Consider the following 115,343-nt stretch of genomic DNA (forward strand, 5'->3'; position numbering starts at 1 on the left):
ATAATCCCAAACGCATGCTCAATCCCATGCATCTGAAGCACTTTTACAAACGCTTCTTCCGTGGTCATCTTCATTGTTCTGATCCTTTTCTTAGGTGCTGCCAGCAGGTGACAGCATGAGTGTTTCTTGTGTCTGTTAAGGGGGCAATTACGCCCCTGAAAGTAGGGCCAATAAGGATTTCCATTTATATCCAGATTGGCGTGAGACGCAGGTGAGGTCACGCCATATGGCCTACACCTGCTGTTGCGATCCGATTACAGAACCTCGTCGTTGAGATAGTACCAAACATAGGCAAATCTCTGCCCCAGGCGGCGGAATGGGGTCAGCAAACCGTGGCTAGGCAAGGGCGACGTGAAGATCGGCAGGTCGAACGCCTTGTCCGATTTGTCGCCCGCAACCAGCTGGGCCATTCGGCGTCCGGCCTGAGCTGAATACATCACGCCATTTCCCCCATAACCCATTGCATAAAAGATTTTTTCTTCCGGGTTAGGTTGGAAGATACGGGGCATCATGTCGTGGCTTACATCCACCCATCCCCACCACGAGTAATCAAGGTTGATGTCTTCGAGCGCAGGGAACTTGCGGGCCAGTCCGGCTTTGAGAAGTGTAAGGTGCTTGTCGTTCTCGGCGTCGCGCCCCGTAACAGCACTGCGCGAGCCGATCTGCATCCGGTTGTCGGGCAGAAGGCGATAATAGTGGCGCAGAGTACGGGTATCCGTCAGAGGTGATTTCGTCTGAATTCCACACTCTTTCAACTCGCTTTCAGTCAGCGGGCGGGTGACCATGGAGTTGGACAGAATCGGCATCAGGCGATGCTTGGTTTTCTTGTTCAGGCCGGGGGGCGTATAGCCCGCCGTGGCCAGCGCCACGGACTTGGCGCGCACGATCCCACCCGGGGTGCGCAGGTGGTGTACGTCCCCTTTGGTTTCCCAGCCCATGACCGGGCTACCGGTATGGATCTTCACACCTAGACGACGGGCCATTTTCGCATACCCGAAGGCCAGCTTGCCCGCGTGGATGCAGGTTCCGTCGGGCTCCCACATGGCACCTGCGGCTTCCTGATCTTTCACGTGCTTTTCGTGCAGCTCTTCACGGCTGATCATGCGTGCGCCATAGCCGAAGGTTTCGTTCAGCAACGCGGCTTCCTTGGCCAGTTTCGGCATCACCTTTTCACGGTGCGCGATATAGTAGTGGCCACCTGTCTGCGGATCACAGTTAATGTCATCTTGCGCGATCAGGTCTTCGAACAGCTCGAACGCCTCGGCCACTTCGCGGTGCATGCCCTTGGCGACATCTACGCCCCAGCGCTGGATCCACTGCGACCGCTTCAGGCGACCGGACGAGATCTGCGCCTGACCGCCATTGCGGGTCGAGCACCCCCAGGACACGGTGTTGGCCTCGAGCACGACTGCTTGAATGCCGTATTCCTTGGCCAGATGGATCGCCGTGGACAGGCCGGTATAGCCCGAGCCGACAACGACGACATCCACATCCATATCCGACGAGACAGGCCCGTCATCTGCGGGCGGTTCGCCTGCGGTACCGATCCAATAGGTCGGCGCGTGGTCACGATTGTGGCCGGGACCCGCGTCGATGATCGGGTCGTATTTCGGGTCATAGCTGGACTTGGGCCAGTGACGGGGAAGGGTATGGTCAACCATGAGGGACACTCCCGAAACAGGGGTTGAAGAAAGAAAAATCCGGGCCGTTTTCAGGGCCCGGATGGTAGAGGCGATATTCGCGCTCCGGGCTTAGGCTTTGAACATGGGGCGCGTCTTTCGAAGCGCCTGTTTCACGATGATCTGACCGTCACGCAGGGTGAACAGGTCCGCCCCTTCAGCTTCGATCCGCATGCCGCCGGCATCGGTCCCCGAGAAGGTCCATTCGCTGACAGCACGGTCACCGTGTACAAAGTGCGAATGGTGATCCCAATGCGCGTCTTTCATCCCGGCCCATACGGCCGAGAACGCATTGGCAATGGCTTCAGCACCTTCGATCTTGTTGCCGTATTTCTCATCGCCAGCAACGGTGTAGAACACGCAATCATCAGCGAAGTGGGTCATCACCGCATCAACATCGTGCCGGTTGAACGCGTCAAAGGTATCGGCCAGATCTTGGGCCGTTAGGGTCTTGGTCATGGGTCAGGTCTTTCAGTCTTTAAGAGGCTCCTGATCGCCCAGATAAGGGACAATCAGGGTCGGGATATGGGATCGGCGCAGCACCCGCTTGGCCACTGTGCCAAGGAAAGTGTGCGAGAACCCGTGATCATGCGCGCCTAGGACAATCAGGTCACAGCCCATTTCCTTCGAGCGGCGCAGGATGACTTCGGCCGGGTGGCCATCGGTCACTTCCACGGAAGAGACGAGGTCGCGGATCTGGGCATCTTCGCCTTCGAAATTTGCCCAAAACCGCGCCTGCCGTTCGGCCAGAATTGTTTTCACCATGTCATGGCGACGTTTCTGAGCCGTCTTGCGGGTCTCTTCGTTCAGAACGAACATCTCGATTGCCACACGCGCCTCTTCGGACATCGGCTCATTCACGTGCAGGACATGAATTTCCGCGCCGGTTGCTTTTGCGATACACGCAGCGTGGCGAAGCGCATGGGGCGAGTTTTGCGACAGGTCCGTGGCAAAAAGGATATTGGTGATCAGTTTCTGCATGACGTTATCCTTTCATCAGTAGCCAAAGAGGCGCGGTAGCCAGAGCGAGAGCTCGGGGAAGAAGGCGATGATGAAGATCGCGATCGTGTTCACGGCAGCGAAGGGCAGCGCGCGGATCGAGATCTTTTCGATCGAGATGTTGGATATCCCTGATGCGATGAACAGGTTCTCGCCCAACGGAGGTGTCTGGAAGCCAATACCCAACGTACACACCATCACCACGCCAAAGTGGATCGGGTCGATGCCCACCGAATAGGCCACCGGCAGCATGACCGGCACCAGGATCAGGATGGTTGCCAAGGTCTCCATGAACATGCCCACGAAGAGCAGGAAGAAGATGATCAGCGCCCAGATGACATAGAGGTTGTCCGTGAAGCTAAGCATGTTGTCCGCGATGATCGCCGGGATCTTGTTTTCCACCAGCAGGCGGCCAAACACCGTTGCGGTGAACAGGATCAGCAGCACACGACCGGTCAGCCAAGTGGTGCTTTCCAGCGACTGGAACAGCGACGACCAGGTCAGCTCGCGATAGATGAACACGCCCACGACAAGGGTATAGAAGATCGCGACGATGGCGGCCTCGGTCGGGGTGAAGAAGCCGGAATAGATGCCGCCAAGGATCACCAGTGGGGCCATCAGCGACCAGAAGCCGCGATACATCTCGCACAGGACGCCGCGGGGCGACCAGCCCTCAGCCGAGCCTTTGAAGCCGCGCTTTTTCGACATGATATAGTTCATGACCAGAAGGCTTGAGGCGATCAGGAAGGCGGGCACGAACCCAGCAATGAACAGCTTCGAGATCGAGACCGACTGGAAGGTGCCGAATTTCTCGACCGCTTCGGGCGGGGGTGCCATACCAAGGGCAGCGATGCCGAAGATGACCATCGGGATCGAGGGCGGAATGATGATGCCAAGGCCACCGGACGATGCGGTGATGGCGGATGCGTATCCACGGCCATAGCCGCGTTCGATCATCGCGGGGATCATCAGCATGCCCACGGCAGCGGTGGTCGCTGGACCCGAGCCCGAGATCGCCCCGAAAAACAGACAGGCCATGACGGTCGCGGCCGAGATGCCGCCGGTAAACGGCCCGGCAAGGCTTTCCGCCACATTGATCAGTCGTTTCGAAATGCCAGCCGCTTCCATCAGCGCACCGGCCAGAATGAAGGCAGGCAGCGCCATCAGCGGGAAGGACCCGACCGAGGTGAAGGCGATCTGCACGAACTTGATCGGGTTTTCATCGAGATACAGGAACGAGATCAGCGACGAGACGCCCAGCGCCACGGTGATCGGAGCGCCCAGCAAAAGTAGCCCAAGAAACGACCCGAATAGGAGTGTAACGATTTGAGTTTCCATTGAATTTCCCCTTCGAACCGCCGTTAACGGCTTTCGTCCACGTCCGTCGCCCCACCGGTGCTCGCCTTGATCTCATCAAGGTCGATCTGGTCGGGGTCGGTGATGTCATCACCAAGGACGAGTTTCTTGTAATTCACCTGAAGGATGCGGATCGTCATCAGCGTGAAGGCGACCGGCAGAACCATGTAGATGTACTTCATCTCGATGCCCAAAGTCTGGGATTTCCAGAACTTGTTCATGCGGTTGAAGACGAAGTCGTAGGCCAGCCAGATGAAGTAGACGTTGAAGAAGATCCAGAAGAGGTCCGCGAAGGCCTCGATCCACTTGATGTAGCGGGCCGGTAGGAATTTGAACTGGAACGTGACCCGGTTATGCGCGCTTTTCAGGGCGGCGTAGCTGGCGCCAAAGAAGACGAACCAGACGAACATGTAGACCGAAAGCTCTTCGATCCAGCTGAAAGAATATCCAAAGAATTCGCGCGATACGATCTGCACGAACAGTAGTAAGACAAAGCCCGACAACAGAAAGCGGCAAATGATGCTTTCGATGTTGTCTAGAAATTTCCAGAACATTGCAGTCTCCTCCCGTGGTCGAAGAAGCGCCGTGGCGCTTCCTCGTTATCTTTTTTTCAGTGACACAGGGTGTGCTTACTGGACCGGGTCACGACCGATTTCGGCGAGGGCTGCGTTCAGCTTTTCGATGCCACCAACCGAGTCGTAGAACTTCGGCCATACGGCTTCGGTCGCCAGCTTGATGAACTCGGCTTCGCCATCTGCGGGGTCCGAGATCTCCATGCCGCGCTCTTGCAGGACTTCTTTGATCTTGGCTTCTTCGTCGCGCAGGTACTGTGCCGAGAACGCGGTCGCGGCTTCACCAGCGGCCAGAACGGCAGCCTGATCTTCGGCCGACATGTCTTGGAATACGGCTTCCGACACGATCAGCGGTTCGATCGAGAAGAGGTAGCGAAGGTTGGTGATGTATTTCTGAACTTCATCAAACTTCATGGCGTAGTTGGTGATGTAGGGGTTGTCCTGACCATCAACAACTTTGGTCTGCAGACCGGCGAAGGTTTCCGACCACGCCATCGGGGTCGGGTTCACGCCCCAGGACTGGTAGGTCGCGATCATGATTTCGTTCTTCGGCGTCCGGATAACCAGATCCGACAGGTCGGCCACGGTGGTCACCGGGTGCTTCGAGTTGGTCAGAACACGGAAGCCCGAATAGGCCCAGCCGATGATGCGGACGCCGGCGTCACGAATGGTGTTTTCGATCAGTTCCTGACCTACCGGGCCTTGGGTCAGCTTTTCAGCATCTTCCAGGCTCAGGATCATGTAGGGCAGCGTCAGCGTGCCAACGGTCGGCGAGAACGGGGTGACGTTGTTGATGGCCAGGATCGAGAAATCCAGCGTGCCGATCGCAGCGTCGTTCACGGTGTCTTGTTCCGAGCCCAGTTGTCCGTTCAGGAACAGGGATGCGGTGTGCTTGCCGCCGGTGTTTTCTTCCAGAGCAGCGACAAATGCTTTGCCCAGCGCTTCTTGCGTGCCGCCTGCGCCATCACCAACTGCGATCTTGAAGTCTTTGGCCTGGGCTGCACCAGTGGCCAGCAGAGCGGTGACAGATACGGCTGCGGTCAGGGTGCAGACTTTCTTGAAAAATGACATGGATGTCCTCCCGGTTTGTCATCTTGGATGATCGGGCGACTTCGGAACGCGCTCTCCTCATGCGCTTTCAATGATCCCGTTCGCCTCGGTGCAAAGAGGGTAGGTTGTCATTAACGTTTCAAAAATATAAACTTGTGCGCGCAAAGTTTCACATATTGCGAACATGGCTATGGCGCGGAATTCACTTGTTAATAATATCGGAGATGCAGATCTCAAGCTGCTGCGGATCTTCAAATCTGTGGTCGAAAGCGGTGGTTTGGCGGCTGCCGAGACCGAGTTGAACATCGGTCGATCCACAATTTCGAAGCATCTTTCCGACTTGGAACATCGGTTGGACCTGCGATTGTGTGATCGGGGGCCAGCCGGATTCGCGCTGACTGAGGACGGCGCAAAGGTTCTTGAAGCCGCTGACAGCCTGTTGGGCAGCGTCTCGGACTTCCGCGCCGAGGTGAATGAAATCAAGAAAAGACTGGTCGGCACCATCCGCATTGCGTTTTTCGATCAGTGTGCCTCGAACCCCGAGGTGAATCTGGCAAAGTCCATCGCGGCGTTTAACTTGGCTGCGCCGAATGTAGAAATCGACCTGTCGATCGAACCGCCGACCGCCATTGAAACCAAAGTCATCGGCGGAGAGCTGGATATCGGCATCATCGCACAGCACCGGCCCTCGCCCAGCCTGAACTATGTGCCGATCTATGGCGAGAACATGTATGTATATTGCGGCAGGGACCACGAGTTTTTCGAACGCAGTGATGCTGGGCTGTCATTGGCTGACGTGCGCCGGACCAACTATGCGGGCATCAGTGTGAACTCACCCAACCTGCATGTGGGGCAGAAACTTGGACTGCGTCGGTCTGCCAAAGTTCAAAGCGAACACGCTTTGTCCATATTGATCTTGTCTGGGCGCTATATTGGTTTCCTTCCAGATCACCTTGCCAGAATTTTCGAACAACGTGGAAGCATGAGGCCCATTCTACCCGACCAGCTTTACTATCGCACGACCTTCTGCGCGGTCACGCGGCGCAGGCCAAATCCCAACCGGATCACATCTCTCTTTATGCATACGCTGGAGCGGCAGCACGCAAAGTAGGCGGCCGACCTTGCCGGTCAATCGGCTGTCTTGCTGAACAGATATTTTCTGATGCGAGAGTAACCATAGCCGATGTGAATGCGCTGGACACAGCCGACGGCCATCATATCTCGTTCTATCAGTGCGTTCGGCAATGTCAGAGGAAACCAGCTTGAGGCGGGCAGGGCGCTGAACTAGCGTCCCGCCATGTCCAAACGCTCTCCCTTTCGCTACTTTAAAACCAGTCCAGAGATTATCCGCCTTGCGGTGATGATGTATGTCCGGTTTCCACTTTTACTGCGTAAAGCGGAGGACCTGCTGCACGAATGTGGCATCGATACTAGCCAAGAAACTGTCAGACATTGGTGTAACCGATTTGGGCCGTTGTTCGCTTCAGAGATCCGGCGAAAGAGAGTTCAGCAACTTCGATCTTTCTCGCGTTGGCGGTGGCACTTGGAGGAGGTCTTCGTGAAGATCAATGGAGAACGATACTGCCTCTGGCGGGCTATCGATCATGAAGGGGAAGTTCTGGAAAGCTTTGTCACGAAGCGCCGAGATAAGCGCGCAGCCCTTAAACTCTTGAAGAAAGAGATGAAGCGATACGGCCAACCCGAGCTTGTCGTCACTTATCGCCTAAGGTCCTACGGGGCCGCGATGCGGCAGATCAATAATGCGGAGAAGCAGGTAACGGGCAGCTATCTGAACAACCGGATCGAGAACTCACATCTTCCATTCCGACGACGAGAACGAGCGATGACGCGCTTTCGACGGATACGAAGTTTGCAAAAGTTCGTCGCCGTCCATTCTTCCGTTTTCAACCATTTCAATCACGAGCGTAGCCTCTCTAACAAAGACCGATCCAAGCTTAACCGAGCCGCCGCTTTCTCATAGTGGCTTGGTCTCTGCGCTGGTTAAAGGACAGTGACACTGCCTAGCTGAGACGAGTTAGAAATCGTCTGACGGCACAAAAGTCTGACACCACTATCTTATTTCCTGACCGGCAACAGACGCACAGTGCGTGGCATCTCGGACAGGATCTCGACACCGTCTTGATGCAGGAAGACGACGTCTTCTAGCCGGATCCCAAACTCGTCATTCAGGTAAATCCCCGGCTCGATCGAGAACACGTTTCCAACCCGCAAGGGCTCGGGATAGTTCGAGGCGATATATGGCGGTTCGTGCACGTCTACGCCCAGACCGTGGCCGGTGCGATGCAAAAATTCCGGGCCATGGCCTGCGTCCTCGATCACCTTGCGCGCGGCCTTATCAACGTCACTGCACAGGGTGCCAGGTCGGGCAGCCGATTGCGCGGTTTGGACAGCTCGTTCAACGATGTCAGCGATCTGAGTGAACCGAGCACTCGGCGTGTCGCCATACCAGGCACAGCGGGTCATATCCGACGGATACCCACGCAAACGGCACCCGGCATCAATCAGCACCGCCATATCGGGCATCAAGGTATCCGAACTGGTATGGTGGTGCGGATACGCGCTGTTCTTGCCAAATGCGACAATGCAAAAAGCCGCCTGCGCCCCGTTTGCCTTGTAGTGATCAACAATGATATCGCGCACGTCACGTTCGGTCATGCCCGTGCGCAGGGCGCTAAATGCGAGCTCAAAAGCAGCATCATTCAATAGGGCGCTGTCGCGCAACAGCTCACGTTCTTGGGCGTCTTTCTCGGCGCGCAGGAAACCAACCGTGTCCAGCGTGAAACGGTGCGTAGGCGCGTCGAGCTGGTCCAGAAGCAGGAACGAGAAATCCGTGCGCATCATCTCGTCCAGCACGATATTCAGGCCGGGGCGCAGCGCGTTTGCATCGGTCAAAAGCTGTGTCAGAGCCCCCTGTGGACCATCCGCGTCGCTCCATTCATAAAACGGCACATCCGCACATTGCGCGCGCGAAGCTTCGGCGTTCAACAGGGGCATCAGCACGCCAATGTGGTCAGGCGTGACAATCGCCATAACCGGGCGCTCATCCCCATGCGGGTTCAATCCCAGAAGCCATTGCATATGACTGCCCGGCCCAAGAGCAACCAGATCCGTGTTGGTGTCGGTCATGCGGTCGCGAAGTCGCGCTAACCTGTTTGCTACCAAATCAGACATAGAACCTCTCCTCGGTGGTGCTCTATCGCGGGTGGGATCAGCTGCGATGCCCCGGCAATCGGCTTTTTTGCTCGCCTTGCAAGACAACCAATGTTCCGGTCCACAGCATGCGGGCAGGAGCGTCGCCCAAAGTCTTCCACGAATGCGGCGTCATACCGTTGTAATGCAGGCTGTCGCCTTCGTTCAGGGTGAAGGCCTCGCCATCCAGGCTTTGTTCGATCGATCCGCTGAGGACATAGATGAATTCCTCGCCCTCATGCTGGAATGTCTCGGACTGAAAGCCCGGAGGGCAATGCATGATGAAGGCGGACAGTTCATGGCCCGGGAAATCTGCGCTCAGCGCCTCGTACGTCACGCTGCTTTCCGAGATCGAAAACTTGCGCCGCTGTTCGGCATAGGACACCGCGTCCCCCGGCTTGGGGCGGGTCACGAAGTAATCCAGCCCCAGATCAAGTGCGCGTGCAATCTGGGCTAAGGTCCCAAGCGACGGCGTCGCATTGCCCCGTTCGACCTGCGACAGATACCCAACCGACAGACCGGCCTTGTCGCACAGCTCTTTCAGGGTCAGCATGCGCTTCTTACGGCACTTGCGGATCAAGTTGCCCAGCTTGGCCCGTTCGAGTTGATCTGACGCCAAAACGCTACCCCCCTTTACGCTTGGTAAAGCCAAGGCCTACGCAGAAGGCCGGGGGTATGCAAGAGCACCGCACCCGTCAGCCCGACAACTGTGCCAATCGGGGCATAAGATCGAGCAATTGGGCGGTATATTCCTGCTCGGGTTTGGCAAACAGCGTTTCAGTGTCCTGCACCTCGATCAGCTGACCCTGCTTCATCACGCCCACGCGGTCGCACATCTGGCGCACAACCGGAAGGTCGTGGCTGATGAACAGCATGGTCAGGCCCAGATGCTCTTGTAGATCCTTCAGGATGTTCAGGATCTGCGCTTGAATGGACACGTCCAACGCGCTGGTAGGTTCATCGCAGATCAGGAAACGCGGCTGCGTTGCCAAGGCCCGCGCGATCGAGATGCGCTGCCGCTGCCCGCCGGAAAACTCGTGCGGGTACTTGGTGGCCGCCGCGCGCGTCAGGCCGACACGGTCCAATAGCTCATGCACGCGCCCAGTGATCTGATCAGGTGGCAAGATCTTGTGATGCAACAGCGGCTCGGCCACGATGCTTTCCACTTTCATGCGCGGGTTCAGACTGGAAAACGGATCCTGAAAGATCATCTGGATCTGCTTGCGATAGTTCGCAATGCCTTGCGCCGACATCTCGGTCACATCATCGCCGTCGAATTTGACGTGGCCACCGTCAACCGGCAACAGCGTACCGATCATGCGCGCGACCGTGGATTTTCCCGATCCGCTTTCCCCAACAAGACCGAATACCTCGCCATCCTTGATGTCGAAGGACACGTTATCCACGGCGGTGAAATACGTGCGTCGCGACGGCAGAATGGCGGACTTTTCAAGGAACTTCTTGGTGATGCCGTTGACCTCGACCAGCTTGCCGGACTTGGACGGCTCTGGCTTGTGCCAGTTGCGGGCAAGGTCTTCGATCTTGAAGGTGGTTTCGCGACCGCCATAACTGACCTGCGGGAAGCGATGCAGCTTGACCTGAGGACGCGGCACGGCCGAGATCAGCGACTTGGTATACTCGTGCTCGGGCGCACTCAGCACCTTGTCGGTCGGGCCGTTTTCTACGACTTCACCGGAATACATGACGGTGACCTGCTCGGTCGTGTCGGCAATGACGCCCATGTCGTGCGTCACAAGGATCACGCCCACCTGCGTCTCAGAGGCCAGTTCCTTGATCAGGTCCAGAACCTGCGCCTGAATGGACACATCCAGCGCCGTCGTTGGCTCGTCCGCCACGATGACCGATGGTTCCGAGCACAGGGCAAGCGCGATCACGACCCGCTGACGCATCCCGCCCGAGAACTGGTGCGGATACTGGTCAAAGCGCGTCTTTGGATCCGGGATCGACACCCGATCCAACAGGGCAAGCGCACGTTCCTTGGCCTCGGTAGCCGAGACCTTGAGATGCAGTTGAATGGTTTCGACCAGCTGTTCGCCGATGGTAAACAGCGGGTTCAGCGAGGTCAGGGGATCCTGAAAGATCATGCCGATCTCGCGTCCACGAATGGCGCGCTTTTCCTCGCGGCTCAAGTTGTCGATGCGACGTCCCTTCAACCAGATCTCGCCAGACGCCACGCGTGCTGGATCATCGAGCAGACCGATGACAGCATTGCCCGTCATCGACTTGCCAGCACCACTTTCGCCGACCACACCGCGAATTTCGCCGGGGTAGATGTCATAGCTGACATTCTGAACGGGTTTGAACAGCCCGCGGCGGGTGGGGATTTCAACCGTCAGGTTGCGGATGGAGAGTACGGGTTCGGTCATTTCAGCCTCGGGTTCAATACATCACGCAGCCAGTCGCCCAGCATGTTTACACTCAACGCAAGCGCCAGAAGGGTGCAGGCCGGGAAGAACAGGATCCACCACTCGCCCGAGAACAAATAGCCTTGGCCGATGCGGATCAGTGTGCCCAGCGAGGGTTGCGTGGGCGGTGCACCTACCCCAAGGAAACTCAGTGTTGCCTCGGCAATGATCGCCAGCGCGAGTGAGATGGTAGCAATCACCAATACCGGTGACAGGATGTTGGGCAGGATATGGCGCAGCATGATGGCGGACGGGCGGCGTCCGATCAGGCGCGCAGCAGACACGTAATCCTTGTTCTTTTCCACCAGCGTGGCCCCGCGCACGACGCGCGCAAACTGCACCCAGTCACTTAGACCAATGGCAAGGATCAGCACCCAGATCGCCATCTGGTCGCGGTGTTCCACCGGGGTGATCCCCTTGGCAATACCGAAGATCAGCATCGCAACAAGGATCGACGGGAAGGTCAGCTGCACGTCAGCGGCCCGCATGATGAAACTGTCGACCCAGCCGCCGAAATATCCAGCCAGAAGACCCAGAAGGATCCCCAGAACCACCGCGAACAGCACTGCGGCAAAGCCGACGAACAGCGAAATCCGCATGCCGTAAAGGATGGTCGAGAACACGTCCCGCCCTTGGTCATCGGTGCCCATCAGGAAGGTCTCGCCGGTAAAGGCGTTGGGCTCTGTCGGAGGTGTGAACCCGTTCATCAGGTTCAACGATGTGGGATCAAACGGGTTATAGGGGGCAATAAACGGTGCGAACACGGCTGACAGGATCAGCACGATCGACACGATAGCCGACACGATCGCAACAGGCGAGTGACGGAAGGCATAATAGAAGTCGCTGTCTAGCATACGACGCATCCGGGATGACGTCGCAGAGGGCGCCTCATTTTGCGGAGAGATGGGTTGATCGGTCACTTGGCACTCACCCTTAGACGTGGATCGATGAAGGCATAGAGGATATCAACCAGCAGGTTGATCACGACGAACATCACCGAAATCATCATCAGATATGCGGCCATGACCGGAATATCGACGAACTGGATTGCATTGATGAACAGAAGCCCAAGGCCGGGCCACTGAAAGACGGTCTCGGTGATGATCGCAAAGGCGATGATCGCGCCCAATTGCAGACCGATAACGGTGATAACCGGAACCATCGTGTTCTTCAGCGCATGGCGGAAGTTGATCACGCGCTCGCTCAGACCGCGTGCGCGGGCAAAGCGGATATAGTCTTGGCGCAGCACCTCGAGCATTTCCGAGCGTACCAGACGCATGATCAGCGTCATTTGATACAGCCCCAACGTAATCGCGGGCAAAATCAGCGCCTTACGTCCGGATTCTGTCAGGAAGCCGGTGGTCCATCCACCGATCTCGACCACCTCACCGCGGCCGAAGCTGGGCAACCAGCCAAGCTCAACCGAGAACAGATAGATCAGCAGGATCCCGATCAGGAAGGTCGGCAGGGACACCCCGATCAGCGAGGCAGACATGATGAAATGGGCGGCGAAGCCGTCGCGGCGAATGGCGGTGAACACACCCAGCGCAATCCCCATCACAACGGCGAAAATTGCGGACAAAGCGGCAAGCTCAAGCGTGGCGGGTGCGCGCTCCATGATGATCTCGGACACTTCGCGGCCCTGACGATAGCTGACGCCAAAGTTGCCCTGGGCCGCTTCGTTCAGGAATTTGAAATACTGCACGGGAATCGGCTTATCGAGGCCAAGTTGCGCGCGAAGACGTTCGACGTCTTCCATCGTGCGTTCCTGACCCAGCATGTTGTCAATCGGGTCACCCACGAAGGTGAACATGGAAAACGCAATTGCGCCGGTGATGACCAGAACCAGAATAGACTGGAACACGCGTTTTAAGATGAATGGCAGCATCGCAGAGGCTTTCTTGTGCCAGCACGCGCAAGCGTTGCGCGTTGACTTGACGGGTCACGAAAGGATGCCGGGGCAAGGGGTCCCTGCCCGGCAGAAATGGGCCGCCCGCATCAGGGGGCGGCCCAGATCCCTTACTTCATGGTGAAGAACTTGACGCGGGGCTGATCTTCGGGATCAACCTCGATGCCAACGTTGTCGGCCATACCCCAGTTCAGCACCTGGTGGTGGATCGGGATATACAGTTGTTCGTCCTGAACCACGCGCCAGATGCTGGCGATGTCCGCGTTACGGGCGTCCAGATCGGTGTTCGAGGCCAGCGACTTGATCGTGGCGTTCAGGTCCGCGTTGTTGAAGCCGGTACCGTTCCAGGTGCCGATATCGCTTTCACGACCGTGAACCAGGAAGTTGAAGATGTATTCGGAATCGTAGGTCGGAACACCCCAGCCCAGCATGTAGAAGTCGGTCTTGCCGTCGGTGATCTTCGGGAAGTGCTGTGCCTTCGGAATGGCGTCCAGGTTCACCGTGATGCCGATCTGACCCAGCATGCCAACTGCTGCCTGACAGATCGCTTCATCGTTGATGTAACGGTCGTTCGGGCAGTCCAGACGGATCGAGAAACCGTCGCCATAGCCAGCTTCGGCCATCAGTGCCTTGGCGGCTTCCAGATCGGTCGAGCTTTCACCGTCCATTTCAGCCGTCCAGCCGTTCACGAAGGGCGGTGCGATCATGCCCGCAGGCTGCGATTGACCACGCATAACAACCTGACGGATAGCGTCGCGGTTGATTGCCATCGACATCGCCTTGCGTACGCGCACGTCTGCCAGCGGGTTCTTGCCTTCGACGTTGTCGGCTTCGATGTCATCCGCACCTTGGTTCATACCAAAGAAGATCACGCGGTTCTGCGGCGCCTGCTTGACCATCAGACCATCGGCGCTGTCCACACGGGCCAAATCCTGTACCGGCATGTCCTGCAGGAAGTTCACTTCACCCGACAGAAGGGCTGCAACGCGGGTCGCGGCGTTCTGGATCGGAGTATAGATGATCTCGCTGACTTCCATCGGGAAGTCGTTGCGGCCCCAGTACTCTTCGTTGCGCACCATGACGGTTTTCACGTCAGGCTCGCGGCTGACCAGTTTGTAAGCGCCGGTGCCGTTCACATTGGTGGTGGCATAGGTGATCTCGCCACCTTCGAAGTCCTGCACGTTGACGGTGTTGTTCGCCTCGGTCCAGCCCTTGTCCATCATGAACAGATTGGTCAAGTTCGACGGCAGGATCGGGTTCGGGCCGTCGGTCTCGATCTCGACCGTGTGGTCGTCAACAGCGCGCACGGCGGTGATCGAGCCAATCAGCTCTTTCATATCCGAGTTCGGCTGCTTCGCACGCTCGAAGCTGAACACCACGTCTTCTGCGGTGAAGTCCGCACCATCGTGGAACTTTACGCCTTTACGCAGGTTGAACACCCAAACGTTGGGATTGTCAGCGCTGGGGGCCCAGTCGGTTGCCAGTGTCGGCACGAACGCACCGCTGGTGTCACGAATGATCAGCGGCTCATACATCTGGTGACGCATGGTATGGCTGGGGCCTTCGTTCTGCGAATGCGGATCCAACGTCAGAGCGTCGCCCGCCCGTGCCCATTTCAGGGTTTCGGCGTTGACCATGGCGGTTGAAGATACAAGCGCCGCAACCGCCAGGATTGCTGAAGATTTTTTCATAATGACCTCGCTGTCAGTAAGGGTTGTCTGCAAGCTGTTGTATTTGTTTGTTTTGACCACAAAATTCGACAAAGAAGCACTCTTTGAGTTCGAGGGGTAGTTGTTTGTTGAACAAGGTTCGCCCCGTCTAAGTGTTTGCCGCATTTCTTGCAGACTTGCAGGTGTCGCTCCGCCATCGTCCGGCGTCGCACTGCAGGGACACTAGGAAAAAATGTTAGCGTGCACAATAATAATTTTTGTCAGCGCAAAACGCCACTACCAGAAGTAGCTGGCCTGCGTGAAAGAAGGCGCGCACGATTGGCTGGTCGTCGAACCAGACGAGGGTACCGACTTCTGATTTGTGGATCCGAGATTTAACATTGATCTGCGTATCACTGACGCTCTACACGCCTTTACTGCGGACCGAATGGGGCATTCGTACTTCGGGGCGAGATATCCGCTACGCGCACTGCACTTTCACGCCACGATTAGCGAGCGCACAAATTACCCAGATAGCTTGTACGTTTTAACTTTGAGCCCGCCCAAGGGCGGCGTCCCTGCGTGTGATAAAGGGCAGTGATGTAGGGCTAGCTGAGACTGGTTAGCATTGATCTGAAGGCACACGCACTCCTGATTTATGGGCTATACGGCAATGCCTGCGCGCAATCCTTCAAGGACGGCTTCTTCTGCAGTGCGCGGCGCGATGCAATCCCCGACCAGATGGTGTTCCAGACCCATTTCGCGAACCATATCTTCGACAGCATTCGAGGGCGTGTGACCCTGACACAGAACCAGCGTGTCGACATCTTCGCAGATCACGGCCTCGTTGCTCATGATGTGTTGTAGGTAAACGCTGTCCTCGTCCGCGCCGAACAGGCGCGAGTAGGGCAGCATCTCGACGCCAAGCCCGTGCAAGCGACCGATGCTGGCATCGCGCACATACATCTGGATTGTCTGACCGGGCATATAGCCGTTGACCGCAAGCTTCACGGAATGCCCATTCTGCGCCAGCAGTTCGGCGATCCCGATCCCGATCCAGTCGGCCCGCCAGTCGGCCACGACGACTGATTTTCCAACATTCACCTGTCCCTGCAGCACCTGCCAGGCATCGACGACATGTGCTTCGTCGCGACCTTCGAAGTCAGGCCAACGCGGCGTGGCGCCGGTGGCGACGATCACGGCGTTCGGGGCGAAATCGGCGATGCTGTCCGCATCGACCTCGGCCCCCTTGCGAATATCGACCCCGGCCAGTTCCATCTCGCGGGTGAGGTTTGTGATGATGCCGCCGAACTCGGCCCGATGCGGCAGCATCTGAGCAAGGCGCGCTTGCCCGCCCAGCTGCGGGTCGCGCTCAAATAGGGCGACCTCGTGACCGCGTGCGGCCGCAACTGCTGCCGCCTTCATGCCGCCCGGACCGCCGCCAATGACCATGATCCGCCGCTTTGCGGGCGCGGGTGGGAACGTGCCGTACTGCAACTCGCGGCCACTTACGGGGTTCTGAATGCACGAGATCGGATACCCGTCGTGGAAATGCCCGATACAGGCCTGATTGCAGCCGATACAGGCCCGAATGTCGTCGATGCGGCCTGCGCGTGCCTTCTCGCCCATCTCGGGATCACAGATCATCGCGCGGGTCATGCCGCACAAATCTGCCTGTCCCGAAGCGACGATGCGCTCAGCATCCTGTGGTTGGTTGATGCGCCCGGTGACGATGGTCGTTATCCCGGTGCGCTCACGGATGGCCTGACCCAGCGGCGCGGTATAGCCGACCTCTTCGAACATGGGCGGCGCGATGTGGACGGATCCGGCTAAGGTTGCCGAGGATCCCGCCACCACGCTGAAATAATCAAGAACCTCATCCGCTGCAATCCGCGCGCAAGCCTCTAACATCTCGCTTTGATCCATCCCCTCATGGCTCAGCTCGTTGCCCGACAGGCGCAAGCCGATCACGAAATCGGGGCCGGTCTTGGCCCGGATATCCGCTGCAATATCCCGAATAAGCCGCGTACGGTTGTCCAGCGAGCCGCCATACTCATCCTCACGCTGATTGACTTGCGGGTTCAGGAATTGGGCTGGAAGATAGCCGTGCGAGGCGACGATCTCGACCCCGTCTAGCCCGGCCTTGGCCATCCGCGCTGCCGCATCGCCATGGGCGGCGATGACCTCGGCCACCATTTCGGGCGTCATCGGGCGGGGCATCACGTGGAACCGCTCATTGGGGGTTGGGGAGGCGCTGTAGGACACTGGCGTTGTGCCGTCTTCCGAGGCCAGCATCTCGCGCCCCGGATGGAATAATTGGGCAATCAGTCCAGTTCCATGGCTATGGATCACCTCGGCCAGGCGGGTGTAGCCGGGGATGCAGTCGTCCGTATCCACCCGGATCGGGTCAGCCACGAAGACGGCGCTGGAATGCACCAGGGCCACCTCGGTCATGATAAGCCCCGCACCACCGCGCGCACGGGCCTCGTGATAGGCGATCATGCGATCACCGATGCGGCCACCCTCGTTTAGATGGGTTTCATGGCCGGTGGACACGATCCGATTGCGCAAGGTCAAGTTGCCAAGGGCGATCGGCGAGAACAGGTTCGGGAAGTTTGCTTGATTCATAACGGCATGTCCTGGCTGGGTCGTCGGGTCAGAAATTGGGCGGGGTGATCACCCAGATCACCACGGTCTCGTCCTGCGTCGGATTCCGGTAACGGTGCGGGGTTGCGCTGTCGAAGGCAAAGCTGTCGCCTTCCTTCAGGTGATACAATTTCTTGCCCACCCAAAGATCCAACGCGCCTCGGATCACCACGCCGGCCTCGTCGCCTTCATGGGAGTATTCGTTTTCAACACCGCTTCCAGGGGGGAACCGGCAGGACAAAAGTTCGAGCTGTCCGCCTAATCCCGGTGTTAGCAGTTCGTCACGAATGCCATCATCATACTCGATGGAACGTCGTTCTTCGCGCCGCACGACATGTGCGTCTCTCGATGCATCCACGGTGTTTGAGGTCGGGAAGAACCATCCGATGGAAACACCCAGAGCGCGGCTGATCTTGAACAGCGCGGTTACCGAGGGCCTGTTCTGGCCTCGTTCTATCTGGCTAATGAAGCCGTTTGAAAGGCCGGTCGCCTGTCCCAACTGGCCAAGGGTCATCCGTTTCGCCTTGCGCAGCGCTCTTATTTCCTCTCCCAAATGCGGATCGAAACGAGAGGTCTCCACGGTCTCGATATCCAGTGGGGCAGAGATCACCGTTCCGTCATAGTGATTGGGCATTCAGACATCTCGTGAGCTGTAAAAAATAGGATATATTATTTTACTATTATAAATACAGTCAATGGAAACTTTTTGCGCGACCCATGCTGTCAGTAATTCACCTTTCGGACAGACGAGCAGTTGGCGGATTGCGGGGTGGCGTCTTGGCCGACGGATTCGAGGCTGACGTCGATCACGACAGCGTCATCGGTGAAACAAGCCATATACGCATCGATATCCTGTGCGTTGGTCGCGGTTTGATAGCAATCGTTGGCGGTAGGCAGGTCGTCGGCGAAGGCCGGGGTGGCGAGGGCCACAAGCCCTGCCAGAAGGACCGTTCTAAACATGGGTCTTCCCTTTCGATATGGTTTACCTCGGGGATGCCGGGGGTGAAGGCCCGGCATCTACCAGTGCGGTTTAGCCATCAAGGCCGATGCGGAAGTGATCGACCACGGTGTCGGCGGCGCGGGTCAAGTCCTTTGGATTGTCGTAGAAGTCGAACTGCGTCACGTCTTCCAGCCACTGTGCGGTAGCCTCGCCCGCAAAGCCTGTCAGGAAGGTCTGCACACCTTGCGGGATGGCGGCGCTTTCCGAGTGCACGATGGCCAGCGGCTTGTCCAAACGCTGCGGTTTGTCGGCGGGGTGATAGGTCAGCCAGCTTTCCCAGCCTGCGTTGTTCCACTTGTCGTCATATTCCGGGATCGCACCGCGGTCGGCTTCGAAATAGTAGCCGCCGATCGGCATCAGCACGCCCTCGGCACCTTCGGGACCAGCTGCGGGGATGACCTCGCCACCTTTGGCTTCAGCGGCCTGCGAGACGCTGATCAGACCCGCAACGCCCTCTTCATTTTGCAGCCACGGGGCCACCAGACCAAGGCGTTGGACCAGCGGGTTGCCAGCCAAGGCGTCCACCATGTAGCCCGCGGATCTTAAGGCAAAGAGCAGCATTCGTCGAAATGGGCTGAATTCTGCTTTTCGCTACAATCATCACGAATGACCGGAATGGGCCGAACGCGAAGTCGTAAACTTGTTGCGGAGCGAGGAACGTGTCGCTGCGCGGGAGGTATTGAAAATGACCATTCCGGCCTCAGTCATCGGAAGGATGTTGAACTTTGAGCGGAACTAGGGGTGGCGGCAACTCTGGACAGATCTATTTCAACGCATCCGGGCCCAAAGTTTGCCAGTCGCCTCAGGCGGGGTTCTGAATTCTTGGCCCTAGTCGACGGTCTCTGCCACTGCGAACCGGCGGAAAGCATTTTGCATCAGGACCAACGTCAGAAGCACGATCAAGGCCAAGGTAATCCAACTGGCCAAGGCTGGCAGGACCAAAGAGGTTCTAAACGTTGTGAACGTGGCAAAACCTACGGCAGCCGATGCTGCAACGGCGACCAAAATGACAATCGTCTTCGCAATGAACTCGACAAGGGAACGACCAAGAAATTCGAAGTCCGCCCGCCCCATCGGAACGAGTTTTTTCGGAAATAGAAGATGTATCGTGTTCTCGATTGTGTAGATGAGCACAGTCAGCGGGAGCGCAAAAGCTGCAAAGACCAGTGCACCGGATGTGACGAAACCCTTTTCAAAGACGGTGATGCTGACGATCAGGGACAATACGACAACATAGGTCACAAGCACCTGAACCACGAGCTGGCCTGCGCAGATGCGCCACGGGGCGATGGGCAGGGTCTTGTAGATTTCCATCCTGCTCAGGTCGCCGCGAAAATCGCAAACCAGTGTGCGCGGCAGGATGAACCCGAAAAAGGTGTAAATAACTGTCAAAACGCGCGGGTCCGATAGGGGTATACCGACCGCCGCAATAAGCGGCCCGGCGCAGGCGGCGATGCCAGTGAACACGGCGACGACCTTCAAAGAGTTGCGGGCAACGTTCAACGCCTGTCGCCAAGCAATGGGGCCCAAGCCCCCCCAAGCCGGCGAGAAACGGAATGAGCGCACCTCGGCGCGTTGTGTGGCCCAGTAGGATCCCCCTTGCTTAACGCGCTCCCATCGGCTGCTCTCGCGGGCGTTATCGCTGAGGGCGCGGTCGGTCGTGCGGGCGTCAAGCACGATTGCCGCGCGCAGCAGAGCAGTGTTGATGAGAAGCGCAATACAGCCCCAAAAGGCCAGTTGTGACAAGGATGACGACACGAAGAGTTCGGCAAACACAATGTAGGGGATCAGGATGATGGTGCCGGTCCACGAATACCGAAACGCGGATAATAGATCAAAGAGGCTACGATCGGGCGCCATCCATGCGTAAACTATGCTGGCGGCTGCAGCTGTGATAAGCAGCGCAATGACGGGATATCGTATCCGCGCGAGCCTGCTGCCTTCCAGCGTCTGAGAGGTCATAACGATGACGGCGCTGTTCAACTGAACGAATGTGATCGTCAGAAGCGACGCGAAGAAAGCAGACAGGGCCGAGCCTGTTTGCCCCTGCGCAAAAACGGCGATGAGCGCACTGCTTAAGGTGGCCCCGGCAACGTAGGCGCCAAATTTGTAGATGATCAGGTCGCGGCGACGGAACGGCCCGGTAAAAAGAAAATTGATCTCGGCCGGCGAAAAATGAAATGTCGGCCCCGTCGTCAGTGCGACTGTGAGCAGCGACATCGCAAGCATGCTGATCGGCATGAAGGTACTGATCTGCGCGCTTAAAGCTTGCCGATTCAGGGCCGCGTCAGACATCGACACCATGTCCGACGAGGAGCTGTTGGTCGCGACGAGCAGCCAAATGATCCCGACAAAAGCAAGAAAGAAAAGCAGGCCACGCAAGCTTGTCAATTGGATTAGGCGCTGGCGAAAACCGCCGCGCAATCGCAACATAAGAAGACGAAAAAGCGCTTGATCCATAGCTCAGGCCTGACCGGTCTCTTTGTTCTGGGTGATTGTGAAATACGCTTCTTCAAGGGCTGAGCTATCCTCGGTCTGGCCGAACTCGCTTGCCACGTTGTCCATCGTGCCAAACAAGCGGCATTCACCAAGGTTCAACACCATAATGTGCGTACATAAATCTTCGAACAGGCTCAGAAGATGCGAGCTGATGATGATCGCTGAACCGGCTTGCGCACGTTCGCGGATCGCCTGTTTGATGCCCCGGATGCCTTGCGGATCAAGCCCCGTCAGCGGCTCATCGAACAGGATAACCTTTGGATCATGCAGGAAGGCGCAGGCGATCGCCACTTTTTGGCGCATGCCACGAGACAAGTTATGAACAAGCGTATCGCGCTTGTGGGTCAGTTCGAACGACGCAAGAAGCGCTTCGGCACGTTCCTCAAAACCTGTGACTTTGTAGGCCGCCGCAGTGAAGGCCAGATGCTCCCAGACCGTCATGGTATCAAATAGCCGCGGATCGTCGGGAATATAGCCAAGGTTCTGCTTGGCGGCGATGGGTGCCTCGGCAATATCATGGCCAGCAATCACGAGCCGTCCCGAGCTGGGCGGGATGATCCCGCACAAGGCACGCAAGGTCGTTGTTTTGCCCGCGCCATTCGGCCCGAGCAGCCCAAGGATCTGGCCGGGTTCAACCGAAAAGCTCAGGTCCTTCACGGCCGTGAAGCCTTTGTACTGCTTGCTGAAATTTGTGACTGTGATCATATGTTCTTTGGCCAAGATTATCCGGCTTACCTGCGGCCGCGCGGTTTGAAGTGGACCTCGACAACACTCAGGTTTGTGGTCTTCTGCACCAGTTCATGGCAACTCTATGTCCAGGTTGTCAACTGTTCCACCACCTAAACGTAAAAGTGAAAGTATGCGGTTGGCGCACCGTTATATGCGGAAGGTTTCGTCTAATTGCTCCGCCACCATCATGGGCAGTACGGCCGGACGAGCAGAGAGTGGTTGGATTTAATCTGACGGCGCAACTTGTTGCGCTTGGGGCAGTCCAATTTCGTTATTTTGGCTGCTCCTGCACGCGCAGTACCAAATAGGCTTCGTTTTGGTAGATTTCTTCGGCACAAGTCTGAAGAAGACCCTGTTGTAGTGGCCGTCGAGCAAGAAGAAAGTCGACGGGCAATTCGCTTAACGCTGCACAGTCGCCCTTAAATACAGACTTTCGCTGCTGCAAGCGTCGATACCATTCGGCAAGATCGGCTGGAGCAGTGGGTACCCACTTGAAGTTTACATAATATGATGCGGGGGTAAGCCTCTCGAGCGCAGCTGGGAAAGGACGTCCTTCAGTGAAAGCCCGCTCTGGTGGCTGAAGAAGAACCACAGATTCTGATGATGTGTTCGCGCGCAACCAGTCAAGGACATCGCGCTGTGTTTCGTCCATAGTTGCCTCAATGCGTTGGTCGATCGGGCCTGCTGTCGCTGTTTTTGCCATGCTCAGCGTGATGTCTGGCAACACGAACCCCGCAATGATGATCAATGCAGGTACCGAGAGGCGTCGCAAAACGTCTGTAGGAATGGCGACGGAAATGCGATGCACAATCAAAATGATTGAAAGCAGAAATATAAGCCCGGACGGGCGAAACATGTAGAGTGGCGCAAGAAGGTGCGTATTGCGATCAATATAGGCGACACCCATGGCAAGAACGATGTAGGCATTAAGCCCTGCGACCCACAGCGAAAACGCCGCTATAGGACGATTGGCATTTCGCATGAAGAAAATGGTAACGCCTAGAACGGCATGCGAAACAAGGCCAGGCAACCAATCTAATACAAACGTTTTTGCACCCCCAAAAAACGGCGCGACGTGATGGGGATTTCGGTATTCTGCGTATATCTTGGCAAGGCTGAGGCCGACACCACTTAAGTTCACCTCTGCGCCTAGGCGTTCGAAAGCCAGTAGCGCGATAATTGGCGAAATAAGAGCCGTAAATAGTGTTAGGAGCCACAGCGAGGCCCGAAGGTCACGCGTCGAAAGGCTATGTAAGGCGAGCATCGCAAAGCCCCAAAAGCCCCCAACTAGAAAATGGAATGCTGTGCCTATTGCCGCTGCGACGATTGCGGTGGTCCAGCGGCGGTTCGCCGCCGCGGTGATCGAGAGGATGACACAGATATATGCCGGTATCTTGGCCTCGAAGGTTCCAAACAACCACTCGCCTCCAAGCAACGATTGATGACCCACGAAGAGGGCAAGTGCGATCGCAATTGCGACGTGGGACAAACCAAGAGCTGAGGCGAGAAATGTCAGTGCCATTGCATACAGGCCAATGCTGGCGATTCCGAAGATAATCTTTGTTACCTCGAAACCCAGTAAATCGATTACTGATCCTATCATCCAGAAGCCTAGGAAGCGCCCATTCGAAGAGTCAAAGGCGGCGTGGTTTGGACCAAATAAGTCTGGACGAACCGTCCTATAAGACAGGTCGAAATAGTGAATCTCGTTCCCTGACCAGTGTACCGGTAGCATCGGAGCGAGAAGGAGAATTAAGCAGGTCAGAAAGGTCGCTACCCTGTTCTCATTCATTGGGTGCCTGCCTCCGGAAAGTGATTTCGTAATACGCATGAGCCGCAGCTTTGGGCGAGCCAGCTTTAGTCACCGCGCCTTCACACGTTTCGCGATAATTGCTGCCCGCGCCTGAGCAATCTGTGTGGCCATTTTGATGGGTAACCGCCGAACGACCAACTTTCTTAACTTCCAAGGGATGCTTGAGACATCGGCGATTGGTGTTGTGTCCTCAACCAATGTGTCAAGGACGGCCATAGGTAGGCGACTCTGACCAGTCGCGTTTGCGTATAAGATCGTGTTGAAGCGATACCATGGTTCGACATTTTTATTGTCCTTAAGAAGAGGGCGAACAAAGTCGTAAGCTTGGTATCCGTGGCGCTTAAAGAGACCTCGCCAGAACTCAAGAGGCCTTTCGTTGATGTGGAACTCGCCGCCCTGTCCGGGCACAGCCGCCGAAAACATCACGCAGTCGCTGTGTTTGACAAGGGTTTTGACAAACTCATCGGACGCTTGAGGCGCCAGATGTTCGGCCACTTCCAGTGAAACGCAAAGATCAAATTTGCGCTCAAGATCAATCGGCTTAGTTAGATCGCAGGACTTGAAACAGGATTTGGGAATACTCAACCGATCCCGGTCCACATAATCACCGTCGATGCCGATGACGTCGCCAACCCCATGGCGAGACCACTCCGCGAGCCAAAGACCGCGGCCGCAACCGAAATCGACCACGGAACTTGGCTGTAGCTGCGGGATGATACTGCCGATCAGCGCCTCCGCTGAACGTGTCACCCCTGAGTCAATGTAGTCGAAAAACTCGTTGCTGTAGACATGAGACATCGGGTGATCCTTCAATCGGGGGTAAAGACCCAGAGTTTAAATAGAATGAAATTTGAGATGGGCAAGGTCACTACGACGACGAAGGCAGTCACAGCCGGAGGCCAGTTCAACAGAGGGCCGAGGCCGCTGCTGATGGCGCTGGCCAAACAGAAGCCGATACCGATCGTTACCAGAAACCTTCTGGCTTGAGCTGGGTCAGCAGTGTTCTTGCGGAAGGTCCATGTGGCCTGCAACGCATATTGCAGGCCGACTGCGATACAAAATGCGATCGTATTGGCCATGAACTCGGAAAAACGGGTCTGAATGAGAACAATGAACAGGAAAAAGTAAACAGCCGCCACGACGACCCCTACGATGGCGAACCGTAGGAATTCTAGGCGGGCTTCTTTAGTTTGTATGCTCACCTAGGACCTCCCGGTCACGCTGCTCGGTCTCGCTCAGTACGGACTGGGGCTCAGAGCCTCGGACGATCTCTTCTATGATGAAAAGCGGTCGTGCCTTGGACTGCATATAAAGCCTGCCGAGGTATTCGCCTATTACACCGATGGTGAACATTTGAACGCCGCCCAGCAACAGCACGACGAGTGTGAGTGACGTCCAGCCCGGAACCGTCTCGCCAGCGGCCCAGACCCAGAGCGAACGTACGATGAGCAATAGGGACAATACGCCGATGCAGATGCCGAGCCAGGTTGCGATGCGGAGGGGCACGGTCGAAAAGCTTGTAATTGCATCCACCGCGAAACCAAGCATTTTCCGCAGAGGATATTTCGTTTCACCCGCGAAACGCTCGTGGCGATCGTACTCCATTGCAGTTTGGGGATAGCCGACCCAGCTGATCATCCCGCGAACGAACCGGTGACGCTCGGGCATCTCGTTTAGGCGGTCTGCGACCCTGCGGCTAATCAGCCGGAAATCGCCGGTGTCGAGGGGGATGTCGAAGTCGACGAGACCCGACATAACGCGGTAGAACAGACGCGCCGAGGCCTGCTTGAAGGGGCCCTCGCCCTTGCGTGTCTTGCGCTTGCCATAGACGACGTCATAGCCCTCGTCCATCTTTGACATCATCGGGCCCAGAAGTTCGGGGGGGTCTTGAAGATCGGCGTCGAGGACAAAAATGCGTTCGCCCCTTGCCACTGAAAGGCCGGCGGTCAGCGCGAGCTGGTGGCCATGATTGCGCGACAGGAAAACGGCGACGATGCGCGGATCCTGCTGCTGTGCGTCGCGAAGCAGAGCGCGCGTTCGATCGCTTGAACCATCATCCACGAGAACAATTTCGAAGTCGTTTCCAGCCACAGCAGCGCAGGCCGCAGTGAGCCGTTTCAGGAGTTCGCCGAATACCTCCTCTTCATTATAGCAAGGAACAACAGCTGATAGCTTAGGCGTCCAGTTGTTTGGGCCTTGGCTGTCGATACCTTCATGCAAATTTTCCAAACTTGTAGCGCCTCTCTCTGACCTTTCCGGACTCCGGCAGGAGCCTAAAACCGATTACCAAAAATGTCACTTCTGGAAAATCCACTTTGAGCCATTGGGTAAGGAGTTGCGATAGTCTTACCTCGAAGATCGCGATGTGCTTCTTTGCGAAACATTGGGATCGAACTGGCAGGGATTTGCGTCAAGGGCGAAGGTTCTCCGCAAGCCCATACCGAAACCTTACCGTGGTGCCGCTGAGCGGGCTTTTTCAGAAGAAACTAGCTCGAGACGAGCAGAGTGCTGAACTAGCGCCCGCCAGGTCTAATCGCTCGCCTTTTTTACCATTTTTTTCAATCAGCCCTGAGGTCATCTGCCTCGCGGTGATGCTCTATGTCCGATTTCCTTGGTCGCTTTGGAATGTGGAAGATCCTTTGTGCGAACGTGGCATCGATACGAGCCACGAAACAGTGCGGTTCTGGTAAAGCCGGTTTGGTCCAAGGATTGCATCTGAGATCCGAAGAAAACGGCTTTAGAAACTTCGCGCGCTTTCTTGCTGGCAAGTGGTACTTGGATGGCGTTTTCGTAATAAATTCCGGTGAAAGGCGCTACCTAACGGTAGGGTCTATACGGTTTTATCGTCAATCAGCGGGCTTGGACGGGCGAAGTTCTCGAGATCCGATTGCTTGGTGATCGTGATCTTGCTGCCGTCCACCTCGACACCATAGGGTTTTAGGGACTTGAAGGCGCGGCTCAGGTTTTCGGGCGTCATGTTTAAATAGGACGCCAGCCGCTTCTTTTCCGTCTGCAACTCGAACTCGGCCCCGCCGCCTTCGCGGGTCTGCTGACGTAGAAGGTAGTTGGCCAGCCGTTCAAGCGACGTGCGCAGCTTCAGGTCCTTGGTCTTTTTGATCGACGCGCGATAGCCCGAAGCAAGCTCGCACACGATGGCGCGCGCGAAATTGTTGTCCGCGTCAAAGATCCGGCGCACGTCTTCGCTTGGGATCAGAACCACGCGGCTTTTCTCGAGCGTGCGTGCAGACATCAGGTTTGGCGCATCGCGCAAGGTGGCCGCCAGAATGAAGGTCGAGATCGGACGGATGATCGCCACGCTGGTTTCGCGGTTGTTCCAACGGGCGAATAGCTCGACCGAGCCGTCAACAACCACATGTAGAAAGTCGCTGGAATCGCCTTCCGTGATCAGTTCGATCTGCGGCGGAAACGTCTGAAGATACGACGCGTGCATCAACGACTGGAAGTTCTCGTCGGACATTTCCGAGAACAAGTCGAGCTTGCGAATATCTGGTCGATGCGATTCGGGCATGGCGGATTTACTGGCTTTCTGATTTTGAAAAATTCTTAACTGCTGCGATTGATAAATGTCAAACCTTCGTTTGTTTTCTTTCACCCTTCAACTTGCAGTTCAGTGGCGGTTGGCTTGAGGAATTTTGGTAAGTGGTTTATTTTAAAGGACAAATTTTGTTTTTTGACTTGGATCAAAACAAACTGCGCAGCCCTCGCAGACGGTGTCCCCATCGAAAACGACCGCAGGCCTATCCTGAAAGGGTCAGGTCTGAGGGTCGAAAAGGGGACAAGGGAAATGGAAATTCAGAATAAGGCCACAAGCCTTTGGAGTAACTTCTTCAACGTCCGAATGGTGCAAATCAGAACCTTCCACATGACGTGGTTTGCGTTCTTTTCGTGCTTTTTTGCATGGTTCGGTATCGCGCCCTTGATGATCGTCGTGCGCGATGAGCTTGGGCTAACGAAATCGCAGGTCGGTTGGTCGATCATTGCTTCGGTAGCAATGACGATCGTCGGACGCTTCTTTATTGGCTGGCTGTGTGACCGGATCGGTCCAAGGCTCGCCTATACATGGCTTTTGATTCTCGGTGCCTTCCCGGTAGCCGGGATTGGTTTGGCCGATAGCTTCGAAAGCTTCCTGTTCTTCCGCCTGCTGATCGGCATGATCGGTGCGGCCTTCGTGATTACGCAGTATCACACCACAGTGATGTTTGCGCCGAACGTCGTAGGCACGGCCAACGCAACCAGCGCTGGCTGGGGTAACCTGGGTGGCGGTGTCACGCAGTTTGCAATGCCGCTGGTCTTCTCGGTCTTCATCACGCTTGGCTTCACAGATGCGTCAAGCTGGCGCTTGTCGATGGTCGTTGTTGGCTGTGTGATCTTCGTGGTCGGTATTGCCTACTTCTTCCTAACGAAAGACGCCCCTGACGGGAACTTTAAAGAGCTGCGCGAAAAGGGTCAGCTTGAAGACAAGAAGAAAGTCACTGGTGCCTACTTCAAGGCCATGGCGGACTATCGTGTCTGGGTTCTGTTCTTCATCTATGCTGCTTGCTTCGGCATCGAACTGACCGTCAACAACGTCGCCGCACTGTACTTTTATGACTACTTCGATGGTCTGACGCTGGTTACTGCCGGTCTGATCGCGGCGTCCTTCGGTCTGATGAACATCTTCGCCCGTACGTTGGGCGGCATCTTCGGTGACAACTTCGCGTCGCTGTGGGGGCTGCGCGGCCGGACCTTCTGGCTGTTCATCGTGCTGCTGGGCGAGGGCCTTGCCCTGATGCTGTTCAGCCGCATGGACGTGCTGTTCTTGGCCATCCCGATGCTGATCATCTTCTCGCTGTTCACGCAGATGTCGGAAGGCGCAACCTACTCGGTCGTTCCCTTCGTCAACAAGAAAGCGCTGGGCGCTGTGGCAGGCATCGTGGGTGCTGGTGGTAACGCCGGTGCGGTGGCTGCAGGCTTCCTGTTCAAAGGCGAAATGGCCTGGAACAACGCCTTCTTCGTAATCGGCATCCTGGTCTGCTGTGCCTCGGTTCTGGCCCTCTTCGTCCGCTTCTCGCCCGAGAAAGAGGCCGAGGAACGTGCGCTCTTTGAAAAAGCTCAGCTTGACGGGTTGGAGCTTCGCGCCGCCCGCGCCGTGAACGCGGTGACTGAATCGCGCGCCGTGATCGAGGAATACAACCGCACGCACGCTGAAAAAGTCTGAACAAAGAATATGGTGGGCCGCCTGTCCCGGTCGCCCGCCCAATCAAACCCTGAGGAGGGACTGTCGTGGGACAAGATCTAAGAAACTGGACACCGGATGACGAGGCCTTCTGGGCGTCCACCGGTAAGTCCATTGCCAACCGAAATCTGTGGATTTCCATTCCCAGCCTGCTGTGCGGCTTTGCTGTCTGGCTGTACTGGGGCATCATCACCGTTCAGATGCTTAATCTGGGCTTTGAGTTCGCAAAATCCGACCTGTTTACGTTGGGCGCAATCGCTGGTCTGACCGGTGCAACGCTGCGTATTCCGTCGACCTTCTTCATTCGTATCGCGGGCGGGCGAAACACCATTGTGTTTACCACAGCACTTCTGATGATCCCGGCCGCAGGCGCTGGTCTGGCGCTGCAGAACCCCGATACACCTCTGTGGTACTTCCAAATCCTGGCCTTCCTGTCGGGGATCGGCGGCGGTAACTTCTCGTCCTCGATGTCCAACATCAGCTTCTTCTATCCGAAGAAAATTCAGGGCTACGCGCTGGGTATGAACGCTGGTCTGGGCAACTTCGGTGTGACCACCATGCAGATCCTGATCCCGCTGGCGATGACTATGGGTATCTTCGGTGGCGAAAGCCGCACGCTGGTGAATACCTCGGGTACGCTGATCGGTAAAATCCCTTCCGGGACCGAGACTTACATCCAGAACGCTGGTCTGATCTGGCTGGTTTTTCTGATCCCGCTGGCGATCATTGGCTGGATGGGAATGAACAACATCCGTGACGAACACGTCTCGCCAAACATCCCCGGACCGCTTGGCGCGTTTGCCACGATCACCGGCATGCTGCTGATCGGTTTCCTGACCGCAGCCTTCGGCCTGTGGCTGCTGCTGCCGGGCACTGAGGGCGGTCTGCCGACCTCGGGCATGGGTGTATCGAAATGGATCGTTCTGCCGATCGTTATCGCCCTGACCGTTCTGGGTCTGAAAATGATCCCGGGCGCTGTCGGTCAAAACCTGAGCCGCCAGTACAAGATCTTCGGCAACAAGCACACTTGGGCCATGACCGTGATCTACACCATGACCTTTGGTTCGTTCATCGGCTACTCGGCCGCTCTGGCGCTGACCATCAAAGTTGTGTTTGGTTTCAGCCACGTCGAGGTCGACGGTGTGATGACACACGACATGGTAAACCCCAACGGCCCGTCGGCCCTGATGTTCGCCTGGATGGGCCCGTTTATCGGCGCGCTGATCCGTCCGCTGGGTGGTATGTGGGCTGACAAAGCCGGTGGCGCGAAAGTGACCCAGATTATCTCGGTCGTCATGGTCGCCTCGGCGCTGGGTGTCGCCTACTTCATCCAGCAGGCCTATTCGTCGGCAACTCCGGAACAATACTTCTACCCGTTCCTGGGTCTGTTCCTGATCCTGTTCGCCGCAACTGGTATCGGCAACGGCTCGACCTTCCGCACCATCGCGATGGTGTTCAACAAAGAACAGGCTGGTCCTGCTCTGGGTTGGACCGCTGCGGTTGCTGCTTACGGCGCCTTCATCATCCCCAAAGTGTTTGGTGAACAGCTGAAAGCCGGAACGCCTGAGTACGCTTTGTACGGCTTCGCGATCTTCTATGCGGTCTGCATCGCCATCAACTGGTGGTTCTACCTGCGCCCCGGCGCCTACGTGAAGAACCCTTGATACGCACGCCTACCTACCCCGGCAAGCTGCCGGGGTAGGCCAGCCAACCTAGGAGAAATCAGATGAGCCACCTGCTCGACAGACTGAACTTCTTCCAGTCCAAAGAACTGGAACAGTTTTCTAACGGTCATGGCCAAGTGACCAACGAAAACCGCGACTGGGAGGACACCTATCGGAATCGCTGGCGCCACGACAAAGTTGTGCGCTCGACCCATGGGGTGAACTGTACCGGATCGTGTTCGTGGAAGATCTATGTGAAGTCGGGGATCGTAACCTGGGAAACCCAGCAAACCGATTACCCGCGCACGCGCCCCGACCTGCCCAACCATGAACCGCGCGGCTGTGCCCGTGGCGCGTCCTACAGCTGGTATCTGTATTCCGCAAACCGCGTGAAGAACCCGCTGGTCCGTGGCCGTCTTATGAAAGTATGGCGCCGGATGCGCCAGACCATGTCGCCGATCGAGGCTTGGACCGCGATCCAGAACGACCCGATCCTGCGCGATTCATATGTTAAGACCCGCGGTAAGGGTGGATTTGTCCGCGCAAGCTGGGACGAAGCGACCGAGATTACCGCCGCCGCCAACGCATATACCGCCAAAAAATACGGCCCCGACCGCGTGATCGGCTTCTCGCCCATTCCGGCGATGTCGATGATCTCTTACGCTGCGGGCGCGCGTTACCTCAGCCTGATTGGTGGGGTCTGCGGATCCTTCTATGACTGGTATTGCGACCTTCCGCCGGCCTCGCCCATGACTTGGGGTGAACAAACCGACGTGCCGGAATCCGCTGACTGGTACAATGCTGGCTATCTGCTGCTCTGGGGCTCGAACGTGCCGCAAACGCGGACGCCGGATGCGCACTTCTACACCGAAGCGCGTTACCGCGGCACCAAGTCCGCCGTTATCTGCCCCGACTATTCGGAAGCCGCCAAGTTTGGCGACGTCTGGCTGAACGTCAAACAGGGTACTGACGCGGCTCTGGCTATGGCCTTTGGCCACGTGATCCTGCGCGAATTCCACTTGGACAACCAAGTCGAGTATTTCGAGGACTACTGCCGCAAGTATTCCGACTTCCCGATGCTGGTGAAGTTGGAAGACAAGAACGGCAAGCTGGTTCCCGGCCGCTTCCTGCGTGCTGACGATCTGGACGGCAAGCTGGGCGAAGAAAATAACCCTGAATGGAAAACCGTTGCTCTGGACGAAAAGTCCGGTGGTCTGGTCGCGCCCAATGGCTCGATCGGGTATCGCTGGGGCGAAGACGGGGAGTGGAACCTCGAAGAACGCGCCCAAGAGGCCGACACCGATCTGAAAATGACGCTGATCGGCGATGGCGACCATGATCGTGTCGCTGGTGTTGATTTTCCGTATTTCGGCGCTGGTGCGACCGAGCAGTTCTCGACCGGCGATGATCGTCCCGACGTTCTGACCCGCAATATCCCGGTGCGCGAGATCCAGACCAAAGAGGGCGTGGTCCGCGTGGCCACCGTATTCGATCTGTTCTGTGCCAACTATGGCTTGGACCGTGGTCTGGGCGGCGACTGGGTTGCCAAGGACTATAACGAAGACGTGCCGGGCACACCTGTATGGGCCGAGAAGATCACCGGCGTCTCCGCCGACAAGATCGTTCACGTCGCCCGTGAATTCGCGCAGAACGCCGAGAAGACCAACGGTAAGTCGATGATCATCATCGGCGCTGCGATGAACCACTGGTACCACATGGACATGAACTATCGCGGCGTGATCAACATGCTGATCATGTGCGGTTGTGTCGGTCAGTCCGGCGGTGGTTGGGCCCACTATGTGGGTCAGGAAAAACTGCGTCCGCAGACCGGTTGGTTGCCGCTGGCATTCGCGCTCGATTGGGGCCGTCCGCCGCGTCACATGAACTCGACTTCGATGTGGTATGCGCACTCGGATCAGTGGCGTTACGAGACCCTGACCGCAAGCGAGATCGTGTCGCCCACCGCACCGGAAGGTGATTGGGACGCCTCGATGATCGACTTCAACATCCGTGCGGAACGGATGGGCTGGTTGCCGTCGGCACCGCAGCTGAAAACCAACCCGCTGGAGGTGGCCAAACAGGCCAAAGACGCGGGCATGGAGATCCCTGCCTATGTGGCGCAGCAGCTGAAATCTGGCGATCTGGAAATGTCCTGCGAGGACCCGGATGCACCTGAAAACTGGCCACGTAACCTGTTTGTCTGGCGCTCGAACCTGCTGGGTTCGTCGGGCAAGGGGCACGAGTACTTCCTGAAGCACCTCTTGGGCACCGATCACGGTGTTCTGGGCAAGGATCTTGGGGAAGAAGGCGCGCAGCTTCCGAAAGAAGCCAAGTGGCACAAGGATGCGCCGGAAGGCAAACTGGACCTCTTGGTCACGCTGGACTTCCGCATGTCGACCACCGCGGTTTATTCGGACATCGTTCTGCCCACGGCCTCGTGGTACGAAAAGAACGACCTGAACACCTCGGACATGCACCCGTTCATCCACCCGCTTCAGGCGGCCGTGGACCCGGCATATGAAAGCAAGTCGGACTGGGAGATCTTCAAGTCCATCGCCCACAAGTTCCAGGAAGTTGCCCCGGAAATTCTGGGTGTGGAGACGGACATCGTTCAGGTTCCGCTTCTGCACGACACCCCGGGTGAACTGGCGCAGGATCAAGTGCGGGATTGGAAGAAGGACGAATGCGATCTTATTCCGGGCAAGACCGCGCCGAACTATGTGCCGGTGGAACGCGACTATACCGCGATCTATGACCGCTTCGTGGCCCTTGGTCCGCTTCTGGACAAGCTGGGCAATGGCGGTAAAGGCATCATGGTCGACGCCAAGCACGAAGTGCAGCACCTTCGCGAGTTGAATGGTGTGCACGAGGACGGCCCCGCCAAGGGTCAGCCGAAGATCGTGACCGACATTGATGCGACCGAGGTCGTCTTGATGCTGGCGCCGGAAACCAACGGTGAAGTTGCTGTCAAAGCGTGGGACGCTCTGTCCACCGCTACGGGCCGCGATCACACCCATCTGGCTAAGCCGAAGGAAGACGAAAAGATCCGGTTCCGCGACATCGCCGCGCAACCCCGCAAGATCATCTCGTCGCCCACTTGGTCGGGTCTGGAAAGCGAAGAGGTCTGCTATAACGCGGGCTACACCAACGTGCACGAGCTGATCCCGTGGCGGACTCTGACCGGTCGTCAACAGACCTATCAGGATCACCAGTGGATGCTGGCCTTTGGTGAGGGCTTCCTGTCCTATCGTCCCCCCGTCGATCTGAAAACGATCACCGACGAGGTGCATAGCGAGAAAGACTGGCCGCATGTGGTGTTGAACTTCATCACGCCGCACCAGAAATGGGGCATCCACTCGACCTATTCCGATAACCTTCACATGCTGACGCTGAACCGCGGTGGCCCGGTGATCTGGATCTCGGAAAACGATGCGAAATCGGCAGGTATTGTCGATAACGATTGGGTCGAGCTGTACAACTCGAACGGTGCCCTGACGGCCCGTGCGGTTGTCAGCCAGCGGATGAAGGACGGAACGACCTTCATGTATCACGCGCAAGAGAAAATCGTGAACACGCCCGGGTCCGAGAAGACCGGTAAACGCGGCGGCATTCACAACTCGGTCACGCGTGCGACGCTGAAGCCCACTCACATGATCGGCGGCTATGCCCAGCAATCTTACGGTTTCAACTACTACGGCACCGTTGGTGCGAACCGCGATGAATTCGTCGTGGTGCGCAAGATGAAGAAGGTTGACTGGCTCGACCGTGAAGCGACCCCGAATAAGGAGGCAGCAGAATGAAGGTACGTGCTCAAATCGGCATGGTGTTGAACCTTGATAAATGTATCGGGTGCCACACCTGCTCTGTGACGTGTAAGAACGTCTGGACGTCCCGTGATGGTGTTGAATACGCATGGTTCAACAACGTGGAAAGCAAACCGGGCACCGGCTATCCGACAGACTGGGAAAACCAGGCGCGTTGGAACGGTGGCTGGGAACGCACCAAATCGGGCAAGTTGCAGCCCAAACAGGGGTCGAAATGGCGGATCTTGGCGAATATCTTCGCCAACCCCGACCTGCCCGAGATCGACGACTACTATGAGCCGTTCGATTTCGACTATGACCACCTGAAGTCGGCCCCCGAAATGGAGGCCTTCCCGACCGCCCGCCCGCGTTCCAAGATCACCGGCGAACGGATCGAGAAGATCGAGAAGGGACCGAACTGGGAAGAAATCCTGGGCGGCGAGTTCTCGAAACGTGGTGAAGACTACAACTTCGAAGGTGTGCAAAAGCAGATCTACGGGGAATACGAGAACACCTTTATGATGTATCTCCCTCGTCTGTGCGAACACTGCCTGAACCCGGCTTGTGCAGCCTCGTGTCCCTCGGGCGCGATCTATAAGCGCGAGGAAGACGGCATCGTTCTGATCGACCAAGAGAAGTGTCGCGGTTGGCGGATGTGTGTCTCGGGCTGTCCTTACAAAAAGGTCTACTATAACTGGTCGACCGGTAAGTCCGAGAAATGCACCCTGTGCTATCCGCGCATCGAAAGCGGCAACCCGACCGTATGTTCGGAAACCTGCGTGGGCCGGATCCGCTATCTGGGTGTGATGCTCTATGATGCCGACAAGATCGCGGATGCCGCAAATGCGGAAGCCACCACCGATCTTTACGACGCGCAACTGGGTGTCTTCCTTGACCCGAACGATCCCGAAGTGATTGCCGCCGCAGCGCGCGACGGTGTTCCGCAGGATTGGATCAAGGCAGCTCAGGAAAGCCCGGTCTGGAAGATGGCGATGGAGTGGAAAGTGGCGTTCCCGCTGCACCCCGAATATCGCACCCTTCCGATGGTCTGGTACATCCCGCCGCTTAGCCCGATCCAGAACGCAGCCGAAGCAGGCGCAATCGGCACCGACGGCGCAATGCCCGACGTGCAGAACCTGCGTATCCCGGTCAAGTATCTGGCCAACATGCTGACCGCCGGCGACGAAGCCCCCGTGGTCACAGCGTTGGAGCGGATGCTGGGTATGCGCGCCTACATGCGCTCAAAAACCATCGAGGGCGTAACGGATGAAGGTCTGGCCCAGCGGGTCGGTCTGTCGGGTCGGATGATCGAGGACATGTATAAAATCATGGCCTTGGCGGACTACGAAGACCGTTTCGTGATCCCGACCACGCACCGTGAGCAAGTGGAAGACGCTTACGATCTGCGCGGCGGCTGCGGCTTCACCGACACCAACGGCTGTTCCGGTGGAACGTCGAAGGCCTCGCTCTTTGGCGGCGCCAAGAAAGCCCTGAAAATGCCGTCGGAGGTGATGTAATGGACCGTTCGCTAAAAGCAATCTCGCTGGTTCTAAGCTACCCCACTCGCGAACTGCAGCAGGCCATGCCGGAAATCGGCGCGGTGCTGGCATCGGACAGCCGTCTTACGGCGGCTGCCCGGCGCGACCTGCGTCCCTTGGTTGATGCCTTGGGCACGCAGGACATCTATGACCTGGAAGAGCAGTATGTGCTGCTCTTCGATCGCTCGCGTACTTTGTCGCTGAACTTGTTTGAACATGTTCACGGTGAAAGCCGCGATCGGGGCGGCGCGATGGTGTCGCTGGTCGAAATGTATCGCGAGGCCGGGTTCGATCCGGTCTCAAGCGAACTGCCCGACCACCTGCCTGTTCTATTGGAATTCCTGTCCACGCGTCCCTATGCCGAGGTGCAGGATACCCTGGCGGACGCGGCGCATATTCTGGAAGCGTTGAGCGAACGACTGGTTCGACGTGAAAGCCCATATGCTGCCGTGTTCGCCGCTTTGCTACAGCTGTCTGGCGTAGAAGCCGATAAAGAGGCTGTGGCCGAGCTGTTGGAACAGCCCGAGGTCGATCCAAACGATCTGGAGGCTCTGGACGAGATCTGGGAGGAAAGCGAAGTCCGCTTCGGCCCCGATCCCAACGCCGGATGCCCACAAGTGCGCGACATGCTGGCGCGCATGGATGAACCCAAATCAGACACAGCAGCCCGCGCCCCCGGCGTGGCTGCGGAATGATGGAGGCGGAAATGCACAATTTCTTCTTTGGAATCTTCCCCTATATCGCCTTGGGCGTGGGGATCATGGGAAGCATCGCGCGCTATGACCGCGATCCCTTCACATGGAAAACCTCGTCGTCCCAGATGTTGCGTCGCAAGCAGCTGGTGATGGGCTCGATCCTGTTCCATGTTGGCGTTCTGGTCATCTTCTTTGGCCACCTGATCGGTCTTCTGACCCCGATTTGGATCTTCGACGCTATGGGCATCAGCCACGGCGCCAAACAACTTCTGGCCGTTGTAGCTGGTGGTATCGCCGGTGTTATGGCGCTGGTGGGTGGCGGCATGCTGTTCCACCGTCGTTGGACCGATCCACGCATCCGCCAGACCTCGAGCTTCTGGGACATTGCCATCCTTGGCATGCTCTTGGCGCAGCTGGTGCTTGGCATCTGCACGATCTTCGTGTCGCTGGGTCACCTGGACGGGCACGAGATGGTCAAGTTCATGTCTTGGGCGCAGGGGATCTTCACCTTTGATGGTGCGGCTGCCAGCTATATCGCTGACGTGTCGTGGGTCTTCAAACTGCACCTGTTCCTTGGGTTGACAATCATCCTTGTCTTCCCGTTCACCCGACTGGTGCACATGCTGTCGGTGCCTGTGCGCTATATCTGGCGTCCCGGCTATCAGGTGGTGCGCTCGCGCCGTCAGAAACCTGCAAACCCTGCGGAGTAAAAGACCATGAATGCGGCCCTGTTCCCCGATCTCGTCGTCAATGGTGAAACCGTCCCTCATGCGGTCGTCGCCGCCGAGGCGCAGAACCACGACGCCCCCACCGGCAAGCCCGGCATTGCCTGGCGCAAGGCAGCGAATGCTGTCGCCGTGCGGACCCTTCTTTTGCAAGAAGCCCGCGCGCGCCAGATCACGGCTGATCCGGCCGAGGTCGCTCCGGGCCGCTTTGAAACAGAAGAGGAGGCCCTGATCCGGGGCCTTCTCGAAACCGAAGTCGAGGTCGCCGCGCCAAGCGAAGACGCCGTTCACGCCGAATGGTCCCGCGACCCATCCCGTTTTCGTGCGCCACCCCTGTGGGAGGTTTCGCACATCCTGATCGCCTGCGATCCGCGTGATCAGGCCGAAACAGATGCCGCCAAGGCCCGTGCCGATCAAGTGCTGGCAGCAGTGAACGCAAACCCGCGCAAGTTCGCGCATATCGCCGAAGAGCACAGCGATTGCGGCTCGAAATCCTCGGGCGGGGCGCTGGGCCAGCTTGGGCCGGGTGACACCGTGCCAGAGTTTGAAAAAGCGCTGCGTGGCTTGGATAACGGCGCCATCACAGAAGAACCCGTTCTGACCCGCCACGGCTGGCACATCATCCGTATGGATGCCGCCGAAGAGGGGGCAGAGCTGCCGTATCACACAGTCAAACCGCGCATTGCCGAGGCGATGGAGAAAGCCGCATGGGCCAAAGGCGCACGCGCTTTCGTGGCCGAACTTGCCGCCAAGGCCGAGATCACAGGCGCGGATTTGAAGCCGGTGGAATGATCCAACGGGATCGCGTCCACGGAAAGGAAAAGACATGAAGATTGCCTACACGATGTCCACAGGCCGCGGAGACACCGATGAGTTGCTGCTGGAATTGGCGGACCGACTGACCGGCTATGGTTGGCGTCTGGGCGGCATTGTCCAGATCAACACCGAACGCGACTATGACGGGCCGTGTGACATGGACGTCAAAGTGCTGCCCGAAGGCCCGATCCTGCGCATCTCGCAAAACCTCGGCCAGAACTCGCGTGGCTGCCGGCTTGATGCGAGTGCGCTTGAAACCTCGGTTGGGCTGGCTGAGGCTGGGCTTGCAAAAGGCATCGACTGCCTGATCATCAACAAGTTCGGCAAGCAAGAGGCCGACGGACGCGGGTTTCGCGACGTGATCGCCAATGCGCTTGCGGATGATATCCCTGTCTTGGTTGGTCTCAATCACCTGAACCAGGATGCTTTTGACACCTATACAGCAGGCTTGGCTGTACAACTTGATGGCAATATTTCCGCTCTTGAAAGCTGGTTCATAGAGCATCTCAATGGGCAGTGTCAGAGGAAACGGGCCTGAGGGGGCAGGGCGCTTATCTAGCGCCTTGCCATGTCCAGACCTTCCCCATTTGGCTACTTCCAAACCAGTCAGGAAATCATCCGTTTTTGGTGGACCTGATTTGGCCACTTGTTCGCATCAATGAGCCGAAGAAACCGAAATCAACCGCTTGGCATTTGTCAGACAGCACAATTGTTTCAGCGAGCGCGCATAACCGCCATCCACCGATGGCTCCCCTCAGTCCTTAAACTCCGCCTTCCGCTTCTGCATCCCGGCCATCACCGCCTCCATCTGATTGGGCGTGCCCATCAGCTTTTCTTGCGCTTTGCTTTCAGCAATCAGCGTCTCGCGGACATCCATCAGCTCGGTGTCGCGGATTAGGGCTTTGGCGGTGCGGATGGCGTCGGGGGATTTCGAGGCGATATCGACGGCGATGGCGCGGGCGCGCTCAAGCGGTGTGTCTGAAATTTCGGTGACAAAACCCCAGTCCAGCGCGGCGGGTGCCTCGAATTGCTCGGCGGAGTAGGTCAGTTTGCGGATCACATCGCCCCGCGCCAAGCGACGCATCAGAACCATGCCGCCCATGTCGGGGATGATGCCCCAGCGGCCCTCCATGATCGAAAACCGCGTGTCCGGCGCACTGATACGCATGTCCGCGCCAAGCATGATCTGAAACGCACCGCCGAAGGCATAGCCATGCACGGCGGCAATCACCGGTTGCGGCATCTCGGCCCAGACCATGCTGGCGGCTTGGAAGAGGTTCGAGTTGTTGTGGGTGCGTTCCAAAAACACGCCGCCTTGCATCGCGTATTTTGCGATCTGTGGCATGGCGTTCAGATCCAGCCCGGCGGAAAATGCAGGCCCGTCACCGGTCAGCACCACGGCACGAATGTCCTCGCGTGCGGCGAGGGTCTCGCCCGCGTCGACGATGGCCCGGATCATGTCCAGATCCAGCGCGTTGCGCTTGTCCGCGCGGGTCAGGGTGACCGTGGCGACTTGGTTTTCTTCGGTGATGGAAGCGCGGTCTGACATGATTTTATCCTTTGTGTTCAATGAACTTTGCGCCGTCTGTTCAGGGGCGCGCAAGTCTCACGTCGCGGCAACCGGGATGTCGACCGGGACCATCGTGCCGATCAGCCGCGCGATGTGCGCTGTGGTGTCGCCATCCTCGGCCCAGACGTCGGCCTCGACCGGGATCAGGCGGCGTCCGGCCTTGATAATGCGGCCCTCGGCTACCAGACGCTGGCCTTTTGCAGGCGCGAGCAGTTGGATCTTCATTTCGGCGGTCAGCACCTCTTGATCTGGGCGCATGACGGACATGGCCGCATAGCCCGCCGCTGTGTCGCCCAAGGCGAAGGTCAGAGCCGCGTGGCCGAAATCGTGCTGCTGGCGCATGTCATCATGGATGGGGCTGGTGATGCGAAACTGCCCATAGGTGCAGCTGTCCACCTTGGCGCCAGCAAAGGTCATCAGGGACTGCGCGGCGAAGCTATCGCGCAGGCGTGTTTCGGTGTCAGGGGATAAGTCGCTCATGGTGGTTCCTTTCGCGATCAGCATAGCCCCGCAGGGCGGCCGCGAAATTGAAACGCCACGTCAAAGGTCAGGAGCGATCAGCATCAGTGCGACGGAAAAACGTGGGGCCACCGTATCACTCAGGACGACCAAAGGAGTAATACGATGTCGACACTGCGCAAATGGGCCACGCCACTGACGGTGGGATCATTTCTTGTGATGGGCGTGACGGGCACGCTGATGTTTTTCCACATGAACACCATGTTGGGGAAGGTGATTCATGAATGGGCAGGGTGGTTGATGCTGATTGGTGTCGGGGCGCATATCCTGTTGAACTGGCGCGCTCTGACCACCTATTTCAAACGCCCGCTGGCGATGTGGATCATGGGGGTTGGGGCCGCGTTAACCATCGCGACGGTGCTACCAATCGGCGGCACGGGCGAGCCCCCCATTCGCAGCATGGTGATGGCGGTTGCGCAGGCAGACGAGGCGACGTTGATGGCCCTGTCCGGGCATGACCTGCAAGAGGGCCGGGCGCTTCTTTCCGAGGCAGGGGTTGATCTGCAACCAGGTCAAAGCCTTGCGGACGCCACCGGAGGAGATTTCGGCCTGCAATCTGCGGCCATGTCAGCGTTGTTCGCATCCGGTGAGGATCACTGATCTCAGAATTTGCCGGTATTGTCCCTGACCGGCAAAAAAAATCGGGCGGGGTCTGACATACAGAGCCCGCCCGGTTTTACGTCATTCGCTTAGTGAATGATCTCTTCTTCCTTCACGAACATGTTTTCCCACGCCCGGTCGATCAGTTCCGGCGACATCTGGTTCGGAATGCCCTCGAACTCGCAGATCGAGATCATCTGATCGATCAAGAAGATCGGCTGATAGTTCGCATAGATGTTGTCGATCAGCGGGTACTTGTTCTTCAGAAGGTGGATCAAGGCCTCTTGCGACAGAGGCATCTTGCGCTTCTTCGCGACCATGGCAAAGATTTTCAGATAGTCCTCTTGGTCCGGGCCGTCGATCTTGATCTTATAGAAGATCCGGCGCAGTGCCGCCCTATCGAAGATCTTGTTCGGGTGGAAGTTGGTCGAAAAGATGACCAGCGTGTCGAAGGGGACCTCGAACTTCTCGCCCGATTGCAGGGCCAAGATGTCTTTGTTTTCTTCCAGCGGCACAATCCAGCGGTTGATCAGCGCCTGCGGTGGCTCGGCCTGACGTCCAAGGTCGTCCACGATGAAGACGCCGCCGGTGGCTTTCAGCTGAAGCGAGGCGGTATAGGTGCGCGCTGTGGGGTTATAGACAAGGTCCAGCATGTCCAGCGTCAGTTCACCACCGGTGATTACGGTCGGGCGGTCGCACAGCACATAGCGGCGGTCATATTTCTTGGCCTTCCGGCGCAGCGAATCCGGATTGTCGAAATCCTCTTCCGCCGAGGAATGCACAATCGGGTCATAGACGGTGATGATCTGGCCCGAATACTCAATCGCTTTCGGAACATAGATCTTGTCCCCCAGCGCGTCGCGGATCCCGTTCGAGATCGAGGACTTGCCGTTACCGGGCGGGCCATACATCAGGATCGAGCGGCCCGAGCCAACCGCAGGTCCAAGCTGATCCAGCAAGTTGTCAGGCAAGATCAGATGCCCCATCGCGCCGGTCAGCTGATCGCGGGTCATGGTGATGTTGCGGATCGACTGGCGTTTCACCTGCTTGGCGTAAATCTCCATCGGGACGGGCATGGCGCCGAAATATTCAGACTGCGACAGTGCATCCAGCGCGCGCGCCTTGCCAGTGTCCGACAGGCGATAGCCCATTTCCGAGCTTTGCGCGCCAGCATGCAGGGTGCCCATTGCCTCGACTAGCCCAAGGTCACGGCCCATGTCGATCAGCTCTTGCACCACGCGGGCAGGGACGCACAGGACGCGTTCCAGATCGGTGATCCGTTCCAGATTGGTGCGGAACATGGTCTTCAGCAGGATGTCCCGCATCATCACAGTGGTCAGCCCAAGGTCGCTTGCAGTTTTCAGGCCCGGAGGCGCAATCATATCAGCCTGTTGCACATTCATTTTCTTTGCCCGATCATTCGTTCAGATTATTCCATTAATCCGAGTATATATGCACTTGTATAGCTTACAAAGCCTTGCCAGAGAATACATTGACGCTAATCTGGCTACAAAAAAATGAGGGCAGGGATGAGCGCAAATAATGGTAAGATTTTGGCGGTCTTCATGGCCGCGCTTCTGGCGGCCTATGCAACCCTGACCTTTTTGAAAGGCGGGTTCTTTATCGGCAAGCACGAAGGGGACACGCTGCACCTGTTGCAGATGCTGCTTCGGATGCAGGGCGGAGATGTGCCGCATTTCGATTTCGTCACTCCGATTGGCATCCTGGCCTTCGCGCCGATTGTTGTCTTCCTGAAGCTTGGATTTGGGGCCGGACAGGCGATTTTGGCGGGGCAATATCTTGTGGCCTTGGCGCTGTTTCCTTTTGTCTGGTGGGTGGCAAGAAGCCGGTTCTCGGGGGGCTGGGCCTATCTGTTTGCCGCCACCATTCTGATTTTCTGCGTGGCTCTGGTGTATGGCGAGGCCGTGGATGCCGTTTCGATCTCGATGCACTACAATCGCTGGGCCTGGGCTGCAGCCTTCTTGGCCATCACGGTTGCCATGATCCCGTCAAGCGGCAGCCGCAGCGCGTCCGTCGCGGACGGTGTTGTGGTCGGCACGATGATGGTCGTGATGGCGCTGATCAAAGTGACCTATTTCGCGGCGTTCTTCTTTCCGGTTCTAATTGGGCTGTTGGCGCGCGGGGCAGGACGTACAGTTTTCTGGGCGGTTGTCAGTGGGGTAGTTGCAGCTGGATTGGTGACGCTTGCCGTTGGGACGCCTGTATTCTGGCTGGCCTATCTGCAGGATCTTCTGAACGTCGCCGGTTCCGAGGTGCGTCCCCATCCGGGGCGCGACTTTAGCTATGTGGTCAGCGCGCCCGCCTATATCGGTGGATCGCTGATCATTCTGGCAGCGGTGGTTTTTATGCGGCAGGCGGATCGCAAGCCCGAGGGGTTGATGCTGTTGCTGCTGGCACCTGCCTTCTTCTACGTGACCTATCAGAATTTCGGAAATGATCCCCAATGGTTGTGGCTTTTGGGCTTGTTGCTTTTTGCACGTCTTCCCGATGCAGGGCTTCGGAACGGGTTTGGTTGGGAGCTGCGGCAATCGGTGACGCTCAGCGCAATTGCGGCCTTGGCCTTTGCGACCCCAAGCTTCCTGAATTTGACCGCAAGCCCGCTGCGACATCTTGCTACGGATGTCGAGGAATACGCGCCTTTGATGCCGGGGTCGGGTCTGCATGAAGACCTGCAAACCTATGCCCCGCGCGCATTCCAACTGGACTATCGCGCCGCAATGGATGGCGAAGGGACCGCGTTTGCGCACTACGCCGAATATACGGATCGCGACAAGCAGCAGATTAATTTCCTAGGCGAGGATCTGGCGTATTGCTCGTTGGAACTGGGGCTTGTTGGGTGGTTTGAAACCGTCGCCAATGACATCGCGAATTGGGAGGAAGGTGCCGGGGCTGAGATCTTCACTGCGGACCTTCTGTCGAGCTACTGGCTCTACGCTGATCTGACGCCGCTTAAGCGCGGTGCGCCTTGGTATTATGGCGATTTGTCGGGGATCGAGAACGCGGACTATCTGCTGGTGCCCAAATGCCCCTTGTCGGCGCCTACACGCAAAGCCATCCTTGATGATATATCCGCGCAAAGCTGGGCAGACCGGGTGAGTGAGGTGCGCCGGACTGAGCTTTATACGCTCTACGCCATGCCCGGGGAGAAGGCCGAACCGGTTGAGCGCAAACCCGAAGACGAGGACGAAACCTCGTAAAGCGGCCGTTTATGTTGAAAACAAAACGAAAAACCCGCAGCTAACGGCTGCGGGTTTCTTTTTGGGGTGGGCTGGATGTTAAGCGCCGTAGAGCAATCCACAAATCAGGTAGGTCAGGAATGTCAGGCAAATGCTCAATCCCATCGGATAGTCGCGTCGTGACCAGCTTTCCCAATTTGGCGTCAGTTCGCGCAGGGATTTGATGCGCCGCAGAATGCGGTGCGCGGTGAAGCCCAGAACGATCATTACGGCAAAGATGGTCGCCATAAGAAAGGTATCTTGCACCGCCACGAAGGGCGCAATCGCGGCTACCAACTTGGCATCACCTGCTCCCAGCATACGGGCGGCATTCATCAGAAAACCGATCACAAGGATGATCGCGAAATGGGACCAGCGCCACAAATACTCGGTCAGGTCCAAGGCAATGAGGCCCAAAACAGCAAAGCCGATCAATAGGACCATGACGGCTTTGTTTGGGATCTTCATGCGGGACATGTCAGACCAGATCACCCATGCGGACACCGGAAGGGCGAGGGGCAGGAACAGCATTGCTGCCCATTGCGTCAGGGTTACATGCATGCGTCTTACCCGTTGGTCGCGTTGTTTTCCAAAGCTTCAAGCGCGCGGGCGGCGGCCTCGAAATGCTGGGGATGTGTGTCGATCGCTTCTTGCAGCAGACCTTTGCCGATGGCCACGTCGCCCTGCTTGATCGCGGACAAAGCCAACGTATGCAGCAGCTGCGCGCGTTCAATCTGGGTCATGGAAATGACAGGCAGCGTATATTTGCGTTGCGCGCCGCGGGCCAGAATCAAGTTGTTTTTAGTGGTAAACCGTTTCGAGTCATAGCTCAGGGATTGGATGAAAAGATCCTCGGCACCCTTGTAGTCCGCGCGTGTCAGCTTGGAATAGCCCCAGTTGTTCAGAACGGTCGCCGGGTTCGTCGTCAGCCCCACCGCGGTTTCATAGAAACTGTCGGCCTTCTTCCATTCTTCCTTGCTGTCGGCGATCATCGCCTCAAGCCGGTAACGGGGATAGGTTTCGTGAGTGGGGGGGATCTTGTCCAGTTCGGCCTCGGCCTGTTTCCAGTCGCCTGCACGGATCAGCGCATCGGCTAGTGACACGCGGTCCTCGTTCGTAGCGCCAGGTAGCGCTACGACTTTCTTCCAGGCGCCGACGGCCTCGGCCGGGCGCTTGGCGCGGACCAAGGATTGAGCGAGCCCGCGTTGCAGATCAATGCGGTCGGGATTGCTTTTCACGGCGCGGCTGAAATAATCGACGGCTTCGTTAGGAGCACCGACCGTCAGCATAATGTCGCTAAGATTGCTTTCGTCGATGACATTCAGATCCGCCATAGCGCGTTCGACGTCTTCGCCGGAGCCCTCGTTTTTTTGACACGCCGAAAGGGCCAAGGCACTGCTTACGCAAAGCACAAGTAGAGTGGAGTGGCGCATGTTCGCGTCCTTTACTGCTCGTCTTTCCGTCTAGATTTCGGACAGCAGCAGGTAGTCACCCGAGCCCCTCCGAACCAGCGAAAATGTATCATTATTGGCTGAATCATAGTCCGGATTGCCCTGATTGGCGAGCGCTAGGCGCAAATTCTCTCGAATTTCGGCAGATTGGCCACGATCCAGGCCAAATGCGATTTGGAAAACGCGGACTGCTTCGCTGACTTGGTTGGTTTCCATCAGCACTACGCCCAAGTTATTCCATGCCGGTGCAAAGTTCACGTCCAGTTGTGTGGCCCTGCGCAGAAGCTTTTCGGCCTGTCCTAAGCGGCCTAGCTGCAGGTTGGCGGACCCGAGCGCTGACAGGACGTCCACTGTCAGCCCATGCTCGATCGCCGCCCGTTTGTACGCCTTCAGTGCCAGTTCGTGTTCACCTGCAGCGGTCAGTCTGTGCCCGACGATCAACCCATCGACCGTGTCTTCCAATGTGCCTTGGGTTCCGGGCGCATAGGGGCTGTCAGCTGCGCGCCCGAATCCGGTGCTGTTGGTTTGGCAGCCAGCCAGCAGAACGGCAGACGCAACGACGATCAACATGCCCGCACGCGTGCCGATTTGCCTTGGAAGGGCAGGGTGCTGGATCACGTGATGTTCCTTTCCATGCTGTACGCGCGGTCAGAATCTGACGTTTTTCAGAGTCAGGTAGATCTCGTAAACCGATGGACCGATCAGAATGATCAACAAAGGTGGCACCGTCAGCATCATGGTGGCCAAGGTCATCTTGGTCGGCAGTTTGTTGGCTTTCTCTTCGGCGCGCATGACACGCTTGTCCCGCATCTCGCCTGCATAGACGCGCAGGGCTTCGGCGATAGACGTACCGAAGGTCGAGGACTGGATCATCACGGTCACGAAGCTGGCCACATCCGGCACGCCCGAGCGTTCGGACATGTCGCGCAGCACCTGCACGCGGTCCTTACCGGCCTTCATCTCGTTCGAGACGATCGAGAACTCGTCCGCCAGTGACGGATAAGAGGGGCGAATTTCCTTGGCAACACGCAGAATCGCCTGATCAAGTGATTGGCCGGCTTCGACGCAGACCAGCATCATATCCAGCGCGTCGGGGAAGCCATTGATGATCTCTTCTTTGCGTTCTTCCACGCGGCGGGTCACCCAGTATTTCGGCAACATATACCCACAGACGCCGGGCATGAGGATCCACATGATGCGGGCCTGCGTGGTCATTTCCTGTCCATTTGCGGTCTTCAGGATGGTCAGGAACACACCAAACGCCAAAAGGCCGATCCCCAGAGCAAACTGCATGAAGTGATAGGTTTGAACCGCGTTTTTTCCCGGATAGCCGGCCTGCAACAGCTTCAGCTGAACAGCCGAATATTCTTCCGCGTCCTGAGGCTCCAGAAAGGCCGAGTATTTCTCGAGTTTCGTGGACCCCTGAGCGACCCGCAAATCGGCCTTCACATTGCCGCGCGCGTTGCCTTCACGCTGTTTCTTCAGCTTATCCAGCGGATCAACCTGCTTGCGCAACACGAACGGCAAGGTAATGACGACCAGAACGATGCCAACGCCGCCAAGTGCAAGAATGGGGCCTGCGGGTCCCAGCTGTTCGGTCAGAAAGTCAATGATGGGTTGCATGGTTTTGACAGCCTAGACTTTGATGTTCACGAGCATACGCATGACGAAAATGTTGGCGATCAGAAATGCACCCACGACAAGACATGCGGGGATGAAATATGCGGTTTCGCGGACATCGTCGTAATAGTTGGGTTGGATCAAGTTGATCATGACCAGCGCCAGAAGGGGAAAGCCGGACAGGAAGTTGCCGGACCATTTCGCTTCGGCCGTAATGGCGCGCACACGACGAAACAGACGAAAGCGCGAGCGGATCACCTTAGCCAGACCGTCCAAGATCTCGGCCAAGTTACCACCCGAAGTCTGCTGGATCGTCACGGCCACTGCCAAAAAGCGCATGTCCTGGTTGTCCATACGCTCGGCCATATTCGCCAGCGCTTCGCCCACGTCACGCCCATAGGAACTTTCGTCGGCAATCAGGCCCATCTCGGTTCCAAGCGGGTCGGGGACTTCCTTGGCTACGATCTGCACAGCCGACGAGAACGGGTGACCAACGCGCAGTGAGCGCACCATCAGTTCCACTGCGTCCGGCAGCTGTTCCTCGATCATCGACATGCGCTTTTTGGCTTTGTTGCTCACCCAGAAGAAGACACCGCCGACGCCCATGACGATTGACACACCAATGCGCACCGGCAGGCTGGCGGCGGTAGCAACGCTGAGACCGAAATAGGCAAAGACGGTCAGGGCCGCCATAATGACGATCAGCTGAGTGGGCGTGAACGCCAAAGCCGCCTTTTGCGCCTTGGTGGCCAGAAGGGAATAGAACGGAATGCCTTGAGCCTTGACGTGCTGGCTCATCTCTTTGCGCAGCTTTTCCAGCACTTCTTCGCGGGCGGCGCCCTTTTCCAGCATGTCGAGGCGCCGGTTAACCCGGTTGTTCAGGCTAATGGATTTCCCGAACAATGTCAGGTAGATACCTTCGACCAGCAGTAGAACTGCCAGAAAGATCAAACCATAGATAATCGGTTCTGCAGAGATCGTCATGATCAGTCGCTCCAGGGCTCATAGATCGATGCGGGGAGGTCATAGCCCCACTGGCGGAAACGCTCGGCATAGTGCGAACGCACCCCGGTCGCATTGAAGCGGCCGATGATCGTTCCGTCCGGCGCCAGTCCCAGTCGCTCGTACCGGAACACTTCCTGCATAGAGATGACTTCGCCTTCCATACCGGTGATCTCGGTGATCGAGACCATGCGGCGCGAGCCGTCCTGCAGGCGGCTGGCCTGCACAATCAGGTTCACAGCCGAGGCGATCTGGCTGCGGATTGCCTTGATTGGCATCTCGATCCCGGCCATTGCGACCATGTTCTCCAGACGCGACACAGCATCACGGGCCGAGTTCGCGTGGATCGTGGTCATCGACCCGTCGTGACCAGTGTTCATGGCCTGCAGCATGTCGATAACCTCTTCGCCGCGGGTCTCGCCCACGATGATGCGGTCGGGACGCATACGCAGCGCGTTTTTCAGACAGTCGCGTTGGGTAACCGCGCCCTTGCCTTCGACGTTTGCAGGGCGGCTTTCCATTCGGCCCACATGGGTCTGTTGCAACTGAAGTTCCGCCGTATCCTCGATCGTGAGGATGCGTTCGCTGTTGTCGATGAAGGACGACAGCGCGTTCAGCGTGGTCGTTTTACCCGAGCCCGTACCGCCGGACACAATCACATTCAGGCGGGTGGCAACGGCGGCTTGCAGATAGGCAGCCATCTCTTCCGAGAAGGCCCCGAAATTCACCAACTCGTTGATGCCAAGCTTGTCTTTCTTGAACTTACGAATAGAGACCAGCGAGCCGTCCACCGCAATCGGGGGAACCATCGCGTTGAAACGCGATCCGTCAGCAAGACGCGCGTCCACATGTGGATTGCTTTCATCAACACGACGGCCAACAGCCGACACGATCTTGTCGATAATGCGCAGAAGGTGCCGTTCATCCTTGAAGGTTACGTCGGTCAGTTCAAGCTTACCTTCGCGTTCAATGAAGACCTGCTGGGGGCCGTTCACCAGAATATCGTTGACTGTTTCGTCCTGCAAAAGGGGCTCAAGCGGGCCAAGGCCCTTCACCTCGTCATACAGTTCCTGGTTCAGGATCAGTCGTTCATCGCGGGTCAGAACCACGTCGCGGGTCGACAGGAATTCTGAAGAGATATCCGTGATTTCAGCGCGCAGATCTTTTTCCGTCGCGGCGTCCAGAGCGCTGAGGTTCAGGTTGTCCAGAAGCTCTTTGTGCAGCTCTGTCTTGATCTCGGACAGACGTTCCTTGCGTTTGCGTTCCTTGTCAGACGGGCCTGCGGCAGCCGGGTGCTTGGGTTTGACCGGTTCAGGGGCCTTCACCTTTGGCGCAGCAGCCTGCGTCGGAGGCGCTGCGATGATGCCTTCCTCGATCTGCGCGCCATCCAATGCAGCCATCGGGCTGCCCCCTTTGGTTTGAGGCTTGGCAGGTTTCTTGTAACGCGAGAACATGATGCCTCCGGATTATTATTGGGCCGCGATGTCAGCCTGGTTCAGGTCATGCACGGATTTTGCAAGCTTTTGCAGTTCTTTACGCAAGACGTTCTTCGGTGCCGAGTTGGCCAACGGGGCGCCGTGGTCACCGGATTCCGGAACCTGCTTTCCCCCATCAGGCAGCATCAGCTCGATCGAGATATCAAGGCTTTCCGCCAAGCGCTTCACGCGGGATTTGCCCGACAGATCCGTAAATTTGGGGGCCCGATTCAAAACATAGCGCAGCTTTTCGACCGGCAGCTCTTCGGCTTTCAGCGCCTTGATCATCCGCAACGTGTTCTGCGCCGAGCGCAGGTCAAGCTCGAGCGTTACGAAATAGACATGCGCCGCCTGTAGAACCGTTTCGGTCCATTGCACCAGCGTATTGGGCATGTCGATGATGACGTAGTCAAAGTTGGTCCGTGCCATTTCGACGATCCGTTCGACGTCTTCGACTGTGACCATGTCCAGCGGCAGAATGTCGGGCGGCGCGGTCAGGACGTGCAGACGGTCTTCATAGGTCAGAAGGGCCTGCATAAAGATGTCTTGATCCATCATCTCGGTGTCCGATAGCAGCTCGTACACAACGTCACGACGCGGCAGATCAAGATAGGTCGCGGTCGACCCGAATTGCAGGCCGAAATCAAGCAGACACACGCGCGGCGGCGCGGCCTTGTCCACCTGTGTCAGTTCCCAAGCCAAGTTGACGGCAAAGGTGGTCGCGCCGGTGCCACCTGCCATCGGTTGAACGGCCAGAATGACCGCCTCGCGGTTGCCCGTAGACTTACGGGGCGCATGTTCAGGCGCGGAGGCATGCGCGACGGGGGCGACCTCTTTTTCACGCATGCGCTTAATTGCGTCATGAAGAGCGCCATCGGGAAGCGGGTAGGGGACGAATTCTTCCGCGCCCAGTTTCAGCAGTTGGTGCAACGCAATCGGGCTGACCTCTTCGGCGATCACGATAACTTTGATGTTTCGTTTCACAGCGGCTTTGATCACAGACGCAACCGAGCTGAGATCAGCCTCGTCCTGATCGTCCAGCGCCATGGCGATGAACTCAAGGTCTTTGGCATCCGGCTGTTCAAAGAAGGCCACAGCGTCGTCTAGCGGAAGGTCGCCCCAGGCTTCGCCCAGTTCCGCCTCCATATCTTCGATCAAAAGGTCGAAATTCTGTACATCACGCGAGACTGTGCAGGCGGTGATCGGTTCGGGATCAGATTGTAGCTCGGCGCTGCCACTCATTTCCTTTTTCCTTTCATATCCGGCTTCGCGGCCCTTTCGGATCTGATGACCGGTTTCTCTCGTTAATTGCGAATCGCACACACACATAAAAATAGCGCCCTGGCGGATAGAACCGTCGCAGGGAATCTAGGCAAGAATGCGGCCTTCGGCCTTTATTATCCGCATTCTATGGACGGTGTGCCCATAATGAAAGGGTCTGTTTCGCCCTTGCGAACGAATTGTTCTTGTAATTCTCAGAGTCGTTCTTGCCTCAATCCTCTCAACTATAGCATTGATAACGAAAGAAATAAACCGAATGTGTGTCTTTGTGCGGTGTCGCGTGAATTTGGAAATCACCGCATAACGTGCCCCTGTTGCAACAAAAAAAGGGCGCATCATGCGATGCGCCCTTTTTGTCATATTCTGCGGCGTGGTTACTCAACCGTACCGGTTCCGCCCTGCGTAATTTGCGGAAGCGGGACCGCGCTGGAAACATACTGGCGGTTGATGATCTCAGCATACTTGCCGTCCAGCAATGTGGCTTTGCGGTTGTTTGCAAAGCCGCTGACCTCGGTCACGGTGCGACGGTTACGCAGCTCGCGTTGATCGGTCTGGATCAGCGGGCGAGTTTCACCATAGCTGACCACAGCCTCGAGGCGCGAACGGCTGATGCCGCGCGATACCAGATAGTTCACAACAGCGCGCGCGCGGCGCATGCCGAGGCGGTTGTTGTACGCGGTCGAACCTACAAGGTCAGTGTGGCCGTAGACGCGGAAGCGAATTTCCGGGAACTGCAGGATCCACGAGGCCTGCGTGTCCAGAATGCGGCGCGCTTCGGGCGTCAGGGTGGCCTTGTTGAACTCGAAGTTAACTGTGTCGCCAACTTCGCGGTTAAAGCGTTCGGCCAAGGCCTGCACCACGTTGATCTGTCCGGTTTGGACGCCAATGTTGTGCGCAGTTGGGACGCCGAAGCCACCTTCATCCAGGCTACCGCCCGCTTCATTTAGCCAGAAGTGCATTGCCTGCGGGTTGTCTGCGCATCCCGAGAGAACTGCGACGACCGACGTGGCGGCGAGAATGGGTTTGATCCGTTTCATGTCGCTATCCTTATTCCATCACGTAGCCGTAAGACCCCGAGAAGTCTTGCTTGGCAATTTCAGCCGCAACGCCAGTCGTCGGGGAAGTCGCTTTGGCGGTTTTGCCAAACAGGAACAGGCCCTTTTCTGACGGGGGACGAATGCGGTCGGTCGGGACCGCCAGGAATTCACCGCGAGTGGGGGTGACAAGGTGTGCTGACACGATGATGACCAGCTCGGACAGGCGACGCTCGTATTCCGTCGAGCGGAAGAGGGCACCCAGTACGGGCAGATCGCCAAGCCACGGAACCGAGCCGATGGAGTCACGGAAGTCATCCTCGATCAGGCCGGCGATGGCAAAGCTTTCACCGTCGCGCAGCTCAACCGTTGTCGATGTTTCGCGGCGGCGGAATGTGACTGCGTCATAACCGTTGCCGACATTAACAAGCCCTTCGACACCGGACACGGCGCCCTTCACCTGCAGATTGATGACGTCGTCGTTCAAGACCGTCGGGGTGAAGTTCAGCTCAACACCGATGGGTTTATAATCGATTGCAACCCCGTCATCGTCTTTCACCGGGATGGGGTATTCACCACCGGCAAGGAAGGACGCTTCCTGACCCGACAATGCCGTCAGGTTGGGTTCGGCCAGAGTGCGTACAACGCCTTTGCTTTCAAGTGCTTCCAGAAGAATGCCGACTTGGAGGCTACCGGCGCCAAAGCCGATTTTGAAAGCGCCTTGAGAATCTCCAATCGTGGTCGTCTGGGTTGTATCCAGCAAGCTGGCACCTTGGCTAATTCCAACACCGGTTGCGCCCTGAGGGCTGGTTGTGGAATTGCCGCCAGAGAACGCCAGAGAGGTCGACAGAGCCTTGCGCACCGAGCGGTTCATTTCCGCAAAGCGCACTTTCAGCATGACCTGCTGCGTGCCGCCCACATTCATCATGTTGGACACGCGACCGGGCGCATAGCGGTTCGCCAGATCCAGGGCCAGCGCAATTTGTTGCGGAGAGCTGACAATGCCCGACAGCACGATACCGTCATTGGCGGTGCGCACTTCGATGCCTTCACTGGGAAGGATTTGGCGCAGACGCTCTTTGAATTCGCTGATGTCGGGGGTGACGTGCACTTCGACGTTGCTCAGAAGCTTACCATCGGGGCCCAGAAGGGTCAGGGTGGTGCGTCCGGGCGCCTTACCCAGCACATAGATTGTGCGGTCCGACAGGGTCGAGATGTCTGCGATGCCGGGGTTTGCAATAGAAAGCTCTGCAAACGGAGTGTCGCTTTCAACAACCACAGCGCGGTTCATCGGAACCGTCAATGGGCGCGATGGGCCAGTGTCAGTAACACGAAGCGTTTCCGAAAATCCTGCTACAGGTGCGGATCCAACTCCTAACGACAGACCCAATAGGGCCGCCTTAATAAAATGATCGATCTTCATGTGATCCTGCCTCTCTGATCACGTATATGGTTGGAGGTACCTGCCACTGACAGGATTTCCCCTTTTTTCATTGTCAATGTAGCCCTCTTGATGGGGCAATCACCGCTTATTAGTCGCAACACTGCGATGGATTAAATAAAAAATCAACATTCAATGACGTTAAGACCGGGGCTTATGTGTGCACAACGCAACACTTATTTAGCTTACGCCCCGGTCGTATCCATTCGTGCGGCCTTAGTTGGGGCAAGGAATGGGGGTTTCGATGATCTCGGCGCCGCGACGCGTACGGATCGAGCAGCTTTGCTTCTGAGGGGCGTTAACTTCGCCGATGATCTCGCCCTGACCGACTTCGACGGCGTCAGTGGTTGTTTCATCCTGCGCGCCGACCAGAGCCAAAGATAGGCGGCCGCTGGCCTGAGCCTGCGCCAGTGCCGCAACCTGTCGAGGTGTAACTTCGACGGTAATGGTTCGTGCGATGGTGGGGGCGGTTCGATCAATATCGGCGATCTGGTCCACCGCGATCAAGTCTACGTTGGCTAAAATCAGTTTGGTGATGGCCTCGGATTCGCCAACAGAGTTTACACCTGTGCCTGACCAATACACATCAACACGGTCTCCCGGACGCAGAAAGCCGGACACACCCGAACTGACGTCCACACGAATGGCAAACGCGCGCATGCCTTGTGTTAGTCGCGAAGACACCCCTGCATCAGCACCGGGACGAGATACCTTGACGGGCATCAGGGCTTCGTCTTTTTCCATCGCGCGGATCACGGTGCGGAATGGGCGTTCTCCCGCAGGGAAGATGTCCTCGATTTTCTGGAATGTGCCTTCCGGGATCGCGTTTTCGGGCCACTTCACGGCGCGAATGTCCTCGGCCGTGATCTGTTGACCGTAACGCAAGGTGCGGTTCACCACAAAGACGTCAACTGTTGGAATAACTGCCTGACGCGCTGCACGCTCGGCGTCCAGTTGGGCTTGATATCCCCCAATGAAATCACGCGCCATATATACGGCGAAGCCAGCCAGGCCGATGCCAACCACCAAGACCAGTCCGAAAATCAAGCGCATTCGAATTCCTTTCGTGCATATCAATCTGCCGCCCGCGCGCTGAAAGCTGTTTGCATCTGAGGATTTGGGTCAAATCAGAGACAATACGCAGTGCCCGGGTGAAAATCACAGGAAACGCCAATAATTTCCAGCCCATAAAGCAGGGAAGACTGAATTAATTAGAAAATGTGATCAGAGTGTCAACCTACACCTGAACGTTCGTGGCTATCTGCCGGGTATTCAGTGAGCGTAAGCGCCCTGTCCAAAAACAAAAGCCGCACCCTAGGGCGCGGCTTTCATATTGGTATTCGACAACAATTAGTGCGAATAAATCGTCATGTTGTCCAGGGTCGACGAAATTTTGTCAGCAAGTGACGTCGTTCCGCCTGAAACCGAAGTCAACACCGCAATACCCAGACCTACGATGGCTGCCGTCAGAACAACCCAGTCTACAGTTACAGCGCCGTCTTCATCGGCTTTGAAGTTTTTGATCATCTCAAATAGTTTCATACTATTATCCTTTACTAGTTAAAATTACGTCGAACCCAACCTTATTAGTGCGAGTAGATGGTCATGTTGTCCAGTTCGGACGAAATCTTGTCGGCCAGCGATGTGGTACCACCGGACACCGAGGTCAGAACGGCAATGCCGAGGCCAACGATGGCTGCGGTCAGTACAACCCAGTCTACGGTTACAGCGCCGTCTTCGTCGGCTTTGAAGGTTTTGATCATCTCGAACAGTTTCATGGTATCTTCCTTAGGTTGGGCGTTCAGGATTTGTGAACGATAGGCATGATAGCTCATACACTACATTCAGCATGGCAATAATAAGCCTTTGAAATGGGGCGAGAATTGGGCAGGTTTCGTACGTTTTCTCGTATCGAGTGAGTTTTTTCCAGCGCATTTCGTAACGTCCTGTTAATACATGTTAAATTAGAATGTTCCGTAAGGGAAACCCCATATGCTTTTGGCTGCTATGTGTCTGAATTCTTCAGAAATTCAGGAAAAACTGGCACTTCTCGACCCAATCTGCGAGAAATGAATCAGTTAATGAGATAGAGCAGAGAACCGCAAAATGCGGCGATTAATGTATATCGGAACGGTCTGGGCCTTTGGATGGGCTGGTCTTGCCTATGGGCAGGAAACACCGCCGCCATTTCCCGACTTCACCTTCAAACGCGTCACCGTTCCACAGGCAGGCGCGGTCAAGAGGTTGACCGTTCAGATTGATCCCGAAGAACAGGCTGCTGCGCTTGCCGTGCAAGCTCAACCCGCCCCAATGGCGGACCCAGAAGTTGTGCTGCCCCTGCCAACACCGACCGCATGGGATTGGTTCTGGCAGGAGGTCTCGCCCAAGCTTGCTGACAGGGGTCCTGCCAATATTCAAAAAGCCATCTTTGCAATTTCTGATCGCGACGGGTTAGACCTGCCCCGGTTGCAGCACCTACAAGATATCGCGCGTCTGCATGGCGCGGATATCTTGCGGGTGACCGTTGGAACGCAGGTGTCTCCTGCGCTTGTTGTTGCGTTGATTTCAGTTGAAAGCTCGGGCCGCACTCAGGCAGTCAGCGAGGCCGGGGCCGAAGGGCTGATGCAGCTAATCCCTGCAACGGCCGAGCGGTTCGGCGTGACCGACAGCACAGATCCGGCGCAAAACATCAAAGGGGGCGTGGCCTATTTGGAATGGCTGATCAAGCATTTCCAAGGCGATCCGATCTTCGCGCTTGCGGGCTATAACGCGGGCGAAAACGCAGTGGGCGAGCATGGTGGGATCCCTCCATACGCCGAAACGCGCGCCTATGTGCCCAAGGTGCTGGCTGCATGGCATGTCGCGCGCGGATTATGTAAGACGCCGCCCGTGCTGTTGACGGATGGCTGCGTGTTTACGGTGATGGGAGCCCCCTCAAATGGGTGATGACGTGCAAAAGAAACCTCTGGTTTTGGACATTGATGGAACCTTTCTGCGCACGGATATTCTGTTCGAAAGCTTCTGGTCCGCCCTTGGCAAAGATCCCATCCGCGCCCTGAAAGTGAGCGTTCTGAACCTGAAACAGCCCGCGCGCCTGAAGGCCGAACTGGCCGAGATTGCAAACCTGCGCACAGATCTTCTTCCGGTCGAGCCGGAGGTCGCCCGGCTTGCCGAACAGGCCAAATCCGAGGGGCGCGAGGTCATCCTCGCTTCGGCCTCGCACCAGCCGTTAGTTGAAGCGTTGGCCCGCGACCACGACCTGTCGCCGCGTGTTTTTGCGTCGGACGGAAAGACCAACCTGAAAGGGGACCGCAAGGCCGCGGCCTTGGTCGACACCTTTGGCGCGCAAGGGTTTGACTATGCCGGCAATGCGCCTGTGGATCGGGCGATCTGGTCCCAAGCGGATCACGCCATTGTCGTCGGAGACGCCGCATCCGCACGCCAGATCGAAGCGCGAGGGCAGGCCCTTACGCGGATCAAAGGCGGTTGGCGGATGGCCGATGTGCTGCGCAGTTTCCGCCCGCACCAATGGGTCAAGAACATCCTGCTGCTTCTTCCGATGATCGCGAGCCACGCGTTTGATATGTCGACATTTATTGCGGCGCTGCTCGGTATTGTCGCCTTCTCGGCGGCTGCCTCGTCGATTTATCTGGTGAATGACCTGCTGGATCTGGAAGCCGACCGCCTGCATGTCAAAAAGAAGAACCGGCCGTTCGCCTCGGGTGCCGTTCCGATCCAGATCGGCATGCTGTGTTTCCTGCTTCTGTCCGCCATTGCCTTGGGGGTGGCCGTGGCGCTGTCCTGGGCATTCCTTGGCGTGGTCGCCTTCTACATGGTGATGTCGTTGGCCTATTCGCTGAAGCTGAAGCGGATGCGGTGGATCGATATTGCGGTACTGGCTTCGCTCTATACCCTTCGCGTTGTGGCAGGTGCGGCGGCGACCGGGATCTATATCTCGGGCTACCTTCTGGTCTTTGTTTTCCCGGTATTTCTTGCACTTGGCTGTGTGAAGCGCCTGACCGAACTGACCCTGGCCACCTCGGACGAGCGTCTGCCCGGCCGCGGCTATGGCCGCCCAGATCGTCCCGATCTGCTGAACGTTGCAGCTATTGGCGTGGTTGCTGCATTGGTCTCATTTTTTCTCTATTCCTTCACCGAGCAAGCCATCGGTCTTTATAAAACTCGCTGGCTTTTGTGGGTGGCGATAATCCCATTGGCGTGGTGGCTCATTCGCATGGTGTCGCTGGGCTGGCATGGCAAGCAGGATTACGACCCGATTGTCTTTGCCATGAAGGACAAACGCGGCATCGGGTTGATCCTGATGACACTGGCCATCATGTTCTACGCCGCCGGTCTGTGGCAGCAGTGGTTCGGGGTCGGGGGCTGACGGTCCCAGCCGAAACGGTGCAATTAAAGCAAGTTGGGGTCCCTATGGGACCCCGTTTGTTTTTTGATCCAAGGGGACCTTGAGCCCGTAATCCAGATACCAACAGAAACTGGAGTGAGACCATGAAAAACCTGACGATCTGCGTATCAACCGTACTTTTGCTGGCGGCATCGCCTGCGCTGGCCGGAAAGAACAATCCCGAAGAAGCCAAAGCCATGGCATCGGCCTTGAAGAAGGGTGGAGGCGGTAACAACTCGCCCCTGAAAGAAGCGCTTAGCCTTGAGGGCAATGGCGGCGTCGCCAAGTTTGTGTCCGGTGGCGGAAATGGCGGCTGGGGCAATGTCGGCTCGACCCTGACCGGTACACCGGGGCAGTCCGTATCGGGCCGCTAACTATTGAGAACCAAAGCCCCCACGCGACGGTGGGGGCTTTGAGATCAGATCGACATTTTCTTGAAGATAAATTCGGGGATATGTCGGATGATCAGCATGATGTAGCGCCAGAAAAACGGCGTGTAGATCACGTTCTTCTGCTTCTCGACCGCTTTCAGAATGTCCTTGGCCACGGCCTCGGGCGAGGCGACAAGAAACATCCCCTCGATGCTCCACGTCATCGCCGTATCCACAAAGCCGGGCTTCACGGTCACAACATGTCCGCCAGAACGGGTCAGGCGGTTGCGCAGGCCCGACAGATAGGTGGCAAAGCCCGCCTTGGCCGAGCCGTAGACATAGTTCCCGATCCGTCCGCGATCCCCGGCGACCGATCCCACGCCCACAACGGTGCCCGCGCCGCGTGCTTCGATCACCGGAGCCAACTGGGTCAGGAAGGTCGCAGGGCCGGTGTGGCTGTCTTTGATGACTCCGTCGATCAGGCGGGGATCGGCGTCAATCGCGTCTTGCGGCGGCATGGACCCGACGAAGACAGCGGCGTTGATCACACCCTCCATCTGTTCGGCGCGCGCGATGATCGGGCCGAAGGTGGCGCTGTCGCGGGCATCGAATTTCATCGCAATGGCCTCGACCCCGCGCACAGACAGATCCGTGGCCGAGCGTTTCAGGTCGTCCATATCGCGGCCCGCCAGAATGACACTGGCGCCTTGATCGGCCACCGCATTGGCGAAGGCGCGCGCCATCGAGGACGTTGCCCCCAGAATGATCCAACATTGCTGTGTCATGACGCATCTCCTGCCGTGCGCAGATCAAGCCGCCGCACCATGTCGGTTTCAAGGGCATGGTCGGGATCGGCTTTGTTCACAGCCTTCACCCAATCGCCATGCTCCGGATACATCGCCTTGATCGCAGGGCCGGTGGCCAGCGCATCCTTGGCCAGATAGAGCCGCCCGCCCGCGTCGACGGTCATGTCTTCCAGCATCCCGATCAGCTCGGGCGCAGCATCGCGCGCCGGGAAATCCACGGCCAGCGTATAGCCCTCCATCGGGAAACTCATGTGCCCCGCGCGCCCCGGTCCCATGCGCTTCAGCACCGCAAGGGGCGAGGCAAGGCCCGCGCCAGCGATTTCGGACAGCATCTTTTTCAGCGCGTCAGCCTGATCCAGCGGGACGACGTTTTGGAACTGATAGAACCCGCGCTTGCCATAGAGGCGGTTCCAGTCGTGGATTTTATCCAACGGGAAGAAGAACTCGTCGATCCGCTTGACCGAGGACCGGCCCGAGGTGGGTACGCGTTTGTAATACGCGTTGTTGAAACTCCGCACGATGGGGCCGGACAGGGCAAAGCCCGGCGCATCCATCGGGATTTTCTTCGACGGTTTCGCCTTGGGGAGCAGCCCGGCGGCCAGCTCGGCCTCTTCGACGATGCCGCGGCCAAGGCTGGCGCCCGTTGCAGTGGCGTCGATCCAGCCCACGCAATAGCTGGCTTGGCTGGCGTCCAGCAGGGCCAGATGCGCGTCCCAGTCCTCGGCCCGTTGCTCGGTTACCATCATCACGTCGCCGGGGCAGGGTTTCAGCTGCAGTTTTGCGTCGGCAATCACGCCGGTCTGCCCGATCCCGCCCATCGTGGCGCGGAACAGGCCCGCATTGCGGTCGGGCGTAGCGACCGTGCGCTTTTCGCCGTTCAGCAGCGTGACCGACAGAACATGCTGCCCAAAGCTGCCTTCCTTGTGGTGGTTCTTGCCGTGCACATCCTGCGCAATGCAGCCGCCCACGGTGGCGAAACCTGTGCCGGGCATGACGGCGGGCAGCCAGCCTTGCGGGGCAAAGACCTTTGCCAGCGTGGTGATGGTCACACCCGCCTCGACCGACACGACACCTGTCTCGGCGTCGAAATCCAGAATGCGGTTCATGCGCGTCATGTCGATGGCGCGGCCCCCGTCATTCAGGGGCGCATCGCCATAAGAGCGGCAACTGCCAATCGCCGGGCAAGTCGTGTCTGCCAAAGTGCTTTTCAGCGTGCTGGCACGTTCAGGCCGTGCCAGTTCTGCCGTGGCTGTGCGCACGCGGCCCCAGCCTGAATACTCAGTTGTTTTCCAAACCATGGTGATGTCTCAATGAAATTCTCTCGGCTACGGGGAAGACCAGAAGGCCGATCCCAATCGCGAACCAAAGGGTTGTGACGCGGATGATGGCGGTGGCGGGCAGGCTGGTTTCAAGCGGCACGCCTTCAAGCGCCAGAAGGGCGACCATTGCCGCTTCCGCGCCGCCGACGCCACCGGGTGCGCCGGTCAGGCCGCCAGCGAGTGTTGAGAAGACGAAGATGGCCACCGCTTTGGCAAATCCGATATCGGCGCCCATCCACATCAGAAGCAGGTGAAAGGCATAGCCCTCGGCAATCCAACCGATGACGCCAATCAGGGCGGCAATGGCGATCAGAGTAGGCGAGGTGAAGGCGGCAAGCGACTGCGCTGCACGGCGCAGTTTGGCCCAGAGGCGCGGCAAACGGCCCGTCAGGCGGTGGCCCATCGTGGCGAAGCCCGCTAAGAGGCGGGGGCGGGTGGCGGCGAAGGCTGCGATCAAGGCCAAAATGGTAACGGGCAAGCCACCCGCGATGCCGGTGGTCGAAAAGGCCAGCGCCAGACCAAGGATCAGCGCCATCGCGGTCAGGTCCGAGGCCCGGTCGATCAGGACCAAGGGCGCCGTGCGCTCAAAACTCCAGCCGGTTTCACGGCGCAGCCAGCGCATCCGCACCAGCTCGCCTACGCGGCCTGGAGTGACGGACATGGCAAAGCCGCCAAGGAAATGGCGCAGGTCTTGCATCAGCCCAGTGGGCAGGCCCAGTTTGCGCGCGAAGACGTGCCAGCGCAGACCGCGAAATACATAGTTTACAAGGCTCAGCGCCAGAAGAATGGCGAACTGTCCCCACGACAGTTTCATCAGCTGCGTACGGGTTTCTTCCCACCCGGTGGCCGCGGCCAAACCGATCAGCCCTGCCAGCACCAGCCCGAAAAGGCTCAGCAAAACAAGCGTATCGCGTAGCCGCTTGTGCGCGGCTGGGCGGGTTGATTGTTTCCCTGCGGTGGACGATGCCATGTTTGCGCTGCTCATTGTCATTGCCCGACTTATGGCCGGGGATTGAGGCGAGATTATGAAAGCTGAGCATCAATTACGAGGGGAAAAGTGAGGCAAATCGCGCATTCTCACCTTAGTTCGGCGTCAGGCGCAGCAGCCGCCCGCGGCGCCCATCCTCAAGCACCCACAGCGCACCTTCTGGGCCCTGTTCGACCTCGCGCACCCGTTCGTCCCAGCTGTAACGCTCCAGCTCTTGCGCACCGTCTCTGCCCAAGGAGACACGGATCAAGGCGCGGCTGACGAGGCCCCCAATCAATGCCTGACCCTGCCACGCGGGAAACATATCGCCCGAGTAAATCACCAGCCCTGAGGGCGCGATGCTGGGCACCCATGCGGCATTGGGGGCGGTCAGGTCCGGGCGGGTGTCATGGTTGGGGATTTTCACCCCGCTATAGTGGTTGCCCTCGGACACCAGCGGCCAGCCATAGTTGCGGCCCGGCTCGATCAGGTTCAGCTCGTCCCCATGACGTGGCCCCATCTCATGTGCCCACAGTTGACCGTTGGCGTCAAAGGCGATGCCCAGTGAATTGCGGTGACCCATCGTCCAGAAGCTCTTGGCCAGCTCGCCGTGGTCCTGAAACGGATTGTCTGCTGGCACAGATCCATCGTCGTTTAAGCGAATGAGCTTGCCCAACGCCTGCGTCATGTCTTGTGCCGGATCCAGTTCCTGCCGGTCGCCCGAGGTGATGAACAGCTTGCCGTCATGCGGCCCACCCGCAGGTCCAAACGCCAAACGATGCGAGAAATGCCCGCGGCCCGGATAGGCAGGGAACTGGCGCCAAATCTCTTCGTGATCGGTCAGTTTTGGTTCTGCAGACAGGTCCAGTCGTGCACGGATCACCACCGCTTGCCGCGTGCCGGGTTGGTCACCCGTGTCCACGTAAGACACGTAAACCAATCCGTTTTCGGCAAAACCGGGATGTGGCACCACATCGCCTAAACCGCCTTGCCCGCCATCTCTTACCGCGGGCACCCCCGCGACCTGAAAGCGCGCACCATCTTGTCCGACCAGCCATAACCGGCCCGGCCTGGTGGTTACCAGAAGCCGCCCGTCGGGCAGGAACGACATGGCCCACGGGTGATTGAAGCTGGCGATACTCTGGGCCTGCAAGCGTCCACCCTGATCGCCGTCGATCTGAAAAGCGGTCGCGGTAAGGGGCAGCAGAGATAGGCCAAGACAAGCGGCGCAGAGGGCAAGAAGACGTTTCATATCACACCTAGGGTTTGCGAAAACTGATGGGTGAATGATGCGCCCTGATGCGCTGTTCGCCCAAGTCAAAAAGACGAGAGCGCACAAAAAAAGCCCCCACGACGGGGGGCTTTTCAAAGCTGTAAGAGCGCTTAGTCGACGATGGTTGCCTCGGTCGCGGCGCGCAGTTCGTCTTCGGTCACGCCCTCGGCGGTCTCGACGATTTTCAGGCCGCCTTCGACCACATCCAGCACACCCAGGTTGGTGATGATGCGGTCAACGACCGATTTCCCGGTCAGCGGCAGGGTGCATTCTTTCAGCACCTTCGAGTCGCCATGCTTGTTGGTGTGATCCATCACGACCACCACGCGGCCAACACCGGCCACAAGGTCCATCGCGCCGCCCATGCCTTTAACCAGCTTGCCGGGGATCATCCAGTTGGCGAGGTCGCCGTTTTCCGCCACTTCCATCGCGCCAAGGATCGCCATGGCGATCTTGCCGCCACGGATCATTCCGAAGCTCATCGAGCTGTCGAAATACGCGGTCTGGGGCAGTTCGGTGATGGTCTGCTTGCCTGCGTTGATCAGGTCGGCGTCGATTTCATCCTCGGTCGGGAAGGGGCCCATGCCCAGCATGCCGTTTTCCGACTGAAGCGTCACGGTGACGCCCTCGGGGATGTAGTTGGACACCAGCGTCGGGATGCCGATGCCAAGGTTCACATACCAACCGTCTTGCAGTTCCTGTGCCGCGCGGGCGGCCATTTGATTGCGGTCCCAAGCCATGTCTTATGCCTCCCGGATGGTGCGTTGTTCGATGCGCTTCTCGTGCTCGCCCTGAATGATGCGATGCACGTAGATGCCGGGCAGATGGATCGCGTCGGGATCCAGCGAACCGGTCGGCACAATCTCTTCCACCTCGACCACGCAGGTCTTGCCGCACATGGCAGCGGGCGGGTTGAAGTTGCGGGCGGTCTTGCGGAAGACAAGGTTGCCGGTCTCGTCGGCTTTCCAGGCTTTCACGATGGACAGGTCAGCAAAGATGCCTTCTTCCATGATGTAGGTCTCGGCTTCGCCGTTCGGGCCGGTGGGGAAGTCCTTGTGCTCTTTCCCTTCGGCAATCACGGTGCCCACACCGGTCTTGGTGTAGAAGCCGGGGATGCCGTGGCCGGCTGCGCGCATGCGTTCTGCCAGAGTGCCCTGCGGGTTAAACTCCAGCTCCAGCTCGCCCGACAGGTACTGGCGCATGAACTCGGCGTTTTCGCCCACATAGGACGAGATCATTTTGCGGACCTGCTTGGTCTGCAGCAGGATGCCAATGCCGAAATCATCAACGCCAGCGTTGTTCGAAGCAAAGGTCAGATCCTTCACACCGCTTTCCTTGATGGCCTCCAGCAGAAGCTCGGGGATGCCGCACAGGCCAAAGCCGCCGGCGGCAATCAGCATGTCGTCCGACAGAAGCCCGTCCAGAGCTTCGGCGGCGCTGCCATATACCTTGTTCATGAAAGTTCCCTCTCGTCTATTTCGCTGCTTTTCTGGCGAAGGGGAGGGGCGGAGTCAACGAAACAGGCTGGGAAAAGCTTGGAACAAGTATTTCTACCCATGCCGGAAAAACAGAGCAATCAGAGTAGTGGTAAAGCTGATTAGACAGGGTCTTGGTGCCCTCGGACTATTGATTTGCCATTGCCGCGATCAATATGCCACCGATGATCAGGATGCCAAGTGCGACCTGTACCGGAACTCCCAGCCACGCAGCCAGCCCGAATACGGCGAGGCCTCCGATAAGCAATAAGGGGAAAACACCTGTCCAAAAGCCGCCAATCATATCCGCCAGTACGGATGCAGGCACATCGCTTTTGGATTTCAGCGCGCGATAGAGCACAAAGACCGGGATGGCGAGGGCAAAGAAGACGAACACCCAGTGCACCGAGCTGTCACTGCCGAGTGAGTTGAACGACCAAAGTGCAAGACCGGCAAAGGCCAAGAAGGGAACGATCGCCATCAATGCCGTTAGAAATAGGCCTTCAAACAGATCTGACCAAGTTGATGTTTCCCTACTGAAGAAACGCGCAGTTCGGTCAGTTTCGATGTCACGGGCGAGATCGCGCTGTTCCTGCCCGGCCTTGTCTCTGGCCTCGGTGATAAAGTCCCTGCGGTCCATCGTTATAATATTGCCCGTATTGCCCGACTGAATCCGCTAACAATTACGAACCAATTGGGCGAAATTTAGACGTTGTGGTAAACGGCGCGACGAAGATTGCCCTTTCGAACGCGTGTTCTTGGTCAATTTTGGCAAAGCCTAAGTCAGCTTGCCTTCTTCTTGGCAGCAGCTTTCTTCTTAGGGGCGGCTTTCTTGCGGGCAGGCTTTTTCTTCGCGGCTTTTTCCGCGATCCAGCCCACGGCCATTTCCATGGTGACGTCCGCGGGGGCGACCTCTTTCGGGATGGTGGCGTTTACCTTGCCCCATTTCACGTAAGGCCCATAGCGCCCGTCCAGCACGTTCACTGGTCCGCCTTCTTCCGGGTGTTCGCCCAGTTCCTTCAGCGGCTTGGCGGCAGCGGCCCCACGACGGCCCGGGTTGGCCCGCTTGTCGGCCAGCAGTTCGACCGCGTGGTTCATGCCCACGTCGAACATTTCGGTCCATTGCTTGAGGCTCACGTACACGGGTTTTTCATCATCCGGGAACTTGTGCATCAGATAGGGACCAAACCGTCCAAGGTTCGCCGTGATCCGGCCACCTTCCGGGTGGTCGCCCACATGGCGCGGCAGCGACAAAAGCTGCAGCGCGCGTTCCAGATCGGTTTCCTCTTTCGGCCAGCCGCCATTGCGGGCTTGCGGCAGCGAGGTGCGCTTGGGCCGCTTGTTTTCGGGCGTGGCTTCGCCGCGCTGGACATAGGGGCCATAGCGGCCATCCTTCAGCCAGATCTCGTCATCGCCATCGGTGCCCAGAAGTTTTTCTTCACCTTCAGCACCTTCACCCGCAATGGGGCGGGTATAGTTACACTCCGGGTAGTTCCCGCAACCGACAAACCCACCAGTGCGCGAGGTCTTCAGGTGCAACTGACCCGTACCGCATTTCGGGCAGATACGCGGATCGGTGCCGTCTTCGCGCGGCGGGTACAGCTGCGGGGCAAGCGCCGCGTCCAACTTGTCCAGGACCTCGGAAATCCGCAGCTCGGACGTTTCGGCAATCGCGGCCGAGAAATCCCGCCAAAAGCGCGCCAGCACTTCCTTGTAATCCATGTCGCCCGCCGAAATCTCGTCGAGTTCCTCTTCGAGGTTCGCGGTGAACTCGTACCCCACATATTGGCGGAAGAAGTTCATCAGGAAGATGGTCACGATCCGGCCTTTATCCTCGGGGAACAGGCGGTTCTTGTCTTTGCGAACGTACTCGCGGTCTTGGATCGTTGTGATCACCGACGCATAGGTCGAGGGGCGACCGATGCCCAGCTCTTCCATGCGTTTGACCAGCGTTGCTTCGGTATAGCGGGGCGGCGGCTGGGTGAAGTGCTGCTCGGGCGAAATGGTCTTCTTGTCGGCCTTCTCGCCTTCCATGATCTGCGGCAGACGCTTGTCGTCATCGTCCACCACCTGATCGTCACGGCCTTCTTCATAGACCTTCAGGAAGCCTTCGAAAACAACGACTTGACCGGTGGCGCGCAGCACAACCTGGCCGTCGTCCGATCCTACATCCACGCTGGTGCGTTCAAACCGGGCGCTTTCCATCTGGCTCGCCAGTGTGCGCTTCCAAATCAGGTCATAGAGCTTGCGCTGATCGGGCTCGAGCTTCGCCAGATCGTTCGCCGACACGGTCATATCCGTCGGGCGAATACATTCGTGCGCTTCCTGTGCGTTCTTGGCTTTGTTCTTGTAAATCCGCGGGTTGGCGGGGATGAAATCCTTGCCGTAGCGATCGGAGATCGCATCACGGGCAGCCGCCACGGCCTCGGGTGCCATGTCGATCCCGTCGGTCCGCATATAGGTGATGTACCCGGCCTCGTAGAGGCGCTGGGCGGTCGACATGGTCTGGCGTGCGCCAAAACCGAACTTGCGGCTGGCTTCCTGTTGCAGGGTCGAGGTCATGAAGGGCGGCGAGGGGTTGCGCGTTGCAGGTTTGGCTTCGACCGACTGCACCGACAGATCGCGCGAGGTGATGGCCTGCACGGCCAACTCGGCGGCGGTTTCGTTTTCAAGGTCGTAACGGTCGAGCTTTTGGCCCCCCAGAACCGTCAGACGGGCCTCGAATTCCTGCCCACGCGGTGTTTGCAACAGCGCCTTCACCGACCAGTATTCACGGGCGTTGAACGCCTCGATCTCTTCTTCGCGCTCAACGATCAGGCGCAGGCAGACCGACTGCACACGGCCCGCCGACCGCGCGCCGGGCAGTTTGCGCCACAGGACGGGCGACAGGTTGAACCCCACCAGATAGTCCAGCGCACGGCGGGCCAGATAAGCCTCGACCAGATCGCTGTCCACGTCGCGCGGGTTTTGCATCGCTTCGGTCACGGCGGATTTGGTGATCGCGTTGAAGACCACGCGGCTAACCGGCGTGTCTTTCTTCAAAGCACGGCGCTTTCGCAAAGCTTCTTCCAAGTGCCACGAAATCGCTTCCCCTTCGCGATCGGGGTCGGTTGCGAGGATCAGGTTGTTGTCGTCTTTCAGGGCCTCGGCAATGGCGCGCACGTGCTTGGCGCTGTCGCGGCCGACCTCCCATTTCATAGCAAATTCGTTGTCGGTGTCGACCGAGCCATCTTTGGGCGGCAGGTCACGGACGTGGCCGTAGGACGCCAGCACCGTGTAGTCCGAGCCAAGGTATTTGTTGATGGTCTTGGCTTTGGCCGGGCTTTCAACGACGACAACGGGCATGAACTTCCTCTCGACTCAGTCAGGCTGCGCAATACCAGCCCTGTTCTTGAGGGCGTTAGATGGGTTGGGAAAGGGCGACTTGTCAATGGGCACTCTTCTTATATAGGGGCACATTTCGCCGCGCCCCCTACGGGGGCGGAAAGTTGCACGGGATTTTAGGGGGCGGTTGGAACAGATGTGGAACATGCTCTTCCCCTGTGGTGATAGCGTTGCTAAGAAGAGCACATGAGCAGCATTGAGAATGACGACCTGATTGATGATTCCGATGACGGGATGAACACGCCGAACGTGCCGCTGTCGCAGCGCGCGATGGGGGCGGCGCTGGGGGCTCGGTCTGCCCCCTATCTGGAGGGTCTGAACCCCGCCCAGCGGGATGCGGTCGAGGCGTTGCATGGTCCGGTTCTGATGCTGGCAGGCGCGGGGACGGGCAAGACCAAAGCCTTGACCACACGTATCGCGCATCTGCTGACCACCGGGTCGGCGCGGACCAATGAAATCCTTGCCGTGACCTTTACCAACAAGGCCGCGCGCGAGATGAAGGAAAGGGTCGCCGGGCTGCTGGGGCAGACGGTCGAAGGCATGCCGTGGATGGGCACTTTCCACTCGATTTGCGTGAAGCTCTTGCGCCGTCACGCCGAGCTGGTCGGGCTGAAAACCAACTTCACCATTTTGGACACGGACGACCAAATTCGGCTGCTGAAACAGTTGATTGTGGCCAACAATATCGACGAAAAACGCTGGCCCGCGCGGCTGTTGTCCGGCGTGATCGACAATTGGAAAAACCGCGCATGGACGCCGGAAACGCTGCCCGCGTCCGAGGCGCAGGCCTTCAATGACCGAGGGCCGGAACTCTACGCCCAATACCAAGAACGCCTGAAAACACTCAATGCCTGTGATTTCGGCGACCTGCTACTCCACATGGTCACAATCTTCCAGCAGCACGACGACATTCTGGCCAAGTATCAAAGCTGGTTTCGCTACATCCTCGTCGACGAATACCAGGATACCAACGTCGCCCAATACCTGTGGCTGCGGCTCTTGGCAGCGGGACATAAAAACATCTGCTGCGTAGGTGATGACGACCAGTCGATCTATGGCTGGCGTGGGGCCGAGGTGGGCAATATCCTGCGGTTTGAAAAGGATTTTCCGGGCGCCAAGGTGGTCCGGTTGGAACAGAACTATCGCTCGACCGCGCATATCCTTGCCGCGGCGTCCGGCGTGATTGCGGGCAACGAAGGGCGTCTGGGAAAAGAGCTGTGGACCGAGGCGGAAGGCGGCGAGAAAGTCCGCCTGATTGGCCATTGGGACGGCGACGAAGAAGCCCGCTGGGTCGGGGAAGAAATCGAGGCGATGCAGTCAGGCACAAGGGGCAGGGCGGGGATGTCTTTGGACGATATGGCCATCCTTGTGCGTGCCTCGCACCAGATGCGCGCCTTCGAGGATCGCTTCCTGACCATTGGCTTGCCCTATCGCGTGATCGGCGGCCCGCGCTTCTATGAACGGCTCGAAATCCGCGACGCGATGGCCTATTTCCGCTTGGCCGTGTCGCAAGACGACGATCTGGCGTTTGAGCGCATCGTCAATACGCCCCGGCGGGGGCTTGGCGACAAGGCGGTGCAGACGATCCAGATGCTTGCCCGCACCAATGGCGTTTCGCTGGTCGAAGGCGCGCGGATCGCGGTGGACAGCGGGGCGATCAAGGGCAAGGGCGGCAAGGGGCTTGCTGAACTTGTCGGCAACCTCGACCGTTGGTTCAACCAACTGCGCGCCGAGGAAGACACCCATATCGAACTGGCCGAGATGATCCTTGAGGAATCCGGCTACACCACGATGTGGCTGAACGACAAGACGCCCGAGGCACCCGGTCGGCTTGAGAACCTCAAGGAACTGGTAAAGGCGCTGGAAAGCTTTGAAAACCTTCAAGGATTCCTAGAGCATGTCAGCCTGATCATGGACAATGATACGGAAGACGCGGAAGAAAAGGTCACCATCATGACCCTGCACGCGGCCAAGGGGTTGGAGTATCCCGCCGTGTTCCTGCCGGGTTGGGAAGATGGGCTGTTTCCGTCCCAGCGCTCGATGGATGAAAGCGGGCTCAAGGGGCTCGAGGAAGAACGACGGCTGGCCTATGTAGGCATCACGCGGGCCGAGGAGGTCTGCACGATTTCCTTCGCCGCCAACCGCCGCGTCTATGGTCAATGGCAGTCGCAATTGCCTTCGCGTTTCGTCGATGAACTGCCCGAGGCGCATGTCGAGGTGCTGACCGCGCCGGGTCTTTATGGGGGCGGCTATGGCGGCATGTCAGGCGATTACGGCGGGTCGCGTCTGGAAGAGAAAGCCAGCCGTGCCGACGCCTATAACTCGCCCGGCTGGAAGCGCATGCAGGCGCAAACTGCGCGTGCTCAATCCAATGGTGGCAAGGCGCGCGGCATTGTGATCGACGCAACCGCCGTGTCGTCGTTCACCCAAGGCGACCGCGTGTTCCACACCAAGTTTGGCTATGGCACCGTGATGGGCATCGAGGGCGATAAGCTGGATATCGAGTTCGATAAGGCCGGGGCCAAGAAAGTCGTCTCCAAGTTCATCGTGCCAGCCGCGCAGGCGGGCGACGTACCCTTCTAAACGCATCAGGCAATCTGAAAAGAAAAACGGCGCCGCTCGGGAGGAGGAGAGCGACGCCGTTTCCTATTTGGTCGGACCTCTGGGAGGAGGAGCGAGGTCCGGCGCTGTGACCTGGGTCGGGAGGAGGTGACCCACGTCAAATCGGGTTGTTCCTGGGAGGAGGGTGGAACGCCCCGAAATTTGGGGGTGCGGTGATGTCAGGGAGGAGGAAGACATCACCGCGGCCCAAGGACTGTCAGGGAGGAGGGCGACAGTCCGAAGATTTTGGGCGGCGAGATCAGGGAGGAGGAGAGACCTCGCCGCCATTCAGTTCACCGCCGGGAGGAGGAGGGCGGGGAACAGAAACTCAGTTGCCGTAGACGGCCATGCGGGCAATCAGGCGGATCGAACCGCGACCGATACCCAAATCGTTCAGCTCACGATCGCTCAGGTTGCTCAGCTCCTTGACGGTCTGGCGATAGGCCTTGCGCGTGGCGTAGTCGTCTTTCCAACCAGCAATCAAGGAGACGAACCGGTCAGCCAGGCTTGCATGGGCCAGAATGATTTCAGATGCGTGTGCCATTGCACTTACTCACTTTTGTTCGCAGATCTCTGCGGGTTGGGTGCCCGTACCGTTGGGCAAAACTCTTCTTGTTAGCGACAACGGTGTCGCTGTGAGGCAAACATGGGGTGTATGCTGCAAATGCACAATACCTTGGGAAAACAAACCCGTCATGCGTCTGGTGCATAGGTGGATTCGCTAATAAAATAGGCGCTTAACCGCCCTTGGGCTATGTTTCGCTGCTATATGCTGCAGGGCAGAAATTTCACTGTGTTGGGTGCCGTCGCGTCAGTTTGGGGCCTTATGTTCTGGCAGTTGGAATGCGCGCTTTTCATCAGAGTAAAGCAGAGTGCTCCGGTGCCAAAAAAGTTGTCCTTGATTCTCATTTTCTTTGGGCTTGTGGATTCGCCTCTTGCGCCTTCCACGAAAGTCGCCAAGTAAAGAGGTCAGGATTAAGGAGACTCCTATGGCGGATATCAAAAACAGGATTATGGGCGCGCTGTCGGCAGTGGCGTTGCCGGATGGCGGCGATCTTGTGTCGCGCGATATGGTGCGTGCGCTGACGGTTGACGGTGCTGCGGTCCGCTTTGTGATCGAAGCGCAATCGCCCGAGCAGGCCGCCGGGCTTGAGCCGCAGCGCCGCGCCGCCGAGGCTGCCGTTGCGGATCTGCAGGGGATCGAAACCGTTTCTGTCATTTTGACCGCTCACGGCGCAGCACCTGCGAAGCCCGCGCCGAATTTGAAAATCGGCGGACACCCCAAACCGCAGGCTGGTCCGATGCAGGTGCCGGGCGTGAAATCGATTGTCGCCATTGCCTCAGGGAAGGGGGGCGTCGGGAAATCCACACTCAGTTCCAACTTGGCGGTGGCTCTGGCCAAGCAGGGGCGGAAGGTCGGACTTTTGGATGCCGACATCCTTGGTCCGTCCCAGCCGCGCATGATGGGCACGAACGAGCGCCCCGGCTCCCCCGACGGAGACATGCTGACCCCGGTCATGGCGCACGGGGTCAAGATGATGTCGATTGGTCTGATGCTGAAATCGGATCGCGAGGCTGTGGTCTGGCGTGGCCCCATGCTGATGGGCGCTCTGCAGCAGATGCTGTTTCAGGTCAACTGGGGCCCGCTTGACGTGCTGCTGATTGACCTGCCGCCCGGTACCGGGGACGTGCAACTGACGCTGGCGCAGAAATCGCAGATCACCGGGGCGGTCGTGGTCTCGACCCCGCAGGACGTGGCGCTTTTGGATGCGCGCAAGGCCATCGATATGTTCGAGAAGGTGAAAGTGCCGATCCTTGGTCTTGTTGAAAACATGTCCGCCTATGTCTGCCCGAATTGCGGACACGAAGCGCATCTGTTCGGGCATGGTGGCGTAAAGGATGAGGCCGCTGCGATTGGCGCCCCCTTCCTTGGTGAAATCCCACTGTCCTTGGATGTGCGGCTTGCCGGCGACGGTGGGACGCCGATCGCTGCGGGCGAAGGGCCGGTGGCTGATGCCTATGCCAAGCTGGCACAGGACATGGTGGCGCGCGGGATCGCCTAAGGCCAACGACGTGCAGTGAGATGAACGCCCGGTGCAGTGATTGCGCTGGGCGTTTTCGTTTGGTGGGGGCGTCTGGGAATTCATGGTCAAGGCGGCTGGGAAATCATGGGCGGAGCTATGGGAATGGATGCAAATCAGCCTGTTCGCCTATGGATTTTCGCGCCAAACGCGGCTGGAACTGTGGTCTGAGCGCGCCACTCTCTTCAAATCGCAAAAAATATTTGGATTTCATGGGAAAAGTGATGCTGCGACGGCAGCACTATATCTTGTGGATAGATTTTCAACTTCGCCTACATTGCGTGAAGATGTGCCAGAAATTCTGCATTTGCACTTGAATCTGGGCGCTTTTTCCAGATTCGCCCTATGTATAATCCCGCAAAAAACTATTGCTTCCCATGAATTCCCAAGTTATCCATGTATTCAAGATGAGGACGGGACAGAAAGGGGCAACAAGACCCCGCTAGACACTCCCAAGTCAGGTTTCATACAGGCCCCCGCTTCATCATACGAAAGAGATCCGGCGCGTACGCGAGCAGACATCCCCCCAGGTGGCGCGCGCAGCTGGGCACCCGGAGACGGGACAGGCGGCGGATTGGTCAGTGGCAGCAGATCAATTCGCCGTTTTTATTCCAGCCCCCATTTGGGCTGGTGGGACAGATGATTAAAGGGGGCCGCGCAAGTGGCACGCAGGTTCAGAGGTGAAAGCCACCATAAGGTGGATACGAAGGGCAGGGTCTCGATCCCGGCCCTGTTTCGCCGTGTGCTGGAAGCGGGCGACCCCGATTGGACCGACGGTCTGAACCCCAATCTTGTCATTGTATATGGCGACCATCGCCGCAACTATCTGGAAGCCTACACGATCGAGGCCATCGATGAGGTCGACGACCAGATCGCGAAGATGCCGCGCGGCTCGATGGAGCGTCGGATGCTGGAGCGTCTGTTCAACGGGCAATCCTTCCCGACGACTGTGGACGAGACCGGCCGTCTGGTACTGCCTGCGAAGTTGCGCCAGAAGATCGGGCTGGACAAAGAAGCCTTCTTTATCGCCACCGGCGACACGTTCCAGATTTGGAAGCCCGAGACCTATGAAGAGGTCGAGGTCGCCAAAACCGAAGAATGGCTGAACGAACAGCCGGACGATTTTGATGTGCTGTCCCTGTTGGGCGGGCAGGGGGAAGGCTAAGATGTCTGACCCAGCTGCCCCCAACTCCACACCTGATAAACGTCCCCATATTCCTGTTTTGCTTCGGCCGCTTCTGGAAGCGGTCGCACCTGTTTCTGGTGATTGGGCGGACGGGACCTTTGGGGCTGGCGGCTATACGCGCGGATTGCTCGATGCCGGGGCCGATTGGGTCTGCGGCATTGATCGCGACCCGATGGTGTTTCAGATGGCCGCAAGCTGGGCGGGCGATTATGGCGACCGTCTGGCACTGCGCGAAGGCACGTTCTCTGAAATGGATACGCTTGCCGGCAAACTGTTGGACGGGGTCGTGTTGGATCTGGGCGTCAGCTCGATGCAGTTGGACTTGGCCGAACGTGGCTTTTCCTTCATGAAGGACGGCCCGCTGGACATGCGAATGAGTCAATCCGGTCCGTCGGCGGCGGATCTGGTGAATGAAGCGGATGAAGGAACGCTCGCAGATATCCTCTATCACTACGGTGAAGAACGCGCCTCGCGCCGGATTGCGCGTGCGATTGTGAAAGCGCGGGCCGAGGCGCCGTTCGAGACCACCTTGCAACTGGCCGAGGTGATCGAGAAGAACCTGCCGCGTTCCAAGCCGGGTCAAAGCCACCCCGCAACGCGCAGCTTTCAGGCGATCCGCATCGCGGTAAATGACGAATTTGGTCAATTGATTGAAGGGCTTGAAGCCGCTGAGCGCGCGTTGAAGCCCGGTGGGAAACTGGCCGTCGTGACCTTCCATTCGATGGAAGACCGCGTGGTAAAGCGGTTCTTGCAGGCGCGGGCGTCCTCGGGCGGGGGCGGGTCGCGCTATGCGCCGGAAGCCGCAGAAGAAACCCCGCGTTTCAAACTGACCCCGCGCAAGGCCATCGGGCCGGACAAAGATGAATTGCAGGACAACCCGCGCGCCCGCTCGGCCCGTTTGCGCGTGGCCACCCGCACGGATGCGCCCGCGGGCCCCTCGGATCGCAAGAAGCTTGGTTTGCCGCCCTTGGTATTTAAGGACAGATCGTAATGCGTAGTTTTCTTTATATCCTTTCCGCGCTTGCCGTGATGGGGCTGGCCTACTGGGCCTATTCGGAAAACTACAAAACGCAGGCCACCTTGGATCGCGCTCAAGAGCTGCAAAGCGAAATTGGGCGTATGCAGGAAGAGCTGGCCGTTTTGCGGGCCGAATGGGCGTACCTGAACCGCCCGGATCGATTGCGGGATCTGGCGCAGCTGAATTATGACAAGCTGGAGCTGAACGTGCTGGAGCCGGGTCAGTTTGGTCGCGTAGATCAGATCGCCTTTGCCGAAGATGACGTTCTGCCTCAGATCACGGGCACCGTTGAAGTGAGAGGAGAGATCGCACAATGACCCGCGTCCCCCTCCGCCCGCTTGCCCGCATTCTGGAAGCCCGCGCCAAGGGTGAAAACCCTGATGCGATCGAACGCGAGAACTTGCGCCAGCGGCACGACCAGATCCGCAATGAATCGCGCCTGCGTTCGGAAGGACGGTTGTTGGTGCTGGCGGGCTTCTTTCTCTGCGCCTTCCTGACGGTCGGCGTGCGCATGGCAACCCTTTCGGCCTCCGAGGCGCAAGAGCCCCGCGCACAGGCGCCCGGTGCATCCATCGCGACGGCGCGTGCCGACATTCTGGACCGTCAGGGCCGTATTCTGGCGACCAACCTTGTGACCCACGCACTTTATGCCCAGCCGCATCAGATGGTGGACCCGAAACGCGCGGCGGACGAGTTGGTGCGCATCTTCCCGGATCTGGATCACGAGCGTCTGGTGAAGGATTTCACTGGGTCTCGTAAGTTCCTGTGGATCAAGAAGAAAATCAGTCCAGAGCAAAAACAGGCTGTGTTCGATATTGGCGAGCCGGGTCTGCTCTTTGGCCCACGCGAGATGCGTCTCTACCCCAATGGCAAGCTGGCGGCCCACGTGTTGGGCGGGGCGAGCTTTGGGCGCGAAGGCGTGTCGGCCGCCGAGGTGATTGGCGTTGCAGGTGTCGAAAAGCAATTCGACGACTTCCTGCGCGATCCCGCCAATGGCGGCGCACCGCTTGAGTTGTCCATTGATCTGACCATTCAGGACGCGGTCGAACGCGTGCTCTATGGCGGCATGAAAATGATGAACGCCAAGGGTGCGGCAGCGATCCTGATGGATGTGCATACGGGCGAGGTGATCTCGGTCGCGTCCTTGCCGGATTTCGACCCGAACAACCGCCCGCGTCCCTTGACGGTGGCGGACAAGGGGATGGATCAGTCCGACAGTCCGCTTTTTAACCGTGCGGTGCAGGGCGTCTATGAACTTGGCTCGACCTTCAAGATTTTCACTGCCATTCAGGCAATGGATCTGGGGCTGGTGAATCCGAACACGGTGATCGATACGGGCAAGCCGATGAAAATCTCGGGCTTCCGCATTGGCGAGTTTCGCAACAAGAACTATGGCGAGCTGTCGGTTTCGGACATCATCGTCAAAAGCTCGAACCGCGGCACGGGCCGCATGGCGCTGCAGATTGGCCCCGAACGTCAGCAGGAATTCCTGAAGACACTCGGTCTGCTGGATCGCACCCCGTTCGAGATCGTCGAGGCCTCGGGATCGACCCCGCTTTTGCCGCCGAAATGGGGCAAGCTCAGCGCGGTGACGATTTCCTATGGGCACGGGATTTCCAACACGCCGATGCATCTGGCCTCGTCCTATGCGGCGATTGCCAATGGCGGCTACGCAGTGACGCCCACCGTGTTAAAACAACACCATGTGGAGCGCGGCCCGCGTGTGATGAGCGCCGAGTCGGCGGCTGCAGCGCGCGATATGTTGCGTAAGGTGGTCACAGAGGGCACCGCCAGCTTTGGCGAGGTTCCGGGCTATCTGGTGGGCGGCAAAACCGGCACAGCGGACAAGCCCAAGCCGCGCGGTGGTTATTATGATGACAAGGTGATCAACACCTTCGCCAGCATGTTCCCGGTGGATAATCCGAAATACGTGCTGATCGTGACGCTGGACGAACCGGTCGAGACCTCGGGCACCAAACCGCGTCGCACCGCCGGTTGGACGGCTGTTCCCGTAGCAGCCACGATCATCGAGCGCGTGGCACCCCTTTTGGGCATGAAACCGCGCGAAACCCGCGTTGAACCTTTGGATGCATCTGGGGTAACACTCACGTCGAACTGATAGGGCGGATTACAAACTGATGGGTGCTGAGATGGTAACGAAATCCCTGGGTGAACTGGGACTCAGCGCCCGGGCAGGGCGTGATGCGCAGGTGACCGGGCTGTCGGTGGACAGCCGGCTGGTTAAGCAGGGCCATCTGTTTGCAGCCCTTCCGGGGGCCAAGCTGCATGGCGGAGAGTTCATCCAGTACGCCCTTCGCATGGGCGCTGCAGCCATTCTAACTGACCCCGAAGGTGCAAGGATTGCCGAGGTCGAGCTGGCCGCATCCGATGCCGCGCTGGTCGTGACCGAAGATCCCCGCATGGCGCTGGCCTATGCCGCCGCGCTCTGGTTCGGCACACAGCCCGAGCATATGGTGGCCGCGACGGGCACCAACGGAAAGACCTCGGTCGCCAGCTTCACCCGCCAGATCTGGACGCTTCTGGGCATCAAAGCCGCCAATCTGGGCACAACGGGTGTGGAGGGCGCGTTCACCGCGCCTCTGTCACACACAACGCCCGAGCCGATCACCCTGCATAAAACACTGGCCGATATGGCCGGCGCGGGCGTAACCCATGCCGCGATGGAGGCGTCTTCCCACGGGCTGGCGCAGCGCCGTCTGGATGGGGTGCGCCTGTCCGCCGCTGCCTTCACAAACTTCACCCAAGACCACTTGGACTATCACGAGACGTTCGAGGAGTACTTCGCCGCCAAGGCTGGCCTCTTCGCCCGCGTGTTGCCCGAAGACGGCACCGCCGTAATCAACATGGACGACCCGAAGGGCGCAGAGATGGCGACCATTGCTGAAGCGCGCAGTCAGAAGCTGATCCGCGTGGGGCAAATCGAAGGATGCGAGCTGCAACTCAAGGCCCGCCGCTATGACGCCACGGGCCAAGAGCTGATGTTTACCTGGCTGGGCAAGCCCTACACCGCACGGCTGAATCTGATCGGTGGTTTTCAGGCCGAGAACGTTTTGGCCGCCGCGGGGCTGGCCATCGGCTGCGGTGCTGAACCGGACCATGTGTTCGAGACGTTCAAGGATCTGGAAACCGTGCGCGGCCGGATGCAACACGCCGCGACCCGTGAAAATGGGGCAGCGGTGTTCGTGGATTACGCCCACACGCCTGACGCGCTGAAAACCGCGCTGCGGGCCATGCGCCCGCATGTGCTTGGCCGCCTTGTGGTGGTGTTCGGCGCGGGTGGGGACCGTGATACCTCGAAACGCGTTCTGATGGGACAGGCAGCGGCCGAGAACGCGGATGTGGTGTTTGTCACCGACGACAACCCGCGCACCGAAGACCCTGCGGTGATCCGCGCGATGGTGATGCAGGGTTGCCCCGAAGCGATGAATGTCGGCGACCGCGCCGAAGCCATCCTGCGCGGCGTTGATGCTCTGGGGCCGGGAGATACTCTGTTGATCGCGGGCAAGGGGCACGAAACCGGCCAGACCGTTGGCAATGATGTGCTGCCCTTTGATGATGTCGAGCAAGCCTCGGTCGCGGTGGCAGCTTTGGAAGGACGGTTGGCATGAGCCTTTGGACAGCAAAAGAGGCCGCAAAGGCCACCGGCGGGGAAGCGCGCGGCGACTGGGCTGTAACGGGCGTGTCCATCGACACCCGCACCATCGAGGCTGGCGATCTGTTCGTCGCGCTGAAAGCCGCGCGCGACGGGCATGACTTCGTGGCGCAGGCGCTGGAAAAGGGCGCAGGGGGCGCGTTGGTCAGCCACGTGCCCGAGGGCGTCGCCGATGACGCGCCGTTGTTGATCGTGGACGACGTTCTGAAAGCGCTCGAAGATCTGGGTCGCGCGGCCCGCGCGCGCACCAAGGCACGCGTGGTGGCGGTGACCGGTTCGGTCGGTAAGACCTCGACCAAGGAAATGCTGCGCACCGTTCTGCAGCGGCAGGGCAAGACCCATGCCGCCGAGGCAAGCTATAACAACCATTGGGGTGTGCCTCTGACCTTGGCACGGATGCCAGCGGATGCAGACTTCGCAGTTATCGAGATCGGGATGAGCAATCCCGGCGAGATCGAACCCTTGGCCCGGATGGCCCGCCCGCATGTGGCGCTGGTCACCACCGTCGCCCCGGCGCATCTGGAAGCCTTCGACGATTTGGACGGTATCGCCCGTGAAAAGGGTTCTATCTTCAAGGGATTAGAGCCGGGTGGCATTGCCATCGTCAATGCCGATTTGGACAATACGCAGATCCTCCGCGACGCCGCCAAGGGCTTCGACACCCAAAGCTTCAGCGCTAAACGCAGCGACGATCACCATCTGGTCCACGTTGTCCTAAGCCCCGACGCCACAATCTGCAAAGCGAACGTGGCCGGGCAGGAATACTTGTTGAAAATTGCAAGCGTTGGGCGGCATTTCGCAATGAACGCGCTGGCGGTTCTGGTCGCCACCCGCGCGCTTGGCGGGGATGTTACCTTGGCCGCCCGCGACATCAGCCATTGGTTGCCCCCATCCGGGCGCGGCACACATGAAGACATCCTACTGGATGCGCCCGAAGGCTTGGCCCTGACGCTGATCGACGACGCGTTCAACGCCAACCCGACCTCAATGGCGGCCTCGCTTGAGGTTCTGGCAGCGGCCCAACCAGTTGACGGCGTCGGCAGGATCCACAAAGGGCGTCGGATGGCCATTCTGGGCGACATGCTGGAACTGGGGCCGGATGAGGCCGCGCTGCATGCCCAGATCGCCGATCTGCCCTTCCTGGATCAGATCGACGTGGTCCATTGCTCGGGCCCGCTGATGAAATCCCTGTGGGAGCGTCTGCCGGGCGGCAAGCAGGGGATCTATACCGAAACCGCCGAGGACATGGCCGCGCAGGTGCACAGCCTGATCGACGCTGGCGATGTCGTGCTGGTCAAAGGATCCAAAGGGTCGCTGGTCTCCAAAGCTGTTGACGCGATCCGCAAAATGAGCCAAGCGCAAGGCTAACAAGCAAAAGGGCCCACAATATGTTGTATTGGTTGACCGAGTTTTCGGATGGTGGCGATGTCTTCAACCTGTTTCGCTACATCACTTTCCGCTCGGGCGGGGCGTTCTTTACTGCGCTGATTTTCGGCTTCATGTTCGGCAAACCCCTGATCAACATCCTGCGTCGCAAGCAGGGTAAAGGTCAGCCGATCCGCGAGGATGGCCCGGAAAGCCACAAGGAAAAGCAGGGTACTCCCACGATGGGCGGGCTGTTGATCCTGTCGGCGCTTCTGGTGGCCACTTTGATGTGGGCGCGGCTGGATAATCCTTATGTCTGGATCACCCTCTTTGTGACCTATGGCTTTGGTTTGATTGGCTTTGCGGATGATTTCGCCAAGGTCTCGAAGAACAACACTGCAGGTGTTTCGGGTAAGGTCCGTCTGGCAATCGGTCTGGCGATTGCAGCCATTGCGGGCTTCTGGGCGTCCAGTGTGCATCCCGAGGGGCTTCAGTACCAACTGGCCTTCCCGGTCTTCAAAGACACGCTTCTGAACATGGGCTTCTTCTTCATCCCCTTCGTGATGATCGTGATCGTCGGCTCTGCGAATGCGGTGAACCTGACGGACGGTCTGGACGGCTTGGCCATCATGCCGGTGATGATCGCAGCAGGAACTTTGGGCGTAATCGCTTATGCCGTTGGCCGTGTCGACTTCACCGAATATCTGGACGTGCACTATGTGCCGGGTACGGGTGAGCTCTTTGTCTTCACATCGGCCCTGATCGGAGGCGGCTTGGGCTTTTTGTGGTACAACGCACCGCCCGCCGCTGTGTTCATGGGCGACACCGGATCTCTTGCCCTTGGTGGCGCCTTGGGGGCCATCGCGGTTGCCACAAAGCACGAGATCGTGTTGGCCATCGTGGGTGGACTTTTCGTGGTCGAGGCGCTCTCGGTCATTATCCAAGTGCTGTATTACAAGAAGACCGGAAAGCGTGTCTTCCTGATGGCGCCGATCCACCACCACTTTGAGCACAAAGGCTGGCAAGAGCCCCAGATCGTCATTCGCTTCTGGATCATCTCGCTGATCCTGGCGCTGATCGGTCTGGCCACACTGAAGGTCCGCTAAACGTCATCAAACGTCTTCCAAACGCCCCGCCCAACCGGCGGGGCTTTTGTTTTTGGGCCAAACCCTTTAGCGATATCTCAAGACAGACAGGAGGCACGCATGATCCCGGTGAAAGGTTACGATGGTCGCAAGGTTGCGGTTCTGGGGCTTGGGCGCTCGGGGCTGGCCACGGCCCATGCGCTGGAAGCTGGCGGGGCCGAGGCGCTGTGCTGGGATGACGGGCAGGAAGCCCGCGAACGTGCCGAAGGGCAGGGGCTGATCCTGCACGACCTGAACAAGGGCAACGCGTGGGAAGACGTCGCCGCCTTGATCGTCAGTCCGGGCATTCCACACCTGTACCCTGAACCCAACAAGCTGATCGCTCGCGCGATGGAAGCAGGCGTGCCGGTGGACAACGATATTGGCCTCTTTTTCCGCAGCTTTGCTGATCAGGAATGGGACAACTTCGACACCCTGCCGCGCATCGTGGCGGTGACGGGGTCGAATGGGAAGTCCACCACTTCGGCGCTGATCCATCATGTGTTGGAACATGCGGGCAAGCCGACCCAGCTGGCGGGCAATATCGGCCGTGGTGTGTTGGACATTGACCCCGCCCATGATGGCGAGGTCGTCGTGCTTGAGCTGTCGAGCTATCAGACCGATCTGGCCCGTTCCCTGACCCCGGACATTGCGGTCTTCACCAACCTGTCGCCCGATCATCTGGATCGTCACGGCGGCATGGGCGGCTATTTTGCGGCCAAGCGGCGTCTGTTCGCCGAGGGTGGCCCAGACCGCGCCGTGATCGGCGTGGACGAGGCCGAAGGCGCTTATCTGGCCGGCCAACTGTCCGAAGGCGCGGCAGATGACCGCGTGATCCGCATCTCGGTCGATCGCAAGCTGACCGGGCCGGGCTGGCAGGTCTTCGCCCGCAAGGGGTTCCTGTCCGAGTATCGTAAGGGGCGCCAGATCGCCTCGGTCGATCTGCGGGCTGTGAAGGGGCTGCCCGGTAGCCACAACCACCAGAACGCCTGTGCCGCTTATGCGGTGTGCCGGTCCATTGGGCTGGCCCCGAAAGTGATCGAGGACGCGTTCCACGCCTTCAAAGGCCTCCCGCATCGCTCGCAGCTGGTGGGTGAGAAAGACGGCGTGGCCTTCGTGAATGATTCAAAGGCCACCAACGTGGACAGCGCCCGCGCCGCCATTGGTGCCTTCAGCAACATCCGCTGGATTGCGGGCGGTTTGGGCAAGGATGGCGGGATCGAAAGCCTGTCGGATGCGCTTGGCAATGTGACCAAAGCCTATCTGATCGGCCATTCCGCCCGCGAGTTTGCCCTGCAACTGGGCGACGTCCCTTATGAGATCTGCGAGACGATGGCAAATGCCGTTGCGGCCGCCGCCAAAGATGCGAAATCCGGTGACACGGTGCTGCTGGCCCCCGCCGCTGCCAGCTTCGATCAATATCCCGATTTCGAAAAGCGGGGCGAGGACTTCACTCGGCTGGTTCAGGACCGTCTTCAGGATATGTGAGCGATACCGGTATTCCGCGGTATGCTAAATCTCTCAAAAAACCCTTGTTTTTAAGGGGTTGTAATGTGTCTCGTCTCTGTTACGACTTTGCGCGTAGGAGACACGCGCATGATGAATTTGATCGACCATCCGGACCGCTATGACCTTGCGAACGAGCTGCACGCTCGCCCTTCGCCCGCGATCAGCGCGCCGGGGACTGCTGTCTATCTGGCAATCAAACGTCCGCAAAACGCGGCGAACCGGGATCGCGAGGCGGATCGCCAGCATCTGATTGCACTTCTGGATCGGTTCGGCGCGCCCCATCCCAGCCCCGGGTCGAACCACTATTTCGGCGAAATCGGTCGCTACCATCTGAAGTGGGAGCAGCATAACGAGTTCGTCAGCTACACGGTGTTCTCGGATGGGATCTCGTCGCGGGCATTTGATCCGGCGGCGTTTGATGTCTTCCCGGATGACTGGCTGGCGGATGCGCCCGGCGCCCGCATCACCTCGGCCCATATCCGGGTGCAGCAGATGCCGCCTGTCGAAAAGGACATGGACAAGCTAGTGCGCGAATGGTTCGTGTCGGAAAGCATTGCGTCGACCTGGGTGATTGATCGTTCGGCCATGGTTGCAGGGGATTTTCGCATCGATCCTGCCGGACATATGCGGTTCGTCGCCTTCGTTTCCGAGGGCACCGGCAAACGCCGGATCGGTCGGATTGTGCAACGCCTATGCGAGATTGAAACCTACAAGACCATGTCCATGCTAGGCTTCCCGGTGGCGCGTGACATCCATCGCCAGCTGCGCAATGTGGACGGCGAGCTGACCCATCTGGTCGGCACGATGAAGCGCGGGGACGAACCCGCCGAGGCGACGCTCAGCGAGCTATTGTCGATTTCAGCCGAACTGGAAGAGCTGATGGCCTCGACTTCGTTCCGGATGGGTGCGACGCGGGCTTATGAAGCTATTCTGAACCAGCGCATTGGGGCGCTCAGGGAAGAGCGGTTCCGCGGGCGTCAGACGCTAAGCGAGTTCATGATGCGCCGCTATGACCCCGCGATGCGCACCACCAAAAGCGCGGCGACGCAGTTGGAAAACATGGCGGCCCGGGCGGCGCGCGCGGGCGAGCTGTTGCGCACCCGTGTTGATGTTGAACGGGCCGAGCAAAACCAGGCACTGCTGGAAAGCATGGATGCCCGCGCCAAAATGCAGCTGCGTTTGCAGGAAACGGTAGAAGGCCTGTCCGTCGTCGCGATCAGCTATTACGCGGTATCGCTGGCGGGCTATCTGTTCTATCCGCTCGCAGGCGCGCTGAACATGTCTAAGGGAACGCTGACGGCGATGCTTACGCTGCCTGTGGTGCTTCTGGTGTGGCTGTCGGTGCGTCGAATTCGGAAGTCGCTTGGCCACTGACCCGTGCATCGACGCGGGCTGCCAACCAAGCGCCCGCGATGATGGCTAGCAGAGCAATCACAGCTGACGTCGACAGCGTTGCGACGCCCGAAAGGCCCGCACCCACGGTGCAGCCCCCGGCCAACACGCCGCCCATGCCCATCAGTACTCCGCCTGACAGATAGCGGCCCATCTGGCCTGCGCCGTCAAAGCCCTGCCATGCAAAGCGCCCGGCGATCAGGGCAGACAGGGCGGCGCCTGCAATGACGCCTCCGATCAGACCGGTTCCGAAATTGCCACCAACAGCGCTGGCTGCCGCGGTCCAAAAAAGCGTATCGGCCAAAGGTGCGGTGAAAGACAGGCTTTCCACGGCAATGGGGTCGAATTCGTCCATCAGGACCAATCCGGTTCCCAGCCAGCCCAGAGGCACGAGTGCGCCGAGCAAAACCGCCGGTACCAGAACGCGCAACTTGGGACGAGCTTGCGCGATAAAGACAGCGGCCAGAGCGAGGGGCAATAGAGCGCCCAGGGCTGGCAGGGAAGGGGCGGCGAACTCAACCGCCCCCAGGGAGTTTCGAAGCGGCGCGAGGACGCCTTTCATCGTGGCAAGGGCGGCCAGCGCGGCCATGCCCAGAACGACGATCGCGCGCAGGTTGCCCGAGGACCCCAAAACGACCAGTCGCGACAGGCAACCGCGGGTCAGGACCATGCCTGCACCGAACATCAGGCCTCCAACGACGAGCGAGAGGATCGGCAAGGTGGGCGCGTGAAAGCGGTGGTCTGCGAAGTTGATCCAGCCTGCCCAGACCGCGCCTTGCGTGCCGATCACGGCAACGGCCAAAGCAGTCAGCCAGACGGCCAGCGCCTGACGGCCTTCGATGCCGGACCCGATCACGCCGCGACGCAGGCAGAAGCGCGTGACTTCGGCCAGAATGCCGAAAGCCGCACCAAGGCCAAGCCCGAACAGGATCGAGGCTGTGCGTGGGGTCAGGGTCTCAAAACCGAAGGTCTCAAACATCTTCACGTCTCCGCATTTGGGAATATGTTCCATCTGGCGCGGGAAGTGGTGTTTCGCAACCCTTATAATGGGCGCTTCGTATGACTGGTGTGGGAAAAAGTTCTGACTACGGGGCTGCCTTGGAATAATGGACCTCGAGGCGCGATGTGTTCGGATTGGCGGTCTAAAGCAGCGCACGCAGCGCTGACCCTTGTCCTTATTTGCGCCCCAAACCGCCACGCGGGTCCAGCGCATCCCGCAGCCCGTCGCCAAGGTAATTGGCGCACAGTACGGTCAGCGTGATCATCAGCCCCGGCCAGATCGCGCGGGCGGGTGTCAGCGTCAGATACTCGGTTCCGTCAAACAGCAGTCGGCCCCATGTGGGGTGATCTGGCGGGAAACCCAGACCAAGGAAGCTCAGCGCGCTTTCGGTGATGATTGCGTTGGCCAGTCCCAGCGTAGCCGAGACGATGATCACACCCATCACGTTGGGCAGAATATGCCGCCGGATCAGCCCCCATGGCCTCAAGCCAAGGGCGGTAGCGGCGGTGACGAACTCGCGTTTCTTCAAGGCTAGCACTTCGGCGCGGAGAATGCGGGCGGTTTGCATCCAACTGGTCAGGCCGATCATCGCGACGATCAACAGGAAGATCCCGGCCTCGGCCCCGAACAGACCGCGCAGGCTGTCGCGCCATAGCATGATCGTGACCAGAAGCAGGGGCAGGACGGGCAGGGCTAGAAACAGGTCGGTCAGCCGCATCAAGGGGGCGTCCAGCCAACGGACCATGCCCGCCAGAATGCCGACCGCTGCGCCGATCAGAATTGACAAGCCCATCGCAACAATACCCACCAAGATCGTCACACGGCCACCTTGCAGGACGGCAGCGAACAGATCGCGGCCAAGATGGTCTGTGCCCATCGGGTGCGACAAGCTGGGCCCGAGGTTGCGGGCGGTGACGTTGATCTGTCCCGCTGCGTGCGGCCACAGGATTGGGCCGATCAGGACGGCAAGAAGGATCAGTGCCAGCACACCGCCTCCGATCACAGCGCCCTTGTGCCGCTGAAACCGCCGCCAGAACCCGGTGGGTGGGGCGTTGAGGGCCAACAGATCAGTCATAGCTGATCCTCGGGTCCAGCAGGCCATAGGCGATGTCGGCCAGAAGGTTAAAGAGGACGATCAGCACCGCGAACAGGAAGGTCAGGGTCTGCACGACGGGCAGATCGCCGCTTTGGATCGATGAAATCAGAAGCGCGCCGATCCCGTTGATCTTGAAAATCTGCTCGGTGATGATGGCGCCCGCCAGCACCTGTGGGATGCCCAAGGCGATCACGGTGACAACGGGCAGCATCGAGTTGCGGGCCACATGGGCCAGCACCACGCGGCGCTCGGACGCGCCTTTCGCACGGGCGGTGCGGACACAATCGTGGTGCAGGTTCTCCAACATAGACGCGCGCATATAGCGGCTGATTTGGGCGGCGTTGTAGAGCGCAAGGATGGTGACCGGCATGACCATCTGGCGCAATTGGGCCAGAAAGCTCTCCCACCCAGTGACGGTCAGCGTCGTGTCATAGACCGACGGGAACCAGTTCAGTTTCACCGCGAAGATCACGATCATCACCACGCCCAGAAAGAAGGACGGGACCGAATAGCCGATCATCGAGATGAAGCTGCCCAGATGATCGAACCACCCGTGTTGGCGGTACGCCGAATAGATGCCAACGGGCAGGGCGATCAGGATGCCGATGACATAGGACGAGCCCACGACCCATAAAGTCTGGGGCAGACGCTCGGCAATTAGCTCCACCACGGGCGCACGCGACGCCCAGCTGAGGACGCGCAGACGGTCGGGGTCTCCGAAGCTAAGGCCGGTCAGATCGGTCAGCCAGTTCAGCGGTTCATGGATGAAAAACTGTTTGCACCACAGAAGATAGCGGGTCACCAGCGGATCCCCCATGCCCAACGCCTCGCGCAGTTGGGCGCGGGTCTCGGCGGGGATCGACATGGGCAGATTTGCGGTGGGGTCGTTCGGGGCCATATCCATCAAAAGGAAGATGGCGAAGCTGATGAAAATCAGCACGGGAACCGAGAAAGCAAGCCTGCGCAAACAATAGGTTAACATGGGCGGTCGACGGCCTTTGGTTCCGGGGTGCGGCCAGACACTAGCCGCACCACCAGTCTAGCGGTCTTACTTGTCGCGGGTCCAGTCCGCGATGTTCCAAAGTTCGCTGTCCCAGACATTCATCCGCACGCCCTCAAGCGAATTGGCATGGGCCGAGACCTCGCCACGGTGCACCAGCGGGATCAGTGCGCCCGCCTGCATCAACATATCGTTTAGCTGTTTCGAAATCGCGATCCGTTCGTCGATCCCTACCGTGTTGCCAAGCTTGGCCAGCAGCGCGTCATAGTCCGGATCGCAATAGCGCGGCACGTTCATGCCGGACCAGCCGTTTTCGGGCGTCGGGATCGACGCGCAGGCCCAGTTGTTCAGGTAGGGCTCGGGATCGTTGCCGGGGAAGAAATTGGTGAACATCTCGAGGTCAGCATAGAATTTCTGATAGGTGTCCGGGCTGGACTGGTCACCACCGAAGAAGACCGCAGGCGCGATGGCGCGCAGCTCGGTCGCGACGCCGATTTCGGCCCACCACGCTTTCAAAAGATCTTGCGTGGTCTGGCGCACCGGATTGACCGAGGTCTGATAGAGCATGGTCATCGAGACACCATCCTTATCGCGGATTCCGTCACCGTCCGTGTCGGTCCAGCCAGCCTCGTCCAGCAGAGCACGGGCGGCGTCCAGATCTTGCGTCAGGCAGGCGTCGTTCGCGCCCGAGGCATAGATGGCCGGGGCGGCAAGCACATCACAGGTCGGGCGACCGGCATCGCCGTACGCAATGTCGATCAAGGTACTGCGATCAATCGCCAAAGACAGGGCTTTGGTCACGCGCGGATTGGCAAGGAAGGGGTGTACGCCGCCGTCTCGAGTCGAGCGCGCATCGCCCAAACCAGCCGCCGAGTTGGTCAGGTTGACCTGCAGGCGTTCCACAGCGGTCCCGAAGGACGACACGACCTGACCTTTACCTGCGGATTTCATTTGGCCCAGCACTTGCGGGTCCAACTGAAGGTTCCACGCATAGTCAAATTCGCCGGTTTCCAATACTGCGCGGGCCGCGCCCGAGGCATCGCCGCCACCTTTGATGATCACTTTGGTGAAGCCCGGCTTGTCCGCGTCGCGGTAGTGGGGATTGATGTCATAGGTGACCACATCGCCCGGTTTGAAATCCGTGATCTGATAGGGGCCAGTGCCAATCGGAGCGAGGTTCTGGGCCGAGCAATTCAACGCATTTGGCCCCATACAATCCGCAAACTGAATAGCCTGCAGAACAGGAACCTCAAGGCCCACGAAAGGCGCATAGGGATAGGGTTTGGGCTTCGAGAAGCTGATTTTCACCGTATGGGGATCCAGCGCCTCGACCTTTTCGACGTCGGTGAACTTGGCGGTCATCTGGCAACCGCTCTCGGCATCCATGCAGTAATTCGCAGTAAAGACCACGTCATCGGCAGTGAATTCACTGCCATCTGACCACATGATCCCGGGCTTTAGAACCCATGTAATCGACTGCAAATCCGCAGCAATGCCACCATTATCCAAGGTTGGAATCGCCTGAGCCAGCCATGGGACCATTTTTCCGGTTTCATCATGGCGGGCGAGGGGTTCCAGCACCAGCGACGCGGGCTCGGAATCCTTGGGGCCAGAGGCAAGGTAGGGATTCAATAGCGTCGGCGCCTGCCAATAGATCAGGTTCAGATCACCCTGCGATCCGCGCTCGGCATAGGCGGCGGTGGTCAGGGCGGAAACACTGAGTGCTGCAAGGGGTATATATTTGAAAACAGAAGGCATTTTTCGTCGCTTCCCTAGGTCATTCCGCAAGCCATCCCTGCTGTACACAGAGAGATAGCAGTGCAAGTTCGATTGTTTGTGGCAGAAAACAAACTCAAACACCCATGTCGCGCGCTGCCAAACCTGTGAGCAATATGACACTGTATTGCAGGCCAGTTGCAAGGGGACGAAGACGGGTTTCGATGAAATCGCCATGCTGTTGCATTTCTAATTTTGGTGGAATTCAAAGGTATTGAAGGTCTCCAAGTTTTGGCATTCAGGTGCCCGTGACAGGGGGGATCGCAGAGACGTGTCTTGAGCCGCCGAGGGTTTCTGGGCATTGTCGTCTGCAAGGCGCATCTGCCGCGACCAACCCCAACGAAAAGGATGATCCTTTGCCGATCCGAAACCGTTTTGCCGAGCTTCACAAGGACATCACTGCGTGGCGTCAGGATTTCCACGAACATCCCGAGCTGCTGTTCGATACGCATCGTACGTCCGGCATCGTGGCCGAGAAGCTGCGCGCGTTCGGCTGTGACGAGGTGGTTGAAGGGATCGGGCGCACGGGCGTCGTTGGCGTGATCCGCGGGCGTGAGACAGAGTCGGGCAAGGTGGTCGGTCTGCGGGCCGATATGGATGCACTGCCGATCCATGAGGAAACCAGGTTGGACTATGCCTCTAAAACGCCCGGAAAGATGCATGCTTGTGGCCACGATGGACATACCGCGATGCTGTTGGGCGCCGCCCAGTATCTGGCCGAAACCCGCAACTTCGACGGTACCTGTGTGGTGATCTTCCAACCCGCCGAAGAAGGTGGGGGCGGTGGCCGTGTCATGTGCGAAGACGGGCTGATGGATCGGTTCGGCGTGCAAGAGGTGTATGGCATGCACAACTGGCCCGGCCAGCCCTTGGGAGCATTTGCGATCCGCCCCGGTCCGTTCTTTGCGGCGGCCGATCTTCTGGACATCCAGTTCATCGGGCGTGGCGGGCATGCGGCGAAACCTCATGACACAATCGACCCCGTGGTGATGGCCGCGCAGGCGGTAACCGCGCTTCAGACCATTGCGTCGCGCAATGCGGATCCGACGTTGCAGGTGGTGGTCTCGATCACTTCGGTCGAAACGTCCTCGACCACCTTCAACGTGATCCCGCAATCCGTGCAACTGAAAGGCACCGTGCGCACCCTGTCGCCCGAGATCCGTGATCTGGCCGAGACGCGCATTGCCGAGATCTGCAATGGGATCGCGGCGACCTTTGGCGGTGAGGCCAAAGTCCGGTACGAACGGAACTATCCGGTGATGGTGAACCACAGCGACGAGACGGAATTCGCTGCGGAGGCCGCACGCAAGGTGTCGGGGGAGTGCTCTGAGGCCCCCTTGGTCATGGGCGGCGAAGATTTCGCCTTCATGCTGGAAGAGCGTCCCGGCGCCTATATTCTGATGGGGAACGGGGACACTGCCATGGTCCATCACCCGGAATACAACTTCAATGACGAAGCGATCCCGCAGGGCTGTTCGTGGTGGGCAGAAATGGCGGAAAGTCGGATGCCGATTGGCTGAGGTGAGATTGGGGGAGGGGCGTTGCCCCTCGGCCCGATTGGGCCTCACCCCAGGATACTTGAAACAAGAAAAAGCGGGCCGGAGTCAGCCGCCCGTGTGGTTCATGTGCCGGATGGTCTGGCCGCGGATTTCCTGACGGCTATAGTCGAAATCATGCCCCTTGGGTTTGCGCCCGATCGCGGCGTGGATCGCGTCGATCAGCACCGCGTCGCTTTCTGAGGACCGCAGGGGCGCGCGTAGGTCCGACATACCGTCATGACCAAGACAGGTATAAAGCTGGCCGGTGCAGCTCATCCGGACACGGTTGCAGCTTTCGCAGAAATTATGGGTCATCGGCGTGATGAAGCCGATTTTCTGGCCGGTTTCCTCGACCCGTACATAGCGTGCGGGGCCACCGGTATTGTAATCCAGATCGTTCAGGGTCAGCTTGCTTTCCAGATGCGCGCGCAGATCGGTCAGGGGCCAGTATTGATCCAGCCGGTTTTCCTCGCCCATGTCGCCCATCGGCATGACCTCGATAAAGGTCAGGTCCATATCTTTCTGGGCGCACCAGTCGGCAAGGGCGAAGACCTCGTCATCGTTGAAGCCTTTCAGCGCCACGGCGTTGATTTTGACGCGCAGGCCGGCGTTCTGGGCGGCCTCAATCCCGCGCAGCACTTGCGGCAGGCGACCCCAGCGGGTGATTTCGGCAAACTTATCTTCGTTCAGCGTGTCGAGCGAGATATTCACCCGCCGCACGCCAGCCTTGAACAGGTCATCGGCAAAGCGGTGTAGTTGCGATCCGTTGGTGGTCAGCGTCAGCTCGTCCAGCGCACCGCTGTCCAGATGCCGCCCCATCGCGTCGAAGAAACCCATGATGCCCTTACGGACCAGAGGTTCTCCGCCCGTAATGCGTAGCTTGCGCACGCCCAGCCCGATGAAGGCCGTGCAAAGGCGATCCAATTCCTCGAGCGTCAGAAGATCCTTTTTGGGCAGGAAGGTCATGTTTTCAGACATGCAATAGGTGCAGCGGAAATCACACCGGTCTGTCACGGACAGGCGCAGATAGGTCACCGGGCGGTGAAACGGGTCGACAAGCTTGGGCGTTTCCATGCGATGAACCTAAGCGTGGGCAAAGCTGCGCGCAAGTCACGGCCACGTCATTTCAACCGTTGAATGCGTCTGCGAATTGCGCCAGTTTGCCTGTATGAAACAGGTTCTTCTTATCTCTGCCGCCTGTCTGGCCGTCACGGGGTGTGCCGGCGTGGACGTGAACACTCTTTGGCCGACGCCGCCGCATCTGCGTCAGGCTCCGGCTGGGCCGATCACGAATCCCGATGCGCCGCCTGCGGACGCGACGACGGCGGATGAATTCAACACTGCCAGCGCGGGTGACAATGTCGCCGCCCTGTCATCGGCCCCCACACCTACGGGTGCGTTGGGCACGACGGTGGCCAATCTGGGTGATCCGACCATCCCGGGCTTTTGGGTGGAGACCCCGCTTGTCACCACCGAGACCGAGGGCCGTGTGCAGTCCAAGGCGACCGGGCGCACGGTGAAAGTGACGCTGAAGCCGACCTCGACCGGTGGGAGCCGGATTTCGATCTCGGCCTTGCAGCTGCTGGATTTGGATTTGTCCGGTCTGCATGAGCTGGTGGTCTTCGGGTCGTGACGTCCGTGACAGACGCGGCGTGGCTGGCCCATGGCCGCGCCCGCAAGCTTGTTTCGCCTTGGGGACCATGGCGGGACATGCAGGACGGGTTTTCATGGGATATTCCCGAACAGTTCAACATTGGCGAGCGCTGCTGCGACAGTTGGGCGGCGTTAGATCCCGACCGGATCGCGCTGACCCATGTGCGCCAAGACGGCAGTGTCGAGGATTGGAGTTTCGGCCGCTTGAAAGAGGCCTCGGACCGGTTTGCGACGGTTCTGCGCGCGGCGGGGCTTGAGAAAGGCGACCGCATCGCGGTGTTGCTAGGGCAGGGGCCCGAGGTCCTGATCACCCATTTTGCAGCTTACAAGCTGGGCGCGGTTGTGTTGCCGTTATTCACGCTTTTTGGTGCGGATGCGTTGGCCTATCGCCTGTCTGATAGCGGCGCCAAACTGGTGGTCACGGACCCCGACAACATGGCGAAACTGTCCGAAATCCGCGCCGATTTGCCCACGCTTCAGGCGGTTTTCACGGTGAAGCCCTGCGACGGGGCCACGGATATGTGGCGTGCACTGGACGCTGCCGATCCGCTGACCGATCCCGTCAATACGCTGTCGGAAGATCCGGCGGTGATGATCTATACCTCGGGCACCACCGGTCCGCCCAAAGGGGTGCTGCATGCACATCGGTTCCTTCTGGGGCATCTGCCTTGCGTCGAAACTTTTAACGAGGACTTTCCGCAGGCGGGAGACAAAGGCTGGACCCCGGCCGATTGGGCATGGATCGGCGGCTTGATGGATCTGGCGCTGCCGTTTCTGTATTTCGGCGTGCCCATCGTTAGTCACCGGATGCGTAAGTTCGAGGCCGAGGTCGCCTATCGATTGATGGCCGACCACAAGCTGCGCAACTTATTCATGCCGCCTACTGCACTGAAGCTGCTTCGACAGTCGAATGCTGTGCCCGAGGGTGTTCGCATTCGATCTATTGGATCAGGCGGTGAAAGCCTTGGCTCAGGGCTACTCGACTGGGCCGATCAGGTGCTGGGCGTGAAGATTAACGAGTTCTACGGCCAGACCGAATGCAATCTAGTCCTGTCCTCGGTCGCGGGTGCGATGGACGTGAAACCGGGCAGTATGGGGCAGGCCATTCCCGGCCATGAGGTGACCTTGCTTGGCGAGGATGGAGCACCTGTTGCCCCCGGCGAGATGGGCGAGATTTGCGTGAAAGCACCCGATCCAGTGATGTTCCTGCGCTATTGGAACCTGCCCGAGAAAACCCGCAAAAAGTTTCACGAGGTAGACGGTGTAAAATGGCTGCGCACCGGGGATCTGGCGACCCGCGATGCGGCGGGCTATTTCACCTTTGCCAGCCGGGACGACGACGTGATCACCTCGGCCGGGTATCGCATAGGGCCGAGCGAGATCGAGAATTGTCTGATGACCCATCCCGACGTGACAATGGCGGCGGTGATCGGCGTGCCAGACCCTCTGAGAACCGAGGCGGTGAAGGCTGTGGTGGTTCTGCGCGACGGCTGTGGGTCCGAAGGGATGGAAAAAACGTTGATCCAACTGGTCCGTGATCGGATTAGTCCCCATGTGGCGCCGCGTATTGTCGAGTTTGCGGATCAACTGCCCATGACCGCCACAGGCAAGATCATGCGGCGCGAGCTGCGGGGATAAAGGGGGCGCTGCCCCCGTCCGGCCTTTCGGGGAAAGGCCAGACTCCCCCGGGATATTTTGGGCAAGAAAAAGCCCAGAAGAAGGATTGGGCCCGGTTAGCTGTCGCGGTCAGGCGTATCGCGGCGCGCGCGGCCCCATCGCTCTTCGCGCAGTCTACGCTGTTCCGCCTTTCGTTTGTCCTTTGCTTCTTTCTGAAGCTGTGCGGGCGGGGGCAGATATTTCCGCGCTTCTTTCAGGGCAAACGGCTGCAGGGTTTTGGCATGCGGTTTCAGGAAGGCGCGCGCACGATCCGGGTCGTGCTTGGACAGATCGCGCACCCACCAAGCCACGGCTTTCTGGATGAACCACTCGGGGTCGCTAACATAGCCGTCCGCCCATCCCAAGACGCGATCCCGAACGGCGATCTCGTCGTCTTTCGGGTTGTTCTGTTTGGTCCAGGGCAGGGTGATCACAAGAGCCGCGCGGCGGGTCCACATGTGATCTGACGTTGTCCATTTCTCGACGTCATCAAGGCGCGACGGATCAGCCACAAGACGTTTCTGCCCCGCCATGCAAACGTGATCGGCAATGGCCCAGCTGTCGAAATCCGAAACCCAGCTTTGGATCAGATCCCACACCGCGTCGTCCGGACGGATACGGGCCTGCGTCAGCAGCTTAGCGGCGGCGATCCGGGCTTCGAACACATCGGTTTTCCACAGCTGATCGGCCAGCGCCACGCGCTCGTCCACGGACAGCGACTGACGCCATTCCTTGGTCAGGTCATTCAGCGCCGGATTCGGGATGCCCCACACCTCGCGCGTTTGCTTGTGATAGGCTTTCTGCCCTTCGGCGCGGCCCGGTTCGATCTGGGCCTTCAGCGCGGCCAGCGCGTCGTCTAGTGTCATTCTACGGTCACCGATTTGGCAAGATTGCGGGGTTGATCCACGTCTGTACCCTTTGCGATCGCCGTGTGATAGGCCAAAAGCTGCGCCGGGATGGCATAAAGGATCGGTTGCACCAATTCAGGGGCTTCCGGCAGCGCAAGCGACTGCCACACACCATCCCCGGCTTCTTGAGCTGCGCGCGCATCGGAAACCAGAACGACGCGGCCGCCACGGGCCATGACCTCTTGCATGTTGGAGACAGTCTTGTCGAACAGTGCATCATGCGGCGCCATGACAACCGTCGGAGTAACTTTGTCGACCAGCGCGATCGGGCCATGTTTCAACTCGCCAGACGCATAGCCTTCGGCGTGGATATAGCTGATTTCCTTGAGTTTCAGTGCGCCTTCCAAGGCCAGCGGGAACATCTGTCCGCGGCCCAGGAACAGGACGTCACGCGCCTCGGCTAACTGGCTGGCGATGTTTTTTGTGGCGGCGTCGATGGTCAAGGCGTGGCTCATCAAGCCAGGCAGCTGGCGCAGCTCGGTCAGGTGTTTCGCAAGGGCCGCGTCGTCCAGATGCCCGCGATCATGGGCGGCTTTCAGGGCCATGATGGCAAAGCTGGCCAGCTGGCAGGTGAACGCCTTGGTCGAGGCAACAGACACCTCGACGCCCGCATAGATTTCCACCGCCACATCGCTTTCCCGCGCGATCGAGCTTTCGGGCATGTTGATCAGCGATACGATCTTGTCGACCTTCCCTGCCGAATAGCGCAGCGCGGCCAAAGTGTCGGCGGTTTCGCCCGACTGGCTGACGAACAGGCCGATGGTCTTGGGCGAGAAGGGCGCCTCGCGATAGCGGAACTCGGACGCGACGTCGATGTCGACGGGCAGGCGCGCGTAGTGTTCGAACCAGTATTTCGCGACCAGCCCGGCGTAATAGGCCGTGCCACAGGCAACGATGGACAGGCGATCCACGTCTGCGAAATCGACCCCGCCAAGGTCCATGGTGATCTTGTCGCCCGCCGTATAGGCCTTCAGCACATTGCCGACCACGGTCGGCTGTTCGGCGATTTCCTTCGCCATATAGTGCTTATAGCCGCCTTTCTCGATCCGGGCGGCGTCCAGCTTGACCTGTTTCACGGGGCGGTTGGCACGGCGGCCTTCGGCGTCATAGATCTCGGCCCCGTCGCGGGTGATGACGGCCCAGTCGCCTTCTTCCAGATAGGTGATTTTGTCCGTCATCGGCGCCAGTGCGATGGCGTCCGAACCCACGAACATTTCACCGTCTCCGTGACCGATGGCCAAGGGGCTGCCCTTGCGGGCGGCGATCATCAGATCGTGTTCGCCGTCAAACAGGAAGCATAGCGCAAAGGCGCCATCCAGCTTCGCCAGCGTGGCCTCGACCGCCTCTTTTGGGGTTTTCCCCTGCGCCACATAGCTTTGCGCCAGCAGGGCGACGGTTTCAGTGTCTGTTTCGGTCGAGAACTCAAATCCTTCGGCGGCGAGCTGATCGCGCAACTCGCGGAAGTTTTCGATAATGCCGTTATGGACAACGGCCACGTCGCCTGCGCGGTGCGGGTGGGCGTTGTCGGTTGTAGGCGCGCCGTGGGTGGCCCAGCGGGTGTGACCGATGCCAGATTTGCCCGAAAGCGGGTTGTGGACCAGCGTGTCCGACAGGTTCACCAGCTTGCCGACCGCACGACGACGGCCCAACTGGCCTTTCGCGTCGATGGTTGCGATACCCGCGCTGTCATAGCCGCGGTATTCCAACCGCTTCAGTGCTTCGACAAGGATCGGTGCTGCTTCGTGATCGCCAAGTACCCCTACAATACCACACATGTTCAGGATCCTTTCTGACGACGGGCTTTGGACGCCCTTAACTTTTCAAACAATTTCACGGCAAGGCCCGGTTTGATCTCGAGCTTCGGGCGGGCGACGGCCATCGCCCCCGCGGGCACGTTTTTCGTGACCACGGTGCCGGTGGCGGTCATTGCCTCGTCCCCGACGGATACGGGGGCAACCAGACAGGTATTCGACCCGATGAAGCTGCGCGCGCCGATGTCGGTGTGGTGTTTTGAGACGCCGTCGTAGTTGCACGTAATCGTGCCCGCGCCGATGTTGGCACCTTCGCCCACACGTGCATCGCCCACATAGGAGAGGTGGTTTACCTTCGCGCCTTCCTCGATCTGGGCATTCTTGATCTCGACAAAGTTGCCGATCTTGGCGTGTTCGGCCAATTCTGCGCCGGGGCGAAGGCGGGCATAGGGGCCGACCACCCCACCGCGCGAGACGTGGCACCCTTCCAGGTGCGAGAACGCGCGGATGCGGGCCTCGCTTTCCACGGTCACGCCGGGGCCGAAGACCACGTTGGGTTCCACGACCGTGTCGCGGCCAATCACGGTATCATGCGAGAAATAGACCGTGTCGGCGGCGATCAGCGTGACGCCATCTTCCATCGCGGAGGCGCGGGCGTTCGCTTGGAACACCTCTTCCGCGGCGGCCAGTTCAGCGCGCGAGTTGATGCCCAGCGTCTCGGCCTCGTCGCAGGTGACAACGCGGGCGGTTAGGCCCTTGGTGCGGGCCACTTCTACGATGTCGGTAAGGTAATACTCGCCCGAGGCATTGTCGTTCCCGACACCGTCGATCAACTCGAACAGGGTTTGGGCATTCGCCGCGACAACGCCGCTATTACAGAGTGTTACAGCGCGCTCCTCATCCGATGCGTCTTTGAATTCAACGATGCGGTCCAGTGCGCCGTCATTCACGATCAAGCGGCCATAACGACCGGGATCGGCGGCCTCGAACCCCAGAACGACGACATCGGCGCCCGCAGCGCGTTCGGCGGCCATGGCCTCCAGCGTGTCCGGACGGATGAACGGCGTGTCGCCATACAGAACGATCGCATCGCCATCGAACCCGTCCAGCGCGGGGCGGGCTTGGGCGACGGCATGACCGGTGCCCAGCTGTTCTTCTTGCACGGCGATGGAGATCTCGGGATCCAGATCAGCGGCAGCTTTGCCGACGGTCTCGGCCCCGTGGCCGACGACCAGCACGGCGCGTTCGGGCTCAAGCGCGGCACCAGACGCCAGCGCATGCGCAAACAGCGGCGCGCCTGCGACCTCGTGCATCACCTTGGGAAGGTCCGAATTCATCCGTGTTCCCTTGCCCGCGGCAAGGACAATCAAGGCTGTTGCCATATCGATCTGCTCTTTCAATTCCTTTTGGCCCGTTTTACCCCTTGGGGCGTGGCTCGCAAGTCTAAGACGTTCAATTAACCTTACGCGAGGTTACAGGGTCGGCGGGGATTTGCCAAAGAAGGATCTAAGGAATGACGCAAGGCAACGGAAAACGCACGGTGATCTTTGATCTGGATGGCACGCTGGCGGACACGTCGGGCGACCTGATTGCCGCTGCAAATGCGTGTTTCGAGGGGCTAGGACATGGAACGATGCTGGACCCAGTGGCCGATGCGCTGACTGCGTTTCACGGCGGGCGGGCGATGCTGCGTCTTGGGTTCGAAAGGTTGAACGGTGCGGCGGACGAGGCCGACGTGGACCGCGAGTTCCCAAACCTGCTGACTGCTTACGAGGCCGACATCGACCGGCACACCGTGATCTATCCCGGCACGATGGAGGCGGTTGAACGGCTGCATGTGGCGGGCTATGCGGTCGGAATTTGCACCAACAAGCCCGAGGGGCTGGCGCGTCTCTTGTTGACGCGACTGGGCATTCTGGACCGGTTCACGTCGCTGATCGGAGCGGACACATTGCCAACGCGTAAGCCCGACCCAGCGCCATTTGTGGCTGCGGCTTTGCAGGCCGGGGGCGATCCGGCGCGTGCGCTTCTGGTGGGCGATACCGTGACAGATCGCGAGACCGCGCGGGCTGCAAACGCGCCCTGTATTCTTGTTGGGTTTGGTCCAGAAGGGCCGGGCGTTGCGCGGCTTGAGCCCGAGGCGATGCTGAACCACTATGACGATCTGGACGACACCGTCGCGCGGCTGATTGGCTAAGCCACTCCATTGACCTTCCGAGCGGGGCTGCGCACTCTGCCGCCATGACTGAACGATTCACCGGCAATTTCACCCAGCAAGAACCCATCCCGGACGAGGGGATCAATGCGGCCTTGGAGGTTCTGCGCCACGGACGCCTGCACCGCTATAACGTGGCCGAGGGCGAGACCGCGCATGCGGCTCTTCTGGAACAGGAATTTGCCGCCCAGATGGGATCGAAATACGCGCTCGCCGTGTCGTCTGGCGGCTATGCCATCGCGACAGCCCTGCGTGCGGTTGGGGTCGAGGCGGGTGACCGCGTTCTGACCAACGCCTTCACGCTGGCCCCGGTGCCCGGCGCGATTGCGTCCCTTGGTGCAAAGCCTGTGTTTGTTGAAGTGACCGAGGCGCTGACCATCGATCTGAACCATTTGGCGCAGATTGTGGCCGAAAAGGATGCGCCGCGTGTGCTGCTTCTGTCCCATATGCGTGGGCATATCTGCGACATGGACCGCCTGATGCAGATCTGCGACGGGGCCGGGGTCACGGTGATCGAGGATTGCGCCCACACGATGGGCGCGCGCTGGAACGGCACCTTGTCCGGGCGGCACGGCGCGATGGCGGCCTATTCGACCCAGACCTATAAGCATGTGAATTCGGGCGAGGGCGGGTTGTTGATTTCAGATGATCCCGACCTGATGGCCCGCGCGATCATCTTGTCTGGCAGCTATATGCTGTATGAGCGTCACTTGGCCGGTCCCCCGCCCGAGGCGTTTGAGAAGGTGAAGTACATCACCCCCAATATCTCGGGGCGGATGGACAATCTGCGGGCGGCGATCCTGCGGCCTCAATTGGCGAAACTGGATGACCAATGTGCGGCGTGGAATGTGCGCTATCGCGAAGTGGAGGAGGGGCTTCGCAACGTGCCGGGTCTAACCGTGATCGAACGACCGGCAGCTGAGGACTACGTCATGTCCTCGTTCCAATTCCTTCTGTTAGACTGGTCCGACGCGAACGTGACCGAGGTGGTCCGCCAATGCGCCGACCGTGGCGTCGAACTGAAATGGTTTGGCGGGGCGGAGCCTGCGGGCTTTACCAGCCGCTATGACAGTTGGCGGTATGCCGACACGCCCAGCCTGCCCAAGACTGACCGGATCCTGAAAGGCATTCTGGACCTGCGCCTGCCGCTAACCTTCTCGCTCGACGATTGCGCGCTGATTGCGCGGATCATCCGTGATGTGGTGAGGCGGGTACATCAGGCAGGCTGAATCCTCCGACAGTTCAGGGAAAGTAAAGGCGCCAGCGTTTTGTGACGCTGCGTGAATTTGCGCGGCTGTTGACGCGAATCGTGCTTTCGGCGCATTAACTGAACAAGCGTTCAATAATGCGATCCTGAATACCAGATCCGAAAGGAAGCCGCCATGTTCAATACCTCGATGAACTTCGACCTGGGCGAAGACGTCAACGCCATCCGCGAGATGGTTCACCGCTTTGCACAAGACCGGATCAAGCCGATCGCTGCCGAAGTTGATCAGAAAAACGCGTTCCCGAATGAACTGTGGAAAGAGTTCGGCGAGCTGGGCCTCTTGGGCGTCACCACGCCCGAGGAATACGGCGGGTCGGATATGTCCTATCTGGCGCACGTGATCGCGGTGGAAGAAATCGCCCGCGCCTCGGCCTCGGTGTCGCTGTCCTATGGCGCACACTCGAACCTCTGCGTGAACCAGATCCGCCGCAACGCGACGGATGAGCAGAAGGCAAAATACCTGCCGAAACTGTGCTCAGGCGAGCATATCGGTGCACTGGCCATGTCGGAAGCGGGCGCAGGCTCGGACGTTGTGGGCATGAAGCTGCGCGCGGAAAAGCGCAACGGCTACTACGTGCTGAACGGCACCAAGTTCTGGATCACCAACGGCCCGGACGCGGACACGCTGGTGGTTTACGCCAAGACCGACCCGGATGCGGGCCCCAAGGGCATCACCACCTTCATCATCGAAAAGGGGATGAAGGGCTTCTCGACCTCGGAACATTTCGACAAGCTGGGCATGCGCGGATCGAACACCGCCGAGCTGATCTTTGAAGACGTCGAAGTACCGTTTGAAAACGTGCTGGGCGAAGAAGGCAAAGGCGTTGCCGTTCTGATGTCAGGTCTGGACTACGAACGCGTGGTTCTGTCGGGCATCGGCACCGGCATCATGGCCGCCTGTCTGGACGAAATCATGCCTTACATGAAAGAGCGCAAGCAGTTCGGTCGCCCGATCGGGGACTTCCAGCTGATGCAGGCGAAGATTGCTGACATGTACACCGCGATGAACTCGGCCCGTGCATACGTTTATGAAGTCGCCAAGGCCTGTGACCGTGGTGAAGTGACCCGTCAGGACGCTGCAGCATGTGTGCTCTACGCCTCTGAAGAAGCGATGAAGCAGGCCCACCAAGCTGTTCAAGCGATGGGTGGCGCGGGCTTCATGAACGAAACGCCAGTGAGCCGCATTTTCCGTGACGCCAAGCTGATGGAAATCGGCGCAGGCACCTCGGAAATCCGCCGCATGCTGATCGGCCGCGAACTGATGGGCGCGCAGTGATGAAAGCTCTGGTTGGCGCAATGATCTTGTTGAGTGCAGTGGCGCAACCCGCCGCAGCGCAGGACATGGTCTATTCTTTCGCGCCGACCACTGATTGCCTTGCAGAAAAAGGTCCCGAAGGCGAAGCACATCAGTGTTTTGGCACTGCTGCCAACGCCTGCATGGAAAACACCCCAGGAGGGTGGAGCACTGTTGGCATGTCAACCTGTCTTGGGCTGGAGCTTGAAGACTGGGATCGCCGACTGAACCGCGCCTACGGCCTTTTGATGACGAAGCTGAAAGCCGAAGATGAAGAGATGGCGGCGCTGGGTTCCTCTGCACCAAAGCAGGCCCCCGCGCTGCGCGAGATGCAAAGGGCATGGATCACGTTCCGTGACACCTCGTGCGATTATGCGCGCACGAAATGGGGTGGGGGCACTGGCGGCGGTCCGGCTGCCACATCGTGCCACTTGTTTATAACTGCCCGACAAGCTTGGTCGCTGGAAGCTGACCTGAACGCTTATGGCGCGCAAATCTGCAACCACGAAGGATGCTGAGATGAAACTTCAATCCCAAGCCACGCCCGGGTCCGAGGCGTATAAAGCAAACCGCGAGGGCCATTTGGAAGCCCTGAAAGTGGTGGCAGATGCTGCCGCGGCCGCCGTTGGCGGTGGTGGGCAGAAATCCCGCGACCGTCACCTGTCGCGCGGTAAGATGCTGCCGCGTGATCGCGTGTCGAACTTGCTGGATCCGGGATCCCCGTTCCTCGAGGTCGGCGCGACGGCCGCCCACGACATGTATGACAATGCCGCGCCTTGCGCTGGTGTGATCGCCGGGATCGGTCAGGTCCACGGTCAGGAATGCATGATCGTTTGTAACGATGCCACCGTGAAGGGCGGCACCTATTATCCGATGACCGTGAAGAAGCACCTGCGCGCCCAAGAGATCGCGGAAGAGTGCAATCTGCCCTGTATCTATCTGGTGGACTCGGGTGGCGCGAACCTGCCGCAGCAGGACGAGGTCTTCCCAGATCGCGACCACTTTGGCCGCATCTTCTATAACCAAGCCCGCATGTCCGCGAAGGGCATCCCGCAGATCGCGGTTGTGATGGGCTCGTGCACCGCTGGCGGCGCTTATGTGCCGGCCATGTCGGACGTGACCATCATCGTGAAAGAGCAGGGGACGATCTTCCTTGCTGGCCCGCCCTTGGTTAAGGCCGCAACCGGCGAAGTTGTGTCGGCTGAAGACCTTGGTGGCGGCGACGTCCACACCCGTCTGTCGGGCGTGGCAGACTATCTGGCGGAAGACGACGCCCACGCTCTGGCGCTGGCCCGTCGGGCTGTGGAAAGCCTGAACCGTACAAAGCCCGCCACCGTGAAATGGCAGGAACCGGAAGAGCCGCTTTATGACGCCGAAGAGCTTCTGGGCGTTGTCCCTGCCGACCTGAAAACGCCTTACGACATCCGCGAAGTCATCATGCGCATCGTCGACGGCTCGCGCTTTGACGAGTTTAAGCCGCGCTTTGGCGAAACGCTGGTCACCGGCTTTGCCCACCTGAAAGGCTGCCCTATCGGGATCATCGCCAACAACGGTGTGATATTCTCGGAAGCCGCCCAGAAAGGCGCGCATTTCGTGGAACTGTGCAGCCAGCGCAACATCCCGTTGGTCTTCCTGCAAAACATCACCGGCTTCATGGTGGGGCGGAAGTATGAAAACGAGGGCATCGCCCGTCACGGCGCCAAGATGGTGACCGCAGTCGCCACCACCAACGTTCCGAAAGTGACGATGGTTGTCGGTGGCTCGTATGGCGCTGGTAACTACGGCATGGCCGGTCGCGCCTACCAGCCGCGCTTCATGTGGACCTGGCCGAACTCGCGGATTTCCGTGATGGGGGGCGAACAGGCTGCGGGCGTTCTGGCGACTGTGAAACGCGACGCGATTGAACGGCAGGGCGGCGAATGGTCGGCGGAAGAGGAAGCCGCCTTCAAGCAACCCACCATCGACATGTTCGAGGAACAGAGCCACCCGCTCTATGCCTCCGCGCGTTTGTGGGATGACGGCATCATCGACCCGCGCAAATCGCGCGAGGTGCTGTACCTGTCGCTGCTGGCCGCACTGAACGCGCCGATCGAAGACACTAAATTCGGCGTCTTCCGCATGTAATCGGACCCGGCCCGTCATTGGGCCGGACATACTCTCGGAGGTCCGCTGGGCACGCAGCCCCCGGAACCTCCGCCCGACAAAAGGAACAGAAACATGTTCACGAAAATTCTGATTGCAAACCGCGGCGAGATTGCCTGCCGCGTCATCGACACCGCCCGAAAGCTGGGTGTGGCCACCGTGGCCGTGTACTCGGATGCCGACGCGAATGCGCGTCACGTGCGGATGGCGGATGAAGCCGTCCACATTGGCCCGCCGCAGCCTGCGCAGTCCTACCTTCTGGGCGACCGGATCATTCAGGTGGCGCTGGACACGGGTGCGCAAGGCATTCACCCCGGCTATGGCTTCCTGTCGGAAAACCCCGACTTCGTGGACGCGGTTGAAAAGGCTGGCCTGACCTTCATTGGCCCGTCCTCGGATGCGATCCGCAAGATGGGTCTGAAAGACGCCGCCAAGAAGTTGATGGAAGAGGCTGGCGTGCCGGTCGTTCCCGGCTATCACGGCGAAAATCAGGACCCGGCGTTCTTGGCAGATCAGGCAAAGGACATCGGCTATCCGGTGCTGATTAAGGCCGTTGCTGGCGGCGGCGGCAAGGGGATGCGTCGTGTGGATGATCCCGCAGATTTCGCGGATGCTCTGGCCAGTGCACAGGGCGAGGCTCAGACCGCCTTCGGCAACCCCGACGTGCTGATCGAGAAATACATCCTATCGCCCCGTCACATCGAGGTGCAGGTCTTCGGCGACGGCACCCATGCGGTGCATCTGTTCGAGCGCGACTGCTCTCTGCAGCGCCGCCACCAGAAAGTGATCGAGGAAGCCCCGGCCCCCGGTATGACCGAGGAAGTTCGCGAGGCGATGGGCATGGCAGGCGTCCGCGCGGCGGAGGCCATCGGCTACAAGGGCGCAGGCACGGTGGAATTCATCGTGGACGGGGCCAACGGTCTGCGGACCGACGGGTTCTGGTTCATGGAAATGAACACACGCCTGCAGGTGGAACACCCCGTGACCGAAGAAATCACCGGCGTTGATCTGGTGGAATGGCAACTGCGTGTTGCCTCAGGTGAAGGTCTTCCCAAGCAACAGGACGAACTGACCATCAACGGTCACGCCTTTGAAGCGCGTCTTTATGCCGAGGATGTGCCGAAGGGCTTCCTTCCCGCGACTGGCACACTGTCCCACCTGAAGTTCCCCGAAGGTGCGCGCGCCGATACCGGCGTGCGGGCAGGGGACACGATCAGCCCCTTCTATGACCCGATGATCGCTAAGCTGACGGTGCATGCGGGCTCGCGCGCTGCAGCGCTGCGGATGCTGTCCTCGGCCCTGTCACACACGGAAGTGGCGGGATCGGTCACCAACTTGGCCTTCTTGGGCGCCCTGACGCGTCATGAAGGCTTCGCCGCTGGCGACGTGGACACCGGCCTGATCGAACGCGACCTTGAGGCGCTGACCGATGAACCGGGCCCCAGCCTCAGCGACATTGGTGCCGCGGCCCTGTGTGCGCTGGACCTGCTGAAGCGCGAAGGTACGGGCTTTACCCTGTGGGGTGGTCAGAACCACTTCGTCACGCTGACCCACGCGGACGAGCAGTTCGACGTGGTCGTGACATCCTATGGCGCGGATCGCCACATGATCACCGTGGGTGATGACCAGATCGAGGCGCTGTGCTTGAACGGTCAGTGGAAAATGGGCGGCGACCGTGGCCCGCGCGTGGCCAAGGCAGGAAACGTGGTTACCGTCTTTGCCCAATCGGGTCTGGAATTCCATGTGGCTGATCCCTTGGATCAGATGGCTGACAGCGGTGCTGGTGCGGGCGTGATCGAAGCGCCGATGCCGGGCCTTGTGAAAGCCGTCTTTGCCACCGCTGGCCAAGAGGTGAAGGAAGGCGACCGTCTTGCGATCCTTGAAGCGATGAAGATGGAGCATTCGTTGGAAGCTGCGCGTGATGGTGTGGTGGCCGAGGTGCTTTGTGCCGATGGCGATCAGGTGGAAGCCGGTGCGCCGCTGATCCGTCTGGAAGACGAGGAAGAGGCATGACATTTCGTCTGCACCATGTGCAATACGGGCGCTCGGTCCGGGTGCTGTGGCTAATCGAAGAGATCGGGTTGGAAGACAAACTCGGCGAGCCGCTTGAGGTGGTTGAATACAAGATCGGCTCGAAAGAGATGTTCGAAAGCGATCTGCGCAAAGTCTCGCCTGCCACCCGTATTCCGGCGCTGGAAATCGGTGACATCACCATGTCGGAAAGTGGTGCCATTATTGAGTACCTGACCGAGACCTATGCGCCCGAACTGGGCGTCGCCCCCGGCCAGCCGGAACGCACGGATTACCTGCAGTGGATTCACTACACGGAAACCATGGCCAGCCTGATCGAACAGCTGAACATGCAGATGGTGTTCCTGCGTCCGCCTGCAAAGGCCAGCCCGATTGTGCTGAAGCTGAACGTGGCGCGTCTGCGCCACACGCTGGCGGGGCTTGAGAAACGGCTGGAAGGACGCGACTGGTTGCTGGATCGTGGGTTCTCGGCCGCCGACATCATGATGGGGTTCAACATCTTCGCCGCGCCTTACTATGTGAAGCTCGACGAATTCCCGAATGTCACCGCCTATAAAGCGCGGATCGAGGCCTTGCCGTCCTACCAACGCACCGTCGCCCGTGAAGGTGAACAGCGTTTCTATGCGCAGGATTTCTATCCCGTGCCTGAGGAGTAAGTCATGGAATATGTTGAAATTTTCGAAGTCGGTCCACGCGACGGGTTGCAAAACGAAAAGCGCCAGATCCCGACCGAAGAAAAGATCGCTCTGGTCGACCTGCTGTCTGGCGCAGGCTTCAAGCGGATCGAGATTGCAAGCTTTGTCAGCCCCAAATGGGTGCCGCAAATGGCCGACAGCGCGGATGTTCTGGCAGGCATCACCCGTGCGCCGGGTGTGTCCTATGCGGCGCTGACCCCGAACATGCGCGGGTTTGAAGGTGCCGTGGCGGCGAAAGCCGACGAGATCGCTATTTTTGGCTCGGCCTCGGAAGGGTTTTCGAAAGCCAATATCAACTGCACGATTGCCGAAAGTCTTGAGCGCTTTCAGCCGGTGGCCGAAGCGGCCAAGGCGGCAGGCCTTCCGATGCGTGGCTACATCTCGTGCGTGACGGACTGCCCCTATGACGGCAAGACCGATCCCGCGCAGGTGGCCTGGGTGGCCAAGGAACTGCTGGCGATGGGCTGCTATGAAATCTCGCTGGGCGACACGATTGGGCAGGCCACGCCCGAGAGTATCTCGGCCATGCTGGACGCCGTGTTGGGCGAGGGCGACGCGTCGAAGTTTGCGGGGCACTATCACGACACCAGCGGTCGGGCTTGCGACAATGTCGAGGCGTCCTTGGCCAAGGGCATTCGCGTGTTTGACGCGGCTGTCGGCGGGTTGGGCGGCTGTCCTTACGCGCCGGGCGCGCAGGGCAATGTGGCGACCGAGGCCGTGCATGACCGTGTGACTGCGCTGGGCTACACCACCGGGCTGGACCGGGACATTCTTGAAAAAGCCGCCGTGATGGCGCGGCAAATGCGCGTGGACAGCTGAGTCCACGAATTTTTGCAAAAATTCGGTCCGATCTTTTGCAAAAGATCGGGTCCCCCGAAAGGAAACGTAATGTACGAAACCATCTCTATTTCCACTGACGAGCGCGGTGTGGCGACGCTGCTTCTGGATCGTGCGGACAAGCACAACGCCATGTCGGCTCAGATGATTGAAGAGCTGACGGACGCCGCCCACAAGCTGGGTGCGGATGACGCGGTACGCGTCGTGATTCTGACTGGCGACGGCAAAAGCTTCTGCGCGGGCGGTGATCTGCGTTGGATGCAGGACCAGATGGCAGCAGACCCGGTGACCCGTGGGGTCGAAGCCAAGAAGCTGGCTATGATGTTGAACGCATTGAATGAAATGCCCAAGCCCTTGATTGCACGCGTGCAGGGGCAGGCATTTGGCGGCGGGGTCGGCATGGCCTCGGTGTCCGATGTGTCGATCGGCGTGCAGGGGGCAAAATTCGGCCTGACCGAAACCCGTCTGGGTCTAATCCCGGCCACCATCGGCCCCTACGTTCTGGCCCGCCTGGGCGAAGCGATGGCCCGTCGTGTCTTCATGTCAGCACGTATTTTCGATGCGGACGAGGCCGTCACGCTGGGCCTCTTGGCCAAGGCCGTCGCACCCGAGGATCTGGATGCGGCCGTCGAAGCGGAAGTGAAGCCTTACCTGTCTGTGGCTCCGGGCGCTGTGGCCGAAGCCAAAGCCTTGGCCCGCCGTCTTGGTCCGCCCATCACGGAAGAGATCATCGACGAAACCATTGCTGGTCTGGTCGCGCGCTGGGAAAGCGCCGAGGCGCAGGAAGGCATCGCGGCCTTCTTCGCAAAAGAGAAGCCAAGCTGGGCGTAACCTGCTAGCCTGCGCAAATGATCTGGGCTGGCTGGGTATATGTCGCGCTGATCGCGATCCTAGTGTGCTTCCAAGCCTGTATGGCGGTGGGGGCACCTTGGGGGCATCTAGCGAATGGCGGCCGCTGGCGCGGTCGTTTGCCCCCAGCGATGCGGGTGGCGGCAGTCGGGCAGGGGGCTCTGCTTGCTTTCATGGGAATGGCGATGGCGGCACAGGCCGGCATCGCGCCGGGCTGGCCCAGTTGGACCTTTTGGGCCGCCTTTGCCGTCACAATTGCCACTACCATCGCCAATCTGGCCACTCCGTCACCCGCCGAGCGTCGACTGTGGGGACCGGTGACTGTTGTCCTGACCCTCTGTGCGCTGCGTCTTGCGTTTGTCTAAGCCCCTCAAGCGACCGAGTGAGTCTCTTTTCCGACCCGATATAGAAGCCGAAATGCTGCAGATGCGCGGATAGACGGAAAGTCGACAAGGAAAATTGATTAACACGTGATGGAAATTTTTGACGAAATCGCGCGGCAGGTAGCGCTCACGCCCCTTACTTTCAACGCCATTTCGCCTGCTTTTTGAACATCCATGCAGTCAAATTCAAATGGCTGAATGCGATGGCCTGTCGGTTGACCCTGCACCGGTGCGGCGGTAAACCGCACATAGCTAGCGAAAGGCGGTAATTCCGCTTTAAAAGGAGCCACACGTGGAAGATCTTCTCCGGGAATACCTCCCCATCATCATTTTCCTCGGACTTGCCATTGTTATCGGACTTGTTCTGATCCTCGCAGCCGTTGTGCTGGCAGTCCGCAATCCCGACCCCGAAAAACTTAGTGCTTACGAATGCGGTTTCAATGCCTTCGACGACGCACGGATGAAGTTTGATAGCCGGTTTTATCTGGTGGCGATCCTGTTCATCATTTTCGATCTGGAAATCGCCTTCCTGTTCCCTTGGGCCGTGGCCTTCAAGGATGTCGGGTTGGTCGGGTTCTGGTCGATGATGGTGTTCTTGGCCGTTCTGACGATCGGCTTTGCATATGAATGGAAGAAAGGTGCGCTGGAATGGGAGTGATGACCGGAGCCAACACTGCAGGCGGTGACCGCGAACACGCGACCCGTCTTCTGAATGATCAGCTGGCCGATAAGGGCTTTCTGCTGACCACTACCGACGACATCATCAACTGGGCCCGTACCGGGTCGCTGCACTGGATGACCTTTGGTCTGGCCTGTTGTGCGGTCGAAATGATGCACTCGGCGATGGCGCACTATGACCTCGAGCGTTTCGGGACCGCCCCACGTGCGTCCCCGCGTCAGTCGGACCTGATGATCGTGGCTGGCACGTTGACCAACAAGATGGCCCCGGCGCTGCGCAAGGTCTATGACCAGATGCCCGATCCGCGCTATGTGATCTCGATGGGATCCTGCGCGAACGGTGGTGGCTACTATCACTATTCTTACTCGGTGGTGCGCGGTTGTGACCGCATCGTGCCAGTGGACGTCTATGTTCCTGGCTGCCCCCCGACCGCAGAGGCGCTGCTTTACGGCATTCTGCAGCTGCAACGCAAAATCCGCCGCACCGGCACGATTGTGAGGTAAGCGATGAGCGAAGCCCTGAACGAACTTGGCGCAACCATTGAAGCCAAACGTCCTGACTGTGTTCTCAGCTGGGATGTGGCCTTTGGCGAGCTGTCCGTGAATGTGCCCCTGTCGGGCATCCCGGCCTTTATCGAGTTCCTGAAGACCGACAACGGCTGCAAGTTCTCGACCCTGGTGGACATCACCGCCGTCGACCATCCCGAGCGTGAAGCCCGTTTTGACGTGGTCTATCACTTCCTGTCCATGTACACGAACCAGCGCATCCGCGTGAAAGTGGCCGTGCGCGAGGACGAGATGGTGCCCTCGATCACCGAGGTCCACAAATCGGCCAATTGGTTCGAGCGTGAAGTCTTCGACATGTTTGGCATCCTGTTTACAGGCCACCCGGATCTGCGCCGCATCCTGACCGACTATGGTTTCCGCGGCTTCCCGCTGCGCAAGGATTTCCCGACCACCGGTTATACCGAAGTGCGGTATGACGAGGTCGAGAAGCGCGTAGTGTATGAACCCGTAACCCTGACCCAGGATTACCGCCAGTTCGACTTCATGTCCCCGTGGGAAGGTGCGAACTATATCCTGCCCGGCGACGAGAAAACGGAAGAGGCCAAAGGCTGAACCTGATGAGTGGGCAAACCTTCATATTCTGCGTTGGGGCGACGAAGTCTGGCACAAGCTGGTTGTACGACTACCTCAACTCGCACCGGGAGTGTCAGCTTCCGGCCGTGAAGGAGCTTCACTATTTTGACGCGCTTGAGCATGGCAGCGGCGCATGGCACCGCAAGCAGCTGGAAGAGCGTCTGGACGGCGTGCGTACCCGACTGGCGGCAGAGGACACTCCGAAGCCGCATCAGAAGCGCCTGTTGGCGGATGGCGAGGCTTGGCTGGATACGTTTGACGGGGAAACCCGCGACGATGACGCCTATCTGCAGTTTGTTCAGAAAGCCGCGGGCGATGCCAAGCTGATCGGGGACTTCACGCCGGCCTATGGCATGCTGAAAGAAGCAACCTTCCGTGCGATGGCTGGGCTGACCGACAAGGTGCGCTTTGTCTATTTGATGCGTGACCCGGTGGAACGCATCTGGTCGAACATCCGCATGGTCGCAGGTCAGGGCGGACGCGCTGCCTTGGACGCCAAGATCAAAGGCGTTCTGGACGGAACGGCCACGAATATCCTCGAGCGGTCGAACTATCGCCGCACTCTGAACCGTCTCAGCGCGGCTGTGCCGACTGGGATGTTTCACATTGAATTTTACGAACGGCTGTTCACGCCCGACGCAATCGCGCGCCTTTGTGCGTTTCTGGGGATTACCCATGAACCGGCACAATTTGACCGCGTGGTGCATCGCAGCGTGTCGGCCGACCTGCCAGCAGCCCAACGGGCCCAGCTGCAAGCAGCCCTTAAACCGCAATACAATTTCGTCGAGAAGTTCATGGGTGAGCTTCCGTCGGAATGGACCCAGAAGATGGTGAGCGTATGATGGACGGATCCAACAACTTCGAAGACGCCAAGACCGGCGAACAGAAGATCCGAAACTTTAACATCAACTTCGGGCCTCAGCACCCGGCGGCACACGGCGTGCTGCGTATGGTGCTTGAGCTGGATGGCGAGATTGTCGAGCGGGCCGACCCGCATATCGGCCTTCTGCACCGTGGCACCGAAAAACTGATGGAAAGCCGCACCTATCTGCAGAACCTGCCGTATTTCGACCGTCTGGACTATGTGGCCCCGATGAACCAGGAACACGCGTGGTGTCTGGCGATCGAGAAACTGGCCGGTGTCGAAGTGCCGCGCCGTGGTCAGCTGATCCGCGTGCTGTTCTCGGAAATCGGTCGTGTGCTGAACCACCTCTTGAACGTGACCACGCAGGCGATGGACGTGGGCGCACTGACCCCGCCGCTCTGGGGCTTTGTCGAGCGTGAAGCGCTGATGGGCTTTTACGAACGTGCCTGTGGCGCGCGTCTGCACGCCAACTATTTCCGTCCCGGTGGTGTCCACCAGGACCTGCCGCCCGAACTGATCGACGATATCGAGACATGGGCGCATCATTTCCCGACCCGCATCAAGGATCTGGACGAGCTTCTGACCGAAAACCGCATCTTCAAGCAGCGCAACGCTGACATTGGTGTGGTCGATGAGCAGGACATTCTGGATTGGGGCTTCTCGGGCGTGATGGTTCGTGGCTCGGGTCTGGCATGGGACCTGCGTCGCGCGCAGCCTTATGAATGCTATGACGAGTTCGAGTTCCAGATCCCCGTCGGCAAGAACGGCGACTGCTATGACCGCTACCTCGTCCGTATGGAAGAGATGCGCCAGTCGGTTTCGATCATCCTGCAATGTGTCGACAAACTGCGTGCCCCCGAAGGGCAGGGCGATGTGCTGGCCCGTGGCAAGCTGACCCCGCCCAAGCGCAGCGATATGAAACAGTCGATGGAAAGCCTGATCCACCACTTCAAGCTTTACACCGAAGGCTTCAAGCTGCCCGAGGGTGAAGTCTACGCCGCCGTGGAAGCGCCGAAAGGCGAGTTCGGCGTCTATTTGGTGTCGGACGGATCGAACAAACCCTACCGCTCGAAAATCCGCGCGCCCGGGTTCCTGCATCTTCAGGCCATGGACTATGTGGCCGGTGGCCACCAACTGGCCGACGTTGCCGCCATCATCGGCACCATGGACATCGTGTTTGGGGAGATCGACCGCTAATGCTCCGCCGTTTGCATCATGAACAGCCCGAAAGCTTTGCTTTCACGCCAGCCAACCTTGCGTGGGCGGAAGGGCAGATCACGAAATATCCCGAGGGGCGTCAGGCCTCGGCGGTGATCCCGCTTCTGTGGCGGGCACAGGAACAGGAAGGCTGGCTGACCAAGCCCGCGATTGAAGCTGTGGCCGACATGCTGGGCATGGCGTACATTCGCGTGCTGGAAGTGGCCTCATTCTATTTCATGTTCCAACTGCAGCCGGTTGGCTCGGTTGCGCATATCCAGATTTGTGGCACCACAGGCTGCATGATCTGTGGCGCGGAAGACCTGATCGCTGTCTGCCGCGAAAAGATCGCCGACAAGCCGCATGTTGTCTCGGACGACGGCAAGCTGAGCTGGGAAGAGGTCGAGTGCTTGGGCTCGTGCACCAACGCGCCGATGGCCCAAATTGGCAAGGATTACTACGAAGACCTGACCGCCGAGAGCTTCGCCAAGATCGTGGACGAGCTGCGCGCTGGCAATGTGCCCACGCCCGGCCCGCAAAACGGTCGTTATGCGGCCGAGCCTCTGTCGGGTCTGACCTCATTGACCGAGTATGACAGCGGCAAGACGCAGTATAACGCCTCGGTTCAACTGGCCACCGACATTGGTGACACCGTGAAGCGCATCGACGGCACCGAAGTTCCGCTGCTGACGCCGTGGATTGGCAAGGATGGTGTTGTGGCTGGCCGCAACGCCGCCGCGCCGACCCCGAAAGCGCCTGAGACCGGCAAACCGGCAGCGCAGCAGGCCAAACCGGCTGCTAAGAAAGCAGAGCCGAAGAAGGCCGCGCCGAAGAAAGCAGCCGCTAAAGCGCCTGCCAAGGCGACCAAGGCCGAAGCTGCCCCCGCGGCGACAGGCAAGGCGAAGAAACCTCGCACCATGAAAGCCCCCCGCAAAGCGGGCGCCGATGATCTGAAACAGTTGAAGGGTGTTGGTCCGAAGTTGGAGCAGACCCTGAACGAGCTGGGCTTTTGGCATTTCGACCAGATCGCCAAATGGGGCGCGGACGAGATCGCATGGGTTGACGACAACCTGAAATTCAAAGGCCGGATCGAACGGGACGGCTGGATTGAGCAAGCCAAGATCCTGGCCGAGGGCGGAGAGACCGAATTCTCGTCCAAGGTCAAAAAGGGCAAGGTTTACTAAGGGATAAACATGGCAACTGACCCGCAAAACAACATCGGACAGCAGGGGCGTTTGGCGGCACTCGTCATCGCTGCGACCGGTCTGTTGTGGGTTGGCGGCACGTTTGCTGGCAACAGCCTTGGCTGGTCCAACCGGACTATGGCCTTGGTCGACATGCTGGCGCTGGCCGGTTTCGTTTTCGGACTGGTTGTAACGTATCGGATCTGGCGCGCGCGTCAGACGGATGAAGGATAGAAGCGAATGCTGCAGGATAAAGACCGGATCTTTACCAACCTCTATGGCATGCACGAACGCACCCTTGCGGGCGCCAAAGCGCGTGGTCACTGGGACGGCACAGCCGGGATCATCAAAAAGGGTCGCGACTGGATCATCGATCAGATGAAGGCCTCGGGCCTGCGGGGTCGTGGCGGGGCGGGCTTCCCGACCGGTCTGAAATGGTCCTTCATGCCGAAGGAAAGCGACGGACGTCCGGCCTATCTGGTGATCAACGCCGACGAATCCGAACCCGGCACCTGTAAAGACCGCGAGATCATGCGCCATGATCCGCACACGCTGATCGAAGGCGCGCTGATCGCATCCTTCGCGATGGGCGCCAACACCGCTTACATCTATATCCGTGGCGAGTTCATCCGCGAGCGTGAAGCGCTGCAGGCCGCCATCGACGAAGCCTATGACGCAGGCCTGCTGGGCAAGAATGCTGCGAAATCCGGTTGGGATTTCGACCTGTTCCTGCATCACGGGGCAGGCGCCTATATCTGTGGTGAAGAAACCGCGCTGATTGAAAGCCTTGAAGGCAAGAAGGGCATGCCCCGCATGAAGCCGCCATTCCCGGCAGGTGCGGGTCTGTATGGCTGCCCGACCACGGTGAACAACGTAGAATCGATTGCCGTTGTGCCGACCATCCTGCGTCGCGGCCCCGAGTGGTTTGCGGGCTTCGGCCGCGCCAACAACGCAGGCACGAAGCTGTTTGGCATCTCGGGTCACGTGAACAACCCGTGTGTGGTGGAAGAGGCGATGTCGATCAGCTTTGAAGAACTGATCGAGAAACATTGCGGCGGCATTCGCGGCGGCTGGGACAACCTGAAAGCGGTTATTCCGGGCGGCTCCTCGGTGCCCTGTGTCCGCGCCGAGAACATGCGCGACGCGATCATGGATTTCGACTATCTGCGCGGCGAACTGGGCTCGGGTCTTGGTACTGCGGCTGTGATCGTCATGGACCAGTCCACCGACATCATCAAAGCCATCTGGCGCTTGTCGAAATTCTATAAGCACGAAAGCTGCGGCCAGTGTACGCCATGCCGCGAAGGTACTGGCTGGATGATGCGCGTGATGGATCGTCTGGTGAAGGGCGAGGCCGACGTGGAAGAGATCGACATGCTGTGGGACGTGACCAAGCAGGTTGAAGGCCACACGATCTGTGCGCTGGGTGATGCGGCGGCTTGGCCGATCCAAGGCCTGATCCGCAACTTCCGCGACGAAATCGAAGACCGCATTCGTGTGAACAAACAGGGCAAGGTCAGCATCGCGGCTGAATAAGCCGACGGTTGACCAGGTAGAGAGCAAACAATGATCAAGCAACGCAACATACTGAAAACAGGCGGTTTCCCGCCCGTTTCGGCGCGTTGTTATTGCATGACAGCGCCGTGCATCACCATCTCCTTTCTACGAAAAGGAGATTTGTGATGATGCGTATTCGTACTGTTTTTCTGGCCACTGCCCTGACAGCACTTGCTGGCGCTGGGATGGCTTCCGCCACCGACTATGATCCGCTGCGCAAGGATGCGCGGATGCATAACGAATTGCTGGGCGCTTCGGTCGCCTATCTGATCGACGAAAACTGTGACGCGCTGACCCTGCGCAAGCTGCGCCTTCTGAACAAGGCGTTTTCACTGCGCAAGCATGCCATGTCGCTGGGCTTTTCGCATGGCGAGGTCATGGCCTATGTGGACAGCGAAACTGAACAGGACCGTTTCCGTGCCATCGCCGAGCCTCTCTTGGCCAGCAAAGGCGTGGTTGAAGGTCAGGAAGAAACCTATTGCGCGGTAGGCCGCGCCGAAATTGAAAAACGCTCTTTCGTGGGCTCGTTACTGTACGAGCGCTGAGGGCAAGACACTGTGGGGACGGTGAAAACACCGCCCCATGAAACGAAAAAGGGACCGTGATGAGCGACCTGAAAAAGATCGTCATTGACGACATGGAAATCGAGGTGGACGGCGCGATGACGCTGATCCAGGCATGTGAAGTGGCCGGGATCGAGGTTCCGCGTTTCTGCTATCACGAACGTCTGTCGATTGCGGGCAACTGCCGCATGTGTCTGGTCGAGGTCGTGGGCGGTCCGCCCAAGCCGGCAGCGTCTTGTGCGATGCAGGTGCGCGATCTGCGCCCCGGTCCGGAAGGTCAGCCTCCGGTCGTGAAAACCAACTCGCCCATGGTCAAGAAGGCCCGCGAAGGCGTGATGGAATTCATGCTGATCAACCACCCGCTGGATTGCCCGATCTGTGACCAGGGTGGCGAATGCGACCTGCAGGATCAGGCGATGGCTTACGGCATGTCCGGCACACGCTTTAACGAGATGAAGCGCTCGGTCGATGATCTGGATCTGGGGCCGCTGGTGTCGACCGCGATGACCCGCTGCATTTCCTGCACCCGCTGTGTACGTTTCACGACCGAGGTCGCAGGCATCAGCCAGATGGGCCAGACCGGTCGCGGCGAAGACGCCGAGATTACCAGCTATCTGAACCAGACGCTGGACTCGAATATGCAGGGCAACATCATCGACCTTTGCCCGGTTGGTGCTCTGACCTCGAAACCTTATGCGTTCACCGCCCGCCCGTGGGAACTGACCAAGACCGAGACCATCGACGTGATGGACGCGCTTGGGTCGAACATCCGCGTCGACACCAAGGGCCGCGAAGTCATGCGTGTGCTGCCACGCAACCATGATGGTGTGAACGAGGAATGGATTTCGGACAAGACACGCTTCATCTGGGACGGTC

The 115,343-nt window shown here is 58.9% G+C and carries 105 protein-coding genes and 1 pseudogene (1 of these 106 running past the window's edge); 51 read left to right on the top strand and 55 right to left on the bottom strand.

The features are described from left to right. Positions 1-254 precede the first annotated feature (254 nt). The 6 genes from Q0677_RS12940 to Q0677_RS12965 form a co-directional block, all read right to left on the bottom strand. A complete protein-coding gene (locus tag Q0677_RS12940) occupies positions 255-1,661 on the bottom strand; it encodes an FAD-binding oxidoreductase (protein WP_298910477.1) in 1,407 nt (468 codons plus the stop codon). Positions 1,662-1,751: 90 nt separating this feature from the next. After that, a complete protein-coding gene (locus Q0677_RS12945; protein WP_298910479.1) occupies positions 1,752-2,138 on the bottom strand; it encodes a nuclear transport factor 2 family protein in 387 nt (128 codons plus the stop codon). A gap of 12 nt (positions 2,139-2,150) precedes the next feature. Further along, complete coding sequence (locus Q0677_RS12950; RefSeq protein ID WP_298910481.1) at positions 2,151-2,660, bottom strand: universal stress protein; 510 nt, start codon at positions 2,658-2,660, stop codon at positions 2,151-2,153. 15 nt (positions 2,661-2,675) lie between these two features. After that, complete coding sequence (locus tag Q0677_RS12955; RefSeq protein WP_298910483.1) at positions 2,676-4,016, bottom strand: TRAP transporter large permease; 1,341 nt, start codon at positions 4,014-4,016, stop codon at positions 2,676-2,678. 23 nt (positions 4,017-4,039) lie between these two features. Beyond that, on the bottom strand, positions 4,040-4,588 hold the full coding sequence (locus tag Q0677_RS12960) for a TRAP transporter small permease (protein WP_282181154.1): 549 nt from the start codon (positions 4,586-4,588) through the stop codon (positions 4,040-4,042). A 75-nt stretch (positions 4,589-4,663) separates the two neighbouring features. Continuing rightward, entirely contained in the window at positions 4,664-5,677 is a 1,014-nt protein-coding gene (locus Q0677_RS12965; protein ID WP_282181155.1) for a TRAP transporter substrate-binding protein, read from the bottom strand. A gap of 169 nt (positions 5,678-5,846) precedes the next feature. On the opposite strand from Q0677_RS12965, the gene Q0677_RS12970 reads away from it, so the two are divergent. Together Q0677_RS12970 and Q0677_RS12975 are read left to right on the top strand one after the other, a co-directional pair. Then, positions 5,847-6,767, top strand: a complete 921-nt coding sequence (locus Q0677_RS12970; protein WP_298910488.1) for a LysR family transcriptional regulator — start codon at positions 5,847-5,849, stop codon at positions 6,765-6,767. A gap of 186 nt (positions 6,768-6,953) precedes the next feature. After that, positions 6,954-7,637 (top strand): IS6 family transposase, encoded by a 684-nt coding sequence (locus tag Q0677_RS12975; protein ID WP_298910490.1) that lies wholly within the window; start codon positions 6,954-6,956, stop codon positions 7,635-7,637. A 95-nt stretch (positions 7,638-7,732) separates the two neighbouring features. On the opposite strand, the gene Q0677_RS12980 is transcribed toward Q0677_RS12975, so the two are convergent. From Q0677_RS12980 to Q0677_RS13055, 16 genes are all read right to left on the bottom strand, one after another. Continuing rightward, entirely contained in the window at positions 7,733-8,848 is a 1,116-nt protein-coding gene (locus Q0677_RS12980; protein ID WP_298910493.1) for a M24 family metallopeptidase, read from the bottom strand. A 37-nt stretch (positions 8,849-8,885) separates the two neighbouring features. Further along, positions 8,886-9,485 (bottom strand): XRE family transcriptional regulator, encoded by a 600-nt coding sequence (locus Q0677_RS12985; RefSeq protein WP_298910496.1) that lies wholly within the window; start codon positions 9,483-9,485, stop codon positions 8,886-8,888. A 76-nt stretch (positions 9,486-9,561) separates the two neighbouring features. Beyond that, positions 9,562-11,253 (bottom strand): ABC transporter ATP-binding protein, encoded by a 1,692-nt coding sequence (locus Q0677_RS12990; RefSeq protein WP_298910498.1) that lies wholly within the window; start codon positions 11,251-11,253, stop codon positions 9,562-9,564. Beyond that, on the bottom strand, positions 11,250-12,155 hold the full coding sequence (locus Q0677_RS12995) for an ABC transporter permease (protein WP_298910501.1): 906 nt from the start codon (positions 12,153-12,155) through the stop codon (positions 11,250-11,252). The genes Q0677_RS12990 and Q0677_RS12995 overlap by 4 nt, the downstream gene beginning before the upstream one ends. A 53-nt stretch (positions 12,156-12,208) precedes the next feature. After that, a complete protein-coding gene (locus tag Q0677_RS13000; RefSeq protein WP_298910503.1) occupies positions 12,209-13,180 on the bottom strand; it encodes an ABC transporter permease in 972 nt (323 codons plus the stop codon). Between the two features lie 131 nt (positions 13,181-13,311). Further along, complete coding sequence (locus Q0677_RS13005; RefSeq protein WP_298910505.1) at positions 13,312-14,892, bottom strand: ABC transporter substrate-binding protein; 1,581 nt, start codon at positions 14,890-14,892, stop codon at positions 13,312-13,314. A 621-nt stretch (positions 14,893-15,513) separates the two neighbouring features. Then, positions 15,514-17,478, bottom strand: coding sequence for an FAD-dependent oxidoreductase (locus Q0677_RS13010; protein WP_298910507.1), 1,965 nt, complete (start codon positions 17,476-17,478; stop codon positions 15,514-15,516). A gap of 28 nt (positions 17,479-17,506) precedes the next feature. Continuing rightward, the gene (locus tag Q0677_RS13015) at positions 17,507-18,130 is read right to left on the bottom strand and encodes a cupin domain-containing protein (RefSeq protein WP_298910508.1); all 624 of its coding nucleotides are present in this window, start codon (positions 18,128-18,130) and stop codon (positions 17,507-17,509) included. A gap of 89 nt (positions 18,131-18,219) precedes the next feature. After that, positions 18,220-18,456 (bottom strand): hypothetical protein, encoded by a 237-nt coding sequence (locus tag Q0677_RS13020; protein WP_298910510.1) that lies wholly within the window; start codon positions 18,454-18,456, stop codon positions 18,220-18,222. 70 nt (positions 18,457-18,526) lie between these two features. After that, positions 18,527-19,057: a hypothetical protein gene (locus Q0677_RS13025; RefSeq protein ID WP_298910512.1), complete on the bottom strand. Its 531-nt coding sequence runs from the start codon at positions 19,055-19,057 to the stop codon at positions 18,527-18,529. A 267-nt stretch (positions 19,058-19,324) separates the two neighbouring features. Next, entirely contained in the window at positions 19,325-20,956 is a 1,632-nt protein-coding gene (locus Q0677_RS13030; RefSeq protein WP_298910514.1) for a putative ABC exporter domain-containing protein, read from the bottom strand. Between the two features lie 3 nt (positions 20,957-20,959). Then, positions 20,960-21,700 (bottom strand): ABC transporter ATP-binding protein, encoded by a 741-nt coding sequence (locus tag Q0677_RS13035; RefSeq protein ID WP_298910516.1) that lies wholly within the window; start codon positions 21,698-21,700, stop codon positions 20,960-20,962. Between the two features lie 295 nt (positions 21,701-21,995). Further along, the gene (locus Q0677_RS13040; protein WP_298910519.1) at positions 21,996-23,327 is read right to left on the bottom strand and encodes a DUF6798 domain-containing protein; all 1,332 of its coding nucleotides are present in this window, start codon (positions 23,325-23,327) and stop codon (positions 21,996-21,998) included. A gap of 258 nt (positions 23,328-23,585) precedes the next feature. Further along, a complete protein-coding gene (locus Q0677_RS13045; RefSeq protein WP_298910522.1) occupies positions 23,586-24,335 on the bottom strand; it encodes a methyltransferase domain-containing protein in 750 nt (249 codons plus the stop codon). A gap of 11 nt (positions 24,336-24,346) precedes the next feature. Continuing rightward, complete coding sequence (locus tag Q0677_RS13050) at positions 24,347-24,739, bottom strand: GtrA family protein (RefSeq protein WP_298910525.1); 393 nt, start codon at positions 24,737-24,739, stop codon at positions 24,347-24,349. Further along, positions 24,723-25,766, bottom strand: coding sequence for a glycosyltransferase family 2 protein (locus Q0677_RS13055; RefSeq protein ID WP_298910529.1), 1,044 nt, complete (start codon positions 25,764-25,766; stop codon positions 24,723-24,725). The genes Q0677_RS13050 and Q0677_RS13055 overlap by 17 nt, the downstream gene beginning before the upstream one ends. Before the next feature lie 332 nt (positions 25,767-26,098). On the opposite strand from Q0677_RS13055, the pseudogene Q0677_RS13060 reads away from it, so the two are divergent. After that, a pseudogene (locus Q0677_RS13060) lies at positions 26,099-26,357 on the top strand (IS6 family transposase); the annotation flags it as partial. A gap of 10 nt (positions 26,358-26,367) precedes the next feature. On the opposite strand, the gene Q0677_RS13065 reads toward Q0677_RS13060, so the two are convergent. Beyond that, on the bottom strand, positions 26,368-27,066 hold the full coding sequence (locus Q0677_RS13065) for a helix-turn-helix domain-containing protein (protein ID WP_298910532.1): 699 nt from the start codon (positions 27,064-27,066) through the stop codon (positions 26,368-26,370). A 276-nt stretch (positions 27,067-27,342) separates the two neighbouring features. Here Q0677_RS13065 and Q0677_RS13070 point away from each other — a divergent pair, with 276 nt between their 5' ends. The 8 genes from Q0677_RS13070 (at position 27,343) to Q0677_RS13105 (ending at position 38,552) form a co-directional block, all read left to right on the top strand. After that, positions 27,343-28,755, top strand: coding sequence for an MFS transporter (locus Q0677_RS13070; RefSeq protein WP_298910535.1), 1,413 nt, complete (start codon positions 27,343-27,345; stop codon positions 28,753-28,755). A 65-nt stretch (positions 28,756-28,820) separates the two neighbouring features. Next, complete coding sequence (locus Q0677_RS13075) at positions 28,821-30,437, top strand: antiporter (protein WP_298910538.1); 1,617 nt, start codon at positions 28,821-28,823, stop codon at positions 30,435-30,437. 62 nt (positions 30,438-30,499) lie between these two features. Continuing rightward, positions 30,500-34,237: a nitrate reductase subunit alpha gene (locus tag Q0677_RS13080; protein WP_298910540.1), complete on the top strand. Its 3,738-nt coding sequence runs from the start codon at positions 30,500-30,502 to the stop codon at positions 34,235-34,237. Next, positions 34,234-35,757 carry a nitrate reductase subunit beta gene (gene narH / locus Q0677_RS13085; protein ID WP_298910543.1) on the top strand — a complete coding sequence of 508 codons (1,524 nt, stop codon included), beginning with the start codon at positions 34,234-34,236 and terminating at the stop codon, positions 35,755-35,757. Before Q0677_RS13080 ends, narH begins: the two co-directional genes overlap by 4 nt. Beyond that, on the top strand, positions 35,757-36,473 hold the full coding sequence (gene narJ / locus Q0677_RS13090; protein WP_298910545.1) for a nitrate reductase molybdenum cofactor assembly chaperone: 717 nt from the start codon (positions 35,757-35,759) through the stop codon (positions 36,471-36,473). Before narH ends, narJ begins: the two co-directional genes overlap by 1 nt. An 11-nt stretch (positions 36,474-36,484) precedes the next feature. Beyond that, positions 36,485-37,183 (top strand): respiratory nitrate reductase subunit gamma, encoded by a 699-nt coding sequence (gene narI / locus Q0677_RS13095; protein WP_298910548.1) that lies wholly within the window; start codon positions 36,485-36,487, stop codon positions 37,181-37,183. Between the two features lie 6 nt (positions 37,184-37,189). After that, a complete protein-coding gene (locus tag Q0677_RS13100; protein ID WP_298910551.1) occupies positions 37,190-37,990 on the top strand; it encodes a peptidylprolyl isomerase in 801 nt (266 codons plus the stop codon). A gap of 34 nt (positions 37,991-38,024) precedes the next feature. Continuing rightward, the gene (locus tag Q0677_RS13105) at positions 38,025-38,552 is read left to right on the top strand and encodes a DUF2478 domain-containing protein (protein WP_298910553.1); all 528 of its coding nucleotides are present in this window, start codon (positions 38,025-38,027) and stop codon (positions 38,550-38,552) included. A 216-nt stretch (positions 38,553-38,768) separates the two neighbouring features. On the opposite strand, the gene Q0677_RS13110 is transcribed toward Q0677_RS13105, so the two are convergent. Beyond that, positions 38,769-39,563 (bottom strand): crotonase/enoyl-CoA hydratase family protein, encoded by a 795-nt coding sequence (locus Q0677_RS13110; RefSeq protein ID WP_298910556.1) that lies wholly within the window; start codon positions 39,561-39,563, stop codon positions 38,769-38,771. 57 nt (positions 39,564-39,620) lie between these two features. Further along, complete coding sequence (locus tag Q0677_RS13115; protein ID WP_298910560.1) at positions 39,621-40,064, bottom strand: PaaI family thioesterase; 444 nt, start codon at positions 40,062-40,064, stop codon at positions 39,621-39,623. A 144-nt stretch (positions 40,065-40,208) separates the two neighbouring features. Here Q0677_RS13115 and Q0677_RS13120 point away from each other — a divergent pair, with 144 nt between their 5' ends. Continuing rightward, complete coding sequence (locus tag Q0677_RS13120) at positions 40,209-40,703, top strand: DUF4405 domain-containing protein (protein ID WP_298910563.1); 495 nt, start codon at positions 40,209-40,211, stop codon at positions 40,701-40,703. A gap of 89 nt (positions 40,704-40,792) precedes the next feature. On the opposite strand, the gene Q0677_RS13125 is transcribed toward Q0677_RS13120, so the two are convergent. Then, a complete protein-coding gene (locus Q0677_RS13125; RefSeq protein ID WP_298910566.1) occupies positions 40,793-42,106 on the bottom strand; it encodes an ATPase in 1,314 nt (437 codons plus the stop codon). A gap of 126 nt (positions 42,107-42,232) precedes the next feature. Between Q0677_RS13125 and Q0677_RS13130 the strand changes: the two genes are divergently transcribed. Beyond that, a complete protein-coding gene (locus tag Q0677_RS13130; RefSeq protein WP_298910569.1) occupies positions 42,233-43,921 on the top strand; it encodes a hypothetical protein in 1,689 nt (562 codons plus the stop codon). A 78-nt stretch (positions 43,922-43,999) separates the two neighbouring features. Here the strand turns inward: Q0677_RS13130 and Q0677_RS13135 are convergent, their stop codons facing one another. The 12 genes from Q0677_RS13135 to Q0677_RS13190 all read right to left on the bottom strand — a co-directional run bounded on the left by Q0677_RS13135 (position 44,000) and on the right by Q0677_RS13190 (position 55,021). Then, entirely contained in the window at positions 44,000-44,500 is a 501-nt protein-coding gene (locus tag Q0677_RS13135; RefSeq protein ID WP_298910571.1) for a prepilin peptidase, read from the bottom strand. A gap of 5 nt (positions 44,501-44,505) precedes the next feature. Then, positions 44,506-45,372, bottom strand: coding sequence for a tetratricopeptide repeat protein (locus Q0677_RS13140; RefSeq protein WP_298910574.1), 867 nt, complete (start codon positions 45,370-45,372; stop codon positions 44,506-44,508). A 30-nt stretch (positions 45,373-45,402) separates the two neighbouring features. After that, complete coding sequence (locus Q0677_RS13145) at positions 45,403-46,008, bottom strand: tetratricopeptide repeat protein (RefSeq protein ID WP_298910577.1); 606 nt, start codon at positions 46,006-46,008, stop codon at positions 45,403-45,405. A gap of 30 nt (positions 46,009-46,038) precedes the next feature. Continuing rightward, positions 46,039-47,013 carry a type II secretion system F family protein gene (locus Q0677_RS13150; RefSeq protein WP_298910580.1) on the bottom strand — a complete coding sequence of 325 codons (975 nt, stop codon included), beginning with the start codon at positions 47,011-47,013 and terminating at the stop codon, positions 46,039-46,041. 12 nt (positions 47,014-47,025) lie between these two features. Continuing rightward, on the bottom strand, positions 47,026-47,994 hold the full coding sequence (locus Q0677_RS13155; protein ID WP_298910582.1) for a type II secretion system F family protein: 969 nt from the start codon (positions 47,992-47,994) through the stop codon (positions 47,026-47,028). Positions 47,995-47,996: 2 nt separating this feature from the next. Further along, positions 47,997-49,466: a CpaF family protein gene (locus Q0677_RS13160; RefSeq protein ID WP_298910584.1), complete on the bottom strand. Its 1,470-nt coding sequence runs from the start codon at positions 49,464-49,466 to the stop codon at positions 47,997-47,999. Positions 49,467-49,481: 15 nt separating this feature from the next. Beyond that, on the bottom strand, positions 49,482-50,729 hold the full coding sequence (locus Q0677_RS13165; protein WP_298910586.1) for an AAA family ATPase: 1,248 nt from the start codon (positions 50,727-50,729) through the stop codon (positions 49,482-49,484). Between the two features lie 413 nt (positions 50,730-51,142). Then, positions 51,143-51,805 carry an OmpA family protein gene (locus Q0677_RS13170; RefSeq protein WP_298910589.1) on the bottom strand — a complete coding sequence of 221 codons (663 nt, stop codon included), beginning with the start codon at positions 51,803-51,805 and terminating at the stop codon, positions 51,143-51,145. A 10-nt stretch (positions 51,806-51,815) separates the two neighbouring features. Then, positions 51,816-53,225, bottom strand: coding sequence for a type II and III secretion system protein family protein (locus Q0677_RS13175; RefSeq protein WP_298910594.1), 1,410 nt, complete (start codon positions 53,223-53,225; stop codon positions 51,816-51,818). Between the two features lie 234 nt (positions 53,226-53,459). Further along, positions 53,460-54,296, bottom strand: a complete 837-nt coding sequence (gene cpaB / locus Q0677_RS13180) for a Flp pilus assembly protein CpaB (RefSeq protein WP_298910597.1) — start codon at positions 54,294-54,296, stop codon at positions 53,460-53,462. 297 nt (positions 54,297-54,593) lie between these two features. After that, positions 54,594-54,785: a hypothetical protein gene (locus Q0677_RS13185; RefSeq protein WP_298910600.1), complete on the bottom strand. Its 192-nt coding sequence runs from the start codon at positions 54,783-54,785 to the stop codon at positions 54,594-54,596. A 44-nt stretch (positions 54,786-54,829) separates the two neighbouring features. Continuing rightward, positions 54,830-55,021 (bottom strand): hypothetical protein, encoded by a 192-nt coding sequence (locus tag Q0677_RS13190; RefSeq protein ID WP_298910602.1) that lies wholly within the window; start codon positions 55,019-55,021, stop codon positions 54,830-54,832. A 340-nt stretch (positions 55,022-55,361) separates the two neighbouring features. Here Q0677_RS13190 and Q0677_RS13195 point away from each other — a divergent pair, with 340 nt between their 5' ends. From Q0677_RS13195 to Q0677_RS13205, 3 genes are all read left to right on the top strand, one after another. Then, positions 55,362-56,189 carry a lytic transglycosylase domain-containing protein gene (locus Q0677_RS13195; RefSeq protein ID WP_298910604.1) on the top strand — a complete coding sequence of 276 codons (828 nt, stop codon included), beginning with the start codon at positions 55,362-55,364 and terminating at the stop codon, positions 56,187-56,189. Beyond that, a complete protein-coding gene (locus Q0677_RS13200) occupies positions 56,182-57,630 on the top strand; it encodes a UbiA family prenyltransferase (protein ID WP_298910606.1) in 1,449 nt (482 codons plus the stop codon). Before Q0677_RS13195 ends, Q0677_RS13200 begins: the two co-directional genes overlap by 8 nt. Positions 57,631-57,752: 122 nt before the next feature. Further along, entirely contained in the window at positions 57,753-58,022 is a 270-nt protein-coding gene (locus Q0677_RS13205; protein WP_298910608.1) for a hypothetical protein, read from the top strand. 44 nt (positions 58,023-58,066) lie between these two features. On the opposite strand, the gene Q0677_RS13210 is transcribed toward Q0677_RS13205, so the two are convergent. The 8 genes from Q0677_RS13210 to topA all read right to left on the bottom strand — a co-directional run bounded on the left by Q0677_RS13210 (position 58,067) and on the right by topA (position 67,204). After that, positions 58,067-58,804 carry an SDR family NAD(P)-dependent oxidoreductase gene (locus Q0677_RS13210; protein WP_298910610.1) on the bottom strand — a complete coding sequence of 246 codons (738 nt, stop codon included), beginning with the start codon at positions 58,802-58,804 and terminating at the stop codon, positions 58,067-58,069. Continuing rightward, positions 58,801-60,123 carry an FAD-binding oxidoreductase gene (locus tag Q0677_RS13215; RefSeq protein WP_298910611.1) on the bottom strand — a complete coding sequence of 441 codons (1,323 nt, stop codon included), beginning with the start codon at positions 60,121-60,123 and terminating at the stop codon, positions 58,801-58,803. The genes Q0677_RS13210 and Q0677_RS13215 overlap by 4 nt, the downstream gene beginning before the upstream one ends. Then, a complete protein-coding gene (locus Q0677_RS13220; protein WP_366940974.1) occupies positions 60,104-61,129 on the bottom strand; it encodes a lysylphosphatidylglycerol synthase transmembrane domain-containing protein in 1,026 nt (341 codons plus the stop codon). The genes Q0677_RS13215 and Q0677_RS13220 overlap by 20 nt, the downstream gene beginning before the upstream one ends. Positions 61,130-61,226: 97 nt before the next feature. Then, positions 61,227-62,363, bottom strand: coding sequence for a PQQ-dependent sugar dehydrogenase (locus Q0677_RS13225; protein ID WP_298910615.1), 1,137 nt, complete (start codon positions 62,361-62,363; stop codon positions 61,227-61,229). Positions 62,364-62,494: 131 nt separating this feature from the next. Further along, positions 62,495-63,124 (bottom strand): 3-oxoacid CoA-transferase subunit B, encoded by a 630-nt coding sequence (locus Q0677_RS13230; RefSeq protein ID WP_298910620.1) that lies wholly within the window; start codon positions 63,122-63,124, stop codon positions 62,495-62,497. A gap of 3 nt (positions 63,125-63,127) precedes the next feature. Then, positions 63,128-63,841 carry a CoA transferase subunit A gene (locus Q0677_RS13235; RefSeq protein WP_298910623.1) on the bottom strand — a complete coding sequence of 238 codons (714 nt, stop codon included), beginning with the start codon at positions 63,839-63,841 and terminating at the stop codon, positions 63,128-63,130. Positions 63,842-64,007: 166 nt separating this feature from the next. Next, positions 64,008-64,499: a hypothetical protein gene (locus Q0677_RS13240; RefSeq protein ID WP_298910626.1), complete on the bottom strand. Its 492-nt coding sequence runs from the start codon at positions 64,497-64,499 to the stop codon at positions 64,008-64,010. Positions 64,500-64,642: 143 nt separating this feature from the next. Next, positions 64,643-67,204 (bottom strand): type I DNA topoisomerase, encoded by a 2,562-nt coding sequence (gene topA, locus Q0677_RS13245; RefSeq protein WP_298910628.1) that lies wholly within the window; start codon positions 67,202-67,204, stop codon positions 64,643-64,645. Between the two features lie 309 nt (positions 67,205-67,513). On the opposite strand from topA, the gene Q0677_RS13250 reads away from it, so the two are divergent. Further along, on the top strand, positions 67,514-69,826 hold the full coding sequence (locus Q0677_RS13250) for an ATP-dependent helicase (RefSeq protein WP_298910980.1): 2,313 nt from the start codon (positions 67,514-67,516) through the stop codon (positions 69,824-69,826). A gap of 346 nt (positions 69,827-70,172) precedes the next feature. Here Q0677_RS13250 and Q0677_RS13255 read toward each other — a convergent pair whose 3' ends face one another. Beyond that, positions 70,173-70,388 (bottom strand): DUF1127 domain-containing protein, encoded by a 216-nt coding sequence (locus Q0677_RS13255; RefSeq protein ID WP_298910630.1) that lies wholly within the window; start codon positions 70,386-70,388, stop codon positions 70,173-70,175. A 445-nt stretch (positions 70,389-70,833) separates the two neighbouring features. On the opposite strand from Q0677_RS13255, the gene Q0677_RS13260 reads away from it, so the two are divergent. From Q0677_RS13260 to Q0677_RS13310, 11 genes are all read left to right on the top strand, one after another. Beyond that, entirely contained in the window at positions 70,834-71,907 is a 1,074-nt protein-coding gene (locus tag Q0677_RS13260; RefSeq protein ID WP_298910632.1) for an Mrp/NBP35 family ATP-binding protein, read from the top strand. Between the two features lie 82 nt (positions 71,908-71,989). Beyond that, on the top strand, positions 71,990-72,568 hold the full coding sequence (locus Q0677_RS13265) for a hypothetical protein (protein WP_298910634.1): 579 nt from the start codon (positions 71,990-71,992) through the stop codon (positions 72,566-72,568). Positions 72,569-72,586: 18 nt separating this feature from the next. Then, positions 72,587-73,090, top strand: coding sequence for a division/cell wall cluster transcriptional repressor MraZ (gene mraZ, locus Q0677_RS13270; RefSeq protein WP_298910637.1), 504 nt, complete (start codon positions 72,587-72,589; stop codon positions 73,088-73,090). 1 nt (position 73,091) lies between these two features. After that, a complete protein-coding gene (gene rsmH, locus Q0677_RS13275) occupies positions 73,092-74,102 on the top strand; it encodes a 16S rRNA (cytosine(1402)-N(4))-methyltransferase RsmH (protein ID WP_298910640.1) in 1,011 nt (336 codons plus the stop codon). Beyond that, positions 74,102-74,446: a cell division protein FtsL gene (locus Q0677_RS13280; protein WP_298910643.1), complete on the top strand. Its 345-nt coding sequence runs from the start codon at positions 74,102-74,104 to the stop codon at positions 74,444-74,446. The genes rsmH and Q0677_RS13280 overlap by 1 nt, the downstream gene beginning before the upstream one ends. Continuing rightward, entirely contained in the window at positions 74,443-76,248 is a 1,806-nt protein-coding gene (locus tag Q0677_RS13285; RefSeq protein ID WP_298910646.1) for a penicillin-binding protein 2, read from the top strand. The genes Q0677_RS13280 and Q0677_RS13285 overlap by 4 nt, the downstream gene beginning before the upstream one ends. Before the next feature lie 19 nt (positions 76,249-76,267). Next, the gene (locus Q0677_RS13290; RefSeq protein ID WP_298910649.1) at positions 76,268-77,758 is read left to right on the top strand and encodes a UDP-N-acetylmuramoyl-L-alanyl-D-glutamate--2,6-diaminopimelate ligase; all 1,491 of its coding nucleotides are present in this window, start codon (positions 76,268-76,270) and stop codon (positions 77,756-77,758) included. Beyond that, the gene (gene murF / locus Q0677_RS13295) at positions 77,755-79,170 is read left to right on the top strand and encodes a UDP-N-acetylmuramoyl-tripeptide--D-alanyl-D-alanine ligase (protein WP_298910652.1); all 1,416 of its coding nucleotides are present in this window, start codon (positions 77,755-77,757) and stop codon (positions 79,168-79,170) included. The genes Q0677_RS13290 and murF overlap by 4 nt, the downstream gene beginning before the upstream one ends. A gap of 20 nt (positions 79,171-79,190) precedes the next feature. Continuing rightward, positions 79,191-80,273 (top strand): phospho-N-acetylmuramoyl-pentapeptide-transferase, encoded by a 1,083-nt coding sequence (mraY, locus tag Q0677_RS13300; protein WP_282064518.1) that lies wholly within the window; start codon positions 79,191-79,193, stop codon positions 80,271-80,273. A 99-nt stretch (positions 80,274-80,372) separates the two neighbouring features. Beyond that, on the top strand, positions 80,373-81,779 hold the full coding sequence (gene murD, locus Q0677_RS13305; protein ID WP_298910656.1) for a UDP-N-acetylmuramoyl-L-alanine--D-glutamate ligase: 1,407 nt from the start codon (positions 80,373-80,375) through the stop codon (positions 81,777-81,779). Positions 81,780-81,887: 108 nt separating this feature from the next. Next, positions 81,888-83,174: a DUF3422 family protein gene (locus Q0677_RS13310; RefSeq protein WP_298910658.1), complete on the top strand. Its 1,287-nt coding sequence runs from the start codon at positions 81,888-81,890 to the stop codon at positions 83,172-83,174. Here the strand turns inward: Q0677_RS13310 and Q0677_RS13315 are convergent. From Q0677_RS13315 to Q0677_RS13330, 4 genes are all read right to left on the bottom strand, one after another. Further along, positions 83,107-84,204 (bottom strand): YeeE/YedE family protein, encoded by a 1,098-nt coding sequence (locus Q0677_RS13315; RefSeq protein WP_366940976.1) that lies wholly within the window; start codon positions 84,202-84,204, stop codon positions 83,107-83,109. The two genes, Q0677_RS13310 and Q0677_RS13315, sit on opposite strands and share 68 nt — an antisense overlap. 163 nt (positions 84,205-84,367) lie before the next feature. Further along, complete coding sequence (locus Q0677_RS13320; protein ID WP_298910661.1) at positions 84,368-85,267, bottom strand: ABC transporter permease; 900 nt, start codon at positions 85,265-85,267, stop codon at positions 84,368-84,370. After that, entirely contained in the window at positions 85,260-86,270 is a 1,011-nt protein-coding gene (locus Q0677_RS13325) for an ABC transporter permease (RefSeq protein ID WP_298910664.1), read from the bottom strand. The genes Q0677_RS13320 and Q0677_RS13325 overlap by 8 nt, the downstream gene beginning before the upstream one ends. Positions 86,271-86,336: 66 nt before the next feature. Then, complete coding sequence (locus tag Q0677_RS13330; protein WP_298910667.1) at positions 86,337-88,046, bottom strand: peptide ABC transporter substrate-binding protein; 1,710 nt, start codon at positions 88,044-88,046, stop codon at positions 86,337-86,339. A gap of 374 nt (positions 88,047-88,420) precedes the next feature. Here Q0677_RS13330 and Q0677_RS13335 point away from each other — a divergent pair, with 374 nt between their 5' ends. Further along, a complete protein-coding gene (locus Q0677_RS13335; protein ID WP_298910670.1) occupies positions 88,421-89,584 on the top strand; it encodes a M20 aminoacylase family protein in 1,164 nt (387 codons plus the stop codon). An 84-nt stretch (positions 89,585-89,668) separates the two neighbouring features. Here Q0677_RS13335 and moaA read toward each other — a convergent pair whose 3' ends face one another. Then, on the bottom strand, positions 89,669-90,676 hold the full coding sequence (gene moaA, locus Q0677_RS13340) for a GTP 3',8-cyclase MoaA (protein ID WP_298910673.1): 1,008 nt from the start codon (positions 90,674-90,676) through the stop codon (positions 89,669-89,671). 94 nt (positions 90,677-90,770) lie between these two features. Between moaA and Q0677_RS13345 the strand changes: the two genes are divergently transcribed. Together Q0677_RS13345 and Q0677_RS13350 are read left to right on the top strand one after the other, a co-directional pair. Further along, positions 90,771-91,235, top strand: a complete 465-nt coding sequence (locus Q0677_RS13345) for a D-galactarate dehydratase (RefSeq protein WP_298910675.1) — start codon at positions 90,771-90,773, stop codon at positions 91,233-91,235. Then, positions 91,232-92,893: an AMP-binding protein gene (locus Q0677_RS13350; RefSeq protein ID WP_298910677.1), complete on the top strand. Its 1,662-nt coding sequence runs from the start codon at positions 91,232-91,234 to the stop codon at positions 92,891-92,893. The genes Q0677_RS13345 and Q0677_RS13350 overlap by 4 nt, the downstream gene beginning before the upstream one ends. A gap of 95 nt (positions 92,894-92,988) precedes the next feature. On the opposite strand, the gene Q0677_RS13355 is transcribed toward Q0677_RS13350, so the two are convergent. The 3 genes from Q0677_RS13355 to glmU are packed head-to-tail and all read right to left on the bottom strand — an operon-like array spanning position 92,989 to position 96,952. Further along, positions 92,989-93,777: a DNA alkylation repair protein gene (locus Q0677_RS13355; protein ID WP_298910680.1), complete on the bottom strand. Its 789-nt coding sequence runs from the start codon at positions 93,775-93,777 to the stop codon at positions 92,989-92,991. After that, positions 93,774-95,594: a glutamine--fructose-6-phosphate transaminase (isomerizing) gene (gene glmS, locus Q0677_RS13360; protein WP_298910683.1), complete on the bottom strand. Its 1,821-nt coding sequence runs from the start codon at positions 95,592-95,594 to the stop codon at positions 93,774-93,776. The genes Q0677_RS13355 and glmS overlap by 4 nt, the downstream gene beginning before the upstream one ends. 2 nt (positions 95,595-95,596) lie before the next feature. Next, entirely contained in the window at positions 95,597-96,952 is a 1,356-nt protein-coding gene (gene glmU, locus Q0677_RS13365; protein WP_298910686.1) for a bifunctional UDP-N-acetylglucosamine diphosphorylase/glucosamine-1-phosphate N-acetyltransferase GlmU, read from the bottom strand. A gap of 131 nt (positions 96,953-97,083) precedes the next feature. On the opposite strand from glmU, the gene Q0677_RS13370 reads away from it, so the two are divergent. The 20 genes from Q0677_RS13370 to nuoG form a co-directional block, all read left to right on the top strand. After that, positions 97,084-97,767 carry an HAD-IA family hydrolase gene (locus Q0677_RS13370; protein ID WP_298910691.1) on the top strand — a complete coding sequence of 228 codons (684 nt, stop codon included), beginning with the start codon at positions 97,084-97,086 and terminating at the stop codon, positions 97,765-97,767. Positions 97,768-97,811: 44 nt separating this feature from the next. Next, the gene (locus Q0677_RS13375) at positions 97,812-99,014 is read left to right on the top strand and encodes an aminotransferase class I/II-fold pyridoxal phosphate-dependent enzyme (protein ID WP_298910696.1); all 1,203 of its coding nucleotides are present in this window, start codon (positions 97,812-97,814) and stop codon (positions 99,012-99,014) included. A 153-nt stretch (positions 99,015-99,167) separates the two neighbouring features. Beyond that, complete coding sequence (locus Q0677_RS13380) at positions 99,168-100,328, top strand: isovaleryl-CoA dehydrogenase (RefSeq protein ID WP_298910699.1); 1,161 nt, start codon at positions 99,168-99,170, stop codon at positions 100,326-100,328. Then, positions 100,328-100,864 carry a lysozyme inhibitor LprI family protein gene (locus Q0677_RS13385; RefSeq protein ID WP_298910701.1) on the top strand — a complete coding sequence of 179 codons (537 nt, stop codon included), beginning with the start codon at positions 100,328-100,330 and terminating at the stop codon, positions 100,862-100,864. Before Q0677_RS13380 ends, Q0677_RS13385 begins: the two co-directional genes overlap by 1 nt. Position 100,865: 1 nt before the next feature. Continuing rightward, the gene (locus Q0677_RS13390; RefSeq protein ID WP_298910702.1) at positions 100,866-102,470 is read left to right on the top strand and encodes a carboxyl transferase domain-containing protein; all 1,605 of its coding nucleotides are present in this window, start codon (positions 100,866-100,868) and stop codon (positions 102,468-102,470) included. Between the two features lie 93 nt (positions 102,471-102,563). Further along, positions 102,564-104,501 carry an acetyl/propionyl/methylcrotonyl-CoA carboxylase subunit alpha gene (locus Q0677_RS13395; protein WP_298910704.1) on the top strand — a complete coding sequence of 646 codons (1,938 nt, stop codon included), beginning with the start codon at positions 102,564-102,566 and terminating at the stop codon, positions 104,499-104,501. Then, positions 104,498-105,175 (top strand): glutathione S-transferase family protein, encoded by a 678-nt coding sequence (locus Q0677_RS13400; protein WP_298910707.1) that lies wholly within the window; start codon positions 104,498-104,500, stop codon positions 105,173-105,175. The genes Q0677_RS13395 and Q0677_RS13400 overlap by 4 nt, the downstream gene beginning before the upstream one ends. Positions 105,176-105,178: 3 nt before the next feature. Then, entirely contained in the window at positions 105,179-106,033 is an 855-nt protein-coding gene (locus Q0677_RS13405) for a hydroxymethylglutaryl-CoA lyase (protein ID WP_298910710.1), read from the top strand. Between the two features lie 69 nt (positions 106,034-106,102). Further along, positions 106,103-106,882, top strand: coding sequence for a crotonase/enoyl-CoA hydratase family protein (locus Q0677_RS13410; protein ID WP_298910713.1), 780 nt, complete (start codon positions 106,103-106,105; stop codon positions 106,880-106,882). Positions 106,883-107,073: 191 nt separating this feature from the next. Further along, complete coding sequence (locus Q0677_RS13415) at positions 107,074-107,265, top strand: hypothetical protein (protein WP_298910716.1); 192 nt, start codon at positions 107,074-107,076, stop codon at positions 107,263-107,265. 310 nt (positions 107,266-107,575) lie between these two features. Then, positions 107,576-107,941 carry an NADH-quinone oxidoreductase subunit A gene (locus Q0677_RS13420; RefSeq protein ID WP_133489503.1) on the top strand — a complete coding sequence of 122 codons (366 nt, stop codon included), beginning with the start codon at positions 107,576-107,578 and terminating at the stop codon, positions 107,939-107,941. Then, positions 107,932-108,465 carry an NADH-quinone oxidoreductase subunit B family protein gene (locus Q0677_RS13425; protein ID WP_108855999.1) on the top strand — a complete coding sequence of 178 codons (534 nt, stop codon included), beginning with the start codon at positions 107,932-107,934 and terminating at the stop codon, positions 108,463-108,465. Before Q0677_RS13420 ends, Q0677_RS13425 begins: the two co-directional genes overlap by 10 nt. 3 nt (positions 108,466-108,468) lie before the next feature. Continuing rightward, positions 108,469-109,080, top strand: coding sequence for an NADH-quinone oxidoreductase subunit C (locus Q0677_RS13430; RefSeq protein WP_298910721.1), 612 nt, complete (start codon positions 108,469-108,471; stop codon positions 109,078-109,080). A gap of 5 nt (positions 109,081-109,085) precedes the next feature. Beyond that, the gene (locus Q0677_RS13435; protein ID WP_298910724.1) at positions 109,086-109,943 is read left to right on the top strand and encodes a sulfotransferase; all 858 of its coding nucleotides are present in this window, start codon (positions 109,086-109,088) and stop codon (positions 109,941-109,943) included. Then, on the top strand, positions 109,943-111,163 hold the full coding sequence (locus Q0677_RS13440) for an NADH-quinone oxidoreductase subunit D (protein ID WP_298910986.1): 1,221 nt from the start codon (positions 109,943-109,945) through the stop codon (positions 111,161-111,163). Before Q0677_RS13435 ends, Q0677_RS13440 begins: the two co-directional genes overlap by 1 nt. Further along, positions 111,163-112,347 carry an NADH-quinone oxidoreductase subunit E gene (locus tag Q0677_RS13445; protein ID WP_298910726.1) on the top strand — a complete coding sequence of 395 codons (1,185 nt, stop codon included), beginning with the start codon at positions 111,163-111,165 and terminating at the stop codon, positions 112,345-112,347. The genes Q0677_RS13440 and Q0677_RS13445 overlap by 1 nt, the downstream gene beginning before the upstream one ends. Positions 112,348-112,356: 9 nt before the next feature. Next, positions 112,357-112,581, top strand: a complete 225-nt coding sequence (locus Q0677_RS13450; RefSeq protein WP_133489499.1) for a DUF5337 domain-containing protein — start codon at positions 112,357-112,359, stop codon at positions 112,579-112,581. A 6-nt stretch (positions 112,582-112,587) separates the two neighbouring features. Further along, the gene (gene nuoF / locus Q0677_RS13455; RefSeq protein WP_298910729.1) at positions 112,588-113,883 is read left to right on the top strand and encodes an NADH-quinone oxidoreductase subunit NuoF; all 1,296 of its coding nucleotides are present in this window, start codon (positions 112,588-112,590) and stop codon (positions 113,881-113,883) included. Positions 113,884-114,029: 146 nt separating this feature from the next. Further along, positions 114,030-114,449, top strand: coding sequence for a DUF5333 domain-containing protein (locus Q0677_RS13460; RefSeq protein ID WP_298910731.1), 420 nt, complete (start codon positions 114,030-114,032; stop codon positions 114,447-114,449). Positions 114,450-114,508: 59 nt separating this feature from the next. After that, positions 114,509-115,343, top strand: partial view of an NADH-quinone oxidoreductase subunit NuoG gene (gene nuoG / locus Q0677_RS13465; RefSeq protein ID WP_298910735.1) — the 5' end (the start) only. 1,187 nt of this gene lie beyond the right edge of the window; only the first 835 of its 2,022 coding nucleotides appear in the window; its start codon is at positions 114,509-114,511; its stop codon lies beyond the right edge, outside the window.

Source organism: uncultured Aliiroseovarius sp., assembly GCF_947492455.1.
In the GTDB taxonomy this organism is placed as follows: domain Bacteria; phylum Pseudomonadota; class Alphaproteobacteria; order Rhodobacterales; family Rhodobacteraceae; genus Aliiroseovarius.

Bases quoted from the DNA above. Each gene is read 5' to 3' on its own strand.
- Q0677_RS13230 (WP_298910620.1), bottom strand. From the start codon at position 63,124: ATGGCTTGGGACCGCAATCAAATGGCCGCCCGCGCGGCACAGGAACTG.
- Q0677_RS13310 (WP_298910658.1), top strand. From the start codon at position 81,888: ATGATGAATTTGATCGACCATCCGGACCGCTATGACCTTGCGAACGAG.
- Q0677_RS13370 (WP_298910691.1), top strand. From the start codon at position 97,084: ATGACGCAAGGCAACGGAAAACGCACGGTGATCTTTGATCTGGATGGC.
- Q0677_RS12995 (WP_298910501.1), bottom strand. From the start codon at position 12,155: ATGCGTCGTATGCTAGACAGCGACTTCTATTATGCCTTCCGTCACTCG.
- narH (WP_298910543.1), top strand. From the start codon at position 34,234: ATGAAGGTACGTGCTCAAATCGGCATGGTGTTGAACCTTGATAAATGT.
- Q0677_RS13005 (WP_298910505.1), bottom strand. From the start codon at position 14,892: ATGAAAAAATCTTCAGCAATCCTGGCGGTTGCGGCGCTTGTATCTTCA.
- Q0677_RS13155 (WP_298910582.1), bottom strand. From the start codon at position 47,994: ATGACGATCTCTGCAGAACCGATTATCTATGGTTTGATCTTTCTGGCA.
- Q0677_RS12980 (WP_298910493.1), bottom strand. From the start codon at position 8,848: ATGTCTGATTTGGTAGCAAACAGGTTAGCGCGACTTCGCGACCGCATG.
- Q0677_RS13425 (WP_108855999.1), top strand. From the start codon at position 107,932: ATGGGAGTGATGACCGGAGCCAACACTGCAGGCGGTGACCGCGAACAC.
- Q0677_RS13120 (WP_298910563.1), top strand. From the start codon at position 40,209: ATGTCGACACTGCGCAAATGGGCCACGCCACTGACGGTGGGATCATTT.
- Q0677_RS13135 (WP_298910571.1), bottom strand. From the start codon at position 44,500: ATGCATGTAACCCTGACGCAATGGGCAGCAATGCTGTTCCTGCCCCTC.
- Q0677_RS13165 (WP_298910586.1), bottom strand. From the start codon at position 50,729: ATGAGTGGCAGCGCCGAGCTACAATCTGATCCCGAACCGATCACCGCC.
- Q0677_RS13125 (WP_298910566.1), bottom strand. From the start codon at position 42,106: ATGAATGTGCAACAGGCTGATATGATTGCGCCTCCGGGCCTGAAAACT.
- Q0677_RS13000 (WP_298910503.1), bottom strand. From the start codon at position 13,180: ATGCTGCCATTCATCTTAAAACGCGTGTTCCAGTCTATTCTGGTTCTG.
- Q0677_RS13065 (WP_298910532.1), bottom strand. From the start codon at position 27,066: ATGCCCGAATCGCATCGACCAGATATTCGCAAGCTCGACTTGTTCTCG.
- Q0677_RS13195 (WP_298910604.1), top strand. From the start codon at position 55,362: ATGTATATCGGAACGGTCTGGGCCTTTGGATGGGCTGGTCTTGCCTAT.
- Q0677_RS12955 (WP_298910483.1), bottom strand. From the start codon at position 4,016: ATGGAAACTCAAATCGTTACACTCCTATTCGGGTCGTTTCTTGGGCTA.
- Q0677_RS13355 (WP_298910680.1), bottom strand. From the start codon at position 93,777: ATGACACTAGACGACGCGCTGGCCGCGCTGAAGGCCCAGATCGAACCG.
- Q0677_RS13320 (WP_298910661.1), bottom strand. From the start codon at position 85,267: ATGACTGATCTGTTGGCCCTCAACGCCCCACCCACCGGGTTCTGGCGG.
- Q0677_RS13105 (WP_298910553.1), top strand. From the start codon at position 38,025: ATGAAGATTGCCTACACGATGTCCACAGGCCGCGGAGACACCGATGAG.
- Q0677_RS13140 (WP_298910574.1), bottom strand. From the start codon at position 45,372: ATGCGCCACTCCACTCTACTTGTGCTTTGCGTAAGCAGTGCCTTGGCC.
- Q0677_RS12950 (WP_298910481.1), bottom strand. From the start codon at position 2,660: ATGCAGAAACTGATCACCAATATCCTTTTTGCCACGGACCTGTCGCAA.
- Q0677_RS13325 (WP_298910664.1), bottom strand. From the start codon at position 86,270: ATGTTAACCTATTGTTTGCGCAGGCTTGCTTTCTCGGTTCCCGTGCTG.
- nuoF (WP_298910729.1), top strand. From the start codon at position 112,588: ATGCTGCAGGATAAAGACCGGATCTTTACCAACCTCTATGGCATGCAC.
- Q0677_RS12940 (WP_298910477.1), bottom strand. From the start codon at position 1,661: ATGGTTGACCATACCCTTCCCCGTCACTGGCCCAAGTCCAGCTATGAC.
- Q0677_RS13160 (WP_298910584.1), bottom strand. From the start codon at position 49,466: ATGTTCTCGCGTTACAAGAAACCTGCCAAGCCTCAAACCAAAGGGGGC.
- Q0677_RS13435 (WP_298910724.1), top strand. From the start codon at position 109,086: ATGAGTGGGCAAACCTTCATATTCTGCGTTGGGGCGACGAAGTCTGGC.
- Q0677_RS13265 (WP_298910634.1), top strand. From the start codon at position 71,990: ATGGTCAAGGCGGCTGGGAAATCATGGGCGGAGCTATGGGAATGGATG.
- Q0677_RS13110 (WP_298910556.1), bottom strand. From the start codon at position 39,563: ATGTCAGACCGCGCTTCCATCACCGAAGAAAACCAAGTCGCCACGGTC.
- Q0677_RS13205 (WP_298910608.1), top strand. From the start codon at position 57,753: ATGAAAAACCTGACGATCTGCGTATCAACCGTACTTTTGCTGGCGGCA.
- Q0677_RS13115 (WP_298910560.1), bottom strand. From the start codon at position 40,064: ATGAGCGACTTATCCCCTGACACCGAAACACGCCTGCGCGATAGCTTC.
- Q0677_RS13430 (WP_298910721.1), top strand. From the start codon at position 108,469: ATGAGCGAAGCCCTGAACGAACTTGGCGCAACCATTGAAGCCAAACGT.
- glmU (WP_298910686.1), bottom strand. From the start codon at position 96,952: ATGGCAACAGCCTTGATTGTCCTTGCCGCGGGCAAGGGAACACGGATG.
- Q0677_RS13285 (WP_298910646.1), top strand. From the start codon at position 74,443: ATGACCCGCGTCCCCCTCCGCCCGCTTGCCCGCATTCTGGAAGCCCGC.
- Q0677_RS13010 (WP_298910507.1), bottom strand. From the start codon at position 17,478: ATGAATCAAGCAAACTTCCCGAACCTGTTCTCGCCGATCGCCCTTGGC.
- Q0677_RS13385 (WP_298910701.1), top strand. From the start codon at position 100,328: ATGAAAGCTCTGGTTGGCGCAATGATCTTGTTGAGTGCAGTGGCGCAA.
- cpaB (WP_298910597.1), bottom strand. From the start codon at position 54,296: ATGCGCTTGATTTTCGGACTGGTCTTGGTGGTTGGCATCGGCCTGGCT.
- Q0677_RS13255 (WP_298910630.1), bottom strand. From the start codon at position 70,388: ATGGCACACGCATCTGAAATCATTCTGGCCCATGCAAGCCTGGCTGAC.
- moaA (WP_298910673.1), bottom strand. From the start codon at position 90,676: ATGGAAACGCCCAAGCTTGTCGACCCGTTTCACCGCCCGGTGACCTAT.
- narJ (WP_298910545.1), top strand. From the start codon at position 35,757: ATGGACCGTTCGCTAAAAGCAATCTCGCTGGTTCTAAGCTACCCCACT.
- rsmH (WP_298910640.1), top strand. From the start codon at position 73,092: ATGTCTGACCCAGCTGCCCCCAACTCCACACCTGATAAACGTCCCCAT.
- Q0677_RS13190 (WP_298910602.1), bottom strand. From the start codon at position 55,021: ATGAAACTGTTCGAGATGATCAAAACCTTCAAAGCCGACGAAGACGGC.
- Q0677_RS13315 (WP_366940976.1), bottom strand. From the start codon at position 84,204: ATGGAACATATTCCCAAATGCGGAGACGTGAAGATGTTTGAGACCTTC.
- Q0677_RS13240 (WP_298910626.1), bottom strand. From the start codon at position 64,499: ATGGACCGCAGGGACTTTATCACCGAGGCCAGAGACAAGGCCGGGCAG.
- Q0677_RS13070 (WP_298910535.1), top strand. From the start codon at position 27,343: ATGGAAATTCAGAATAAGGCCACAAGCCTTTGGAGTAACTTCTTCAAC.
- Q0677_RS13220 (WP_366940974.1), bottom strand. From the start codon at position 61,129: ATGAGCAGCGCAAACATGGCATCGTCCACCGCAGGGAAACAATCAACC.
- Q0677_RS12990 (WP_298910498.1), bottom strand. From the start codon at position 11,253: ATGACCGAACCCGTACTCTCCATCCGCAACCTGACGGTTGAAATCCCC.
- Q0677_RS13185 (WP_298910600.1), bottom strand. From the start codon at position 54,785: ATGAAACTATTTGAGATGATCAAAAACTTCAAAGCCGATGAAGACGGC.
- Q0677_RS13130 (WP_298910569.1), top strand. From the start codon at position 42,233: ATGAGCGCAAATAATGGTAAGATTTTGGCGGTCTTCATGGCCGCGCTT.
- Q0677_RS13215 (WP_298910611.1), bottom strand. From the start codon at position 60,123: ATGGTTTGGAAAACAACTGAGTATTCAGGCTGGGGCCGCGTGCGCACA.
- Q0677_RS13040 (WP_298910519.1), bottom strand. From the start codon at position 23,327: ATGATAGGATCAGTAATCGATTTACTGGGTTTCGAGGTAACAAAGATT.
- Q0677_RS13445 (WP_298910726.1), top strand. From the start codon at position 111,163: ATGCTCCGCCGTTTGCATCATGAACAGCCCGAAAGCTTTGCTTTCACG.
- Q0677_RS13345 (WP_298910675.1), top strand. From the start codon at position 90,771: ATGAAACAGGTTCTTCTTATCTCTGCCGCCTGTCTGGCCGTCACGGGG.
- Q0677_RS13330 (WP_298910667.1), bottom strand. From the start codon at position 88,046: ATGCCTTCTGTTTTCAAATATATACCCCTTGCAGCACTCAGTGTTTCC.
- Q0677_RS13280 (WP_298910643.1), top strand. From the start codon at position 74,102: ATGCGTAGTTTTCTTTATATCCTTTCCGCGCTTGCCGTGATGGGGCTG.
- Q0677_RS13375 (WP_298910696.1), top strand. From the start codon at position 97,812: ATGACTGAACGATTCACCGGCAATTTCACCCAGCAAGAACCCATCCCG.
- mraY (WP_282064518.1), top strand. From the start codon at position 79,191: ATGTTGTATTGGTTGACCGAGTTTTCGGATGGTGGCGATGTCTTCAAC.
- Q0677_RS13225 (WP_298910615.1), bottom strand. From the start codon at position 62,363: ATGAAACGTCTTCTTGCCCTCTGCGCCGCTTGTCTTGGCCTATCTCTG.
- Q0677_RS13020 (WP_298910510.1), bottom strand. From the start codon at position 18,456: ATGTTTAGAACGGTCCTTCTGGCAGGGCTTGTGGCCCTCGCCACCCCG.
- topA (WP_298910628.1), bottom strand. From the start codon at position 67,204: ATGCCCGTTGTCGTCGTTGAAAGCCCGGCCAAAGCCAAGACCATCAAC.
- narI (WP_298910548.1), top strand. From the start codon at position 36,485: ATGCACAATTTCTTCTTTGGAATCTTCCCCTATATCGCCTTGGGCGTG.
- Q0677_RS13415 (WP_298910716.1), top strand. From the start codon at position 107,074: ATGGGAATGGCGATGGCGGCACAGGCCGGCATCGCGCCGGGCTGGCCC.
- Q0677_RS13150 (WP_298910580.1), bottom strand. From the start codon at position 47,013: ATGCAACCCATCATTGACTTTCTGACCGAACAGCTGGGACCCGCAGGC.
- Q0677_RS13025 (WP_298910512.1), bottom strand. From the start codon at position 19,057: ATGCTGCTCTTTGCCTTAAGATCCGCGGGCTACATGGTGGACGCCTTG.
- Q0677_RS13100 (WP_298910551.1), top strand. From the start codon at position 37,190: ATGAATGCGGCCCTGTTCCCCGATCTCGTCGTCAATGGTGAAACCGTC.
- Q0677_RS13200 (WP_298910606.1), top strand. From the start codon at position 56,182: ATGGGTGATGACGTGCAAAAGAAACCTCTGGTTTTGGACATTGATGGA.
- Q0677_RS13380 (WP_298910699.1), top strand. From the start codon at position 99,168: ATGTTCAATACCTCGATGAACTTCGACCTGGGCGAAGACGTCAACGCC.
- Q0677_RS13450 (WP_133489499.1), top strand. From the start codon at position 112,357: ATGGCAACTGACCCGCAAAACAACATCGGACAGCAGGGGCGTTTGGCG.
- Q0677_RS13030 (WP_298910514.1), bottom strand. From the start codon at position 20,956: ATGGATCAAGCGCTTTTTCGTCTTCTTATGTTGCGATTGCGCGGCGGT.
- murD (WP_298910656.1), top strand. From the start codon at position 80,373: ATGATCCCGGTGAAAGGTTACGATGGTCGCAAGGTTGCGGTTCTGGGG.
- Q0677_RS13080 (WP_298910540.1), top strand. From the start codon at position 30,500: ATGAGCCACCTGCTCGACAGACTGAACTTCTTCCAGTCCAAAGAACTG.
- Q0677_RS13250 (WP_298910980.1), top strand. From the start codon at position 67,514: ATGGGGGCGGCGCTGGGGGCTCGGTCTGCCCCCTATCTGGAGGGTCTG.
- glmS (WP_298910683.1), bottom strand. From the start codon at position 95,594: ATGTGTGGTATTGTAGGGGTACTTGGCGATCACGAAGCAGCACCGATC.
- Q0677_RS13015 (WP_298910508.1), bottom strand. From the start codon at position 18,130: ATGCCCAATCACTATGACGGAACGGTGATCTCTGCCCCACTGGATATC.
- Q0677_RS12945 (WP_298910479.1), bottom strand. From the start codon at position 2,138: ATGACCAAGACCCTAACGGCCCAAGATCTGGCCGATACCTTTGACGCG.
- Q0677_RS13290 (WP_298910649.1), top strand. From the start codon at position 76,268: ATGGGTGCTGAGATGGTAACGAAATCCCTGGGTGAACTGGGACTCAGC.
- Q0677_RS12975 (WP_298910490.1), top strand. From the start codon at position 6,954: ATGTCCAAACGCTCTCCCTTTCGCTACTTTAAAACCAGTCCAGAGATT.
- Q0677_RS13390 (WP_298910702.1), top strand. From the start codon at position 100,866: ATGAAACTTCAATCCCAAGCCACGCCCGGGTCCGAGGCGTATAAAGCA.
- Q0677_RS13235 (WP_298910623.1), bottom strand. From the start codon at position 63,841: ATGAACAAGGTATATGGCAGCGCCGCCGAAGCTCTGGACGGGCTTCTG.
- Q0677_RS13395 (WP_298910704.1), top strand. From the start codon at position 102,564: ATGTTCACGAAAATTCTGATTGCAAACCGCGGCGAGATTGCCTGCCGC.
- Q0677_RS12970 (WP_298910488.1), top strand. From the start codon at position 5,847: ATGGCGCGGAATTCACTTGTTAATAATATCGGAGATGCAGATCTCAAG.
- Q0677_RS13400 (WP_298910707.1), top strand. From the start codon at position 104,498: ATGACATTTCGTCTGCACCATGTGCAATACGGGCGCTCGGTCCGGGTG.
- Q0677_RS13260 (WP_298910632.1), top strand. From the start codon at position 70,834: ATGGCGGATATCAAAAACAGGATTATGGGCGCGCTGTCGGCAGTGGCG.
- Q0677_RS13405 (WP_298910710.1), top strand. From the start codon at position 105,179: ATGGAATATGTTGAAATTTTCGAAGTCGGTCCACGCGACGGGTTGCAA.
- Q0677_RS13175 (WP_298910594.1), bottom strand. From the start codon at position 53,225: ATGAAGATCGATCATTTTATTAAGGCGGCCCTATTGGGTCTGTCGTTA.
- murF (WP_298910652.1), top strand. From the start codon at position 77,755: ATGAGCCTTTGGACAGCAAAAGAGGCCGCAAAGGCCACCGGCGGGGAA.
- Q0677_RS13045 (WP_298910522.1), bottom strand. From the start codon at position 24,335: ATGTCTCATGTCTACAGCAACGAGTTTTTCGACTACATTGACTCAGGG.
- Q0677_RS13410 (WP_298910713.1), top strand. From the start codon at position 106,103: ATGTACGAAACCATCTCTATTTCCACTGACGAGCGCGGTGTGGCGACG.
- Q0677_RS13210 (WP_298910610.1), bottom strand. From the start codon at position 58,804: ATGACACAGCAATGTTGGATCATTCTGGGGGCAACGTCCTCGATGGCG.
- Q0677_RS13170 (WP_298910589.1), bottom strand. From the start codon at position 51,805: ATGAAACGGATCAAACCCATTCTCGCCGCCACGTCGGTCGTCGCAGTT.
- Q0677_RS13460 (WP_298910731.1), top strand. From the start codon at position 114,030: ATGATGCGTATTCGTACTGTTTTTCTGGCCACTGCCCTGACAGCACTT.
- Q0677_RS13440 (WP_298910986.1), top strand. From the start codon at position 109,943: ATGGACGGATCCAACAACTTCGAAGACGCCAAGACCGGCGAACAGAAG.
- Q0677_RS12960 (WP_282181154.1), bottom strand. From the start codon at position 4,588: ATGTTCTGGAAATTTCTAGACAACATCGAAAGCATCATTTGCCGCTTT.
- Q0677_RS13035 (WP_298910516.1), bottom strand. From the start codon at position 21,700: ATGATCACAGTCACAAATTTCAGCAAGCAGTACAAAGGCTTCACGGCC.
- Q0677_RS12965 (WP_282181155.1), bottom strand. From the start codon at position 5,677: ATGTCATTTTTCAAGAAAGTCTGCACCCTGACCGCAGCCGTATCTGTC.